Raw genomic sequence first — 115,343 nt, forward strand, 5'->3', positions numbered from 1 at the left:
GACGGCGGAGCGGAAGAACGCACCTGCTCGGCCGGTGGCGCCGGGTCGGCCAGTGGGGCCGGGTCAGCCGGTGGGGCCCGCCAGGGTCCAGCCCTCGACGGTCACCTCGGGGTGCACGTCGTGGGGATCGACGGTCTCACCGCAGCTTTCGCAGACGGTCCGGGGCATGAGTTCGTGGTCGCGGTGCCGCATGCGCAACGGGGGTGAGGTGACCGCCCAGCGGTCTCCCCAGCGGAGCAGCTCCCGGACGACGCCCACCAGGTCCTGTCCGGCGCCGGTGAGGTAGTAGCCGTGGTGCCGGGGGTCGTCCGGCAGGGGGCGCTGTTCCAGCACACCGGCGGCGACCAGGTTCTTCAGGCGTGCAGAGAGACGGTCCGTGGGTGCGCCCGTGTTCCTGGCGATCTGCCGGAACCGGTGGTTGCCGAGCATCACCTCACGGATTGCGGGCAGCGACCACCGGTCACCGATCACCTGGAGCGAGGCGGCCAGCGAACAGGGACGTCCGGCCAGCTCGTGCGGATCGATGCGTTTCGTCGTCATCGCGCCAGTATCGCACCGGATGCTTTGAATTTCAAAGCCAGCCTTCGGGTGCGGGCGGCGCACGCGAGCACGGCCGCCGGGCGAGAGGCGAACGCAGAGGCGCGAGAGACGTGAGAGGTGCGAGACGTACGAGAGGTGTGAGGGGTGGCCTCTGAGCGGCTGGGCCCGGACCGGGGGCGGGCCGGGGTCTGACCGGGGGCGGACCGGGGCGGACCGGGAGAGACACCCGCCGGTTTGAAATTCAAATCAGCCTGTGCTCTGCTGGAGGACATGGCCTTGATTGGAATATCAAAGCAACGTGTCGCCGGGATAGTGATCCTGCTGGCGGTCTTCATGACGAACCTCGACCTCTGGATCGTCAACGTCGCCCTGCCCGCCATGGGCGCGTCGTTCTCGCCGGGGCAGGGGTCCGCCGCCACACTCGGCTCCTTGTCCTGGGTCCTCAACGCGTACGCCATCGCCCTGGCGGCACTGCTCGTCGTGGCCGGCCGGACCGGGGACCGGATCGGGCAGCGGCCCGTCTTCCTCGGCGGCGTCACCGTCTTCACGCTCGCCTCACTGGCCTGCGCCCTGGCACCCGATCTGTGGGCGCTCGTACTGGCCCGTGCCGTGCAGGCGGTCGGCGCCGCGGCCCAGTTGCCGACCTCGCTGGCCCTGCTGCTGGCCACCGTGCGGACCGAGGACCGTACCCGGGCCACCCGGAACTGGGCGGCCATCGGCGGACTCGCCGCCGCGGCGGGACCGGTCGCCGGGGGGCTGCTGGTCCAGGTCGACTGGCGCTGGGTCTTCGTGATCAACGTGCCCATCGGCATCGCCACCGTGATCGCCGGCCTCCTGGTGCTGCCGCGGACGGACGCCCGGGAGGACGGACCGCTGCCCGACATGCTGGGCGCGCTGCTGGTCACGGTCGCGGTCGCGACCTTGTCCGGCGGCCTGGTCCAGGGACCCGACTGGGGCTGGCTGGACGGCAGGACCGTCCTGATCTTCGCGGTCGCGGTGCTGAGCGGAGCGGCGTTCGTCCTGCGCTCCGTCCGGCACAGCCACCCGTTGTTCGAACTGGACCTGTTGCGACTGCCCCGGTTCGGTTCAGCCAACGCGGGAACGTTCGTCTTCGGCGTCGCTTTCGCGATCATGCTTCTGTCGAACGTCCTGTGGTGCCAGGAGGTCTGGCACTGGAGTGCGTTGCGCACCGGCCTCGCGATGGTGCCGGGGCCGGCCCTGGTGCCCGTCGTCACCCTGCTCACCGCCCGAGCGGCCCAGCGCTACGGGCACGGCCCCCTGATCGCCGTGGGCGGGCTCCTCTTCACCGGCGCCATGCTCTGGCGGGCCGGCTTCGCCTCCGCCTCCCCCGACTACTGGGTCGGCCTGCTGCCCAGCATGATCATGAGCGGAGCAGGCGTGGGTCTGGCGCTCGGCACCCTGGTGGCCGCGGGAGTCAGCGCCCTGCCGGGGCACCGCTCGGCCACCGGATCCGCGCTGGTCAACTCCGTACGGCAGATCTCCGCCACCGTGGGGGTCGCCGTCCTCGTCGCCGTCGTCGGGTCCCACATCGGACCGTCCTCCCGGCAGGATTTCCGCGTCTCCTGGGTACTGGCCGCGTGCCTGAGCCTGCTGTGCACGTTCGTGGGCCTCCAGATCACCCGTGGTGCCGCCCGGGACCGAGCGGCACGGGCTGATATCTCCGACCTTGCCGGAGCATCGCACGCGCCGGCCGACGCCCACTGACCGCGCGGCCGGCGACCGTGAGGAGAACCCGACCGCGGTCGGCCACCACAGCAAAGGACGCATCCCCCATGACACGTATCCTCGTCGTCGGAGCCGGAGCCACCGGCGGGTACTTCGGAGCCAGGCTGGCCCAGGCGTCCCGCGATGTCACTTTCCTGGTACGGCCGGCACGCGCCGCCGAACTGCACAGCGAAGGTCTGCGGATCTCGACGGGCGGCCGGGCCGACGAGGTGGAACGACTGCTTCCGAAGCTGGTGACCGCCGCTGACCTCACCGGCCCCTACGACCTCGTCCTCCTGACGGTGAAGGGCGGCGCGCTCGACGCGGCGCTGCGCGACATGGCCCCGGCCGTCGGCTCCGACACGGCGATCGTCCCGTTCCTCAACGGCGTCGGCCACCTGGCCGCGATCGGTACCCGTTTCCCCCATGCGGTCCTGGGAGGTGTGGTCAAGGTCGAGGCACAGCTCGCACCGGACGGAACCATCACCGTGGCCGCGCCCGCCGCGAGCATGGAGATCGGCGAACTCGACGGGGCGGACACCCCGCGGCTGCGGGTGGCCGCCGAGGCACTGGGGTCGGCCGGGTTCGACCTGCGGGTCTCCGACGACATTCGCACCGCGATGTGGCACAAGTGGGTCTTCATCAGCGCCGCCACGGTCATCACGTGCCTCGCCCAGGGCACCGTGGGCGACGTGGCCGGCGTGCCGGGCGGCCCGGACTTCGCCGCGGCCGTCCTGGCGGAGGCCGCGGCCGTCTCCGCCGCGGCCGGCCACCCGCTCCCGGCGGACGCGTACGCGGGTCTGCTGGCCACGCTCTCGCGGCAGGGATCACACTTCGTTCCTTCGATGTACCGGGACGTGACGCAGGGGCGCCCGACCGAGGTCGACCAGGTGCTGGTCTCCCTCGCCGCGGAGGGACGGCACCACGGACTGTCCACCGCGCTGCTCGACGCTGCCGTCGTCCGTCTCAGGGTTCACGACCGGCACCTGGCTGCCGACCGCGATCAGCGCTGAACGCGGAACTTCTCTGACGGGGCATCAAGGAAGGAACGGGGCCTCAAGGAAGGAGATCGCCGGCACGGATGTGGGCCGGTCCCGTCGACGACGGGACGGTGTGGGTCAGGCCCGTCGGTGCCGGGGCGGTGTGGGCCCGGGGTCAATCGGTCTCCGACGAGGCGGCGAGCCAGAGGTCCGGTCCGAACACCTCGTAGTGGATGTCCTCGGCCGGGATGCCACGGCGCAGCAGGTCACCGCGTATGGATCGCATGAACGGCAGCGGGCCGCACAGGTAGGCGGTGACGGACTCGGGCAGGTCGACGGCGTCGAGGTCGGCGAGGCCGGTGGCCGCTTCGGGTTCCTGGCCGTCGGGCTCCTCGTACCAGAGGTGCAGCCGCGCGTCGGGCAGTGCCCGGACCAGGCGCTTCAACTCCGCGCGGTGGGCGTGGTCGTCCGGGGTGCGATCGGCGTGGACGACGGTGACCGACCGGGGCGATCGGCCGGCCGCCAGGTGGTTCAGCATGGACAGCACGGGAGTGGTGCCGATTCCGGCGGAGGCCAGCAGCAGCGGTCCGTCGCCGGGGCGCAGGGTCAGGTCTCCGAACGGGGCGGAGACGGTGAGTGTGTCGCCGACTCGGGCGTTGTCGTGCAGCCAGGACGAGACCTCGCCGTCGGGCTGTGCGGCGCCTGCGACGCGTTTGACACTGATCCGCCACTCCGGGCGTCCGGGGGTACCGGAAAGGCTGTACTGGCGGATCTGGCGTGCGCCGTCCGGCAGTTCGACCCGCACGCTGATGTACTGGCCCGGCCGGAAGGAAACGCACGGCCGTCCGTCGGCACGGCGCAGGGTGAAGGAAACGACGTCGGGAGAGTCCTCCTGCCGCTCGGCGATCGTCATCCGCTGCCATGTCCCGCCCCCGGCCGCACCGGCTTGCGCGTAGAGCCGGGTCTCGATGGCCATCAGGGCGTCGGCCATCAGCCAGTAGACCTCGTCCCAGGCGGCGGCCACGTCCGTCGTGACGGCGTCGCCGAGCACCTCGCCGATCCCCGCGAACAGATACTCGTGGACGATCTTGTACTGCTCGGAGGTGATGCCGAGCGACGCGTGCTTGTTCGCGATGCGGGCGAGCATCGTGTCGGGGCGGACGTCGGGGTGCGCCAGCAGCAGTTCGGCGAAGGCCGTGATCGAACCCGCCAGCGCCTTCTGCTGCTCGCCGCCCGCCTGGTTGCCGCGGTTGAACAGGTCCCTCAGCAGTTCGGGATGGGCGTCGAACATCCTGGCGTAGAAGACTTCGGCGATCTCACCGATGGCGGCGCGGACGGCGGGCAGGGTTTCGCGGACGACGGGCGTGGACTGCTGGGAGAGCACGGTACCTCCATGAATTTGCATATCAGATTCCAATTTTTGGGCGCGCGTATCCTCGGCCCGGAGCCCTGTTGCCCGAAACCGCCCGGAGCCCGGTCGCTCAGGACGACTCGAAGCCCGATCGCTCGGGACGGTTCAGAGACCGGTCACTCGGGGCGGCGGACGCCGACCAGCCCGACCAGCACCGGTCCGGTGGGCGATGCCACCAGGTCGGAGACGGTCAGCGGATCGAGAGCGACGTAGAACGCCTCCTGTGCGGCGCTCAACGCCCGGCGCAATCGGCAGGCCGCGCGCAGCGGGCAGGGCGGATCACCTTCGCAGGCGACGACCTCGCCCTCCCCCTCCAACTCGCGGACCAGCCGGCCGACCGACGCCTGTCGCCCGCGTTCGGTCAGTTCGAGCCCGCCGCCACGCCCCCGCCTGGCCTCGACCACGCCGAGATGTTGCAGACGGGCGATCGCCTTGGCCATGTGCGCGTACGGCACCGTCATGACCTCCGCGACCTCACGCGTGGTCAGGGCGTCACCCTGCGGGGAGACGGCCAGACGCATCATCGCGCGCAGCGCCAGATCCGTGAACTTGGTCAATCGCACATCGGCACGCTAACAAATACGCATACCAGATTCCAATTAAAGGGTGGCGGTCGGCGCTGTGGTGTCCACCACGCGCACGCCCGGAGCAACCGCCTGCCACCAGTCGCCACCACCCGCCGCCAGTCGCCCCGGGGCGGCCGGCCGTGACCGCGCGCCGTCACGGACGCGCGGTGCCGGGTTTTCCCACGTCGTGGTGCAGGTCATTTATTGGGAAGTGAGCGCCGGAGTCCCCCTGCTATGGTGCGCCGATGTCATCGGTCAAGAAGTTCCAAGTCACCTTCGACTGCGCGGAACCCGAGCGCGTCGCTCGCTTCTGGTGCGAGGTGTTGGGGTACGTCGTACCGCCACCGCCGGAGGGGTTTGCCACGTGGGACGATTTCGATCGCTCGCTGCCGCCCGAGCGCCAGGGTTCGGCGTTCGCCTGCGGTGATCCCTCAGGCGTCGGCCCGCGGCTGTACTTCCAGCGCGTTCCCGAAGGCAAGGTCGTCAAGAATCGGGTGCATCTCGACGTGCGGGCCGGCACCGGGCTCGTGGGGGAAGAACGCCTCGCCACGCTTGAGGCCGAGTGCGCACGGCTGGTGGCGCTCGGCGCGGTACGCGTGCGTGTGCTGCTCGCCGATGACCACAACGAGTCGTGCATCGTGATGCAGGACGTCGAGGGCAACGAGTTCTGTCTCGACTGAGCACCCTCCGGGACGGCGAGGTGGGCGCCCGCTCCCTCGGGCCTCTCCCTTTGACCTCTCCCTCGGGCCTCTCCCCCACCCCGGACCGACGTCGATACGTCCGTGAGCACGTCCCTTGTCAGTGCGGTGCGCTTGACTGTCCGCCATGCAGCTCACGCAAGCGACCGTCAACGACCTGCTGGCCCGACTCGGCCCGGCGGACGGCTACATGTACCTGCCCAGCGACCTGGACGCGCAGGGCCTGACCGATCTGCTCGCCGGCCGGTACGGCGCCCCGCGCACCCTCGTCCTCGACGGCTTCGCCGATCCGACGGTCGACGAGTCCAGGGGCGCGGCTCTCCTCGCCCCCTTCGAGGACCGGGCCGTGAAGATACGGGCGTGGGCGTACGGGGATCAGTGGGTCGGCACAGGTACGGCGCGGGACGCGGCGGGGACCGAACGGCCGGTACTGGTGGTCGCGCGCAGGGAGGTGTCCGAACCCCTGGCGGCAGCTCCGGACGAGGACGTCGACTGGATGGAGCGGCTGATACGGATCACCGGCTGGACGCAGCCCGCCCAGCGGCCGGACATGGACTGGGCGGAGGTGGAGTCGCGCCTGGGCACCGCGCTGCCGGGCGACTACAAGCGCATGGTCGAGACGTTCGGCGAGGGCGCCTTCGACGGATACCTCGACCTGAACCAGGAGCCGTGGACGGATCTGAGCGAGGACCGGCTGCTCATCTGGGCGGGCACCGAGCACGAGGACCTGTACTGCTGGAGGGCCGTCGGCGACGATCCCGACCGGTGGCCCGTCGTGGTCCGGTCCTTCGACGGCGAGGACGTCCCCTTCGAGTGCCAGGCCGCGGAGTTCGTCTGCCGGATCCTCGTCGACCCGCACCACCGGTTCACGATGGCCCGCTATGTCGACACCCACTGGTTCATGAACTACCAGGGAGGTGACTGACCGACCCTCGCCGCCGACGGCGTCCTGAGGGCCGGGGTGCGGAGCCGTGCGCTCCCTCAGGCCGGCGGAAACAAGATCATCAGGCACCTCACAGACCGCCCTGACCACCCTGCCCGCGAAGACGGCCAACCGCCGGCCGATACACCGATCTCACGGTGACGACCAGCAAGAACCTCTGCACCGCCAGTACAGGACACAACCTGTCCTGCACTGGCGGAAGTGTTGTCCTCGCAAGAACCCGGAGCAACGCCTCCGGGTGGGGACAGCGGCCGCCCGGCCGCGCCCGTCGGCTGCGAGGAGTAGCGCCATGTCCGTCACGACCACCACTCACCTGAACTTCCGGGGCCAGGCGCGCGCGGCGCTCGGCTTCTACCAGTCCGTGTTCGGCGGCCGGTCCGTCGCGGTGACCTACAAGGACGCGGGAGCGGTGCAGAACGAGAACGAGGCCGACTGGGTGATGTGGGGTGAAGTGGCCGGCGACAACGGCTTCCACGTCATGGCCTACGACGTGCCCTCCCAACTGCCCTGGGACCAGGGCCAGAACCCCTTCTTCGTCTCCGTGCGCGGCACCGACGCCGAGGAGATCAGCGCCCTGTGGGACAAGCTCACGCAGGGCTCGACCGTCGTACGCGCGCTGGAGGCGGCCCCGTGGGCCCCGCTCTACGGCATGCTCACCGACCGCTTCGGTGTGACGTGGGTCCTGGACGTCACCGCGCCCTACAACGGCTGACCCCTCCCACCCGCACGAGACCGCCGGGCCGCGCTTCCGCGGCCCGGCCCCCTCCCCTGTGAAAGAGACGATCAGCATGCGTATGCGACAACTGGGGCGGACCGGCATCGAGGTCAGCGCCTACTGCCTGGGCACGATGATGTTCGGCCCCAACGGGAACGCGGACCGCGACGAGTGCGTCCGCATGACCCACCGCGCGCTGGACGCGGGCATCAACTTCATCGACACGGCCGATGTCTACGGTTACAGCGACACGGAGGAAATCCTCGGCAAAGCGCTCAAGGGCCGCCGTGACGACGTGGTCCTGGCCACCAAGTTCAACGGGCCCATGGGCGAGGGCCCCAATCGGTCCGGCAGTTCGCGGCGCTGGATCATGCGGGCGGTGGAGGGTTCACTGCGCCGTCTGCGGACCGACCACCTCGACCTCTACCAGGTGCACCATCCCGACCCGCACACGGACATGGAGGAAACCCTCTCCGCGCTCACCGATCTCGTACGTGCCGGCAAGGTCCGCGCGATCGGCACGTCCAACCTCCCCGCGGCCGACATCGTCGAAGCCCAGTGGATCGCGCAGCGGCACGGACTGCACCGGATGCGCACCGAACAGCCCACCTACTCCCTCCTCAACCGGGGTGTCGAACGCGACGTCCTCCCGGTGTGCCGCCGCCACGGCATGGGTGTCCTCGTGTGGAGCCCGCTGGCCATGGGCCTGCTCACCGGCCGCTACCGCAAGGGCGCCCAGGTCGACAACGCCCGTATGCACTGGGTCCCCAGACACCTCACCGACGAGACCAAGCTGGCAGCGGTCGAGCGGTTGCTGCCGGTCGCCGCCGAAGCGGGGGTGTCGCTCACCCACCTGGCCATGGCCTTCGCCGTCAGCCACCCCGACGTCACCTCCGCGATCATCGGACCGCGCACCCCGGCGCAGCTGGAGGACCTGCTCGCCGGGGCCGGAACCGTCCTCGACGACGCCGTCCTGGACAAGATCGACGCCATCGTGGCGCCCGGCACCGACCTCGGACCGCTGGACGTCGGCTTCACGCCACCGTCCGTGTCCGAACCGGCGCTGCGTCGCCGCCCCCGTGCCGGGCGTTCCGCGGCCTGAGCCGACCCGCGGCCCGACCTGACCCTGCGCGGCCAGTACGTGGCGTGAGCCACCGCGCGACGCACTCACACGCAGTCACACGCACTCACCACCGCAGGGCAATCCCTCGCCCCGTACCGCGGCCCTGGCCCGGGTCGCGGTCGATGACACCGAGTTGTTCCATCCGGTCCAGTTGGTAGGCGACCGACGCCGTGCTCGACAGACCCACCTTCCTGCCGATCTCCCGCATCGAGGGTGTCTCACCGCGGGCGGCCACCCACTCCCTGATACACGCCAGGATGCGTTCCTGCTGGTCGGTGAGGCGGCCCTCCGCCTCCTGGAGATCCCGGACATGCTGACGCAGCTCGACCCTGGCCGCGGGCGACCGGCCGGCCGCAGTCTCCCAATACGGATGGGAGGCGAGCCGGACGGACAGCCGCTGGAGCTGACGCCGTAGCACGGCCGTCCGGAACGGCCGCCGCTCCAACGCCGCGTAGGTGCGGTTCCAGTCGCGCTGAGCCTGGACCAAGTCGAGCGGAAACATCCTGTGCACCATGCCCAGATTCAATCACATGTTCGATTTCTGGGGCCAGGAGGCCGGGGCCACCGCCGTCTGGCCTCGGCCGGACCTGTCCTGGCTGAAGGACTCCTTCTGTCCGTGTGCCAGAGATGGCCGGGCTGTCTCGTCTCAGGTTGTGCAGGCGGGTTCCGAGAAGAACCCGCCTCGACAACCCGCCTCGACAACAAGGAGCAGCTGATGAGCGAGGAGAGCACGCGCCGGACGGTCGCGCTGGTCACCGGGGCGAACAAGGGGATCGGTCGTGGCGTTGCCGGACAACTGCCGCACTGGGCATGACGGTCGTGATCGGGGCCAGAGACCCACGACGCGGCGAGGAAGCCGCTGCGGCGGTGCGCGCGTCCGGCGGCGATGCGCACGCGGTCACCTTGGACGTCACCGACGAGGCCACCGTCCAAGAGGCCGCGAAGCAGCTTGAGAAGCGCTTCGGCCAAGTCGCCGTCTACCCGGTCTGCGCGGGGAGTGGGCAGGGTAGTGTCTTCGTCCGTCCGCGTCCAACGCGGTGGTCCGGATTCGACGTACAGGGGTGCAGGTGCAGAGCTTCGCGCGACTTCCATTGGAGGGCGGGGGCGTGGTGCTGGTTGAGGCCGCGCCGGAGGTGGATGGGCCGGTGAAGGCCGGGCGCGTCGCGGATGCGGTGCGGGAGCTGCCGCAAACTGTGCAGCAGGCGCTGGTACCCGTGCGGGAGACAGCGCGGGCGGTGCTGGAGCAGTTACGGCAGGCCGGTCCGGATGAGATCGAGGTGGAGTTCGGGGTGGACCTGTCGGCTCAGGCCGGAGCAGTTATCGCCAAGAGCGAATCGGCGGTGCATCTGCAAGTCAGAGTGGTCTGGAACCGCCAGGAATCCCCTGACGGCGCGCTATGACGGCAGCCGGGAGGTGGGAGGCATGACTGCCACCGATGACACGGGCCGGGAGGCAGCCGGGCAGGACCGGCCAACAGTGCTCGGCGCAATTGCCCGAGTCCTCGCCGAGGACGGCCGGACCGCCGGGACGGGTTTCCTCGTCGCCGAGGAGACCGTCGTCACCTGCGCACACGTAGTACAGGCTGCCGGCCAGGAGCCCGGCGGGCGCGTGCGACTGGCTTTCCCGCACCTGCCCGGCAGCCCATACCTGACCGGGCACGTGCTGTCCGCGTCGTGGCGCGGACCGCAGGCCGAGGACCTCGCGGTCCTGCGCCTGGACAGCGCCCCGGCGGGTGCCCGACCGGTGCGGATGGGGTCCGCGGCAGGCTGCCGCGGACACCGCATCCGGTCCTACGGATTCCCCTCCCAGGCACCTGCCGGCGGCCACTTCGGCTACGGCACAGCTGGTGACCTGCTCCCCAACGGTGCGGGCCCCCTTCTGCAGCTGGCCGACGCCAACGACCTGACCACGGGATTCAGCGGGGGACCGGTGCTCGATGAGGTCACCGGCCTGGTGATCGGCATGGTCACCGCTATCACCGCCCCCGACTCCCACGCCCGCGGCGTCGCAGTCGCCTACGCCACCCCCACCCAGGTGCTGCGCCAGGTATGGCCCGGCCTGGCCGAGCAGCAGGTGCACCCCTACCGCGGTCTTGAGCCGTTCACCGCCGAGCACGCAGGGTGGTTCCACGGCCGAAAGACCGCGGTCGAACGCGTCGTGGCGGCTCTCACCAGGCAGCGTCGTGGGCTGCTGCTCCTCGGACCCTCCGGCGCGGGCAAGTCGTCGCTGGTGCAGGCGGGAGTGCTGCCGGCCCTGGCCGAGGGCAGACTGCCCGGCAGCGACCGTTGGCTGCACGTGATCGCCCGCCCCGGGCAGGACCTGCTCGCCGAACTGGAGCGTGCCGGCCTGCCCGGCGCCACGAGCGGCGGGATCGTCACAGCGGCCGAGCGCAGACTCGCGGCGGAGCCGGGCGACCGGCGCCTGGTGCTGGTCATCGACCAGTTCGAGGAACTACTCACCGAGCCCGCCGCCGGCCGGCAGCCGACCCGGCAGCACGCCGCTGCCGAACAACTCGTGGAACTGATCGGCTCATCGGTGGCGGTCACCGTAATCCTGGTCATGCGCGACGACTTCTACTCGCGCCTGGCCGCCTGGGCCCCAGACCTGCTGGACGCCGCGTCCCCTGGACTGCTCAACATCCCTGCCAGCTTGGACATCCAGGATCTACACGCCATCATCACCAGGCCCGCCCACACCGCGGGCGCCAGTGCGGAAGACGGCCTGGCGCAACGCATCATCACCGATGTCCTGGCCGCCGATCCCACCGCCTCGGTCACCCGGCAGGCACCGGTCACCCTGTTGCCGCCCCTCCAACTGGCCTTGAGCCAGCTGTGGGAGCGCCGTGAGGACGGCAGGCTCACCCACCGCGCCTACGACCGGATCGGCGAAGTCACCGGAGCCCTGACCACCTGGTGCAACACAGTCCTCGCCGGCATGCCCGCCGACCACCTCCCCACCGCACGGCGGATCCTGACCGCTCTGGTACGGCCGGCCGACGACGCCCACGCCATCCCGGCCACCCGCCGCCAAGTGCCCCTGACCGACCTGCGCGCCCTGGCCACCGACCCCTACACCGCCACCCCGCAGGACGACCAGACCTTCGAGACAGTCATGGCCGCCTTGACCGGCCACCGGATCATCGCCACCCGCACCATGCCCCGCCCTGACGGCACCCCCGATGCCGCGACCGCCGAACTCATCCACGACGCACTCGTCCGCGACTGGACCGACTTGCGCGACTGGACCGCCGCCGATCACCACTTCCACACGTGGCTCCAACGCGTCGGCGAACAGCAGGCCCGCCACGCCGAGACCGGTCACCCCGGCGACCTGCTGGACGGCACCGACCTCGCCGAAGGCACTACCTTGGCCCAGCACCGCGGCCTGCCCCCACACATCACCGATTTCCTCAACGACAGCCGGCAACGACAGCACGCCGCGCTCCGCCGCACGCGCCGCATCAACATCGCCCTGACCGGCCTGCTCACTCTGGCCCTCATAGCCGCCGGCCTGGCCTTCCTGCAACGCCAAACCGCCATCACCGCACAAAAGACGGCCCAGTCCCGGCAGCTGGCCGCGCAGTCCGCCACTCTGATGGACACCGACCCCGATCTGGCGTCACTGCTGGCCGTCCAGGCCTACCGCACCAGCCCCACGACCGAAGCCGTCACCAGCCTCGACACAGCCGCCTCCCGCCCCTTGCGGACCACACTCACCGGCCACGCCAACCTCGTGTCCGCGGTGGCATTCAGCCCCGACGGCCGCACCCTTGCCACCGGCAGCGGCGACCATTCGGCGCGGCTGTGGGACGTGACCACCGGCAGAACCCGCCGCACCCTCATCAGCACCACCGGCCTCGTGTACACGGTGGCGTTCAGTCCCGACGGCCGTACCCTTGCCGTCGGCAGCCAAGCCGGGACGGTGCGGCTGTGGGACGTAGCCAGTGGCGAAACCCGCCGCATCCTCACCGGCCACACTCAGGACGTGGCTGCGGTCGCGTTCAGTCCCGACGGCCGTACCCTCGCCACCGGCAGTCGCGACAAGACGGTGCGGCTGTGGGACGTAGCCACCGGAGAAGTTCGCCGCACCCTCACCGGCCACACTCAGGACGTGGCTGCGGTCGCGTTCAGTCCCGACGGCCGTACCCTCGCCACCGGCAGTGACGACGATACGGTGCGGCTGTGGGACGCGACCACCGGCAGAATCCGCCGTACCCTCACCGGCCACACCAACGAGGTGGCTGCGGTGGCGTTCAGTCCCGACGGCCGTACCCTCGCCACCGGCAGTCGCGACAAGACGGTGCGGCTGTGGGATGTGGCCACCGGAGAAGTTCGCCGCATCCTCACCGGCCACACTCAGGACGTGGCTGCGGTGGCGTTCAGTCCCGACGGTCGTACCCTCGCCACCGGCAGCTTTGACGATACGGCGCGGTTGTGGGACGTGACCAGGAGCGGAACCCGCCGCACCTTCACCGGCCACACCGGCTCCGTGGAAGCGGTGGCGTTCAGTCCGGACGGCCGCACTCTCGCCATCGGGGGCGCGGACGATACGGTGCGGCTGTGGGACGTGGCCACCGGAGAAGTTCGCCGCACCCTCACCGGCCACACCAAGCACGTGGGCGCGGTGGCGTTCAGCCCGGACGGCCGCACTCTCGCCACCGGCAGCGGCGACGGGACCGTGCGGTTGTGGGATGTGGCCACCGGCAGAACCCGCCACACCCTCACCGGCCACACGGATGGTGTGGGCGCGGTGGCGTTCAGCCCGGACGGGCGCACTCTTGCCACCGGCGGCGGCGACCATTCGGCACGGTTGTGGGATGTGGCCACCGGCGAACCCCGTCACACCTTCACCGGCCACACCGGCTTCGTGTTCACGGTGGCGTTCAGCCCGGACGGCCGTACCCTCGCCACCGGCAGCGGCGATGGGACGGTACGGCTGTGGGACGTGGCCACCGGCAAAACCCGCCGCACCCTCACCGGCCACACCGGCTCCGTGGAAGCGGTGGCGTTCAGTCCCGACGGCCGCACTCTCGCCATCAGCAGTGACCACGATCCGGTGCGGTCGTGGGATGTGGCCACCGGTGAAGTTCGCCGCACCTTCACCGGCCACACCGGCCCCGTGTACGCGGTGGCGTTCAGCCCGGACGGCCGTACCCTCGCCACCGGCGGTCGTGATCAGACGGTACGGCTGTGGGACGTGGCCACCGGCAAAACCCGCCGCACCCTCACCGGCCACACCGGGTATGTGTTCACGGTGGCGTTCAGCCCCGACGGCCGCAGCCTCGCCACCGCCGGCTGGGACAAGACGGTGCGACTGTGGGACGTGAACCTCTCTGCACCATCCGAAACCATCCGCCACATCTGCCAGGCCGTTCACCGAGACTTCACCGCTGAAGAATGGTCGCTGTATCTGCCAGGCCGGGAACTCAGCCCAGTGTGTGCCTGACTGTGATCGGGCGGTGGGGTGGCAGTGGGTGGGCGCCCTTCGGCTTCCCGGAGATCGCCGTGGCCGTGGGACGGTCGGAAGCGGCGTGCCACCAGCTCGCGGTGTGGGCACGCCGTCACATGGACGCGGGCCGGGTCCGGTTCGAGGCCGACCGGAAGGAACGCGAGAAACTCGCCGCACGGTTCTTCGACGCCTTCCGCGAAGGACACGTCGACGGGCTGACCGAGCTGCTGGCCGCCGACGTTCACACGATCGGCGACAGCGGCGGGAAGGCCCCGCAATTCCAGCCGGTCATCCTTGGTGCCGAGAACGTGCTCCGGGCGCTGGCGGCGTTCGTCCCGCTGGTGATCAGGGGCGGTGGCATGGTGGAGCCGCAGCAGGTGAACGGCCAGCCGGGCTCGATCTTCCGCGACCGGCACGGCCAGGTCCTCAGCACCTGGGCACTTGACGTACTCGATGGGCGGATCCAGACGATCCGCACGGTGAACAACCCCGACAAGCTCGGGCACGCCGGCCTGGTGGCGGACGCCTGGGAGGCCCTCCGCGAGGCGAACCAGGCACATCGGCCCACGGATTGACCGGGGAGCCGACCGCACTCCAGGGCCGGGACGCCGGGGCCCGGACCCGCGCCCGCAGAGCGGCGGGGCGGAACCGTACGGGGCTGACCTCGTCGGCCCCGTGCGCGTGGGCCGCGATGGTCGAGACCGAGTGGCCGACCTGGTGACACCTTCCGGGGAAGGTCGAACCGGTTGCCACCGACGCCCAGGGCGTCCGCGCCGGTCCCCCGAGTGGACCGGGCGCGCGCCGTACGCCCCCGCCCTCGGCGGAGACCCCGCTAGGCAGCCGTTGGGCGGGGCTCGTCGACAACCGGGTTCTCCAGGAAGCCGATCTTGTCGATCTCGATGCGAACGGTGTCGCCCGCCTTGAGATACATGCCGGGCCGGTGCCAGGCGATGCCGCTCGGGGTGCCGGTGGCCAGCACGTCCCCGACCTCCAGGGTGAACGCGCTGGAGAGGTAGGAGACCTGCTCGTACAGGTCGTACAGCATGTCCGCCGTATGTCCGTCCTGGCGCAGGTCGGCATTGACGTAGGTACGCAACCGCAGGTCGAGCGGGTCGCCGAGCTCGTCCGGGGTGACGATCCACGGGCCGACCGGGCCGTGGGTGTCGAAGGACTTGCTGACCACCATGCCTGGCTCAAGGGTCTGCCAGTCGCGCACACTGACGTCGTCGACGATGGTGAACCCCGCGACGACGTCCAGCACGGCCTGCTTCTCGTTCGGGACGTTCTTGCACCGCTTGCCGATCACCAAACCGAGTTCGCCCTCGTAGTCGACCTCGTTCGGGGCGACCGCCGGGATCCATACCGGGTCGCCGGGTCCGATGATGCAGGTCTGCTGTTTGTTGAACCATGCCTGGCGAGTGGGCCGCTCCATATGGGTCTCTTCGAGATGGGCGGCATAGTTGTAGCCGATGGCGAGAAACTTCGGCGGCCTGGGTACCGGCGCGCACAGCCTCACCTCCGACAGGGAATGGCTCGGGACCGAGCCGACGGAATCCGACACCTGCCTCGGGCCCCGCTCCAGCAGCTCGATCATCGTCGCCAACGACGGATCGGCCGCCGTCAGGTCCATCACCTTGTCACCGTCTACGAAACCGACATGCTGTCCAGCACCGGCGTCGAACGTAGCGAGTTTCATCACGCACTCCTCTCGTGGCGCGGCCATTCGACTCGCTTCTCAGTTTTCAGCGCACGGTGTGCCCGGTAATCCGTGGAATCCCTAGTCGCGCCCCCGGCCACCGGGCCCCTCCGCCCGTCGTCGAGGTGCTTGAACAGTGTTCGAGAGCGAGACCGGTTTCCGCCCGGTGCCTGCCGTCCCGTCCGACGCGACCACCGCCACCACGGTCAGGTCCGACCCCGTGACGCAGGGTGGGTGCGCGTGTCCACCGGCGACTGCTCGGGGGCGTCAGCGCAGCGCGGCCTCGCCCGCGTGGACGGCACGCAGGGCGCGCTCGACGCTCTCCATCGTTCTCGCCGGCCGGAGCCCCGTATCCAGTACGGCGAGGGATTCGAAGTGCCTCCCGGAGTGCCGTTGCGGGGCGGGAGCCGATCAGCACCCGGTGGCAGGCCGGCGCCGCTCCGCGTCGGTCCGTGCGGGGGCGGGCAGTGCCGCGGCGGCAGCGTGGAACGCGCGGCGTACGGTGGTGATCCCGTCCCCGTGCCTGGTCGGGTGGACGCGGTTGGTCAGCAGCACGGCGTAGCGCTTCGCGGCGGGGTCGACCCAGAGGCTGGTGCCGGTGAATCCCGTGTGTCCGTACGAGTCCGGGCCGAAGGCGGTTCCGACGGGCGAGTCGGCCGGGTCGCGGCCCTGCCAGGCGAGCGCGCGCCGTAGCGCGAGGTGGTCGGTATGCGCGGCGGTCATGACGGCGAAGGTTTCCGGGCGCAGTATTCCCCGGCCGTCGGCGACGAGTGCGGCGCCGAGCAGTTCCCTGTCTTCGAGCGTGGCGAACAGACCGGCGTGGCCGCCGACTCCGCCGAGCACGACCGCGTTCTCGTCATGGACCTCGCCGACGACCAGGTGGCCGCGCCAGGGGCAGTCCTCGGTGGCCACGGCCCGTACGCGCTGCTCGGGAGCGGGACGGAAGAGGGTGTGTGCCATGCCGAGCGGAGCGCACACCAGTTGGTCCACCAGGGTGTCCAGTGGCCGCCCGGTCACGGCCTCGGTGATCAGGCCGAGGATGATGAACCCCTGCGAGGAGTACTGGACGCGGGTGCCCGGCCGCGCGGTCAGGGGCAGCAGGCGTACGGCTTCCAGCAGGGACGCGCGGGTGGGGTGGTCGCGGTCGTCGAAAGGCTGGACCTGGTCGCGCCGGTCGCGTCGGTGACCAACGCGTTCACCCGTGACGCCAAGGTCGTCTCCGGTTACTGGAAGGCCCGCAAGGCGTTCGTCACCGCCGTCGGGGGGTACGCCGACGGCAACACGGTGATGGCCAACCGCATCGTGGCGGCCGCCTGGGACTGGACCGAGGCGGGCCGGCTTCCGCTGGTCGTCGACGCCTCGTCGTGCACGCTGGGCATCGCCCACGAGGTGGTCCCGTATCTCACCGACGCCAACCGGGAACGGCACCGGCGGCTGACCGTCGTCGACTCCGTCGTCTGGGCGGCCGAGGAACTGCTGCCGGAACTGACCGTCCTGCGGCGAACCGCCTCGGCGGTCCTCCACCCGACGTGTTCGATGCAACACCTCGGTGACGTCGACCAGTTGCGTACGGTTGCCGCTGCCTGCGCCGAGGAGGTCGTCGTGCCCGACGACGCCGCGTGCTGCGCGTTCGCGGGCGACCGCGGGATGCTCCACAAGGAGCTGACGGAGTCGGCGACGGAGAAGGAGGCGGCGGAGGTGAACTCCCGCGAGTACGGGGCCTATCTCTCCGCCAACCGCATGTGCGAGATCGGCATGGACCGGGCGACGGGGCGTTCGTACCACTCGGTCCTGATCGAGCTGGAGCGGGCGACGCGACCCTGACTCGCCGGCACCGCACCGGTCCCGACCCGCCCTGACCGGCCCCGACCTGCCTGCGCGGGACGGCCGGGGCGGCCGGGGCGAGTGGGGCGGTTACGGCGGGTGGGTTCGGCGCGGCTGGTGGTGTGTGGGCGGGTGCGGGCCTCACGGGTGCGGGGTGATGCTCTGGAACAGGTTGGCGATCAGCTGATCGGCGAACTCCCTGGTCAGGGGCTTCGCGGGGAGCAGTAGCCGGTGGTAGCAGGCACCCCAGAGCTGGTCGACGATCGACTCCAGGTCGACGTCCTCGCGGATCTGCGCCTGCTGTTGGGCGTGTCCGAGGCGTTCGACGGCGAGTCTGCGGCGTTGCAGGACGTAGTGGGTCGAGAGCGCCTCCGCCACGTCCGGGTCGCTCTGGGCGATCCCGATGATCTCGGCGACCACGGAGCCGCGGCCGCGCAGAAGGTCGACGAACGCGTGCAGTTGGGTGGTGAGGTCGCGCCTGATCTCGCCCGTTGAACGGGCAGGTCCTGTTCGCCAACGGCGGTATCGCCTGACCGCCGACAACCAGCTGACCGGCAGAAAGGCGGACCGGCGGACCGGCGGACCGGAACAGGCCAGAACAGGCCAGAACAGGCCGCCGGCCCGAACAGGCCCCCGGGCGCGTACAAGATCCTCGACCCGCTCATCGCACGCAGCCGCCTGGCCGCCCCCGCAGGCGGTGCGGTGTCAGAGGAGTTCGAGCAGCGTGTCGGTGAACTCCGTGGTGGAGGCGGAGCCACCGAGATCGGGCGTACGGACCGAGGTCCCGGCGAGGACGGCGCCGATCGCGTCCGTGACGTCGCGGGCCGCGGCCGGGTGGCCCAGGTGGTCGAGCATCATGGCGGCGGCCCAGATCGCGCCGACCGGGTTGGCGATGCCGCGTCCGGCGATGTCGTTCACTGCCCAGGTCGCGCTCCAGCGCGTGGATCGCCTGCGACAGCGACGGCTGGGCGAGGTAGAGCGCCGCGGCCGCACGGTTGAAGCCGCCGTGGTCGACGACGGCCAGGAAATATTCGAGCTGTCTGACATCCACCGCTCATGCCTCCGCCGCCCCGCAGGAGTCAGCCGCTCCGCAGGTCTCATAGGTCGCCCCTATAAGCATTGTCGCCGAACGGTCTTGGACCGGCGCCACCACCACCTGCTGTGATCGGGGTATGACCGATCTCCTCCCGCCCGAGTTCGACCGTCGTTCCGTGGACGCCGAGGGAGTGCGCATCCATGCCCGCATCGGCGGAGACGGGCCTCCCGTGCTGTTGCTGCACGGCTATCCGCAGACGCATCTGATCTGGCACCACGTGGCTCCGCTGCTCGCCGCCGGACACACCGTCGTCCTGACCGACCTGCGCGGCTACGGTGACAGCGACAAGCCTCACTCCGGCCCCGACCACGCCGCCTACGCCAAGCGTGCGATGGCCCGCGATCAGTTCCTGGTGATGCGGGAACTGGGTTTCGACCGTTTCGCGGTCGTCGGCCACGACCGCGGCGGCCGGGTCGGACACCGCCTCGCCCTGGACCACCCGGGCGCCGTCACGGCGCTGGCCGTCCTGGACATCGTGCCCACCCGTCACGCCTTCCGGCACGCCGACGCCGACTTCGGGCTCGGCTACTACCACTGGTACTTCCTCGCCGCCGGCGACGGCATCCCCGAACACCTCATCGGCGCCGACCCCGCTTTCTGGATCCGCACCCGCATGGGCGCCCGCCACCAGGGCGGAACCCCGTTCAGCCCGCAGGCACTGGACGAGTACGTACGCTGCTTCTCCGACCCGGCGGCCATCCACGCCACGTGTGAGGACTACCGGGCCGCCGCGAGCATCGACCTCGTCCACGACGACGCGGACGCCGCCCAGGGCCGGCGCGTCACCTGCCCCCTCCTGGCCCTGTGGGGCGAACACAGCTTCGTGGGCCGCCACTACGACGTCCTCGACGTCTGGCGTGCATACGCCGAGGACGTACGGGGCCAGGCGCTGCCGTGCGATCACTACGTCCCCGAAGAAGCCCCCGCCCGGACCGCCGAACTACTGGCTGCGTTTCTCCCGGCGGCTCCCTGAGCCGCGCGGCGGCCGGGCGGTGACGGACCGGATCACGCCGGGTCCCGGTCAGGGGCCCGGCGATCACCGTGCGGCGTTCACCATCTTCGGCTTCATCGCATGCGGCGGCGCTGCCGTCGGCCCAGGGCGAGCATCCCGCCGCCCGTGAGAACGAACGCGGTGACGGCACCGAGTGCGACGGCCTGTCCGCCGCGCCCGCCGGTGCCGGTCTTCGCCAGTTGCGGAGCGGATCCGGCGGCGGCCGCGCCCTGGAGAATCAGGTCGGCCACCGCGTCGGGCCGCGCGATGAGAGACACGTGGCAGGTGTCGATCTCCACGGTGTGGGAGTGGGCGCGCTTGGCCTCGAAGCGTTCCTGCTCGGGGTTGATGGTCATGTCCTGTCGGCCCACGAGCGCCCAGGACGGTCTGTCCTTCCACGCCGCGACCTCGGCCTTCTCGGAGAACGCGGTCGTGGCGGCCGGGCGTTGGGTGACCCCCAGCCGGTTCGCCTGGCCCTCCGGCAGGCAAGCCGCGAACACGGAGTGCACCTTGTCCCGTTTGAGGTACAGGTCGGTGCCGCTCGCGGTGCCGGTCCGGTAGGGCACGGAGTCGGTGGCGGTGGCGAGGGCGCTGGGGAACCGGGCGGACAGTGACATGCCGCTCTCGCCGACGTCGGGCATCAGCGCGGACACGTAGACCAGGGCCTTCACCTGTGCGTTGCCCGCGGCGGCCGTGCTGATGACGGCACCGCCGTAGGAGTGGCCGGCCAGGACGACGGGGCCCTTGACCGACTTCAGTACCGAGGCGAGGTACGCGGAGTCGCTGTGCAGTCCGCGCAGCGGGTTGGCCGGGGCCATGACCCGGTACCCGCGGCGCTCCAGCCGTTCGATCACCCCGTTCCAGCTGGAGGCGTCCGCGAAGGCGCCGTGCACCAGGACGATGGTCGGTGTCCCGGCGCTCGTCCTGCTCTCCGTCCTGCTCTCCGCCGTGGCCGGAGCCACGGTCACCGCGCACAGGGTGGCAACCGCACCTCCCGCCGCCACAAGACGGTGCCGCTTGGCGCGCTGCGGGAAGGTACGTATCGCGGGTGCGGTCATGCCGCCCTCACTTCCGTTCGGGGCCTGTCCCCCAAAAGCATCAGCACCCTGGCGCGTACGGGCCCGACCACCCCGTCCATCGGGGTGATTCGGCGTGGCATCGGAGTGAAGTCCGGCCCGAGCCCGGGACGTGCGATCCCCATGACGACGAAGGCGGCACGACCGCCCGGAACACCCGAAACCGCCGTGCTCACCTCGTAGCGGGCAGGTGAATCAGCCCCGGGTCCGTCCGGCGGAAGCCGCAGGCGTCGTAGGAGAAGCCTCGCAGCCGAGGCTCGAAGTCGACGTGCAGCCACTCGCAGCCCGCCGCCTGCGCGCTGGCAGCCGCCAGAGCGACGACCGCCGTTCCGTTCCCGCCACCCTGGTTTCAGGCCGGCACGCCGTCGCATCCGGGTAGGACGGTGTGCGCGCCGTTGTGCTGGTCGGCCCAGTTCCGCAGGGCGCTCGTACACGCGTGATCGAGATGGCGGAGCCCGGCGAGGTCGAGTTCGGCGGGCCGGTGCGCGGGCAGGTGCTCCAGGGCGTCGAGGATGCGCGGCAGGCGCAGGAAGGTGGCGTTGCCCAGGACCCGGACCCGGACCGGGCCGTCGCCCTGGTCGTCGACTTCGACATGGACGTGCGAGGTCTCCCACGCCGCCTTCACCACCGCCAGGCCGAGGCCGATCAGGACTCCCTCGAACATGTTGGTGACGAGGATCGCCGTGGCGGTGACCACCAGCACGACGGCTTCGCCGCGGTGTTCACGCCACAACGGCACCAGTTCCTTGACGGGCAGCAGTTTGAACCCGGCGTGGACCAGCACCCCGGCCAACGCCGCCGTGGGGATCAGGCCCAGCGCGGCCGGCAGCAGGGCGGCGAACAACAGGAGCCACACTCCGTGCAGGACACGGGAGACCTTGGTCTTCGCACCGGCCTCGACATTGGCGGCACTGCGTACGATCACCGCGGTCATGGGCAGCGCGCCGAGCAGTCCGCACACCGTATTGCCCGCGCCCTGTGCCATCAGCTCCCTGTCGTAGTCCGTCTTCGGCCCCCGGTGCAGTCGGTCCACGGCAGCGGCGCTGAACAGCGACTCGGCGGAGGCGATCAGCGTGAAGGCGACGACGGTGGTCAGCAGGCCGGACTCCGTCAGCCGGGCGAAGTCGCCCGCGCCGGGCGGCTGGGCGGCGGCAAGCAGACCACTGACCCGGACCCGCTCGACCGGCAGGTCGAAGACGGCGGTGAGCAGGGTCACGGCGCCCACCGCGACGAGCGGACCGGGCAACAGCCGGGCCCGGCCCGGCACCTTCTTCCACAGGGTCATGACGGTGACGGTGGCGACGCCGATCCCGACCGCGGCGAGGGCCGCGCCGGAGGCGAGGACGTCCACCGCGAGACCGGGCAGGCCGGCCACGTTCGAGAGGCCGCTGCCCGGCGCTTTGCCGTCGCTGAGCGCGTATGCCTGACCGGCGATCAGCACGAGCCCGATACCGGCGAGCATGCCGTGTACGACGGACAGCGAAATGGCCCGGAAGAAGCGCCCCAACCGGAGGGCACCGAGCGTCAGTTGCAGCAGCCCGGTGGCAAGGACGATCACGCCGAGCGCGGGGAGTCCGTAGTCCTGTACGGCGGTGAGGACAAGCACGGTCAGCCCGGCGGCCGGACCGCTGACCTGAAGGCTGCTGCCGGGCAGCAGCCCGGTGACCAGGCCACCGACGATACCGGTGAGCAGACCCAGTTCGGCCGGAACGCCGGAGGCCACGGCGACGCCCACGCACAGCGGCAGGGCGACGAGGAAGACGACGAGGGACGAGGCGAAGTCGGTGCGCAGCGCGGATCGCAGCGCGGTGACCGGTGAACTCATGAAGGTTCTCTCTGTGGGGGAAGGAACGTCGAGGAGGTGGCGACCGGACGACGCGGGGTACGGGTGCCGGTCCGTGGTCCGCCCGTGGCTACAGGGGGCGGAACCCGCGGCTGCCCGGGGTTCCGGCCAGGACCTCGCCGGTTTCGACGGTGTAGTACCAGGCGTGCAGCCGCAGTCGGCCCGAGGCCAGCCGCCGGGCGATGAACGGGTAACTCCGCACGTGATCCAGCTGGGTCAGCACGTGCCGCTGGGTCACCGCGACCGGGTCCTCTCCCAGACCCCGGGTCTGCCAGGGCTGGTCCGCCGTGGTCCGGTGCCCGGCCCAGCCGAGCCAGCGCCGCACCAGCGGCATCGTCGCGACGTTCTGCTCGCGCATCAGGCCCTGGACCGCCCCGCAGTGCGAGTGGCCGCAGACGACGATGTCGGGGACCTGAAGGGCCTGGACGGCGAATTCGATCGAGCCCGCCACTCCGCACGCGGCCTGCGCACGGTAGCGGGGGACGATGTTGCCCGCGGTGCGCAGCTCGAAGAGGTCTCCGGGACGGGCGCCGGTGAAATGGGCGGGGATGACTCGGGAGTCGGAGCAGGAGATGAACAGGGCTTGCGGCCGCTGGCCGCGTGCCAGCCGGGCGTACTCCTCCCGCTGGTCGGAGAGCGCGGCGGGAAACGTACGGGCGTACTCGATGAGTGACTGCATGAATCGGCCTCGTGACTCTTCGTACGGATCGCTGAGTTCAGCAGGCGGGGAGCCTGGGATGCGAAGAGTGCGTGCGGGCGCGCGGCCGTCGGCAGGGATCAACCGTTCGGGGCAGGGCCGACCGCCTGCCGCGCGGCGGCAGGGGTATGACCCGGCGGAAACGCTCGCCGCACGCCGCCGGTCAGCAGCGGAACGTCTGCAGGAGGGTGGCGTCGGGGCGGAGCGGCGCGGCGGGGCTCCAGGTTTCTCTCGCCGTACGGGGATGGGCCGCCCGGGGCTGTGCCCCGGTTGTCGCCACGACCGCCGTGCCGGCCCGCGCCTCGTCGGTGTCCGTCTGCGAGGCGTCGAGAACCCGGTCGGTGCGCGGCGCCAGGACCGGTGAATCCGCCGGTGTCTCCAGGTGGACCGGTGTGGTGCCGATCTGTGTGGACGCCGATGCGGCTCCGTGGAGCTTTCTCGGCTCCGACTCGATCACGGGCCCGGTCGCGGACGCCGGGTGCGGTGCGAAGGAAGCATGGTGGGGTGTCGCGAAGTGCAGGAGCACGGCAGCGGTCAGCAGCACCACTGCTGCTGCTGCTATGCGCCGTATCACCACTGGACTCCCGACGTTCCGCCCGCGCCGACGCCAAAACGTTACCGGTCCGAACCCTCCGTTCGCACTGAACTCCTCGGGGGAGAAGGTGAGATGGGCAACACCGATTCCCTGGCCGTCCGAGGAATCGCCCAGTTCAGCGCGTCTGACCGGATGTAGGGAGTCGGTGAGTCCCGGACAGGGGCGAGTCCTGGACAAGGGCGACCTGCGCCGTCCGCCGCCCTTCCGGACGGTGGCAGGCCGGTATGTGTGTCGGCGCGGATGCTCCTGACCGGGCTTGGCACACCGGAAAGCGGCGGTTAACCTGGGTACCGCGAAGGGGAGTAGCCCCGCAATACCGGTCGTCGACACACTGGAACCCGCTGTCGGGTTCCCGGTGGCCGGGCCCGCGCAGTCCGTGTGCGGGTGGGCGAGACCTTCGGCCCGTTGTCGACGACGTATACGTGTCGGCGGGGTCGAAGCTGCCGCTGTGTCCCCTCGCGCGGTCGTCCTCGATGTCCCGCCGGTGCGGGAAAGCCGGACCAGACCCGTGATCCATTTCATTCTGTTGATCGTCTGCGCGGTGGCGATCTATCTGTCCTGCGAGTGGTTCGTCAATGCCGTGGAGTGGCTCGGCGAACGTCTGAACGTGGGAAAGATGGCGGTCGGTACCATCCTGGCCGCCTTTGGCACCGCTCTGCCCGAGTCCGTGGTCACCCTGGTCGCGGTCACCACCGGCGGCACCGAGGAAGCCAAGAACATAGGGGTGGGTGCCGCGATGGGCGGCCCGCTCGCGCTGGCCACCGTCGCCTACGGCGTCACCGGTGCGATGCTGCTGGTCAAGCGCCGCAAGGACCGGGCCGCCGCTGCCGACCGCAGCAACGAGCGGACGGCCGCGCTGGTGGACGCGAGCGCCGCCGGGCCAGGCTCGTTCGGCCCGCCGCCCTCCGCCGGCACCGTTACGGAGCAGGCGCTGGGCAATGAGGCCGATATGAAGCGGCTGGCCAAGGACCAGAAGTGGTTCCTGCCGGTCTTCATCGTGAAGGTGGCGCTCGGCCTGGTCGCCTTCGCCTTCAAGCCGACGCTCGGCCTGCTGTTCTTCGCCGCCTACGCGGTCTACTTCTGGCGCGAGATCCGCGGCGGCCAGGACGAGGACGAGGAGGGCGAGGAGCTGGAGCCGCTGAAGTTCCAGCCCAGGGCCGCCTCTCCGGCCACGTGGGCCGTCGCCGCCCAGACGCTGGTCACCCTGGTGGTCATCTTCTTCGCCTCACAGCTGTTCGTGAAGCAGTTGGACGCCATCGGCCCGATGCTCGGGTTGTCCGCCTCGGTCACCGCGCTGCTGCTGTCCCCGATCGCCACCGAGCTGCCGGAGATCATGAACGCGGTCATCTGGGTACGGCAGGGCAAGACCAAACTGGCCCTCGCGAACATCTCCGGTGCGATGATGATCCAGGCGACCGTCCCCTCCGGCCTGGGCCTGCTGTTCACCCGCTGGCACTTCGACGGCGCCCTGCTGTGGTCCGGCCTCATCACCATGGCCGCGATCGTCTACCTGCTGGCGACCATGCGCGCCCACAAGCTGACCCCCGCCCGCCTCACGGTCGCGGCCGGCTTCTACGTGGTCTTCGCCCTCGGCCTGATCCCGGTCCTCGGCTGACCGGCCGGCCCACGCACCTCCCACGGAACAACGACACACGGTCGCGTACGGGGCCCGGCCGCACACCTGAGGCGCGGGCTCCGTCGATCTCCGGGCCGGAGACCGGCGGTCGTACAGGACGCCCGTCGGCCAGGACCCGCGCCGTGTCCGCGGCAGTCAGGGGGCGGCCTTGGAGCGGTCATGCGGCGGTCATGGGGCGTTGCCGGTCATCGGCTGGTCCCCGTGGCCGACGGCCTGGTGACCGGGGCGGCTTCGACGGGGCGCAGCGCCCGGTCGAAGCCCGAGCGCAGGGCGGTCAGCGAGTCCAGGACGTAGTTCTGCCGCACCTTCCACGGGGCCCGGTCCCCCTGCCGCGGGAAGGCCGCGACGGAACGCCGTACGTAGCCGGAGGCCAGGTCGATCAGGGGGCGCTCGCCCAGTGGTCCGGCGGGTGCGGGCACGACCGCCCGGTATCCGCGGCGGCGCATGTGGTTGAGGACCTTGCACACCAGACGTGAACTCAGGTCGGCGCGCAGCGTCCAGGACGCGTTCGTGTAGCCGATGCAGAAGGCCAGGTTGGGTGTGCCCGTCATCATGGCACCACGCCAGACCAACTGCTCGGACACGTCCACGGTGCGACCGTCCACGGTGAACGCGACGCCGCCCAGGGGCAGGAGCCGAAGACCAGTCGCCGTGATGACGATGTCGGCGGGCAGGGTGCGCCCGGACGTCAGGCGGATGCCCTCGGGGACGAAGGTCTCGATGTGGTCCGTGACGACGTCCACGCTTCCCTCGTGCAGCGCCTTGAACAGGTCGGCCTCAGGGACTGCGCACAGCCGCTGGTCCCAGGGGGCGTACGGCGGGGTGAAGTTCTCCTTCACCGCCTCGGCGCTGCCGACGGCACGCACGGTGGCCCGGGTCAGCAGCCTGCGAGCCGCGTCGGGCCGGCGCCTGCAGTACTGGTAGAAGGCGGTGGTGAACAGGATGTTCTTGGCCCGGACGGCGTGGTGTGCCGCCCGGCCGGGCAGCAGGGCGCGCAGTGCGTCGGCGGCCTTGTCGCGCCGGGGGCGGGAGATGATCCAGCTCGGAGTCCGCTGAAGCATCGTCACGTGTGCGGCGTCCCGGGCCATCGCCGGCACGATGGTGACCGCGGTCGCCCCGCTCCCGATGACCACGACCCGTTTGCCGGTGTGGTCCAGGTCCGCGGGCCAGAACTGCGGGTGGACCACGGTACCGGTGAAGGCCGTACGGCCGGGGAAGTCGGGATCGTGCCCTCGGTCGTAGTCGTAGTAGCCGCTGCACGAGTACAGGAAGGTGCACGTCAGGGTCTGCGTGCTGGTGGTGCCTTCGTCGTCGGTCCGCCGCACGGTCAGGCTCCAGCGGGCCCGGGGCGTGGACCAGTCGGCGCGCACCAGCCGGGTCCGGCAGCGGATGTGCCGATCGATGCCGGCCTCCGTGGCGGTGTCCCGGATGTAGCTCAGCACCGCTTCGCCGTCGGCCAGCGATGCCGTTCCCGTCCAGGGCCGGAAGGGGTACCCGAGGGTGAACATGTCGGAGTCGGAACGCACTCCGGGGTAGCGGAACAGATCCCAGGTCCCACCGATCGCTTCCCGGGCCTCCAGGATCGCGTAGGAGCGGTCCGGGCAGGCGGACTGCAATCGGTACGCGGCACCGATGCCGGACAGTCCGGCGCCCACGATCACGACATCGAAGTGCTCGACCGCTGGTCGGTGAGGGCTGGTGGTGCGAGTCATGCTCCCAGTCTGGGAGCCGGACCGTCGGATTCCATGACATCACACGACAGGAATTGGCTCTTGGTGACATGTCGATAGTGCGGCGGCGGCCGGAATCCGCGGGCTGCGTGCCACGGTCGCCGACCAGTGCAACCCGCGTGCGGAGCCGGTGACGCGGCAGAACCACGCCTCCGCCACCGCCTACGCCGCTGCCTATGGCTCCGGCTCCGCCTCTGTCCCTGCCTCTGTCCCTGCCTCTGTCCCTGCCCCTGACTCTGCCTCCGACGGCGAGTCGAGTGACCTGCGCGTACCGGTCGGCGCGGGCAGGTCACTGGACGCGGCGCAGGGCGTCCGGGGTGAGGTCCGCGAGGGTGGGGTACCCGTCGACCGCCATCAGCAGATCCGCCTCGGCGAGCAGGGAACGCAGGACGTGCACCAGCCCGTCGACGCCGCCGAGCGCGAGCCCGTAGGCGTAGGGGCGGCCCACGGCCACCGCACGCGCGCCGAGGGCGAGGGCCTTGACGACGTCCGCGCCGCCACGTACGCCCGAGTCGAAGATGACGGGCAGGCCCTCGGCCGCCTCCACCACCCCCGGCAGCGCGTCCAGCGCGGCCAGACCGCCGTTGGCCTGCCGGCCGCCGTGGTTCGAGCAGTAGATCCCGTCCACGCCCCCGTCCCTGGCGCGGCGCACGTCCTCCGGGTGGCACAGGCCCTTCACGATCAGCGGCAGCGAGGTCAGCGACCTCAGCCACGGCAGGTCCTCCCACGTCAGAGGGTTGCCGAAGACGCCCGCCCAGTGCAGCACCGCACCGGTCATGTCCTCCTCCACGGGCCGGGCGAGGGCGGCGCGGAACACCGGGTCGGTGGTGTAGTTCGCCAGACAGTGCCCCCGCAGCTGGGGGAAGTTGCCCGTCGACAGATCCCGGGGGCGCCACCCGGTCACCCATGTGTCGAGCGTGACCACGATCCCGCGGAACCCGGCGTCCTCGGCGCGCCGTACCAGGCTCGCGGCCAGGTCCCGGTCGGTGGGCGTGTAGAGCTGGAAGAACCCCGGCGTCGTACCGAACTCGGCAGCGACCTGTTCGAGCGGATCCACCGACAGCGTGGAGGCGATCATCGGCACACCGGTGGCGGCGGCGGCCCGCGCCGCGGCCAGGTCGCCGTGCCCGTCCTGCGCGCACAACCCCAGAACCCCGATCGGCGCCATCAGCAGCGGCGAGGGGAAGGACATCCCGAACATCGTGACCGACAGGTCCCGTTGCTTCGCTCCCACGAACATCCGCGGGATCACCCCGTACCGGTCGAACGCGGCGGCGTTCGACCGCTGCGTGTGCTCGTCACCGGCCCCGCCCGCCACGTACGACCACACCGATGCGGACATGGCCGCACGCGCTCCCTCCTCCCATCCTTCGAACGTCATCGGGAAACGCGGCACCACCCCACGCAGCCCGTTGAGATAGATCTCATCCTGATACCCGCCGAAACCGGCCACTGTCGACTCCCACCTCTTGTTCACCGTGACGGAGCGCCTGGCACGCCCCGGAGATTGTCGCCTGCCGCCCGCGACGGTGTGGGCGACGGCGTGACCTCACGGAGCGGACCGACCCGACTGCCTCGGGCAGCGGGCGACACCGATCGTGGTGTCGCTCTGCCCGTAGTGGGCGAGCATGAACCCGCGAACTCGACGAGCCGGGCCGGTGCGGTCGTGCTTCCCGGGACGGTCGGGCCGGTGTCTCCCCGGCAGTGCCTCGGAGCGGTCCCCGGCCGGCGGGTCCGCCGAGGTCACCCGGCGGTGGTGGCCGCGACCGAGTGGGCCACCTCGCGATGCGCCTCGTGCTCGGCGAGCCGGCTGGTGAGGGCGGCGCGGACGTCGTCGTAGGTGTCGGGGCCGAGTGGGAGGCGCAGCGGAGTCGCGCCGGAGTCGACGAGACCGATCATGGCGTCCGCGATCTTCTCCGCGCTGTTGGGCACGGGAAAGCGCCCTTCCAGGAACATCTGCCGCATCTCGCCCGCGGGGGTCTTCTCGTACGCGGGCAGGGGTGGTGCGGTGTCGAGGGAGCTGCCGAAACCGGTGGGGGTCGCGCCCGGTTCGACGATGGTCAGGGACAGGCCGAACGGCGCGATCTCCCGGGCGACGGTCTCGCAGAACCCCTCGATGCCCCACTTGGCGGCGTGGTAGTAGCCGAGGCTCGGATAGGTCGTCTGGCCGCCCGCGGTGGACACTTGGAGGATGCGGCCCCGGCCCTGGGCGCGCAGGTGCGGGAGGGCGGCGCGGATGACCTGGATCGAGCCGAGCAGGTCGGTGTCGATGACGCGCCGGATCTGTTCGTCGGACGCCTCCTCGACGGAGGCGAGGACGCCGTGGCCTGCGTTGTTCACGACGACGTCGATCGTGCCCAGGGCCTCGAACGCCTCGTCCACGACGTGCCGCACGCGCTCGGTGTCGGTGACGTCGAGCCGGGCGGTCCACAGCCGGTCGCCGTGCTCGGCGCGGAGGCCGTCGAGGACTTCGGGCCGGCGGAGCGTGGCGGCGACCCGGTCGCCCCGGGCCAGGAGGTGTTCGGTGAGCAGCCGGCCGAAGCCGGAGGAGGTGCCGGTGATGAACCAGGTGGTGGTCATGCGTTTCCTCGGAGGTGAGGCGGTCCGGATGGACCGGGTGTGGCCGATGGTGTTCTTTGCCGTCGATCCGTCGGAAGGGATCGGCGCCCGGTCGGTCGTCAGCGGGTACCCGCCTCGGCGCGTGCGTAGAACGCGGCGAGTTCGTCGGGGTTCTTGGTGTAGACGTCGATCTTGACCACCAGCCCGTCCTCGACCTGGTGCAGCTCGACCATGGTCAGCGGGAACTCCTCGCCCGTGGTGTGCGCGGTGAGCGTTCCGGTGAGGGTTCCGACGACGCCGGCCGGGCCCTCGAACACCTCGGCGGCGGTGATGGCGACCTCGGCGTACCCCATCATCGCGCCCAGGATCGACTGCACGAACACCTCGCGGCCCTGGTGGACACCGCCGTAGGGGAGCTGGTTCGGCTCGTCGACGATCACCTCGGGGGCGAGCCTGGCGAGAACACCCGGCACGTCGCCCGTGCTCAGCGCGGCGTACAGCCCTCGCACGACGTCCGCGGGGCTCTGCGTCGTGGTCTCGGTCTGGTTGCTCATGTCGTGTGCCGTCCCCTTCGGGCTTGTCCGACCCAGGTCCTCGTACGGGACCGGGTACCGGACGGTCGGCCGACCGGGTGCGTCCGCGTTCCGGCCGGGCCCCGCAGGACCGGGGCAGGCACTATGCAACGGGATACGGCCGGGGCGGGGGAGTCCGTGCGGTGAGGGGTACTGGCAGGGTCCCCGTCCGGGACGCCGCGCACCTGCCCCGTCCGCATGCGCGTCCGGCACGCGGCCGGAACGCGATGGGTGCCTTCCAGGTGGGGCCGGCCCGGCCCCGGAGTGTCGGCCGTCAGGGGGGCTTCGGCGGGCGACGGACGGGGACCGGCCTACCGGCTCACAGCTCGTACACGGGAATCTCGGTGTGCGCGGTGATCCACCGCGTGGTCGTGTAGGCGTCGATGTTCGCGGCCGGTCCGCCGAACCGGGTCGGTGTCCCGGAGTCGCGCATGCCGCCCATGGGCGCGTTGGCGGCGTCGTTGACCGGCTGGTCGTTGATGTGGGCGCAGCCGGTCGGAATGCGTTCGGCCAGTCGCAGGCCCCGCCCGATGTCCCGGGTGAGGATGCCGAGCGAGAGGCCGTAGGAGCTGCCGCAGGCCAGTTCGACCGCCTTCTCCTCGTTGTCGAAGGACGTGACGGAGGCGACGGGACCGAACACCTCGTTGTCGTAGCACGGCGTCCCCGGACCGGCCTCGGCGAGCACGGTGGGCGCGTAGCACAGGCCGTCGTAGCGTCCGCCGGTCGTCAGGCGCGCGCCCGCGGCGACGCTGTCGGTGACGATGGCGTGCACCTTGTCGCGCTGCCGTTCGTCGATGAGCGGGCCGAGCGCGACGTCCTCACGTGCCGGGTCGCCCACCGACAGGGCCGAGGCGCGCCGGGTGAGGAGTTCGACGAAGTCGTCGTAGAGCGAGGTGTGGACCAGATGCCGTCCGCTGGCCATGCACACCTGGCCCTGGGAGAAGAAGGTGCCGTGCAGGGCGGCACCGACGGCCCGTTCGAGGTCGGTGTCGGCGAGGACCATCAGGGCCGAGTTCCCGCCCAGTTCGAGGTGCTGGTGCAGGAACCGGCCGCCGGCCTGTTCGCCGATGACGCGGCCCGCCGCCGTCGATCCGGTGAACGACACCGCCTGCACCCGCGGATCGCTCACCAGCGCCGCGCCGGCGCGGGCGTCGCCCGGCACCACGCTCAGCACCCCGCTGGGCAGGCCGGCCAGTTCGAAGATCCTGGCCAGGACGACACCGCCGGACACCGGGGTGCGGGGGTCGGGTTTGAGTACCACGGCGTTGCCGAGGGCCAGCGCGGGCGCGACCGAGCGGATGGCCAGTTTCAGGGGCGCGTTGAACGGGGTGATGACGGCGACCACGCCCACGGGAACGCGCCGCGCCATGCTCAGCAGGGCCCGGTCGGTGGGCAGGAGTTCGCCGTTCGGCAGCGTCGGCAGCGCCGCGGCCTCACGGCACTCCTCGACCGCGCCGCGTACTTCGTAGGCCGCCTTGCGCCGGGTCGCCCCCGTCTCCTGGATCAGCCAGGACCGGATCTCGTCGCCGTGCTCGTCCCAGAGCGACGCCGCGCGCAGCAGCACCTCGGCCCGTTCCGCGGGGGGTGCCGCCGCCCAGGCCCGCTGGGCCTCGCTCGCGGTGCGGACAATCGGTCCGATGTCCTCGGCACCGGCCAGGCCGGCCGTGACCAGCCGTCGGCCGGTGGCCGGGGCGAGCACGTCGGTCGTGCCCGCGCCGAGTCGCCAACTGCCGTCGTAGATACGGCCCTGCCAGGTGTCGGCGGATAGGAGTGTCATCAGGAATCCCTTCGCATAGGGAGGTCTCTTTGTCGGCGGTGGCCGCCTGGAGGGCACCGCCGGGGCCGGGCCGCGCGCCCGCGGACCCCGTGGTGCGGGACGGCGCCGGGTCACCGGTCGGGTGGGTCCAGGACAGCTCACCGGCCGGGTCGGTCCAGGCCAGGTCAGCGGCCGGGTCGGTCCAGGCCAGGTCAGCGGCGCTGGGTGGGTCCACGCCAGGCAGGTCACCGGCCGGGTGGGTCCAGCACCTCGAAGTACCCCTGGTCGTTGAGGATGCGGCGCGGGGCGTCGGGGTGGGTGGCGTCGAGTTGGCGCATCTTCTCCAGGAAGGCCGGATCGGCGTTGTCGCCCGCGCTGACGGACATGTCCTGGCCCAGCCAGGCGGGCAGGGCCGCGAAACGGTGGGTGGTCTGCGTTTCGAGGTACCAGGTGATGTGCACGACCGCGCCGGTCTCCTCGTACCAGGCGGTGGTTTCGACGCCGGGTGCCACCCGCTGGTAGTCGAACAGCTGGGTGGCGTGCCGCCCGGTGTGCGGGCCCTGCGCCAGGGTGTACTCGACGCGGTCGGCGCGGATCTGGAACGGGTCGAAGACCCAGTCCCCGCTCTGGTGCCAGCGGATGGTCCTGCCGAGGATCGTTGCGATCATGGCTCTGCTCTCCTTCTCGGTTTCTCCGTCGAGTCGCTGGGAGCGGCTGGTGACGTGCCGCGGTCGGCGCGGAACCGCCCTGGTGACAGGGGGCGTCCGGGTGCCGTTGTGTCCTTGCGGACGGGTGTCCCGCCCGGCGGGGTGTCGGTGGCGAGCGCGAGGTGCGGTCATGGTCCGGCCGGTGCCGGGGTGCCGGCCGGCGGCCGTCCGGATCCGCGGGCGGCGGCGTCCTGCGCCGTCACCATCAGGCGGAGGCGTCCTGCGCCGTCACCATCAGTGCGTCCGCGACACAGGCGCCGTGGGGGCCGGCGATCACGGGGTTCAGATCGATCTCGCTCACCTCCGGGTGGGTGATGACGAACTCGCCGACGGCGGACGCGATCTCGGCGACCGCCGTGACGTCGACCGGATCGGCGCCGCGGGCGCCGGTCAGCAACGCGGCGCCCTTGAGGCGCAGCAGTTCGACGGCGATGTCGTCCGCGCACAGGTCCGGCGGCAGCAGTCTGACGTCGTGCAGGGTCTCGATCCACACGCCGCCCAGCCCGACCAGCAGCACCGGGCCCCAGGCGGGGTCGCGGCGCGCACCGATCACGAGTTCCACGCCCGGTGCGGCCATCGACTCGACGAGGACACCGTCCAGGGGGAGCGTGGCGTGCCGGGCGGTCACCGCGCCGCGCACCCGTTCGTATCCCTGGCGGACGGCCGTGGGATCGCCGAGCCCCAGTACCACCGCGCCGAGATCGCTCTTGTGCGTCAACGCGGCCGACTGTGCCTTGACCGCCACCGGACAGCCCAGGGCGTCGGCGATGGCGACGGCCTCCTCGGCCGAGCCGGCCAGGCTGCCGTCCGGGACCGGAACCCCGATCGCGCGCAGCAGTGCCTTGGTCCGCCATTCGGCCTGCGGTCCGGGCGGCAGTTCGAGCGGGTCCGCCCGGCGCCCCACCGCGCGGCGGCGGCGCCGAGCGGCGTCGGCGACCTCCCGCAGCCGGGCCAACGCCCGCAACGAGCGCTCGGGAGAGCGGCTGAGCACGGCACCGCTGCGGTGTGCGAGGTCGACGACGTCCGGCCAGAGCGGCCGGTCCTCCTCGGCCACGCTGAAAATGGCCGGGATACGGCGCTCGCGGGTCGTCTCGGCGATGAAGCCCGCGAGGGCCGAGTGCATCGACGCCTGGTTGAGGTACGGCAGGTTGAGCAGCAGGCTGCCCGTGGCAGGATCGTCGACCACCGCCCGGATCGCGGCGGGCACCACCTTGTCGTCCACGGCGAGGCTGGTCCCGAGGTCCAGCGGATTGCGCGGCGTCAGGTAGTCCGGCGCCTGCTCGGCCAAGGCGGTACGGGTCGGTTCGGACAGTTCGGCCAGCGGCAGGCCGAGGTCGTCCGCGTAGTCCTGGAGGAGGACGCCCACGGCTCCGGAGCCGTTGACCGACATCAGTCCGGCGTCACTCAACTCGGGTTCGAGCCGCAGGAGTTCGGTCACGTCGATGAACTCTTCGAGGGTCTGGGCCACCACCCCGCCGGCGTCGGTCAGGACGGTGCTGATCAGTGCGTGGTCTCCGCTCAGGGCGCCCGTGTGGGACTGTGCGGCGGCCTGGGACGCCTCGCTCCGGCCGGGGTGGAGCACGACGACCGACTTGCCCGCGGCGCGGGCCGCGGCCACGGCGGCGACGAAGCGGTCCGGCCGGCGAATCTGCTCGGCGTAGACGGCGACGGTGCCGATCAGGGGTTCGTGGCGGAAGAAGGTGACGAAGTCGGCCAGGTCCAGGTCGGCCTCGTTGCCCGTGGTCAGGGAGTAGGCGATCGGCACGCCCCGCTGCATCAGCGAGCCGATCACGTGGGTGGCCAGCGAGCCGCTCTGCGCGGCGACCGCCACCGCCGGGCCGCGGTCACGCGGCATCGGCTGTTGCGTGGCCATCGGTGTCATCTTGATGTGGACACCGTCGAGGTAGTTGAAGAAGCCGAGACAGTTCGGTCCGAGGAGCCGGATGCCGCTCGCCCGCGTCGCCTCGGCCAACTGCCGTTGTGCCGCCCGGCCCGCCGGCCCCGCCTCGGCGAACCCCGAGGCGAAGCACACCGCGGCCGTGGCGCGGCCGGCCAGTTCCGTGATGCTGCCGGGCAGGGCCTTCGCCGGCACCGCGAGGACGGCGAGGTCGACCGGTTCGGGCAGCGTGTCCGTCCCGGCCAGCACGGGTCGTCCCGCCAGCTCGCCGGCCCGCCGGCCGACCAGGTGGAGCCGGCCTTCGTACCCGTTGTCGAGCAGGTTGTGCACCACGGCGCGCGACACGGACGGCCCGGGCCGGGTCGACACTCCGATGACCGCGATCGACGCCGGGTTGACCATCCTGGCGATCGGCGACCTGTCCTCGTCCCGCGAGGCGTCGGCGGCCGGGGGTGTGCTTGCCGGGCGGGCCGGGTCCGGGTCGGCGTGCGAGGCGGTCATCGTCCGTGGCCCTCGGGCTCGGCCGCCGGGCGGCTGTACGCCTGTAGGCCCGGCTTGATCGACTTCTCGTCCAGGAACTGGGTCAGTCCGCGGGCCCGTCCCTGTTCCGGGTCGGTGTTGACCGCCGCCGCGAGCTTGGTGTTGATGTAGTCCTCGGCCTCCGTCCAGCCCATCGACCTGATGTGCCGCACGGCTTCCTTGGTGCCGCGTACGACCGTCGGGTTCTTCGACTTCAGCAGCTCCGCGATCTCGATCACCCGCTCGCGCAGCCGGGCGGCCGGTACCGCCTGCGTCACCAGGCGCATCTCGGCGGCCTTGCGGCCGTCGAAGGTCTCGCCGGTCATGCCGTAGTAGAGGGCGTCGCGCAGGCTCATGGTGTGCACGATCGCCTGGGGCACGTTACCGCCCGGAATGATGCCCCAGTTGACTTCCGACAGTCCGAACGTCGCGTCCTCGGCGGCGACGGCGATGTCGCACGACACCAGGGGTGTGAACCCGCCGCCGAAGCAGTAGCCGTTCACCATCGCAATGGTCGGCTTCGGGAATCCGCGTAGGCGGGGGCCCTGCCACAGGTAGGCGGTGCGACGGCGGATCTCCTGCTGGACCCGCGGCAGCGCGTCGACCTCACGGAAGTACTCCTTGAGGTCCATGCCCGCCGTGAAGGAATTGCCCGCGCCCGTGAGGACCAGTACCTGACACCGGTCGTCGACGGCAACGGCGTCCAGGACCTCGACCATCTCGTCGTTGAGGGTCGGGCTCATGGCATTCCGCTTGTCGGGGCGATTCAGTACAACCCATGCTATACCGGACTGCTCGGTCGCGATCACGGTCTTCCAGTCGCCGAGCGGCCGGCCACCCGGCTCCGCGGCAGGCGGTCCCGCCGGGTCCGGCGCACCGGAAAGCGAACTCGTCACCATCCTGATTTCCTCCCTCGTCCGACACGTCCTTTTTCACTTGCTTCACTTGCAAACGTTAGGCACCTTTGTGTCGACCGTCAAGACTATGTTGAATGTCGTCGGTCATGGTGCCGCTGGGCCCGGCCGTTGACGTCGGCCGGGCCAGGGCCGGGCGACAGAACAGCAGGTGGGAGCGGGTTGGAGGGGGCGCGGGCCGCCGCACCTGCCGGGGTGCGGCGGTCTCGGCGCGCGGGGCGTCGGCGAAGGAGTGCACCCCGGCCGCCCGGCCCACGGGGGCCCGCGGCGACGACGGTGACGACGACGGCCACGACGGCCACGACGGCCACGACGGCCACGACGGCAAAGGCGAAGGAACCGGGACAGATCATCGGGTGACGGGCGTTGGATTACTATCGATGGCGTGTCCCGTGCGCTGCGCCCGTCTGACGACCCCGAGAATCCGGCCGAGCTGGCCCGGGCCCACCGCCCCCAGTTCCTCGCGCTCATGCTGCTGGGATTCACCGTCTACCAGCGGCCTTTGGCGATGGCGACGAGTTCGGTCATCGGCGTCCTGGCCGACTTCGACATCTCCAGCCACGCGGTGCGCGCGACACTCAACCGCATGACCGACCGCGGCCTGCTGACCCGGGTCAAGCGCAGTCGCGAAGTGTTCTACGCGCTCACCGCGCACGGATCCGCCGTCCTGGCCGACGGCCATGCCGCCGCCCATGAGCCGCCCGACCGGCAGTGGGACGGGTCCTGGACGGTCCTGGGGTTCACGGTGCCCGAGGACCAGAGGGCCGTGCGCCATCAACTGCGCTCACGGCTGACCTGGCGGGGCTTCGGCCTCCTGCGCAACGGCATGTGGATCGCGCCGGGTCAGGTCGATGTGGAGGAACTGCTCTCCGACCTGCGGATCGACCCGGCCATCCGGGCCTTCGCGGCCACGCCGGTCCCGCCGACCGACAACACGCAGCTCATCAACGACGCTTTCGATCTTGAGGCGATCGCGTCCAGGTACCGGACGTTCATCGCCCGGTGGGAGAAACCCGACCCGGCCGACGCCGCGGGAGCGAGCACACTCACCCGCATACTGCTGCTCCAGAGCGAGTGGGCCCAGATCGCCCGTGCGGACCCGCGGTTGCCCGTCTCGCACCTGCCGTCGGACTGGCCGGCGCTATCGGCCTTCCGCCTGTACCACGAGTTGCACGACGCCTTGGAACCGCAGGCCAGACAGGAGTGCGCGAGCCGTACCCGGCTGATCGACACCGGTCCTGGGCCCGTCGGGTGACATCGGCTTCGGCCGCCGTCACCGGACCACCGGACAGGGGCACCCCTGCCACCAGTCGTACGCACGCACCCGACGAGCACGCCCCGCCCCGCCCCGTCGTACGGCCGCCACCGTCACGTGTTCAGAAGTCCGCCGGACCGATGGAGAGATACGTGGCGGTATCCTCGCGCATGCGGCCCGCCAGGAAGGACGCCTCGCCCGGCAGCCGGTCCAAACAGTGGCGTGCGAGCGCCAGCCTGGTGCTCGGGCGCGTGCCCGTCTCCCGCCCCTGCGCGGACGCGGCGGCTTCACCGACGGCACGGGTGATGCGCAGCGCCATCCAGCCGAGGACGACCGCACCGAACAGGTGCAGGTAGTCCACGGCCGCCGAGTCGGCCCGAGCGGGTTCCTCCGCCGCGGCGCGGCCGATCCAGTCCGTCGCGTCGGTCAACTCCCGCAGCGCCGACTCCAGTTGCCTTCCGGCCGCCGCGTCCGTCCGGGGATCCGCCGCGTCGGCCGCGATCCGGGCGAAGAGGTCGGCGACCGTGCGGCCGTCGTCCAGGCGCAGCTTGCGCTTGACGAGATCGGCGGCCTGGACGGGCGGCCGATGAACCGGCGGATCAATGGTCGTCGTGGTGTGCAAACCCTTTCCCCGGAAGCTGCGAGCAGGCTCCTCCACACCTGGAACGCCGGGCTTTGTAAATCGCCTGGAGTTACCGACACCAATGCTCTGTTCAGCGAAGTTGCTCGACCGACTGTTGCCAGCCGTTCCCCGGCCGTGTACAGATGAGGGCGTAGAAAGCGCGTTCATACAGGTCGCCGTTCCGGTGGCGAGCGTCGAGGGTGTCCCGGCGCACGGGCACCCGAGGTGGACCGAATGGCCACTAAGTACTTTTACCTCCGAGGGCGTAAGAGAGGGCCATGCGTAGATCGAGCCAACTCGTCCTGACGGACGAGGACTTCGCCGAACTCGGTGCGTGGGCGGAGGGCAGGAAGGACCGGGTTGTCCGGCTCGGAATCGTGCACGACGCGGCGGCGGGCCTGTCTGTCTCGCAGAGCGCCCGCAGACTCGGCGTTTCACGCCCGACGGTGACGGCCTGGCGGCGGCGTTATGCCGCGCACGGCCTGGCCGGGCTGGAACACCGGCCGCGCAGCGGACGCCCGGCGCGTATCGACGAGGCCGACGTCATCGCCGCGACGCTGGCCGGTCCGCCCGCGCCCCGGCGCACCTGGTCGGCCCGCGCGCTCGCCGACCACCTGGGGCTCTCGCACACCGCGCTGGGCAAGGTGTGGCAGCGCTGGCGGATCCGGCCCGGTGCCGGTGACGTGTCCCTGCTGCTGCCGGTCGACCCGCCCCTGCCATGCAGGCGCGCGGAGTTGCTCGCGGCGGGGTCGGCGGCGAAGGGCGCGGCCTTCGTGGTGATCGCCGAAGCCGTGCCCACGGGTCAGCCGCGGTTCGGCGGCGCGACGGCCGAGGAGCGGCAGATGCGCTACGCGGCACTGACCGCCGTCATGCGCCGGACCCAGCCCGGCGACGCGGACCAGGCCGCGGGGCCGCCGCCCGGCACCGGCGCACCGTCAGCAGGGCCGCACGGGACGGCCGGGCCCGCGGGGGCCCTCGTCCCGGCGTTGCCGCCGTCGGTCGCCGTGCACTGGGCCGCACGCCGGCTGCACCTCATCACCTGGGGCGACGCGCCGGTTCCCGCCGGGCTGCCGGTGGGCGTGCGGCAGCACACCGCGCCTGCCGCCATGAGTTGGGTCGCGACGATCTGTCTGATGGCGCAGCTCGAACTCCAGCACCAGCCGCACGCGGCACGCATAGCCCTGGACTCGCTGGCCGACGCGGCCCGGGAGTTGTCCAAGGCGCCGCCGGGCGCGCCGTTCCGGTGGGTGCGCGAGGCCCGGCGGGAGGCGCCGGCCGGCCGGCGTCCCGTGCACCGCGCGTTCGACCAGATGGCGTTGGGCTCCTTCAACGAGAAGCTGGTGATCGAGTCCGTCCGGGTCAACAGGTCCCTGAGCCGGGTCGAGATCGCGGAGCGCACCGGGCTGACCCCGCAGGCGGTCTCCCGGATCACCCGCAACCTGCTCACCACCGGCTTCCTGCTGGAGGAACCGCGCCGCACGACGGGCAAGGGCAAGCCACGGATACCGCTGATGCTGCGGCCGGACGCGGCCTGCGCCATCGGCATCCACGTCGACCCCGAGAAGATCACCCTTGTCCTGGTGGACCTGTGCGGCAGCGTACGGGCCAGACGGTCGCTGGACATCACGGAGCGGAGCGACCCGCACTCGTGCCTGGAGTGGATGAAGACGGCGACGGCACAGACCATCGACACGGCGGGCCCGATCGGGGCGAAGCTCCTCGGCGTCGGGATCGCCGCGCCGGGTCCGCTGGACGTGCACGCGGGGGTCCTCCTCGACCCGCCGCTGTGGGCGGGCTGGGGCGAGGTTCCGCTGCGTACCGAGCTGAGCCGGATGCTGAACCTCCCCGTGCTCCTGGAGAAGGACGCGACGGCGGCCACCATCGGCGAGCAGTGGCTCGGCGCCGGGGAGAGCGCGACCGACTTCGTCTACCTCTATCTCGGAGCGGGGGCGGGCAGCGGGGCGTTCCTCAACGGGGACGTGTACCGCGGCGCGTCCGGCAACGCCGGTGAGTTCGGCGAGCTGACCGCCTACGCCCTCAAGCGGGTGACACCCGACGGCGGCCCGGAGATGGTGCCCGAATGCGCCCCGATGTCCGCGGTGGTCGCGCGGGCCCTGGCGGCGGGGCTCCCCCTGCCGGACGGTGCGGCCAGGTACGACGCGGTGTGCCGGGCGGCGGCGCAGGGCGACGCCCGCGCCGTCGGCGCGATCCGCGACGTGGCGGGGATCGTGGCCCGGGGCGCGGTCGCCATGACGGATCTGTACGACACCGACCTGATGATCGTCGGCGGTCCCGCGGTCCCGCCCCAAGTCGCCGAGCTGTACCTGTCGGAGATCTCCGCGGCCGTGAACCGCTTCCCGATGGCCCGCCGGGTCCGCACCGTACGGGTGACGTACTCGACGCTCAGTGCCTCCGCGGCCGCCGTGGGCGCCGCGGCGGGCGTCTTCCACACGACCCTCGCCCCACGTCTGCGCACACACAGCGGCGCACCCGCTCCGGCCCGCCCCGCCACGACGGCCGGGGCCCCGCGCCGGCCGCTGACGACCACACCGTTCACCACTGTCTTTCACCCCACCCCGACGAGGGAGACGACGCGATGACTTCGCCGCGCCCCATGCCCGCAACGCCCGCCGCCCCGCCCTCGGAACCCGACGGCGAACCGGGCCGTCCGCGCCTGACCCGGCTGTTCCCGCCGTCGTCGGTCGCCGCCCGCATGCCCCGGATCGGACAGTGGAGTCCCGTACCGCCGTCGGCGGACCCCCGGTGGCGGGCGGTCGGCCAGGGGCCGCGGCAGCGGGTCCTGGCCCAGGCCACGGCCTCGCTCGGCCGGCCCTGGCCCGCTCTTCCCGCCTCGTTGTTCGCCCGGTTCGCCCGCGACGGCGACCGCTCCGAGTACCAGGCCGGGTCCTTCGCGCGGCGCGCGCGGCTCGGGTGGGCCGCGCTGGCCGACGAGGAGGACCGCAAGGACGCGTTCGCCGACGAGGTGATGGACGGCGTATGGGCCCTGTGCGAGGAGACGACGTGGTCCCTGCCCGCCCACGACTTCCGGGTCCTCGGCCCGCAGCACGGGCTGCTGCCCGACCCCGACCGGCCCACCCTGGACCTCGGTGCCTCGGGGACGGCCGTCCTGCTCGCCCTCACGGACGCCATCGCGGGCGACGAACTGGACCGGCGTGATCCGCTGGTGCGCCGCCGGCTGCGCCGGGAGGTCTCCGCGCGCGTCCTGCGGCCGTATCTGGAGCGGGACGAATGGGGCTGGTACGACGGCACGACAGCCAAGCTCAACAACTGGAACCCGTGGATCCACTCCGAGTTGCTGCTGGCCACCGCGCTGACCGAGGAGTCCGACCAGCGCCGTACCGCCCTGGTGTGCCGCATCGTCCAGGGACTGGAGAACTATCTCCGCGCGCACCCGCGGGACGGCGGCTGCGACGAAGGGCCGCACTACTGGTGGCGCGCGGGCGCCAGCCTCTTCGAGTGTCTGGAGACCCTCACCTCGCTGCTGGGCACCGACGACGGCGTCTTCCGCCATCCGCTGATCCGCGCCATGGCCCGGTATCCCGTGGCCACCTGGATCGGCGACGGATGGGCCGTCAACTTCGCGGACGGCCCGGCCCGGCCGCGCGAGACGACGCCCGCGCTGCTGTACCGGTACGGCCGCCGCACCGGTCAGCCGGAGGTCAGCGCGCACGCCCGCGCGCTGCGCGCGGACGCCGACGCGGCGCTCCCGGCGTCCGGTGCGCCGTTCGACCTGCGGCGCGTCGCGGACGCCCTGCTGGACACCGACTGGCACGCGGAACCGTCCGCGCAGTCCCCGCTGCCCGAGCACACCTGGCTGCCGGACACCGAGGTCCTGGTCTCCCGCGCGCGTCCGGGCACCTCGCGGGGCCTGCTGGTGGCGGCCAAGGGCGGCCACAACGACGAGAGCCACAACCACAACGACGTCGGTACCTTCATCGTCGCCCTCGACGCCCGCCCGCTGCTCATCGACGCCGGAGTGGGCACCTATCGCAAGGAGACGTTCAACGCGGAGCGTTACGGAATCTGGTCGATGACCAGCGAGTACCACAACGTGCCGCGCGTCGACGGCATCGGCCAGCAGCCGGGGTCCCGCTTCCGGGCCGTGTCCGTCGCGGCCCGCCACAGCACCGCTACGGACGAGCTGACCTGTGACATCGCCCCGGCCTACCCGCCGCAGGCCGGTCTGCGGCACTGGGTGCGCACCGTCCGGCTGGTGCGCGGCACCGAGGAACGCGTGGAGATCGACGACAGCTGGCAGTGCCGCACCCCGCCCGGCTCTCTGGTCCTGCACCTGCTCGTCGGCGGCAGCCTGACGGTCGGCCCGGAGGGCGGTGCCGTCGTCACCCCGCCGGACGGACGCGGACTCCACCTGCGCTGGGACTCCTCCGCGTTCACCGCCGAGACGGAGACCGTCCCGCTCACCGACCCCGCGTTCACCAGGGTGTGGGGGCCCGCGGTCCACCGCCTGCTCCTCACCGCCCGCCGGCCCGCGGCCGAGGGCCGGCACCGGCTGACGGCACAGCCACTGCCTTCCTGACGAACAGTCGATACGCATTACCGTCGCGCGCCGCGGACCGTCCCGCTGTCCGGCGGCGCGCGCGGCAAAAGAACTGTCCCGGACTGTAAAAGTAATTACGCCCCGCCCACCCGGTGAGGAACGGCGGCCCTGGGACGTCGCACGACGCCGTCAGGCCGCGGACGCCGCCAGTTCACACCCCTGAAACGTCGGTGTCCCTGGAAGAAAACAACGTTTCCAGTCAACGGCACATGCGGGCCGGGCAGTCCGAAAGTATTGACGTGACGCGGCCCGCTCCATTTGCTTGCTCCGGGAACCGGCACCCCGGCCCGGCACATGTTCTGCGCCGGCCGGAGAAGCGCCGGGCCGGTGGTCCTCGTACCGGGGATCGCTCCTGCCGTACCGCCGCACGTCCGTCGACTCCGTTCCCCCACAGAGGAGTTCCTCATGCAAGCGCAGTTGTCCAGACGCTCAGCGATCGTCGGTGGCGCCCTCGTCGCCGCCGGACTGCTACTGAACGGCACCCCCGCCTCGGCAGCCGTCCCCGGCGAGTCCAACGGAGGGGTGCGCGTCATGCCGCTCGGCGACTCCATCACCGACGGATTCACCCCCTACCCCGGGGGCTACCGGGTCAGACTCTGGCAACTCCTGGCCGCCGGCGGCTACACGGTCGACTTCGTCGGATCCATGACCAACGGCCCGGCCGAACTCGGCGACCACGACCACGAGGGTCACTCCGGCTGGCGCATCGACCAGCTCGACGCGAACATCGACACGTGGCTCGCCCAGAGCGACCCCCGCACCGTCATGCTGCTCATCGGCACGAACGACCTGAACCAGAACTACGACATCGCGAACGCGCCCCGACGCCTCTCCGGGCTGATCGACCACATCCGGACGGCGAAGCCGCGCAGCGAACTGTTCGTGGCCACCGTCCCGCCGCAGTCCAACGCCACCCTCGAAAGCCGGGTCAAGGCGTACAACGCCCAGATTCCCTCGGTGGTGTCCTCGAAGGGACCCCAGGTCCATCTGGTGAAGATGTACGACGCGCTCACCACCGCCGACCTCGCGGACGGCATCCACCCCACCAAGGCCGGCTACGACAAGATGGCCGCCGTCTGGTACGCCGCCCTCCGCGCGGTGCCCTCCGCGCTCACCCCGCTCCGGACGAGGCACACGACGGCGCGCTGAGCACCGCACGCTTCCCGGCATCCGACGGCCCCGGCCTGCCCTGACATCAGGCCGGCGGCCCGGATCCGACCGCATCCGCCGGGCCCCTCCCCGACCGCCCGGTCCGATCAGACAGAGGACTCGCATGAGCGAACGAAACCACTCCCGACGGACATTCCTGCGTGGTGCGGGCGCCGTAGGCGTCGGCGCGGCGGTGTGGGCCGGGGCGGGCAGCCTCTCCCAGGCCGACGCGGAGCCCGCCGCCACCCCCGCCTCCCGACATGCGGCGGCGGCCGGGGTGAAGGGCAAGGTCTACGTCGGCTACCAGGGCTGGTTCGCCTGCACCGGTGACAACTCCCCCATCAACAAGTGGACGCACTGGGCCGCGGGCACCGCACCGTCCCCGGGCAACCAGACGTTCGAGCTGTACCCGGACATCTCGCTCTACCCGGCGTCGGGCCTGTACCAGACGGGTTATGCGAATCTCGGCAACGGCAAGGCGGCCAAGTTGTTCAGCTCGTACTCGACCGCCGTGGTCGACCAGCACTTCAAGTGGATGCAGCAGTACGGCATCGACGGCGCCGCCCTCCAGCGTTTCGGCAGCGACATCGTCGCCACCGGCCAGCCGCGCCTCCAGCAGCGCAACGACATCCAGTCGAAGGCACGGGACGCCGCGCAGAAGTACGGCCGGGGCTTCTACATCGAGTACGACATCAGCGGCCTCAGCGACACCAACCTCGTCACGACGATCCAGAACGACTGGACGAACACCATCACCGGGTCCCTGGGACTGACCAACTCGGCGTCGTACACACGCGAGGGCGGCAAGCCCGTGGTCCACCTGTGGGGCCTCGGCGTGACCAACCGGCCCGGCACCGTGGACGGTTGCCTGGAACTCATCAACTGGTTCAAGAGCAAGGGCTGCTACGTCATCGGCGGTGTGCCGCGCGGCTGGCGCACCGACTCCAACGCCAAGCCCGGCTTCGGCCCCGTGTACGCGGCGCTCGACATGGTCTCCCCGTGGAACGTCGGCAACCCCACCGTCGACCAGCAGCTGTTCAACGACGACATGGCCAAGCTCAAGGCGAACGGGCAGGCGTACCAGCCGGTCATCTACCCGGGCTTCGCCTGGTCCAACTGGAAGGCCGGATCCCCGAAGAACGAGATCCCGCGCAAGGCGGGGAACTTCATGTGGCAGCAGGCCGTCGCCGCCGCCCGCTGCGGCACCACCTCCGCCTTCATCGCGATGTTCGACGAGTACGACGAGGCCACCGCCATCGCACCGGCCGCCACGGACGCCTCGCAGATTCCCGCCAACCAGTACTTCCTGACCCTCGACGCCGACGGCACCCACGTCTCGTCCAACTTCTACCTGCGCCTGGCCGGCGCGGCCACCAAGATGATCAACGGCTCCTCCCCCATCAGCACCACCGTTCCGATCCCGCCGGTCGGCTGATCCCCGGAACCGGACGGAACGCACTACGGAACGCACCGGCGAGCGGAGAGAGCGCGCCGGCTGAGGCGGACCGCCTGAGCGGCGGCCGGGGGGCGGCGGTGGTCTCCACCGCCGCCCCCCGGCGTGCCGACATCGCCCCTCGGAGTGCCGAAGTCCGGGACCGTCACCGGGTTTCCCGGCACGGGCCGAGGCTCAGGGGCTCAGGGGCTCAGGACGACTTTGCCGGTGACAGTGCCGGGCTCCGCCAGGCGCAGCGCCTCGGCGGCCCTGGCCAGCGGCAGGCGCGCGGCGACGCGGGCGGCGGCGACACAGCGGCGGAGGGCGGCAAAGACCTCGGCGAGGTCGGTGTGCCGCCGGGCCCGGTCCTCACGGAGTCTGCAACCGGCCCAGTTGGTGTGGGAGCGGGCACGGCGACCCCTGGGCAGGGTGTTGTTCCAGATCGAGGTGCGGGCGAGAACCTCCGGTACGGGCCGTCGCTCGGAACCGGTGTCGTCGCGGGTGAGGGCGCTGCCGTGGGCGACGAGGACGGTCTCGCCCTCGGCCGCGGTCCGGCCGTCGGGGACCTCGGCCACGCCCTTGGTGTCGACGAGCACCTGTCCGCCGCGACCGCGGGCCTTGTCCAGCGCGGCCACCCGCCGTCCGACCGGTCTGGAGTCCGGCGCGATCAGGTGCCGGACCTCCAGGTCCTCCAGGTCCTCCGGGGCCACGACGCCGCGCAGAGCGGCCTGGACCAGGGGATGGCTGCTCACCGCCACCCTCCCTTCATTAGCATTCCTTGCGTGCGTTAGAAGTTGTAACACACTGCTCCGCGATGGTCAATCGCTCTCGTTACACCCTCTAACGGGGCTTGGCAAAAGGTCCGCTCATGGCTGCCATCACACACCGCCCAGTGGATCCGCAGACGGAGAGGCCGGAGCTGACAAGTGAACACCGACCATACGAAGAAGAGTTGGACACCGAGCCCGGGGGACCGTGCCCGATGCCCGATGCCCCACCAGATGATCACGCGTCGCGCGCGCCGCTTCCGGGATCGCCCAGCTGGTTGCCGAGCCACCGGGAGCCGTCACCTCCGGTCCGGTCGTGGTCGGTGGAGACGCTCAGGTACCGCCACTTCTCGTCCTCCTCCAGACGACTGGCCCAGGCCGCGCGGCCGTAGGCGTAGGAATCCGAGCCCAGGAGCAGGCGCAAGGGGGGTTCGTCGAGGCCGGCGACGGTGAGAACGGCCCGGGCGACCTTGGCCGCGTCGCCGTTCGCCTCCTGGGCGAAGTTCTTCATCGCCTCCGCGGCGGCGCCGACGGTGCTCCGGTACGGCTCGCTGATGGGCGGGGTGTGCATGGAAGCCCCCGCCCAGTCGGTGCGCATACCGCCCGGCTCCAGGACGGTGACCTTGATGCCCAACGGGGCGACCTCCGCGGCGAGGACCTCGGAGAAGCCGCCCACAGCCCACTTGGCGGACTGGTAGGCGGTCATGCCGGGACTGGCGATGCGGCCCCCGAGGGAGGAGATCTGGATGATGTGGCCGCCGCCCTGGCGGCGCAGCACGGGCACGGCGGCCCGGCTGAGGTACACGGTGCCGTAGAAGTTCGTGTCGATCTGCCGGCGGAACGCCTCCAGGGTCGTGTCCTCCAAGGAGGCGCGATCACCCTGGCCGGCGTTGTTGACCACGACGTCCAGCCGTCCGAAGGCGTCGACGGCCTCGGCGACGACCCGTTCGGCGGCGTCGGCGTCGGTCACGTCCAGCCGGGCTGTGCGGACCCGGTCGCCGTGGGCGGCGACCAGGTCGTCCAAGGTGCGCGGGTCGCGGGCGGTGGCCATCACCCGGTGCCCGGCGGCAAGAGCGGCGGTGACGATCTCACGGCCGAGACCTCGGGAGGAACCGGTGACGAGGAAAACCTTCGGCATGGGGCGGACTCCGTCTTCAGGAGATGTGCGCGGAGATGCGCGCGATGGAGCATGCGCGTGTGCGGTACGCATGCGTATGTGTGCGTGCGCAGGCGCGACTGCCGGCGTGCGCATGCGCGGGCTGCGCCCGGGCGGACAAGGCCCGGCAGTTAACGCAATTGACTTGCGTTATGGCAACGCTAACACGCCACCCGCCTTTTACGCAGTGCACGTGCGTTACGGTGTCGGTCATGCAGCAACGCCGAGCCCGTTCGCCCGAGGCCAAGCTCCGCCGGACCGAAGACCTGCTCGACGCCGCCCGGACGCTGGCCGCCGCCCGGGGCGGAGTCCGCCACATCACCCTGGCGGCCGTCACCGAGGCCGCCGGCCTGCACTCCTCTGCCGTCCGCCGCTACTTCGACAGCAAGGAGGAACTCCTCCTCGAACTCGCCGAACGCGGCTGGCAGCAGTGGAGCGACATGATCACCGGCCGCCTCGCCGGCGCCCGCGGCCTCACCCCGGAGCAGATCGCGGCCGTCGTGGCCGCCACGCTCGCCGGGCAACCGCTGTTCTGCGATCTGCTCACCCACGTCCCGCTCAGCCTCGAAGGAGACGTCGGCATCGAACGCGCGCGCCGCTACAAGACCAACGCGTTCGCCGCGCACGACACCCTCGTCGAGGCGCTGACCGCCGCGGGCACCATGACCAGCGCACAGGTGGCGGACCTCATCACCGTGGCGCTGGGGCTGACCGCCAACCTCTGGCAGATCTCCCACCCCACGCCCACCCTCGCCGAGCTCTACGCCCAGCACCCCCGCTGGGGACACGTGGCCCTCGACTTCGAACCACGGCTGACCCGGCTGCTCCAGGCCACCGCAACCGGCCTCGTCCCCGCCCACGCATAACCCACCTGTCGCCCGGCGCGCGCCCCGGAACCGGTCACGACCCGGAACCGGTCACGACCCAGGACCTGTGATACCCCAGGACCGGTCACGGCCGAGAGCGTGTCACGACCGGGACCGGCCACGACGGGAGCCGGTCAGTTGGCAAGCGGCGGGCCGTAGAGCTGCGCGGGGTCGCCGGAGAGCGCGGCCTTGACGAAGCGGCTGGGGTCGTCGACCAGCACCTCGATGGCTCCGGCCTGCACACCGTCGAGGCTGGCTCGTGCGACGTCGACCGGGTCGATCTTGGGCGCGTCCTGCCCGGCCATCATGTCGGTGTCCGCCGCGGCCAGGTGCACCCCCTGGACGAGGATCTGCCGGCCGGCGAGTTCCACGCGTACGCCGTTGGTCATGTTCCACTCCGCGGCCTTGGCCACGGAGTAGGAGCCCGACCCTTGGGGGGTGGCGACCCACGACAGCACGGACAGAATGTTCACGATCGCTCCGCCGCCATGGGCGACGAGGTGCGGGGCGAAGGCGCGGATGACCCGGAGCGTGCCGAAGAGGTGTGTCTCCAGGTCCCGCCTGATCTCGTCCAGGTCATCGGTCAGGAGCCCCGCCCGGGTAGCGATGCCGGCGTTGTTGATCAGCAGTGTGACGTCCTGCGCCGCCGCGGCCGCGTCCGTGATCGACTTCTCGTTCAGCAGGTCCAGGTGCAGCGGGGTGACCCGCGGATCGGGGGTGTCGACCAGCTCGGGGCGGCGAGCGGCGGCATAGACCTTCCTGGCCCCGCGGGCCAGCAGCTCGTCGACGAAGTGCCGACCGATCCCGCGGTTGGCTCCGGTGACGAGCGCGGTGGAACCGGCAATGTTCATGATCATTCCTCTCAGCGGGCGGTGCGGATCGCTTCCGCCCCGCGCCGCCTAAGCTAAGAGTTGACGTTGACGTCAAGGGCAAGTCGAGAAGTGCGGCACCACCGGTAAGAGGGGTCACGATGCGGATCGGAGAGCTGGCCGACGAGGCCGGGGTCAGTACGCGTGCTCTGCGCTACTACGAGGAGCAGGGCCTGCTGCATCCCGAGCGCACGAGCAGCGGTCAGCGGGTCTACCCGGAGTCGGCCGTGCGGCGCGTGGAACTCATCCGGCAGCTCTACACGGCCGGTCTCGGCAGTCGCCTGATCGCGGCCTTCCTGCCCGCCGTCGACGCCCGCGAGGTCGGCCCCGAGCTGCTGCAACGTCTGCTCGACGAACGCGCCCGCATCCAGGCGAAGGCCGCCGAACTGCAGGAGGCGGGCCGCCGGCTCGACATGGTGATCGGCCTCGCCACGGACCCGGGCGCCACGTCGTGTCCGGCCTCGCTCGACGAGGCGATGACGCGGGAACCCGCCTCGGCGCGTGGTTGACCTCCGCGCGGCGGGCCTGCGTGGCCAGGAGCACGAGCAGGGGCCCTGTTCGCCGTTCCGTACGAACAGGGCCCCTGCATATGTACCGTCCTGGGGAACCGACATGTGACGTAACACGTGCCGTCCTGGAGAACGGACATGCGTGTGATATGTGTGCCGTGCCGCTGGACCGTCCCGCTGAAGAGATGTGTTCCGTTCTGCTTGAGGGCGAAGGCCCGGATCAGGGTCTGGCTCACGGTGTTTCCGGCGGTGTCCCGCGCGGTCGTACGCAGACTCGCGTACGGGGAACCGGACGGTGCGTCGAGCAGTGCCTGCCGTGCTCGGCCGCCAGCAGGGCCGCGGCGCCCGCGGCATGCGGGGTGGCCATCGAGGTGCCGCTCATCGTCGTGTAGGCGCCCTCGCCGTCCGGCGAGTACTGCGAGCGCGCCGCGAGTATGTCGACGCCGGGCGCGGTCAGGTCGGGCTTGATGGCGTTGTCGCCGACGCGCGGGCCACGGCTGGAGAACGCCGCGAGCTGGTCCACGCCCTTGCCGGGACCGTTCACCGCGCCGACGGTGAGCGCGTCGTCCGCGGCACCCGGTGCGCTGACGGTGTACGGGTCGGGGCCGGAGTTGCCGGCGGCGCTCACGAACAGGGCCCCGGTCTCCGCGCTGAGCCGGTTCACGGCCTGGCTCAGCGGGTCGGTGCCGTTGCTGGGGTTGCCGCCCAGACTCATGCTGATGACCTTGGCGTGCTGGTCGCGGGCGGCCCACTCCATGCCGGCCAGGATCCAGGAGTCCTGGCCGCTGCCGTCGTCGCCCAGAACCTTGCCGATGTGCAGGGAAGCGCCGGGCGCGACGCCCTTCTCCTTGCCGTCGGAGGCGGCGCCGGTACCGGCGACCGTCGAGGCGACGTGCGTGCCGTGGCCGTGCCGGTCGGTGACTTCCTCCCCGGGTACGAAGCTCCGCGTAGCCGCGATCCGCCCCGCGAAGTCGGGGTGCTCGGCGTCGATCCCGGTGTCCAGTACGGCGACGTCCACGCCCTGACCGGTGTCTGCGCCCTGCCAGACCTCGGGGGCGCCGATCTGCGCGGTGGTGTCGGCGAGCGTGGCCTCGGCCTTGCCGTCCAGCCACACCTTGGCGACACCACCGGCCAGTTCCCCGGCCCGTGCCGCGCCGCCGGCCGTCCGCGCGCCGTCCGGTGCCGTCGCCGTGCCGGTGAGGGAGGACCAGAAGGCTGCGGCTCGTGTGTGCTCGGCGGTGAGGGCGGCGCCCTGGATGCTGCTGAGCGTCAGGGTCCTGCGCGCGCCGTCCGGGGTCTTCGCGCCGCGGGCACGGGCGGCGGCGTCGGTGTAGGTGACGATCAGCGGCAACCGGTCGCTGCGGGCGTCGTCGTAGCCGTCCTTCAGCAACTCGGTGACATCGAAGAGCCGTTCGTCCAGCGCCCCTGAGGCGAGGTACGGCAGCGCCGCGTCCGGGTACACGTAGGTGTCGTCGCCCACCGACATGACGTGGGCGCCGCCCGGCCGGCCGTGCGGATCGACCACGGACGTGGACGGGTGCCCGTCGGCGGTCGTGGTCACCTTCACCCTGTCGCCGGTGATCAGGGTGACGACACGTGTGGAGCAGGCGCTCCGGACGGCGGAAACCGTCGCGCCAGCCGACGACGCGCCGGCCGACGGCGTACCGGCCGCCGCGGTCGGCCCGGTGGCGGTCAAGGCCGCCAGCACGGCGACAGTTGCTGTCAGCCCGCGTCTGCGCGCCGGAGACATGCGCAAGGGAACCTCATGGGCTAGTGGGGCAGGAGTTCCCCGCAGTCAGCCATCCGTTCGCCACGCTGTAAAGAAAGTTCCTTGACAGTCGAGTGTCATGTCACCAAGTGGACAAGGCGCAATACGGTGCGGTCGGCCCCACAGGGGACACTCGGCGACAGCAGGTGCGGACCGGTGACGTATGCGACGTCGTCCCCCGCCGGGCGGGCGGCGAGGCACACCGTGGCCGAACCTGGACGCTCACCAACGGCCGCCGGCAGCCTCGCGGACGGCAGCCGCCCTGTGGCCACCGTCCTAGAACGGCTCGATATGGCCGGAGGAAAAGACTCCGTATGCCCTTCCGGACTCGTAGGGTTATTATCCGGGTTTTTTCTGCAAGAGGGGGTGGCATGGACCCGATCGTGTTGGCGGCCGGGACGGCGCTGGTGAGTGCGATGGCCGTGGACACCTGGCAGCAGGTCAGAACAGCTACGACAGCCCTGTGGCACCGGCTTCGTCCGGAGCAGGCGGACGAGATCTCAGCCGAGCTGGAAACGCTGCGCGCCGGCGTGCTCAACGCCCGTGAACAGCAGGACCAGGACACCGAGGAGGCGCTCACCTGGGTGTGGCGTCTGCGGCTCCAGCAGCTTCTCGTCAATGAACCTTCGGCGGTCGGCGAACTGCGGCGCCTGCTGGAGGAGCACCTCGCGCCGGCACTGTCCCCGGACGAACGGCGCGGCGTCCAGTCGATCGTCATGAAGGCGGAGGCCCGGGACAGTGCGCGGGTGTACATGGCCGGCCGCGACCAGCACATCACCGGCTCATGACGACCCGCGCGGACGGGGACGACGACGCGGCGGCGACGCGTATCGAGGCGCGCGTCGGGGGCAGTGCGCAAGGCTACGTGGCCGGGCGGGATCAGTACATCACTCAGCAGGCGCCCGCGTCGGTGACCGCGGTGCGGACACTGCCGCGGGATGTGGCGGCCTTCACCGGCCGCCAGGCCGAGGTGGACCGGATCCTGGCCGCCGCCCAGCCGTCCCGGGTGGTGTCCATCCACACCATCGGCGGCATGCCCGGAATCGGCAAGACCGCTCTGGCCGCCCACGCCGCCCGTCAACTCACCGACCGGTATCCCGACGGGCAGATGTTCCTTCGTCTCAACGCCCACACCCCGGGCCAGAAACCCGCCGACCCTGCCGACGCCCTCGCCGCCCTGCTGCTCAGCCTCGGCATCGACCCCCGCAGCATCCCCGATGGCCTGGAGGCCCGTGCCGGACTCTGGCGCGACCGGCTCACCGGGCGGCGCATGCTCCTCGTCCTGGACGACGCCGCGGACCACGCCCAAGTCGAGCCGCTCCTGCCCGGCGCGGAGGGCTGCCTGGTGCTGGTCACCAGCCGCCACCGCCTGGCCGCGCTGGACGGCGCCGCGCCCCTGCCCCTGGACATCCTCTCGGCGACGGACGCGGCCCTGCTGTTCACCCGCCTGGCCCATCGCACCCCCACCACGCCAGCGGATACCGACGCCGTAGCCCAGATAGTGGAGCTGTCCGGCTACCTGCCACTGGCCATCGCCCTGCTCGCCGGCCGCTTCGCCCATCACCCCCGCTGGAACCTCGCGGAGTACGCCGAGGAGTTCGCCGCCACACAGGACCGCCTCGACGAACTCGCCGCGGGCGACCGCGCGGTGACCGCCGCATTCGACATGTCCTACCGAGCCCTGCCGGCACAGCGGCAGCGCCTCTTCCGCCGCCTGGGCCTGCACCCCGGCCCCGACACCGACGCCCACGCCACGGCCGCCCTCGACAACGTCCCTCCTGCCCAGGCCCGTCGTGAGCTGGAAGCCCTCTACACCGACCATCTCATCGACTCGCCCGTCACCGGCCGCTATCGCCTCCACGACCTCCTCCGCGCCTACGCCCAAAGACTCGCCGGCGAACACGATCCGGCCGACGACCGAGATGCCGCCATCGGGCGGTTGCTGGACTACTACCAGCACACCGCCGAGGCAGCCGACCGGCACCTGGCCGACACCGTTCCCCGCTCCGCCACCCAGGCCCCCAGCACCGCCTCGGTCCCCACACCTGGTCCGGCCACCCACCAGCAGGCCCTGTCCTGGATGCGCGCCGAACACGCCAACCTCACCGCCTGCATCCACCACGCCGCCGCGGAGGCACGGCACTCCCATGCCATCCGCCTCACCGCTGCCCTGGCCGCCTACCTACGCCAGCAAGGCCCCTGGCACGAAGCCATAAGCCTCCACCAGACCGCAGCGACCATCGCACACCGCGCTGGCAACCGCGACAGTGAAGCCAACGCCCTACAGGAGCTGAGCCGGGTACGACACCTGACGGGTGACAACCGGGCGGCGGCCGACCTGGCACAGCAGGCACTGGACCTCCACCGCTCCCTCGGCAACCGCCTCGGCCAGGCCAACGCCCTGCGGGAGCTGAGCCGGGTGCGGTACATGACCGGGGACTATCCGGCGGCGACCGACCTGGCACAGCGGGCACTGAACCTCTACCGCTCCCTCGGCAACCACCATGGCCAGGCCCACGCCCTACAGGAGTTGGGCATGGCGAGGCTCGCGACCGGGGAGTATCCGGCGGCGACCGACCTGACGCAGCGGGCACTGGACCTCTACCGCTCGCTCGGCGACCGTCAGGGCCAAGCCCAGTCCCTGCAACACCTGGGCTGGGTACGACACGCGACCGGGGACTTCGGAACGGCGGCCGACCTGGCACAGCAGGCACTCGACCTCCACCGCTCCCTCGGCAACCGCCTCGGCCAAGCCAGCACCCTGGGGGATCTGGGCTGGGTACGACACGCGACCGGGGACTTCGGAGCGGCGGCCGACCTGGCACAGCAGGCACTGGACCTCTACCGCTCCCTCGGCGCCCGTCACGGCGAAGCCACCGCCCTGGGCGTGCTGGGCATGGCAAAGCTCGCGACCAGGGACTATCCGGCGGCGGCCGACCTGCTGACCCGGTCCCGGAACCTGTTCAGGAAACTCGGTGACATCCAAGGCGAGGCCGAGGTGCTCAACGGCACCGGCGCGCTCCTGGCCGAGACTTCAGGGCCGCAGCAGGCACTCGGTGTATACCGGGAAGCCCTGCACCTCGCACGTCAGGCACAGAGCCCGCAGGACGAAGCCCACGCCCTCGAAGGAATCGCTCGCTGCCAGGTACACACCGGTCAGTGGCAGGCCGCTCTCACCGGTCTTCGTGAAGCAGTGACCATCTACCAGCGCATCGGCGCTGCCGAGGCACCCACCGCCGCCGCCTACCTGGCGCAGCTCGAAGCCGAGCACCGCGAAGAGGCCCCCGTTCAGGAATCGACCGATTCTTGAACGAGATCAGTAGGCGGCTACTCCCGGCCGACTCCAGATCCACGGCCGACTCCAGATCGACGCCCTCGCCGAAAGACATCAGCTCACCACCCGTACGACCCTGCGCGGCTCCGCCGCCATCACGCTGACCCGGTCCAGACCCCCACGCCGGTCAAAGGGGCTCGCGGCGCACAGTCCGAGGATCTGACGGCCGATCAAAGGTTTACCGGGAGGCAAGGTCCGTAGGTCCCTCGTGCCGGTGGAGTAGGTGTGTGAACGCTCCATTCTCCGCAGGGAGTTGGCTCTCTACTCTTCCTTTCGACGGTTCCACCGGCCCCACACACCTCATTCCCATGGCGAAGGGGGCGTGCAGGTGCATCATCCGCACCTCACGGGACCGGCTTGACCATGACTGCGGGAAGGAAGCACTCAGATGAGCACGCTCCGGAAATCTGCCAGACGCCTCGTGGGTACGGGTACGGCGGTCGCCGCCCTCGCTCTGACGGCCCTGATGATCGGGCCCGTCGGAACCGCCGCTGCGGCAGCCCAATCTGCCGGCCCCCCGGGGGCAGTTCACCCTCTGCGCCAACGGCAGCTACCAGGCCGACGCCAAGATCAGCGGTGGCACCATCATCACTGCCACTCCGGGAAATTGCTCCGCGTTCGCCTGGGCACCCACCACTGGCGCCCACTGGGTCTACATCGACGTGTACGTGGACGGCGACAAGTCGCGTCGGCCTCCTTCAACTCCAGCACCAGCGGTCTCGGTGTCACCGCCGACGGCACGGCGTCCTCCCCCGGTCTCTCCAGTTGGTGACCACCCGGTCGGGTCGGTGACGACTCCAGGAGAGCAACGCAGGAACCGGGCACGCTCGCCCTCGCCCCCCTCCCTCCGCGCCATGGTCCCCTGCGGGCACCGGCTGCTCCCGGCAGGTACGGCGGTGACATCACCACCACCTGCCGCCGCGGCACCGAGCCGGCTACCTCGTCGAACTCCTGGGCACGCCCCCTACGTCGTCCGAGCCGGGCGGCGCAGGGGGCATACGTCCGTCCGGCAGCGAGGAACTCTTCGACCAGCTCATGGCCGTCAACGTCAAGGGTCCGTACTTCACGGTGCAAAAGCTCGTCCCACTGCTGGCCGAGGGCGGCGGCGTGGTGCTCACCACCTCGGCCGCGAACGTCCTGGGCCTGCCCATGCTCAGCGCCTACGCGGCCGGCAAGGCGGCGCTGCGCTCGATGACCCGCAGCCTGGCCCGCGAGCTGCTGCCGCACGGCGTCCGTGTCAACGCGGTCAGTCCCGGCCCGATCGACTCCGGCATCCTGGAGAAGTCGATGCCCAAGGAGGCGGCTGAGCAGACCAAGGCTCAGATGGCCGCGGACAGCCCCATGCGGCGGATGGGAACGACGGCCGAAGTCGCGCGGGCGGCCGTGTTCCTCGCCTTCGACGCGACCTACACCACGGGGGCCGAACTCGCCGTCGACGGCGGCGGCACCCAGATCTGAGCCCGGACCGCCCCTGCACCGAGCGGGACGGGCAGCCCCCTGTGTGTCGTCGTCACCGGCGCGCTCTCTCCCGCCGGTCGGGCCCGCCCCTGCTGCCCACTCGTAACCGGGCGGGCAGCAGGGAGCGCAGGTACAGGCAGAGGTAGAGGTAGAGGTACGAGCACGAGAACCGGTGCCGATACCGCCCAAGTCCCGGCACCGGCACGCGATGCGGCTCAGGCCGATCGCAGGCAGAAGGGGTGTCCGGCCGGACTGGCATAGACCCGGCCGCCCTGGTGCGCGGCGGGGTCGACGTCGTCGGTGGGCCGCAGCCGACGCGCGCCTGCCGCAAGCGCCAGCCGGTCCGCGGCCGCGAGGTCGTCCGTCGTCAGATCGACGTGCATCTGCTGCGAGGCGTCCTCCGGCCATCGCGGCGGGACCTGCCCCTCGGCCAGTTGGATCACGAGCACCGGGAACCCCTCGGTCCGGAGGAAGTGATGGGTCGCGGTCTTCGCGATCGTGCCGCCCAGCAGCCGGTGCCAGAACGCGCTCTCGGGTTCCAGTTCCGCAGCGTCGACGATCACCGCGCCGAGGTTGATGTTCATGCTGGTTCTCCGTTCTCCCCTGCGGTCTCGACCTCGACGTCACACCACCGGGATGATGCCGCCGTCGACCCGGAACTCGGCTCCCGTGAGCCACTTCGCACGGCTGGACGCGAGGAACGCGATCATCTCCGCCACGTCCTCGGGATCACCGGGCCGGCCCATCGGCACGCGCAGGTGATCCAGGATCTGCTGCCGTACCTCGGCCACACCGACGCCCTGCCGGTCGGCGACGCGCTGAAGGTGTTCGACGGCGCCCTGGGTGGCCACGAAGCCCGGCAGGACACACACCACACGCACCCCGTGCTCGCCCACCTCGGTCGCCAGTTCCCGGCTGTAGGTGTTGAGCGCCGACTTCGCCGCCGCGTAGGACACTTCGGTGCGCTGCGGCAGACGGCTCGCGATCGACGAGACGTGCACGACCACGCCCGAGCCACGCTCGACCATCCCCGGGACCAGCACCCGGTCCAGCCGTACGGCGCTGAGCAGGTTCATCTCCAGGTCCGCACGCCACGACTCGTCGGACCGCTCCAGGGTCGGCGCCTGGGCGCTCGCGGCGCCCGCGTTGTTGACCAGGACGTCCACCCCGCCCACCCTGTCGAGGACCCGTCGGCCCAGCTCCGCCACTCCTTGTTCCGTGGCGAGGTCCGCGGGGATGAAGGTGGCCGGCAGATCCTCCGGAGGCGTGCTGCGCGAGGCGGTCAGCACCGTCGCGCCCGCGGCGGCGAACCGACGGGCGGTCGCCTCGCCCAGGCCGCGGCTGCCGCCGGTGACCAGCACACGGAGGCCGCTGAGCCCCTCTTCCGGAACCGTCATGGAAGTACCCCTCAAGTAAGGTGAACCCGACTCCGGAAACCATACATAAGCGGAGTCCGATTCACCTTATGGAGGACTGTTGCCATCGTCACGTCCGCTGCGCGCTGACGCGCGGCGCAACCGCGAGGCGCTGCTGGCCGCGGCCCGGGAGGCGTTCCTCACCGGCGAGGCCGACGCCCACGTGGAAGAGATCGCCCGGCGGGCCGGCGTGGCGGTCGGCACGCTCTACCGGCACTTCGAGACCCGCGAAGCCCTCGTCGAGGAGGTCTATCGCCAGGAGGCCGACGAACTGTGCGCCGCACCCGCGAAGCTCCTCGACCAGAACGCCCCGGACGAGGCACTGCGATGCTTCCTGCTGCTGCTCGTGGAACACGCGGCCGTGAGCAAGGGAATGGCGGTCGCGCTGGAGAGCATCATGGCGACGGACTCGCCGATCTTCGACGACGCCCGTACGCAGATGGCAGCGGCCCTCGATCACCTGCTCAAGGCGGGCACGGCAGCCGGCACCCTCCGCGGGGACGTCAGCGGCCGCACGGTGCTGCGCGCGCTGGGGGGCATCTGCGGGATGCACACCACGGAGGGCTGGCAGGACGAAGCCGTGCAGATCACGGCGATCCTCTTCGACGGCCTGCGTTTCGGCGCGGGCAGCGCAGGCTGAGCCGACGCGGACTGCCTTTGCCGAGGCTCGTGACGGCCGCCGACGGCACCGGGGGCTCTGGCGGCGCGGGAAGCGTCCGTCCCAGGCGGGCGAGTGGGGACAGGGCCATCAGCGCCGGCGACAGCAGCATGCCGGCGGCCGTCACCAGGAGGCTGGTGCGTGTCCCCCACGCCTCCGCGACAAAGCCGCCGAGCAGCGAGCCGAGCGGGGTCAGCCCCATGCCGACGAAGTTGATCGTCGCGGCCGCGCGGCCCTGCATCCCGTCCGGAGTGACGGTCTGCCGGACGGCCATGACGGTGACGTTCACCAGTTGGCTGAAGGTCCCGAAGACGAAGTTGACCGTGAGAAGCGCGGGAACGGTCACCGCGGAGGGGCCGTGCAGTGCGGGCACGAACAGGAACACGCCGTCGCCGAGTACCGCCGCGGACACGAGCACAGCGCCGTGTCCGAAGCGGCCCGGCAGGCGGGCGGCCAGCAGTGAGCCCAGGAGCGCGCCCGGCCCGGTCGCCGCGAGTGCCAGTCCGACGGCGGTGCCCGACAGGTGCAGGTCCCGTGGCAGGAACAGCAGATAGACGGTCATCACAGCCGCGAAGAAGAACTGGAAGGCGGCCGACGCAAGGCACACGGTACGCAGCGAGGTGTCGCCGGCGACGAATCGGAGGCCCTCGTGGATCCGCCGCCAGACCCGGGGAGGACGCTCCGAGCGTTCCGGGATGGATGCGCGGCGACCGATCCGTCGGATCGACAGGAACGACAGCGCGAAGAACACTGCGCCGGAGGCGGCGGCGACCGGCGCCGACAGCACGGACACCAACGCGCCGCCGAGGGCGGGACCGCCGATCTGCGCCGCGGACCGACTGCCTTCGAGCGCGCTGTTGGCCCGCACCAACTGATCGCGTCTCACCAGTTGTACCGAAGACGCCTGGTACGCCACGTCGAAGACCACGGACAGAGCCCCGACGGCGAAGGCGACCACGAGCAGCGCCGGCAGGCCGAGCCCACCGAGGAGGCCGGCCACGGCGGCGGCGCCCAGTGCCAGGGCCCGACCGGCGTCCGACAGCACCATCAGCGTGCGGGTCCGCCACCTGTCCACCCACGCGCCGACGAAGAGCGACAGCAGCAGGATCGGCGCCTGCCCCACCGCGCGCAGGGCGCCCAACTGTGCCCCGCCGGCGTCGAGCGTCAGGACGGCGAAGAGCGGCAGAACCACCAGACTCGCGTGTTCGCCCAGTTGGGAGGCCGTCTGGCCCACCCAGAACCGGCGGAAGTCACCGTCCCGCCACAGACTTGACGGAACAGGCCGACCGGAATCGGATGCAGCGGTGGACGAAGACGGCACGGGGACCCCTGGGACGACCGAAGACGAGACCCGCCAACCGGCGCACGACAGGTGCACCGGCCCATTCGGGCAGCGGGAAAGGAAGGCTCGCTGTGCCGCGTCAAGGGCAGCACGCGATGACAGGCCGCGCACGGCCTCGAACGTCAACGCGTGCTCGGACGACCGACCATGTCTTCGCTCCTCGTGAGTCACTCGCTGCGCGAACAGTAGCTGTCGCTCGGCGGGGCGCGAAAGGCGATTAAGGGCCGGGCAAGTGGCTGGAGGAGAGCGGCTGTTCACGCCAGGGTGACGCGCGACGGCCTCCCCAGGACGCTCACCGAGCAGACCGCAGCATGCGGCCCAGCACGCGGCCACACCATGTGGCCCGTCACGCGACGCCTCATACGACTCAGGCGTACGCGACCGCACGGACACCTACAGGTCGAACTCCACGTGCTCCACATCCGTGAAGCGGACCTCCTCCAGGCTGCCGGCGCGGCGGCCGCTGTCCTGGAAGTAGACCTCCTTGAGCCCTTCGGCCGCGATCTGCTGCAACTGCTGGTCGCCGGCGCCGGTCTGCTGGGCGTCGAAGAGGCGGGCCGCGTACCGCGGTGGCAGCGCGACGGTCAGGTGCCGGATGCGGGCGTCGTCGGTGGAGCCGACCGGCGCGGTGTAGCCGATCCGGGCCCGGGTGTCGATGACGATGCCGTCGGTCGTCACCGCCCGCTGCCGCGCCCTCGCCCGGACCTGCGGCTGCCACCGCTTCCGCACCTCGTTCGCCAGGCGTGCGGCGAGGTCCGGGCGCGGCTTCCTGATCTGGTTCTTCACGTACCGTTCGACGGTGCGCTGGGAGATCCCCAGCAGTCGGGCGACCGCCCTCGTGCCCTTGAGCTGCTTGACCAGGTAACGCATCTGCGCACCGGCCGACTTGGGGACGGGGCGGGTGAACGCGCGCTGCACCGCCTGGTCCAGGCCGTCCCCGAACATGGTCATCGCGGTCTACTCCCCGGTGTCCTTGGTGGTGACCTCGCCGGTCTTGATGTACCGGGCGAGATTGAGTTCCGGTGACTCGAACTGCTCCCGGACCCCCTCGCCCCACAGCACGGTCTGGGTGCCCTCGTGCTTGACCATGCCGGGTGAGACACCGAGCCGCCAGCCGCCCGGCAGCGGTTTGCCCGCCCGGTACGGCAGGAAGTCCAGCGGACCGGGCCCGTCGGCGGCGTACACCGCGCAGTCGGACAGGACCGCCACCGGGTACTGACCGGTGAACGCCGCATGCTTGACGATCTTGCGGTGCATGTTGACCCGGGTACGGGAGATGACCGCGGCCCGGATGTCCGGACGCCAGGTCGGGCGTGCCAGGGCCCGCCACGGCTGCCCCGGCTTCCAGCCCTCGCCGCGCGGCCGCTCGCGCAGCTTGCCGATGCCGCCCTTCACCGTCGCCTTGACCGCGGCCACCACGATCGCCAGCTGCGGGTCGCGCAGTCTGTGGCCGTCCATCGCCTTCAGGAACTCCTCCGGCGGCACGTCGGCGGGCACTCCGAGGTCGGCCATCGTCGCCACGTACGCGTCACGCAGCCGGTTGTACCAGGCGTCCAGGTAACGGCCGTGCTCCTCGCGGACGTACGCCTCGACGGGATCGACGTCGTACCCCAGCTCCACCGCGTACGCCACCGTCGGCGTCGCGTACCAGGCAGGTCCCGTCGGCCGTTCGCCGGACGGGGTGAACGGGCCGGGCAGCAGGCCCGCGTCCAGGTCCGCCCACTCCTTGCCGGCCTTCACCCGGGACAGGTCGACGTGGGACAGGTCGACCAGCCACGAACCGGGCAGCTTCGCGTCGAAGACCGGCCGTCGGACGTGCGTGGGCGCGCCGAGACCGACGATCACGCCGTTGGCGCCCGCGGCGAAGGCCATGTTGACGTCGATGCCGACCAGGAACCGCTTCATGCATTCGGCGTCGGTGAGCGGACGCGCCCAGTCGTACGCCTCCTCCGCCAGGACCTCCGCCGGGGTACGGCGGTGGAAGCGGGGCAGGCCGGCCAGCAGCGGGTGGCCGTCGGGGACCTCGCAGGGCGCCGGGTCGACCGGGTCCGTGCCCAGCGAGCCGGGGTTGTGCTCGCTGTGCCGCTTGCCGTCCGTGTCCGGTTCGGACGCACGGGTCGGCGGGTGCAGGGCCGTCATCAGCTCCAGGCCGGTCACCGCGGTCGACCCGCGCGGCGTCATGACCCGCGTCGCGTACACGCCCAGGAGCCGGGCGAGGTCGGCCGGCGGGAGCCCGGCGGCGCCGTCCCAGTGCCGGGCGTCCAGCGCGTGCCAGGACGGGATGCACACCTGCACGCACGAACGCTCCGCGCCACGTGCCGGGCGGTAGATCCGCGCCCACGGCCCGAACCCGCGCTTCGTCAACTTCCATTCTGCGCGCGCCAGTTGCTGGACGGCCTTATGGTTCTCGGGCAGCCGGCCGGCGAGGCGTTCCTCCTCGGTGAGGGTCACCGGCAGGCCGTAGCGCTGGAGCGCGGTGTCGGTGAGCACGAGCAGAGGGTCGGCGTCCTTGCCCGGGCCGGACAGCTTCGGCTGCCCCAGCCGGGCCTCCTTCAGCGTCCAGTCGACCAGGGCCGGGAGGGACTTCGCGGGTACGTCCAGGATCAGGCCGCCGACGCAGTACGCCACGACCTGCCCGTCGGCATCGGCGTCCACGACCGCGAGCGGCCCGTTCTCGAAACGCGGGTCGGCGTCGGCCGCACCCGGGGCGGCGGCCTTCTCCGTGTACTTCGCCGCGTACTTCGCCGCGGTCTTCTTCGCACCGGGGCGCGGCGCGGGCCTCGTCCGGGCGGAGTGCGAGCCGGCCGAGCCGGTGGCCACCGAATCCGGGGCCGTGGGCCTCTCGGTGGGTTGCTTCCTGCCGGAGTGCGGCGCGGCGGAGTGCGTCCGGGCGGGGTCCGGGTCGGCGTCGGCCGCGTCCGGGGCGGCGGGATCGCCGCCGGGGCGCGGGACGGAGTGCGTCGGGCCGGTGTCCGCCGCTACCGGGTGCCCGGGGTGCGAGCAGGTTCCGGTGGTGTGCGCCACCGGGCGGGCGGCGGCCCCGTCGGCCGTCTGCGGCCCGGCCTCGCCGATCACCGGCGCATACGTGTCCCGCTGCGGCGCGGGGCGGGGTGTGTCGGAAAGTGCGTCGGAATGAGTGGCGGGAGGAGTGGCGGCAGGCGCGGGATAGCGCTGGGCGAGCCCTTCGAGGAGCCTTCGATACGCGTCGCGGCGCTCGCCCTTGGGCTCGGCGCGGCCCGCCTCCCACGCCTGGATGCTCGGCACACGCACCCCGAGGGCCTGCGCGAAGGCCGCCTCGGTCAGCCCGGCCGCCTCACGCAGCCTGACCCGCTCGGCCGGGGCGGGCAGCACGGTGCCACCGTCGACCGCGGCGAGCAGCGAGTCGACCGCGGCGAACAACTCCTGCGGCTGGTCCGTCACCGGTGTTCCCCTTCCCTACCGGACGCCCTGGCGGATCTCTTCCAGGCGGGTCATCAGCCGCTGGTAGCGCTGCGACGCGGCCTGGGAGGAGTTCAGCCCCTGGTGCCGGGCGATCTGCCGCCAGTCCATGCTGCGCCGCCGGGCCTCGATGACCACCTGCGTCTCCAGCCGGTCCAGCGCCACGCGCATGTCCTCGAACAGGCTCAGCCCCGCGCCGATGTCGTCGACCGTGACGTCGGCGGGCGGGCCGTCGTGCCGCCGGTGTCCGGCGGCGGCCGTCAGCAGCCGCCCCAGCAGCGCCACGTCCTCCTCCAGCCGACGGGCCGCGCCCCGCTCGGCGGCGGGCCCGTCCTCCAGTGCGGACAGTCGCCCGCGGGCGTCGTCCTGCGCGTCGAGAGCCATGCCGTCACTCTATCCCCGCCGCCCAACGGGACAACGCATTGTTGTTCGGTTGCACGGCGAGGACCACGGCGCCGCGGCGCACCACGGATCCCGTAGCCGTGCTCGCCCGGCAAATCTGTTGCGCGCCCGCCGCGGCCCCGCTGCGGTCCCTCGGCAACCCCGCGGCGGGCAGGCACTGCCCAGAACCAACGCCCCCTGCTCAGGACTTGTGCCCTCTACTCGGGCCTGATGCCGTCCTGCCGGGTTCGTTCCACGCGAACCTCTTCCTCTTCCTCCACGCCCCGCCGTTGCGGCAGATCTCCGCGGTCCCGTCAGGCGGAACGCGGCCAGCCGCGCAGCAGTGCGGCGATGCCCGCCGCGGTGCAGTAGGGGTCACGCAGCAGGTCGCGCAGCGCGACGGCGTCGTGATAGCCAGGTTTGACCGGGATGCCGGACGCTTCCAGGTACATCACACCCGTCGCCGCGGCGACGGCCAGGTTGGACCGCTCCAGCCAGCGGCACCGGCCGAGTACGTGGACCAGGGCGGCGGCCCGCTCGTAGGGACCGTCGTAGACGCGTTGTTCGAGCAGCTCTGCCCGGTGGCAGGCCACCGCGGCGACCGGAATGCCGTAGTCCTCGGGGGCGGGGTCCGCGGCGCCGGCGATCTCCGCGACCTGCAGGATCCAGGGGACGTCGATGTGCAGATCCATTACGCGGCGTGCGCCCCCCTGGGCTTGGTCTGCCGGTCGGCTTCCTCGGCCTCGTCGAAGACGCTCTGGTACTCGTCGAGGAAGGTCCGGGCCGCGTCCAGGCCGCGCCTGCGCAGTCCGGCGACATCCTCCCGGACCAGCTCGGCGATGTAGTCGCCGATGCTCAGACCACGCTCCTTCGCCCGGATCGCGGCGAGTTCCTTGACCGAATCGTCGACGCGGGCACCCCATTGAGTCTTCGACATACGGTGATGGTAGCAGATGTTACCACCCGTGCCGCCGACGGGCCGTTCAGGCCCTCGGTACTGGTGCGCTCTCACGACACCCTCAAGGCCGACTCGACCTGGAACGGCACAGTGGCCGGACCTCCGGAGGTGTCGCCGTCCGCGTCGCCCAACGCGTCCTCGCCACGGCCGCGGCGATCCGGCACAGCCACAGGACCGGCCGGCCGGTCATGCGATCCCTGATCGCAGGCGACCACCGATCACATGGGAATGACTCGTCCGGGCCGGATCAGGAGCAGAGAAGCTCGCGGTAGCGCTTGGCGTGCGCGGCGAGGTTCTCGTCCGAGACGGTGCGGGCGCCGTGCAGAACCAGCGGCTCGGCGAGACGCATGCCGACCAGTCGGGCGGTGGCGTCGAGGGGTGCCAGCAACTGGGTCATCGTGAAACGGGAGGTGGGATCGACAGAAGCGTACGAGGCTTCCGGCCCGCCGGTGGAGGTGACCAGTTGGAGGGTCTTGCCGCGCAGTGCGGTGCCGCTGCTGCCGTAGGCGAAGCCGTGGGCGAGGACCTGGTCGATCCATGCCTTGAGTACCGCGGGGACGGAGTACCAGTACCAGGGGAACTGCCACACGATCCGGTCGTGGTCGCGCAGCAGTTGCTGCTCTCGGGCGATGTCGAAGCGGCCGTCGGAGCGGGCGGGGCCGATCTCATGGACGGTGACGTGCGCGAGGTCGCTCACGGCCTCGGCCAGGCGGGTCGTGATGCGGGAGAAGGCCAGGTCGGGGTGGGCGACGACAACCAGGGTGCGCAAGGAGAGCGGGCCGGCCGAGGGCGCGGGGAGGGGGCTGGGACGGGGCATCGGGGTTGATCCTTGACTGTGGTCGGCTTACGGGAGAGGCGGAGCAGACGATCCGTACGCCACGTGGACGTCGATCACGTCTGCCGGCGGCGTAGGCGCTACTCCCTCGGGGGAGCGGGTGCCATGCTTCGAGTTCTTGTGACGGATCGTTCCGTCCCAGAGTTTGTGACGGAACGATCCGTCTGTCAAACTGGGACCGTGCCCGGCGCGCGGACAAAGGGCCCGTCGCGCGCCCGTCGACTCGATGCGGCGCATCACCAGCAGAAGGAGCACACCATGGCTCGCAAGACAGCGGAGGAGAACCGGCGCCACGTCCTGGCCGTGGCGAGCCGCCTGTACTACCAGCGCGGCATCCGCGCTGTCGGTATGGACCTGGTGGTCAAAGAGAGCGGGGTCGGCAACGCCACCGTCTACCGGCAGTTCCCCACCAAAGACGCACTTGCCAGCGCCTACACACAGGACCGCGCCGACGCCTGGTTCACGCGCATGCGCCAGGTCTCCGACAAGGTCGACGACCCGCGCGAGAAGCTCCTCGCGATCTTCACGGCCGTCATCGAGGAAACCAGACAGCCCACCTTCCGCGGCTGCCCCATGCTCAACACCCATACCGAGTTCCCCGACCCGCAGCACTCCGCAAACCGTGTGGCGGTCGCCCACGAGCAGCGGGTCCGCCAGTGGATGCGCGACTTGGCGGCCGACGCCCGCGCCACCGACCCCGAGCAGCTCGCCGACGAGCTGATCCTCGTCCTCAACGGGGTCTACGTCACCGCCACCGTCCTCGGCCCCCAGGGCCCCGCCCAGCGCACCGGTGAACTCGCCCGCCGCCTCATCTGGACCGCCTGCGACGAACCTGGCCGCCCCTGAATCCGGCACCGTGCCTGACCGGCCGGGCGTCAGCAGGGCGGGTCGGGCCGGGTCACACCCTCCTGCCCCCTCCCCCTCCCCCTGCCCTCAGTCGCCCCGGCCCTCTCTCTTCCGCTGGCCCTTCTTCTGCCGCGCCAGGGCCTCGGCCCCCCGCTGCCCCCGCCGCTCAAACCGACCCCGGGCCGGGTCGTAGGGGCGGACCGGGGCCTTCTCGCCGCGGATCTCCTCCAGTTGACGGGTGATGGCGGCCATGATGACCTCGGTGGCCTCCCTGAGGACGTCCGGCGTCATCTCCTGGCCGTAGAAACGCGACAGGTCCACCGGCGGGCCCGCGAGCACGTGGTGCGTCTTGCGCGGCAGCAGGTCGAACCTCTTGGCGTACGGCGGCAGCAGCTCGTTGCAGCCCCACTGGGCGATGGGGACGACCGGGCACCTGGTCGTCAGGGCCACCCGCGCGGCGCCGGTCTTGCCGGCCATGGGCCACTGGTCGGGGTCGCGGGTGAGGGTGCCCTCGGGGTAGAACGCGACGCACTCACCGCGCTCCACCGCGTCGATCGCCGCCCGGAAGGCGCTGAGCATCTCGGTGCTCTCGCGGTAGACGGGGATCTGTCCGGTACCGCGCATCACCGCCCCGATGAATCCCTGCTGGAACAGGCCGCTCTTCGCCAGGAATCGCGGCACCCGTCCGGTGTTGTACTGATAGTGCGCGTAAGCGAACGGGTCGAGCTGTGAATTGTGGTTCACCGCGGTGATGAATCCGCCCGCCGCCGGGATGTTCTCCATGCCCCGCCAGTCCCGCTTGAGGACCATCAGGAGGATCGGCTTCACCAGCCATGCCACGAGCCGATAGGAGAACCCGCGCCGTCGTGGCCTTCTTCGGCCGGCGCCGTGGAGGACGGACGTTTCGGGCGTACGGCCTTCCGTGGGGGCGTCCGGTGCCGGTGTCAGTCCGTCGAAGGAGCGACGTAGCCGTTCGGCGTCCTGCTCCCCCGGGCCGCGGACGAGCCCGATGTCGCTCACCGCGCGTGCTGCTTCTCCCACGGCGTCCGGGTCGGCGTCGGGGACGGCCGAAGCGATCATCTCGCGGATGATCTGCTCGGCGGGGATCTTCTCCGTCATCGGTTCACCCCGCCCCGCCCGGAATCGCGGCCGTCGCGTCCGTCCTGCGCGCAGGCCCAGCAGCACCCTTGCTGGAGCAGCCCGAGACACAGGGTACGGGCCAGATCCTCGGCGCGACGGCCTGCCTCCGCGGCGGTCATGTCGTCCAACTCCTTGGCCCGGTCGGCGATGTGCTGAACGGTGCGGGTCCAGTGTTCCTTGGCCAGTCCCCAGTCCCCGTCGTGCAACTGCCCGGTGAAGTCCTGCGCGAACCGCCGGGCGTCGCCGCCTTCATCGTAGAAGGCACCAAGCGTTCTCATCCGCTGTCTCCGGCACGGGGAGACGGCGGTACCGAGCCCTGCGCGGTCATCTGCTCCAGCAAGTCGTCCTCGGGCACCCGTCGCCGCTTGTCGATCTCCCGGTTGACCAGGTAACCGGTGGCGCCGCCGACGACGGCGGGGACGACGAGCCAGCCGGTCAGGGACAGGAACCAGGCGTAGCCGGGGAACGGGGTGTCGGCGGGGGAGGTGATCCCCACGAGGACGTCGTAGGAAACCGTCCAGCCCAGGAGGAGGCCGCCGACGCCATAGAGGGCGACGACGCACGTGCCCCACTTCAGGAATCGGGTCAGCAGCCAGTGCTGGGGCCGGTTGAGCCTGGAGACGGATCTCCGCCAGTCCCGGCAACGTTCCCGCCAGGTGTCGCGGGGCGGCGGAGCGGGCGGCGGCGGAGCAGGCTGTGACACGGCACGAACATAGCGAAATTCACCCGCCCGCATGGGCAGTCCGCGCAGGAACAGGGCGGGCGGCAGCTCCGGGCACGACCTGGATCCCATCGGTTTCCGGCACGTACACGTGGTCAGCGCCCCTGGTCGGCGGCACCCCGACGATCTCGGGCGCGGGAGGCCGGGAACGCGTCCGCCGAGGTCGTCCGCGTACGGTCCAGGGCCGCGGTGGATCGGTCATGACCGGCCGGAGGGGTTTTAGTTGCTGTCTGCACACATGAGATCAGCTCCCGGTCACAGTTCGGCTTGCGCTTCAGACATGGACAGACACTTGATCTCCGCTCGTCATCTCACGTCTGCCCGGCTTGGTCCACTTCCGATTAGCTTCATTTCGTTTGCAGTATCCACCCCGGAAGGACCCCTATGTGCACACATGGTGACCATTCGTCACACGATGCGGCCGGGCAGAACCGCCGAGGTTTCCTGCGCAACGCGGCGCTGGCCGGTGCGGGAGCGGCAGCCGCGGGCGTCGGCGCGTCCACGCTCGGTGCGACTCCCGCGTTCGCCGCGGACACCGCGAAGAGCGGCCGGATCGGCACCTGGAGACCGGATGCGACCGCCCTCCAGTTCACCCTCGCGGTCATGCCGGACACCCAGTTCCTGTACTGGGGCAGCCAGGACAGCGTCAACCGGACGCCGCAGGAGGAGTCGTTCCGCTACATCATCAACAACAGCGGGAACGGCGGCGACAAGGGCGACAACATCGTCTTCATGACGCACCTCGGCGACCTGACGCAGGACGCCGACGCGTCGTCGTTCCAGCAGGTCGACAAGGCGTTCGCGCTGCTGGACGCGCACGGTGCCGCGTACAGCGTGGTGGCCGGCAACCACGACGTGTCCGGTGACGACAGCCGCGGCGACACGTCGTACCTGCAGACCCTGGGCCCCAAGCGGTTCAAGCACTCGAAGACGTTCGCCGGGTCGGACGCGACCGGTTACAACACCGCGCACATCTTCCAGGCCGCCGGCCGCTCGTGGCTGGTGCTGGCCCTGGACTGGCGGACCACCGACCAGGGCTTCGCGTGGGCCAACGACGTCATCAAGGCCCACCCGAAGATGCCGGTGATCCTCACGGCCCACGACATCGTCTACTCGGACTACGATGACAACGTTTTCCCGTACGAGTCGGGCGACCCGGAGAACAACGCCGCCCTCTCCGGGTACGGCGAGACGATCTGGGACAAACTGATCAAGGACAACGACCAGATTTTCCTCACCCTGAACGGCCACTACTGGCCGTCCGGGCGCACTACCAAGAAGAACACCGCCGGCAACGACGTGCACATGCACATCACGAACTACCAGAACCGCTACTTCGGCGGCGGCGGCATGATCCGGCTGTACCACTTCGACCTGGCCCGCAACACGATCGACGTCGAGACGATCAACCCGTGGATCCTGGCCCAGGACCCGGAGTCCCGCAACGAACTGGCCGCCGAGCACGCCCGGATCACCGGCCCGGTCGACGACTTCTCGATCCCGATCGACTTCGAGAAGCGGTTCTCCAGCTTCATCCCGGTTCCGGTCCGGCCCGCCCGCCCGGCCGAGAAGGAGCTGGTCAAGGGCACGCTGGCGTACTGGCGCTTCGACGGGCAGGGCGCGCCCGGTACCCCGCTCGGCGCGGGCCAGACGGTCCGCGACCTGACCGGCAAGGGCAACGACCTGACCGCGGTGACCGTGCCGGGCACGGCCGCCGACGCGCTGACCTGGTCCGCCGACCACCACCCCGACCAGCCCGGGCACGCCAGCCTGAAGTTCGCCGGTGGCCGGAACCCGCTGCACGGCACGTACCTGACCACGGGGCCGAAGGCGCCGCTGAACACCGAGACGTTCAGGTCCGGGTACACCTTCGAGACGTTCGTGATGATGCCGCTGGACTGGGACTCGGGCAACAACGGCTGGGCGTCGATACTCAGCCGTCGCGGCTCCGCGGGGGCCGCCGGCAAGCACGGCAAGAACACCGACCCGAACGACGCCCTGGTCCAGTTCGCCATCTCGAACAACGGCCGCGAGCCGCAGTTCAACCACTACCCGCTGAACAACACCTACCCGACGACCAACTGGGGTCACGGCCTGGTGGAGCTCAAGTGGTGGCACGTGGCGGTGGTCAACGACGGCCGGTACACGAGGCTGTACGTCGAGGGTGCTCCGGTCGTCGACAACCCGAAGCGGGTGTCGATCGGCCTCACCTCGCTCGGACTGCCCTGGCTGCTGGGCGGCCACGAGAGCGGGGGCGCCATCGACATCGTCTTCCACGGCAACGTCGGTGACACCCGCATCGTGAACCGTGCCCTGTCCCTGGACGAGTTCCTGACGGCCCAGTAGGGCGGACCGTCCCTGGCCCGCCCAGCGCCCCTGCTCCTCCTGGCCCCCTGGTCCTCCCGTCTCCGGCCCGCCCGCCGGAGACGGGAGGCACCGTCGGCGAGGGCGCCTCGGCCCACGTGCTCAACCTCATCCAACCCGGCCGACGAGAACGCAGGCACTCCGGTGAACCTGAGGGGCCGATTGCCGTTGCCCCTCTCGAACGTCCTGATTGATCGCGTTTGCAGTGCGATTCAGACCGAGCGTCGCTGGAACGAGACTGCGATCCGCGACACTGTCCTGGCCTGGACGGAAACCGGCAGCGGCCCGATCGCCATCTGGGCCCATCCCCTCTGCAGCAGCAGCCTGACCCCAGAGACCGTCGGCCCCTACAACTGGGAGCCGGTCGCTGCAGGAGGGCACCGCCTGATCCGTTATGACGCCCGCGGCCATGGACGTTCTGGAGGGTGGCCGAATCCGGCGGACTTCTCCTTCGAGAACCTCGCCCGTGACCTGCTGGGCCTCATCGACGTGCTCTCGCCGGAGGCGCCGGTCGCCGGGATCGGCATGTCGCTGGGCACAGCGACGCTGCTTCATGCCGCAGTTCTCGCTCCCGACCGCTTCGAGAAGCTCGTGCTGACCGCTGCGCCGGCAGCGTGGGACACTCGGGCGCCCCAGAACAAGCTCTATGCGTCGTTGGCGGAACTCGTGGAAGAACGCGGCTCCGCCGCAGTGGAGTCCTTGCTGCGCGATGCGCCCGTTCCCGCACCGCACCGCACCGCACCAGGGTGTACCCCGACGTCGACGACAACCCTGCACCCGCTCACCGCAGCCGACGACCGGCGGGCGAATGCACTCGACGCCGCACCGCTCGACGACCCCGGCGAACAGAACGCAGCCATTCGCCGGCTACATCCGCCGGCCCAACACCCAAGCGGAAACAAAACCCGGATTCGCGACGCCTTCCCGCCGGCCCCCGCTGACCGGGCTCCGTCAAACGGAGCCACGCGGCACCGTCACCACGTGCTTGCCCACGACGCCGCCGCGCTCGAACGCCTGGTGCGCCGCGGCGATGTCCGCGAGCGGGTACACGCTGTCGATCACCGGGCGCAGCGCACCCGACGTGACATGGTCGGCCACATCACGCAGCACGGCGCTGCCCGGGTTGGCGCTGAAGGCGCGGATACGGCGCGAGCCGTGCACGCTCGACGCGGCGATCGCGGCCAGGGCCGACGGAGACAGTGCGACGGTGACCATCCGGCCGCCCTTGGCCAACCGGCTCCGGTAGCAGTGCAGTTCCGTGCCGACGGTGTCGACGATGACGTCGTACGGCCCGATCAGGTCCGAGGTGGTGGAGCGGTAGTCCAGGACCTCGTCGGCGCCGAGGTCGGTCAGGAACTCGGCGTGGCGGTCGCGGGCCAGCGCGGTCACATGGCCGCCCATGGCGTGCGCCAACTGTACGGCGGCCGTGCCGACTCCGCCGGCCGCGCCCCGCACGAGGACCCGTTCCCCGCCCACGAGGTGCACGCTGTCGCGCAGCGCGATCAGCGCCGTGGCGCCCGTGACGACCAGCGAAACCGCCTCGACCGACGAGAGGTCCGCCGGGGCGTGCGCGACCCGGTCCGTGGAGACCACGACGTACTCGGCCGCACCCGCGGTCGTGTGCCGCCGCCGCGGATGCACCATGCCCCACACCCGGTCCCCCACCCGGTAACTCTCGACACCGCCGCCGGTCGCGGCGACCGTCCCCGCGAAGTCCAGCCCCGCACCGATCGGGAACCGACGCCCCGACACCATCTTCAGCTCCCCCGCCCGGACGATCACATCGTGCCCGTTCACGCTGGACGCCTCGACCGCCACGAGGACCTCCCCCGCGCCAGGAGAGGGACGATCCACGTCATTGATCCGCAGTACGTCCGCCGTACCGAAACTCGTGATCTGAGCGGCCTTCATGTCGCTGTTCCCTCCGTGATCGGCTGTGGTGCGTCCGATGCTGGACCCCAGACGCGACATCGCGGTCGTTCTCGTTTTCCTGGGTCTGGCAGACCCACCCTCGCGGGCCGCACCAGCGGCATACTGGCGCGGTGACCGACCCCTCCCAAGTCATGAGTGACGATCCCCGACGCGAACTCGCCGAGTTCCTGCGCACACGCCGAACTCGGCTGCGGCCAGAGGCCGTCGGACTGGAACCCGGCCCGAGGAGGCGCGTCGCCGGGCTGCGGCGTGAGGAACTGGCCCTGCTGGCCGGGGTGAGCTCGGACTACTACCAGCGCATGGAACAGGGCCGCGACGTACGGCCCTCCGAACAGGTTCTGGACGCCCTCGCGCGCGCCCTGAACTTCTCCGCCGAGGAAACCCGCCACCTCCACAGTCTCGCCGCCGCCGCCCGCGTCCCGGCCCGTCTGCCGCGCTCGTACGAGCCGGAGGACGTACCCGACACGACGATACGGCTGCTGCACACCATGACCGCGCCCGCTCTGGTCATCGGCCGTTTCCTGGACGTGCTGGCCTGGAACCCGCTCGGCGGTGCCCTGCTGGGCGAGTTCACCCGCCGGCCGCAGCGGGAGCGGAACCTGCTGGCGCTGTTCCTGCGCCCCGAGGCCGACCGGACCTGTCCGAACCGGGCGGCCACCGTCGCGGAGCTGATCGGGATGCTGCGGACACAGGTCGCCGCCGATCCCCGCCACCCGCGCGCCGTGGAACTGGTGGGTGAACTCGCGGTCCGCAGCGACGAGTTCGCGGCCCTGTGGGCCCTCCACGACGTGCAGGAACCGACCCGCGGCCACATGCGCCTCAGCCACCCCCAGGTCGGCGAGCTGAACCTGGACTGGGACGCCTACCCGATACCGGGCAACCCTGGCCCCGCTGTCATGGTCTGCACCACCCCCGACGGCAGCCCCGACGCCGAACGACTCCACCTGCTCGCGGGCCTGCTGGGCACCCCTTGACCCACCACGGAATCCGATCCTGCCTGGACCGGCAACGCAGCTCGTGCGCGGTGATCAGCCGGAAAGGGCGCTCTGCGGGCCCGTACGCGAGGCCCTGCCGTGGCCCGGGCAGGTCACCCGAGTCCGGCAAGGCGTGGGAAGAGTGCTTCGGCGCTGCCGCGGCCGATCGCGTGCGCCTGGCCGGGATCGATGCCGGGCGCGGTGTCGAGATAGTGGTTGAACCGGCTTCCGGCCTCCTCGGGAGCGAAGGGCCAGTCGCTGCCGTAGAGGATGTGGCCGGGTTCGGCGAAGGCCAGCAGGGAGGGCAGCGCGCTGGGGCCGGAGGCCAGTGCGGTGTCGAAGAAGAACCTCTTGAGGTCGCGCAGGAGTTCGTCGCCGTCGCGCCCCGGCTCGACGGCCATGGAGGTCAGCACGGAGAACCGGTACGCCGCGTAGGGGAGGAAGCCGCCGCCGTGGGAGAGGACGACCTTGACGTCGCGGTGCCGGCTCAGCACCCCGGCGAGCGCCATGTTCACCGCACTGCGGGTGGTGTCGAAGACGTAGTCCACCAAGGGCGCCGGGGTGCCGGCGAGCAGCGGCATCGGGGGCTGCGCCGGGTGGACGAAGACGACGGCGGAGCGCCGGTCGAGTTCGGCCCACAGCGGCTCGAAGTCAGGATCGCCGAGGTAGCGTCCGTGCGTGTTGGACATCAGGACCACACCGTCCGCGCCCAGCACGTCGAGCGCGTACGTCGCCTCCTCAAGGGCGCCGTCGACGTCCGGGAGGGGGACGCTCGCGAAGCAGCCGATGCGGGACGGGTGGTCCTTGACCTGCTCGGCGCCGTACTCGTTGACGGCGCGGGCCAGTGCGCGGGCCTCGGCGTCGTCGCCGAGGTGGACGCCGGGCGAGGTGACGGACAGCACCCCGGTGGCGATGTTCTGCCGGTCCATCATCGCGATCGCGTCCGCCGTCGACCACGCCGGGACCGGCCAGCCTCCCGAGTCCAGGCCGCGGTCGTCCAGCGCGTCGCGCCACCGGGGCGGAACGATGTGCTGGTGGACGTCGATACGAGCGGTGGACGCAGCCATCACGAGCCTCCTGGAACCCGGCCGACGAGAGGGTCAAGTCTGCTTCCGCGCCGCCCGGACGGTGGTCAGGCACGCCCGTGCGGTGCTTCGGGGCGTTGTCTCAGCAGGAAGGTGAGTCCTTCGGCCATCGTGGGGTGGGCGAAGATCGCGGCGCGCAGCGCCGTGTACGGGACGTGCCCGGTCATCGCCGTCTGGACGGCGGCCATGAGTTCGCCGGCTTCGGTCCCGAACGCGGTGAATCCCAGGATCTCGTCGCTGTCCGCGGCGATCAGCATCTTCATGAATCCGCGTGGCTCGGACAGCGTCCTGGTCCGCAGGACGGCCGCCATGGGGAGGGTGAGCAGCCGGTATCCGATGCCGAGGCGCGCGGCATCGGTCTCGCCGAGGCCGACCCGCGCCAGCTCGGGATCGGTGAACAGGCAGGACGGCACCAGGCGGCCGGTCGTGGTGCTGCCGCCGCCGTGCAGGTTGTCGTACACCACCCGGAAGTCGTCGAAGGCGACGTGGGTGAAGTGGGGGCTGCCCGCGCACTCGCCCATGGCCCACACCCCCGCCGCCGTGGTGGCCAGGCGCTCGTCGACCGCGACATAGCCCGTGTCGGTGAGCTTCACGCCGGCCCGCTCCAGTCCCAGGTCGCCGGTGTTCGGGGTGCGGCCGACGCCCACCAGCAGGTCGGTGCCGTCGATCACACAGGGGCCGTCCGGCCCGTCGGCGGCGACGCGCACGGCGGAGCCGGACTCCCCCTCGACCCCGTGGATACGTGTGTGGAGGTGGACGGTGATCCCCTCGTCGTGGAAGAGGTCGAGGATGGCCGCGGCGACGTCGGCGTCTTCGCGGCCTGCCAGCTGCGGCCCGTGCTCGACGAGGGTCACCCGCGCCCCGAAGCGCCGCATGGCCTGCGCCAGTTCCAGCCCGACGTAGCCGCCGCCGATGACGATCAGGTGCTCCGGCAGACGGTCCAGGTCCAGCAGTTCCACGTGGGTCATCGGCCGGGCGGCGGCGAGACCGGGCACGTCGGGCACCGTCGCGTGGGTGCCCAGGTCCAGGAACACCCGCTCGCCGCGGAGCCGGCGCCGGCCGACGTCGGTCACCTCGACATCGACCGACCGCGCACCGGTGAACCGCGCCTCGCCCATGATCAGCTCGGCGCCGCTGGCCCGGTAGCGGTCCAGATGCATCCTGCGCAGGCCCTCGACCATGGCCCGCTTCCTGGCCTGCACGCCCTTCATGCTGGTCGCCGCGGACTCCAGCTCGACCCCGAATTCGGCGGCGCGTCCGGCGTAGGAGCGCACCTTCGCCGACTGAATGATGTTCTTGCTGGGCAGGCACGCGATGTTCGGGCACGACCCGCCGATCAGCTTCCGCTCGACGACAGCGGTACGGTGGCCCTCGGCCGCCAGTGTCCAGGCGAGGTACTTTCCTGCTTCGCCGCTGCCGATGACGAGGACGTCGTAGTCCTCGGTGTGTGCGGTCGTGGACATGCGGCCTCCCGACGTCGCCGATGTTCCCGAGATCCCTCAGAAGGGCCCTACCCACGGCCGGGCCGCGCCGACGTCCCCAGGCCGAGACCTCGGGCGACGCGCGCACCGAGGTCGGGGTCGACCTTCGTCCAGTAGTCGTCGACCGCTCGTTCCTGGACGAAGGGTTCCACCTCCTGGCTGAGGTGCCCGACGATGTTGTCGACCAGGTGGTCCTGATCGGCCGGTGTCAGCACGTCGCGGTAGAGCGTGCCGGGCTGGACGAAGTCGTCGTCGTCCTTGTGCGCCTCGTAGGCCGCGCGCATGATGTCGCCGGCCTGCACGAACCAGCCGGGGTCGCGGTAGCGCTGCGGTTCGCCCCTGGGCCCGCTGTAGCTGTTGGGCGCGTAGACCGGCTGGTCCCCGATGGGGCTGTAGCACATCGGGCCGTCCTTGTTGTAGTTGTGCACCTCGGTGACGGGCCGGTTGACCGGGAGCTGCGCGTAGTTCGGGCCGGTGCGGTAGCGGCTCGAATCGGCGTAGGCGAACATCCGTCCCAGCACCATCCGGTCGGGGCTCGGCCCGATGCCGGGGACGAAGTTCGCCACGTCGAACCCGGCCTGCACGATCTGGGCGAAGAAATTCTCCGGGTTGCGGTCGAGGACGAAGCGCCCGACGGGGATCGGCGGGTAGTCGTCGTGCGGCCAGGTCTTGGTGATGTCGAACGGGTTGAAGTGGTAGTCGGCCGCTTCCTCATAGGGCATGATCTGCATTTCGAGGCGCCAGGCGGGGAAATCCCTGCGGTTGATCGCGTCCCGCAGGTCGCGTCGGTGACAGTCGAGATCCTCCGCGCGCATGGCCCGGGCCTCGGCGTCGGTCATGTTCTCGATGCCCTGCTCGGTCTTGAAGTGGTACTTGACCCAGAACTTCTCGCCCGCGGTGTTCTCCCACATGTAGGTGTCGCTGCCGTAGCCGTTCATGGTGCGCCAGGTGCGCGGCGTGCCGCGGTCGCTCATCAGGATGGTCACCTGGTGCGCCGACTCGGGCGAGAGCGTCCAGAAGTCCCACTGCATGTTGTTGCTGCGCAGGCCGCTGTCGGGCATCCGTTCCTGCGAGTGGATGAAGTCGGGGAATTTCATGGGGTCGCGCACGAAGAAGACCGGTGTGTTGTTGCCGACGAGGTCGTAATTGCCTTCTTCGGTGTAGAACTTGAGGGCGAAACCGCGTACGTCGCGGTCCGAGTCCGGATAGCCCTCTTCGCCGGCCACCGACGAGAAGCGGGCGAGCATCGGCGTTCGCTTGCCGACCTCGCTGAGGAAGGCGGCCTTGGTCCACTGGGTGACGTCGGCGGTCACTTCGAAATGGCCGAAGGCGCCGCCGCCCTTGACGTGATACACCCGATCGGGAACACGCTCGCGGACGAAATGGGCGAGTTTCTCGATCAGGTAGGTGTCCTGCAGCAGATTGGGACCGCTGGTCCCGACGGTGAGCGAATGCTCGTCGCTGGCCACCGGACATCCGGCATCGGTGGTCGTGACGGGTGGTTGATCGGTCATCTCGTCGCCTCCGCGGCAGGTGCGTGTCCTGGCGTCTCCCGGGGAGCCGCGCACCGTGCCGTGCTGTCCGGCCTCCGGCCGCTACTCCGGCCAGGAGTTGTTCTGGATGACTTCGACGAAGTCGACGCGCTTGAATCCGGGGACGAAGTGGGCCAGCACATCCGCGTTCACGGTGCCGAAGGTCGTGTCGGGCCGGTCCTTGAATCCCTCGGTGAAGGCTTGCAGGATCCGGCGCTTGAAGTCGGGGCGCGGGTGCGCGTCGGTGACGGCTTCGATTTCCGCCGGATCCAGGTCGTCCCGGCCGATCCCGAGTACGTCGGTCTCCACCCCCGCGGTGACCAGGGCGACCTCGGGCTCCATGAACTCCGGGACGCCGGGAGTCGTGTGCAGGGCAATGGCGGTCCACACCCGGCGGACTTCGTCGGGGCCCGCCTCGTGTTCGCGCAGGAAGCGGCGGGCCTCGTTCGCACCGTCGATCTCGAAGCGCTGATCAGTGGTCCGGTACCGCTCGGTCAGGCCCAGGTCGTGGAACATCGCTCCGACGTAGAGCAGTTCGGGGTCGGGTTTCAGACCGCGCCGCTGTCCTTGCAACATCCCGAACAGGTACACCCTGCGCGAGTGGTCGAACAGCAGCGGCGACTCGGCCGCGCGGACCAGTTCCGTCGCCTCCGCCGCCAGCCCGGTATCGGGTATGTCCACGCCCGCGATGTTCTCGCTCATGGCTGATCCACTCCTGTAGGCAGCCCATGAACGTCCCGGCGTCCATGGAGCCGATCGGACGTTCCGGTTCAGGTGGGCGACGTACGCGGAGTCCACGCACGTCAGGCCATGGACGCCAGTCTTTCACCATCGTCAGCGCCTGTCCTGTCGTACCGGGCGACGAAGCCGGGGGACCTGTCTCCCGACCTCCACGACCACCGGGTTTACTTGATCGTCGAAAATTTGAGACACCGGGAACTACCCCGGGGGCGGGCAGCGATCTCCGGCATGCTGATCGCCCCCGCGGGACGTCCGGAGGACCAGGACATCGCCGACCGCCTCTGCACCCCGCGGCCGGCGCACGACCGGCCCGGCCCGCGACCGGGGGGCGGTTCCGTGCGGACAACACCGGCACCGCCCCCGGCTGTCTGCACGAACACATAGCCCACCGTCAGGAACCGTGTAGTGCAACTGCGAGTGATCCACCACGGCCGGAAGGAGCCGGGCGCGGTAGGTCGCGCGTACGTACCCAACTCGGTATCTGGAGACGGGAATTGAGGCATCGCAGCCGCACTGCTACGACGGAACTGTTGACGAACGCGTTGCCCGTCGGAGCCTTTGGGTCGCCCTCGGGCAAGCCCCGCGTGGGCATGGCAAGCCGGTGTGGTTCGAACGGGAGCCGAGCTGAACGGTCCCGGAGAGTTCCGGTGCCCCACGGGGCTGAAGTCACCGCCCGCCGTCTCCCGTTGACGGGAGACACGGATCACGGTGGACGGACGCGGGCCCGCCAGGACTCAGGATGCCGCCGGCTGGTCGCCCGGCAGGAGTCGTTCCAGTACGTCGAGACTGGAACGTGCCATGGCCAGCGCGGACCGTGCCGAGCCGGCCGGCCCGCGGGGCCCGTCGACGGCGGCCACCATGTCGACGGCGGACTGGCTGATCTGCCGTGCCACCGCGTCGATGTCGTAGTCGGGACCCGGGTGGTACCACCAGGCCACCCAGTTGCACATGCCGAGGACGCTGAAGGCCGCCACGCGCGCGTCGAGCGGTTTGAACTCGCCCCGCTCGATGCCTTCCTCAAGTACGGCCGTGAGCGCGGCCAGGACGTCCCGGCGGGCCTGCCGGTGCCGCGTCCGCAGCGGCTCGGACAGGGCCGGCTCGGTCCGGTCGTGCACCCGGAACTGATGCGGTGACGCGGCGCGCTGCCGGACCAGCGTGTCGGTCAGCTCGCGGAGTTTGCCCTCGGCGGTGAGGTCCCCGCGGTCACGGAGCTTGCCCACGGCGCCGGCAAGCCCCAGGCTCATCTGTTCGACCAGCATGGCCAGCAGGTCTTCCTTGCTGGTCACGTAGTGGTAGAGCGCCGTGCGGGACACTCCGACGGCCTCCGCCACGTCCTGGAGCGTGGTGTTCTCGTACCCCTGCTCCGCGAACAGGCACGTGGCCTTCTCCAGCAGGTCTCGGGTGACAAGGGTCCGCCGGGCGGTGCTGCGACGCGGCGCGTCCGTGGCCTTGGCCGACTCGTTCCGCTGCGCGGCGGCGTTCTTCCCCGAAGTCTTCCCTGGCATGCCGTCGATCGTAATCGAGCGGTGGTGAGCATGTCGACGACGGCTCTCCCACCGCCAAAGAACCTCTGTGGGGGACGGGTGTGCGCGGTTGCGGTACAGAATGCGCCGCGCGACGTCTCCGTCACTCCGTCATGGGCCTGCGCGAGCAGATGGTCCACCTCGTCGTCCGAACCCCCCGGGTCCGGGGCCGGATCCGCTCAGTCGCCGCGCATTCACGCCCATCACGTGAGAGCGGTGACGGGCACCTGGAACAAGCCCTGCCCCATTGGGCTGAACACGTTTTCCGGGCGCAGCGCTTGGACGGACGGACTCAACCACTCGACGACTCTACGACTTGACGGCTCTACGACTCGGCGACCCGGCGACCCGGCGGATCAGCGACTGAGCGACCGAAGCGACTGAAGCGACTCAGCGGGGGGCTTGCTCGCGCCGTCGCCGGTGAGCGGCCTGCGGGGGCGGGGTGTCCGTCGCTTCGGTCGCTGCGCTTCCCCGTCCCAGCGACCGAAGAACAGCGACTGAGGTTCGGTTCAGTCGCTGCCGACAGGGCTACAAATGTGCAGGTCAAAGGTGCGGCAAGAGGGCATCAGCGACTGAAGCGACTCAAGTTTCGGATATATGAAGGCATTCATGTGTGCGCGTGTGCGTCATATATAAGGACCTTCAGTCGCTTCAGTCGCTGTTTCGACTCCCGGAGACTGTTTGACCTGGGGTTTTCCTCTTGTGTGCGGGCCAGTGACTGAAAGGGCTTCAGTCGCTGCCGCCCCGCTTCGGTCGCTGCCGCCCGTCCCCCGGACGGCGATCGACACGGGTGTGGATTTTTTGGCATGGGCTCCGTGGCCCCACAAGCCGTGTTCGCTAGTCTGTGTCCGTCGTTCGGTCGCTTCGGTCGCTGAGAGGGGGACACAAGGTGCCCGCTGAGCTGCATCTTCCCCATCCCAGCCCCGAACCTGCCGCCGCCGGGCGTTCAGTCGCTGTTCCGATCGCGACCGCCCGCTGGTGCGCCCGCCGAGGCTGGCCGGTGCATCCGCTCGCCCCCGGCAGGAAGACCCCGGCCGCGAACTGTGCCGAGTGCCGGACCTCCCCGCACCCCCCGGCCGACTGCCCCTGCCTGCCCGCCGGGAAGTGGTGCCACGGCTTCCACGCCGCGACCCTGGACCAGAGCAGGATCGAACGGTGGTGGGGAGCACATCCCGACTTCGGCGTGGGCGTCGCCTGCGGGGCCGCCAACCTGGTCGTCATCGACATCGACGCCCATCCCACGCAGCCCCCTTCGAGGGACCGCCTCCTGCCGGGGATTCGCATCGCCGAACACGTGGACCTGAGGGGTCTCGCCACGGGCTTCCACACCCTGGCCGTGCTGGCCGCCCTCCGCGGCCGGCCCAGCCCCGCGGACGACGCCTCGACGCTGCGTGTGCGAACGCCGTCCGGCGGGCTGCACGTCTGGTACCGGGCCACCGACAACCGCCGCTGGCAGTCGTCGGCCGGTTCCAGCACCGGGCGGGCGCTCGCCTGGCAGGTGGACGTCCGTGCGCACGGCGGCTACATCATCGCCCCCGGCACCACGACGAAGGACGGCAGGTACACCCCCGTAGGAGAGGTCCGCGAGCCAGCCGCGCTGCCGTTGTGGCTGGCCCAGGAGCTGGAACGCACCGGCCACCTGCCCGCACCCAACATTCCCGCTCCGCGCCCGGTCCCACCCCGGGCCCAGCAGGCGGTGCTCGCCGCCGGGGGCGGCAAGAGCCGCGAGGGTTATCTCCTGGCGGCGCTGCTGGCCCCGGTCGAGGCGTGCGGCGAGGCGTCCGAGGGAGCGGGCTTCTCGGACGCCCTCAACCGGGCCGCCTACACCGCCGGCGGGCTCATCGCCGCGGGACGGCTCACTCGACAGGAAGCCGAAGAAGCCCTGAAAAGCACCGCCTTCGCCGTCCGGCCGGGACAGGAGCGCCGTGCCGAACAGATCATCCGCAGCGGACTCGCCGCCGGGCTGAAACGTCCTCTGTACGCCACGGGAGGGCGACTGTGACTTCGCCCCGCCATGAAACCCTCTTCGAGTTCGACCCCAAGGCCGTCGCGTCCCAGATCCGCAGTCAGGGCGGACCCCTGCCGTTGCCGGCGCAGACCGACCCCACGCGAGCCGCCGTCGGCGAGGCGACCGCGGTGGGGCTGCTCCCCGACACCCTGACCGACCGCGGCAACGCCAAGCTGTTCGTGAAGCTGTACGCGAACGACTACCGGCACGTCCCGGGCATCGGCTGGTACCGGTGGGACACCACCAGATGGCAGATCGACGAGGACGACACGGTTCTGTGGGCGGCGGGCGATCTGGCGGAGAACATCGCCGGTCATGACGCGAGGGGCCTGTTCACCTCGCAGGCCCTCCAGCAGCACCGGCGCCGGGCGCTGTCCACGACCGGTATAAACGCCATGCTCACCCAGGCCAAGTCGGCCCCGGGCATGGTGCTGAACGCGAACCGCCTGGACGCCGATCCCTACGCCCTGTGCACCCCCGACGGCATCGTCGACCTGCGCACGGGGCTGATCAAGGTGCCGGACCCGAACAAGGACTTCCACTCGCGGTCCACGACCGTGGGTCCGCAGCACGTGGCCACACCGAGGTGGGACCGCTTCGTGACGGACACCTTCGGCGACGACGCCGAGGGCGCCGAGATGGTCGCGTTCCTCCAGCTGCTGCTCGGCTACTCCATCACCGGCGACGTGGGCGGGCAGGTCCTGCCGTTCCTCTTCGGCGCGGGTAAGAACGGCAAGTCGGTCCTGCTGGACGTCCTCATGAAGCTGCTCGGCGACTACGCCGACGCCGCACCGCCCGGCTTCCTGATGTCCCGGCCCTACGAGGGACACCCCACCGATCTCGCCGAACTGCACGGGCGGCGCGTGATCGTGTGCTCCGAGGTCAAGCACGGTGACAAGTTCGACGAGGCCAGGGTCAAGCTGCTGACGGGCGGCGACCGCATCAAGGCCCGCCGGATGCGCCAGGACTTCTTCAGCTTTCAGCCCACCCACCATCTGTGGCTGCTCGGCAACCACCGGCCGGAGGTCGGGACGGGCGGCTTCGCCTTCTGGCGGCGCATGCGGCTGATCCCGTTCGAACGGGTCGTCTCCGACGATCGCAAGATCGACAACCTGGCCGACATCCTGGTCACGGAGGAGGGCCCCGGCATCCTCGGCTGGCTGATCGACGGCGCCCGCCGCTACCTGGCCGGGGACCGGGACCTGACCGGCCCGGAGCGGGTCCGTATCGCCACCACGGCCTACGCCGAGACGGAGGACCACACCGGCCGGTTCTTCGAGGAGTGCTGCGCGTTGGGGCCGGATCTGCGGGCCGAGCAGACGGGGCTCTACAAGGCGTACAAGACGTGGTGTCAGAATGAAGGAGCACCTGCCATGTCTTCGCGCACCTTCGCCTCCCGCGCCCGTGAACTGGCGGGGCTGGCCTCGCCCAAGGAGATGATCCTGTCCAATCAGCGCAAGTATTACCCAGGCATCGGACTGCTCGCCGACGAGGAGACGGAGGCGATGGCATGAGCTCCCTGATCGTCGAGGAAGAGATCGCGCACGAGATCGACATCGTGTGGCTTGAGGACATCACACCGCTCGACTACGTACGCCAGAGTCTGGACAGGCTTCCCACCAGGCGCGGAAAGCCTGCGTACCACCGTGACGGCCGGATGGTGGGATACGCCCTCCTCGGTCCTGATGCCAGGCCGTCGCGTTCCTCCGGCACGTTCCGCCGACGGGTCTTCTGGCTGCTGCCGCACGACCGTGACACCGAGCCGACGGGCCTCTACGCGAAGGGCGCCCCCGCGGAAGCGGTCGATCCGCGTACCATCGCCGCCCGCACGAAGGGCTACAAGACGGAACGGTCGGAGGGTGGCCCGCCGTCCTCCGCCATGCAGGAACTCGGCATAACGCTGCCGCTGTAGGCGGCCTCTCGCGGCCCTCCGGGGGAAGCGGTTCTCGGGAGACGAACCAGTCAGCAATAGACCGGACCGTGACGAACCGGACAGCGTGGCACGACGATTGCCGCGCTGCCGGGAATCGCACCCACCCCTTCCTCCCCCCCTGGCGCCCGTTGCCCATTGCCCATTGCCGAACAGGACGGTCCAATCCGCGGGTTCACCACGAGGCTCGTTCGTTCGTGTGCGTACGCAAGCCCCACACCCTCTTTCGAAGAGTTCAGGTGCGCCGGTCTCCCACACGCCCGATGCCGGAGGCAATGCGGAGATTCGGTCGCTTCAGTCGCTGATTCCCTTCGCGCACCGCCCTGAACTGGGAATACTCCGCCTCTTGGACCACAGCGACTGAGTCACTGAACCGGCCGTCGGTCGCTCACGCCCGCCAGGCGCACCACTGGAGAGGGGGCGAGGGGAAGGAGGGTGAGCCGGCGGGCCGCACCCGGTCGCGACCCCACGAGCTCCCCGCCCCCAGGCGACCGACCTGACCACTCAAGAGCGGACCCACGAGACCGATACCCCCACAGACATGATTGTGCATTCAACTAGATGGTTTATGCTTCATCTAAATGGTGCGGGTCCGCGCCCGACATGCCCCGGCATGCCTCGGGACCGGCGAAGCCACCGCATGGGGCCGGCACCGTCGCTTGCCCAACATCCCCCTGAAGAACCGGAGATCCCCCGTGACCGCTCCTGTGAAGCTCGCCGTCATCTACTACTCCTCGACCGGCTTCTCCGCCGAGATCGCCAAGGAGATCACCACTGCCGCCGAGAAGGCCGGTGCCGAGGTGCGGCTGCGCAAGGCGGCCGAACTGGCGCCCGAGGCCGCCATCGCGTCGAACGAGGCATGGGCAGCTCACGCGGCCGCCAGCGCGGGTATACCCGAGGCCACCCCGGGCGACGTCGACTGGGCCGACGCGGTGATCTTCGGGACGCCCACCCGTTTCGGCAACATCGCTTCCCAGCTGAAGCAGTTCATCGACACGCTCGGCGGCCTCTGGGCCCAGGGCAAGCTCTCCGACAAGGTGTACAGCGGCTTCGTCACGACCGCCACGACGCACGGCGGCCAGGAGTCCACGCTGCTCGCCCTCTACAACTCCATCCACCACTTCGGTGGGCTCATCGCGTCGCCCGGCTACACCGACCCGGTGAAGTTCGTCGACGGCAACCCCTACGGCACCTCACACGTGGACGCCCAGGGCAACAACCCGGTCGCCGACCAGACCCGCAACGCCGCGCGCCACCAGGCCGAGCGCGTCGTGAAGCTCGCCGCCGCCCTGAAGGCCGGCCTCGCCTGACCCTCCACCGGCGGCCGGCGCCTACGGCCCGCCCCCTCCATCGGGCGGGCGCACCGGCACCCGGCCGTACGGCTCGCCCCGGACCGGACGAGCCGGTCAGCTACTGAACCTCGTGCGGCCCCGACCATCGTGCGTCGATATTTCCGCAGCTCAAAACGGCTTTCCGGGGAGATCAGCGACTGAAGCGACTCACGTTCCGGACATGAGGAACGCACCGGTGTGCGCCGGTCACCTCACCGGATCCGGCGCCTCACCGGGCCAGCCCCCTCGGGCCAGTCACCCCAGTCGCCCCATTCACCCCGTTGGGCCAGTCACCCCTGCGACACCCTCTCGGCACACACGGAGGGCTCTCCCCCTGGCCGCCCGCCGGTCCGCCCGTCCGCCTGTCGGACCGTGTCCGCCGCTGGGTCGCTTGAGTCGCTGTCCAGGTCCGTACATGACTACTGAGCTGGGCCTTTCCCACAGCGACTCACCACACTCGGCCGCCGACCCCGGCGGCCGAGTGTGGGCTACAGGCGCGCGCCGCCAGAAACGACAGGACGACGTCGGCCGCCACCTCGCCGGGTACTTCCCCGGCCGCGTCGCGGCCGGCGTCGCAGGCGTTTCCTGATCATCCGGGCGATCAGCTCAGGCGATCAGCTCAGGCGATGACTCCAACCCCTCTTCTGGATCGACCGCTCAAGAAAGCATGCATCCACTGCGATTCCCGTATCGGAGTGCGCCTCGACACCCCGCGGCTCGACATGCGCTTGACACCCCACGGCTCGATACGTGTCTCAAGACCGCGCGGTCGTCCCGCCACGGAGGGATGACACAGGTGTGACGCTCCTCTCTCCCACCCCTTGATGTTTCGACAAGAGGCCACTGGACCCTTATGGTGGAAACGCAAGGGTCCAGTGGCCTCTTATGCGAACCACTGATCGGGTTCCGCGGGACACATGAGGGAAGAGAGAGGCGGTGCAGGCGATGGCGACGCACGACGACACTTCGGACGCGCTCCAAGGCGCAGGCGCGATGCGCGTGGCCCGGACTCCGCTGGGCGGCTCCGGTATCTCGGTGCGGCCCGTCGGGCTGGGGCTCATGGGGATGTCGCAGTTCTACGGAACGGCGGACCCGGACGCCTCGGTCGCCACCGTCCGGGACGCGATCGAGCTGGGCGTGGAACTGCTCGACACCTCGGACTACTACGGGGCGAGCAGCGCCACTCCGGGCCGGCCGGTGGCCGGCTTCGGCCACAACGAGGAGCTGCTGGGACGCGCCCTGCGGGGACGCCGGGACCGGGCGGTCGTGGCGACCAAGTTCTCCGCGCGTGCCACCCCCGGGGGCCGCAGCCACTTCGACGGCCGCCCCGAGTACGTCAGGGCCGCCTGCGAGGCCAGCCTGCGGCGGCTCGGCACGGACCGGATCGACCTGTACTACTACCACCGGCTGGATCCGGCCGTCCCCGTCGAGGACACCGTGGGCGCCATGGCCGAACTCGTCGCCACGGGCAAGGTCCGGGCGATCGGCCTGAGCGAGGTCGGCCCGGAGATCCTGCGGCGGGCGCACGCGGTCCACCCGGTCGCCGCCCTCCAGAGCGAGTACTCGCTGTGGGAGCGCGGCGTCGAGGCCGAAGTGCTCCCGGAGTGCCGGCGACTCGGCATCACCCTGGTGCCCTACAGTCCGCTGGGACGCGGCATGCTCACCGGCGCCTTCCGCCGGGGTACCGCCTTCGGCCTCGACGACTTCCGGTCCACGCTGCCCAAGTTCCAGGCCGACAACTTCGAGCACAACCGGCGACTCGTCGACGCGCTGGAGGAGTTCGCCGCGAGCGCGGGCCACACACCCGGCCAACTCGCCCTCGCCTGGCTGCTGGCCCAGCCGCACCCCATCGTGCCGATCCCCGGTGCCAAGCGCATGGCCTACGTCCGCGAGAACGTCGCCGCCGCCTCGGTCCGGCTCGGCGCCGACGAGGTGGCACACCTCGGCACCCTGTTCGACCCCGCGGGGGTCAGGGGCGGCCGTACGGAGCCCTGAACACACTTCCGGACGACTCAGGGGCCTGAGGCACCGCCCCCTCCGGACAACCCAGAGAGAGGAACACGTCTGATGAACCACGACGACCAGTTCGCCGGCCGGACCGCCTTCGTGACGGGCGCGGGCAGCGGCATCGGTTCCGACATCGCCCGGCTGCTCGCCGCGCGTGGGGCGGGTGTCGCCCTGGTGAGCCGTCAGGACGCGGCGCTGCGCCGGCTCGCCGACGAGATCACCGAGGCCGGCGGCAAGGCCCTCGTGCTGCCCGCCGACGTCAGCGACCCGCGCGCCGTGGAGCACGCCGTCGCCGAGACCGTCCGCCACTTCGGTGCCCTGCACCTGGCCGTGAACAACGCGGGCACCTCCGGTGCCTTCCACGAGGTGCCCGAACTCCCCGAGGAGGAGTGGAACAAGACCGTCGGGATCAACCTCTCCGGTGTGTTCTACGGGATGAAGTACCAGATCCCGGCGATCCGGGCGGCCGGCGGCGGCGCCGTCGTCAACGTCTCCAGCGTCTTCGCCGACCGCGGGCTGGCCGCCCGTGCCGCCTACAGCGCGAGCAAGCACGGCCTGCGCGGGCTGACCCGCACGGCCGCCGCCGAGTGGGCCCGGCACGGCGTCCGGATCAACGAACTCCAGCCCGGCGTCATCCCGGTGCCCCGCCAGCAGGGCAACCCCGAGGAGGTCGCGAAGATCGCCGAACGCATCCCGGCCCGTCGGCTCGGCACCGGCACGGAGGTGGCGAAGGCCGTCGCCTTCCTGCTCTCCGACGAAGCCTCCTACGTCACCGGCGCCCACCTCGCGGTCGACGGCGGATTCCTCGTCTGAGACCCGCTGGCATCCCACTCGATCGTCTTCATCGACACGAACCCGCAGAGAAACAGAGGCAGCATCATGAGCAAGACCTGGCTGGTCACCGGAAGCTCCCGCGGACTGGGCCGCGCCATCGCCGAGGCCGTCCTGGCGGGCGGCCACAACCTGGTCGCCACCGCCCGGCGCACCGCACCCCTGAACGACCTCGCCGAGCGGTACGGCGACCGGATCCGGCTGGTCACCCTGGACGTGACCGACGCCGAGGCCGCGCGGCGGGCCGTGCGGGCCGCCATCGAGGCGTTCGGCCGCCTGGACGTGGTCGTGAACAACGCCGGCTACGCCGACATGGCCGCCATCGAGGACATGTCCGACCAGGCTTTCCGCGACCAGATCGACGCCAACCTCTTCGGTGTCGTGAACGTCTCCCGGGCCGCCCTCCCCGTGATGCGCGAGCAGGGTTCGGGGCACATCATCCAGATCTCCTCCGTCGGGGGACGCGTGGGCGGCCCCGGTCTGGGCGCCTACCAGGCGGCCAAGTGGGCGGTCGGCGGCTTCTCCGAGGTCCTGGCCAAGGAAGTGGCCCACCTCGGCATCAAGATCACCGTCGCCGAACCGGGCGCCATGCGCACCGACTGGGCCGGCTCCTCGATGGCCACCCCGCCGGTCAGCGAGCCCTACCAGCAGGTCGTCGAACCCGCCATCGCCCGTCAGCGGGCGGCGGACGGCAACCAGACGGGCGACCCCGCGCGCGTCGCGCGGATCCTCCTGGACGTCACGGAGGCCGAGGAGCCGCCGCTGCGCCTGCTGCTCGGCAAGGACGCCGTCCGGGTCGGTCAGTTCGTGGCCGAGACCCTCGCCGCCGGGGACGCCAAGTGGCGCCACGTGAGCGAGTCCGTATGACCCGCGTCACCGGACCCGCGCACCGGTCCGGAGTCCGCCGGACCCGCGCAGCGGTCCGGACTCCGCCGGTGCCGTCCCCCGGGGCGGCACCGGCGGGGCTTAGGGTTGCCGCAGGCGGCGCCGGACGCGGGCCGCGCGGAAGGTCCTTGGGGAAGCGACGATGACAGACGACCGGTCGACCGGCTTTCAGCGTGCGCGCAGCGCCGAGCAGCGTGAGATCCGCAGGCAGGCCATCCTCGATGCCGCGACACAGCTCCTGGGCGAGATGCCGGTCAGTGAGATCAGCCTGCGGGAACTCAGCCGACGGGTCGGGCTGTCCAAGACCAACGTCGTGCGCTACTTCGAGACCAGGGAAGCGGTCTTCTTCGAACTGCTCAACCGGTCGCTCGCGCAGTGGATCGAGGAGCTGTCCGCCGACCTGGCAGCCGCCGACGCGGCCGGCCCGGTATCGGCCGAGGCCGTGGTGAAGGAGCTGGCCCGCTCCCTCGCCCGCCGGTCCCTGCTGTGCGACCTGCTCAGCGCGCTGGGGTCCGAACTCGAACGGAACATCTCCGCCGAATCGGCACGCGAGTTCAAGCTCGCCCACGGTCGGCTGCTGGGTGCGCTGGCCGATCTGCTGCGGTGCCACATCACCGCGCTGACCGCGTCCGCGGCCCGCGAACTGGTCTCCCTTACCGTCGTGTGCACGGCCGGGCTCTGGCCGTTCGCCCACCCCTCGGCGGCCGTCGCCGAAGCCCAGCGGCACCCGGAACTCGCGGACACCAAGGTCGACTTCGCCGACCGGCTCGGCCGCTCCCTGCACATCGCCGTCACCGGACTGCTGAGCCTGGGCTGACGGACAGGGCGGGCCGGCCCGCGTCGCCCGGCGAGCCGGGCGACCCACCGTCGGCTCGGGTGTCCCGTCCGCATGAAGGTCCGGGGCGTCCCACCGTCGGCATGGACGTCCGGTACGGCCCTGTCACCCTCCCCCACCCCCCTCGCCGCGCGACGGCCGCTTCGGACCTGGTCCCGCGGGAGCCCGATGGTCCGGGCGAACTCCCGGACCCGCGCTGCCCCGGCACCGCGGGCCGGCCGGGGCGGTTCCCGGCGGGCCGCACGCACACCCGGTGCCCGTCCGCGGCAGCGCGGACGGGTGGCCGCAGCGTGCTCAGGCGGCTTCGCGTACGAGCTGCGCGGCGCGTTCCGCGAGGGCGTAGACGGTCGCGTTGGTGTTGTTCGACGGGATCGAGGGGATGACGGAGCCGTCGGCGACCCGTAGCCCCTCCAGCCCGCGCACCCGCAGCGCGGAGTCCACCACGCAGCTCTCGTCCTCGCCCAGCGCACAGGTACCGACGGGGTGGCAGTACGACGTGAACGCCGTACGCGCGTACCGGCCGAGCGACTCCGCGTCCGTGACGTCCGGCCCCGGGGCGACCTCCTCGACTCCCCAGGGGGCGAGCGGCGAGGAGTGGGCGATCGCGCGTGCCGAGTCGATGCCGGACAGGACGGCGCGGACGTCCCGCTCGTCCGAGAAGTAGGCCGGATCGAGCACCGGCGGCGCATACGGGTCGGCGGAGGTGATCCGCAGGGTGCCGCGGCTGTACGGCTGCATGGGCGAGACGCCGATGGTGAAGCCGTTCTCCACCGGCGCGACCGGGTTCGGGAACGGGATGTCGACGAAGATGATCTGGAGGTCGGGGCCGGCGAGTCCGGGCTCGCTGCGCAGCAGCCCGATGATCTCGCCGTGGTTGCCGCGGGCCGGGGGCACCGTGCGGCGGGTGCGGTGGACGAGGGTCACGAGCGGGTGGTCGTGCAGGTTGCGGCCCACTCCGGCCAACTGGTGGAAGACTTCCACGCCGGCCGCGCGCAGTTCCCGCTCCGGTCCGATCCCGGAGCGCAGCAGGATCTGCGCGGAGCCGATGGCACCGGCCGTCAGGACGACCTCGCGCGCGGCCCGTACGGTGTGCACGCGCCCGTCGACGCCGTACTCGACTCCCGTGCAGCGCCGCCCCGCGAACAGCAGCTGGTGCGCCGTCGCCCCCGTGATCACATCGAGGTTGGGGCGGTCCAGCGCCGGGGTGAGATAGGCGTCGGCGGCGCTCTGCCGGTGTCCGGCGACAATGTTGAGGTCGACCGGGGCGAAACCCTCCTCCAGACCGCCGCTGATGTCGAAGGCCCGGGGGAGTCCGGTCTCGACCGCGCCGTCGAGGCAGGCGAGCAGGACCTCGTTGGGCTCGGCCATCGGGGCGACGGTGAGCGGGCCGGCGGTGCCGCGGCCGGCGGCGCCGCCGGCGGCGGTCTCGGTGCGCTGGAAGTAGGGCAGCAGGTCGTCGAAGGTCCAGCCCTTGGCGCCGAGTTCGCCCCATCTGTCGTAGCTGGTGCGGTGGCCGCGGGCGAAGACCATGGCGTTGATGGCGGACGAGCCGCCCAGGCCCCGGCCGCGCGGCAGCAGGACGTGGGGGCCGGGTCCGGCCGGGGTCGCGCCGGCGTCCTGGGCGACGGTCGTGTCACCCCAGTTGGCCGGGGTCTCGCCCAGGGTGGGCCAGGCCGGTGGGTGGGGCACGGCCTCCGGCAGGTCCGCCGTGGCGGTGCCCGCTTCCAGGAGCAGTACGCGGACGTCGGCATCCTCACTGAGCCGCGCGGCGAGGACGCAGCCGGCCGAGCCGCCCCCGACGACGATGACGTCGTACACCTGGCGCCCGGCGCCCTTCGGGTCCGCGGCGGGCTTCGAACTCGCTGAGTACTGACGGTTCATGGCTTCGCACTCCTTGCCTTGAATCAACTTGAAATCGCCTTGAATCACTGCGAATCAATGATCCGCGATCGAAGATATCACCGATCGTATCAGCGATTCGTAAATCTGATATCGTCGATTCATGACCAGGGAGACCGCACCGGAACAGCTGGAGCAGGCAGAACAGGCAGAGCCGACGCTGCGGCAGAAGATCGTCATGGCCGCGGCCGAACTGCTGGAGGACGGGGGCCTGGAGGCGGTGTCGACGCGCGCCGTCGCCGCTCGCGCGGGTGTGCCGACGCCGTCGATCTTCCGGATCTTCGGGGACAAGGACGGACTCCTCGAAGAGGTGGCGGAACACGGCTTCCGCCGCTATCTCGCGGTGAAGGCCGAACTGCTCGGCGGCGACGACCCGGTCCAGGTGCTGCGGGACGCCTGGGACCTGCACATCCGCTTCGGACTCGAACACCCGGCGTACTACGCGCTCGCCTACGGCCAGGTCCGCCCCGGCCACCTGCCGCAGGCCGGACGGCGGGCCGCCGCGGACCTGCGCCACATGATCACCCGGGTCGCCGCCGCCGGGCGGCTGCGGATGAGCGTCGACCGCGCGACCGAGGTCATGCACTCCGCCGGCGTGGGCACGATCCTCACCCTGGTCAGCCAGCCCGAGGCCGAGCGTGACCCGCGGACCTCCGAGGTGGCCCGCGAGATGGTGATCAGCACCCTCACACTCCCGCCCGCGGGCGACGGCGACGAGCCGTCCGGCGGCACCGTGGCGAGCAGCGCGATGGCCCTGCTGGTCGCCCTCGGCCAGGACGACACCGCGTCCCTCAGCCCCGCCGAACGCACCCTGCTCCTCGAATGGCTCAACCGACTGGCCGACGCGACGGACGGACCCGGCTGACGGCTCACCCACCTCCCGCGGCACCATATGACGCCACATGGCATCACGCTTGGCGCCATCCGGCACCACTCCACCCCTCCGGGAACACGCGAGCATGCGTGGCACCACACCAATCCAGGCCGGCCACCACACCTTTCCCCAGCTCAGGGCGACTTTCTCAAGCCTCGCCCCGACTGAGCCGCCACCCAGCCTTGCGAATGGCGCCATTGTGGTGTCATCATGACGTCATGGATCTCACGCCGTATGTCGACACCTTGCGCCGGGAACTCGCGGTGGCCGCCGGGGCCGGTGGGGAGGAGGCCCGTGAGCTGGCCGACCGGCTCACTGCCGCGCTGGAGTCGGCGGCCCGGCTGACCATGCTCAACGTGCTGTCCGCCGCGGTGGACGAGATCACCCGTGAGCTGGCCCCCGGGTCGGTCGATGTACGGCTGCGGGGGCTGGACCCCGACTTCGTGGTCACGCCGCCGCCCGCCGGGACCACCGCTCCCGTGGAGCCGGCGGCCGAGCCCCTCGGACCGCTCAAGGCCCCGCTGCCGACCGAGGGTGAAGGTGAGGAGGGTGGCACGGCCCGGGTCAATCTGCGGCTGCCGGCCCACCTCAAGGCCCGTGCGGAGGAGGCCGCGGGCCGGGAGGGCCTGTCGGTCAACGCCTGGCTGGTACGCGCCGTGTCCGCCGCGGTCGAGGGCGGCGGCACCCGGCCCCGCACGGCGGAGAAGACCCGCACCACCGGACAGAGCTTCACGGGCTGGGTGCGCTGACCGACTCCCCCTTCACACGCCACGCCACACCACGACGACCCCACGCCCCGCCCCACCAGGTCACACCCATGTCGCGTCCCGTCTGCGGGGACGTTCCCAGGACTCATGAGGACGGTACAGCCATGCCTTCTTTCGACACTCCCGAACCGGTCTCCGTGACCGCCCACGTCTCCGCGGGGTCCATCCGGTACACCGCGAGCGACCGCCCCGACACCCTCGTCGACGTACACCCCCGCGACCCGGACAAGGACCAGGACGTACGCGCCGCCGAACAGACCGAGGTCACCTACGCCAACGGCACTCTGACCATCAGGACACCCAGACAGCGCTACGTCATCGCCCGCACCGGCACCGTCGACGTGAGCGTCGCCCTCCCCACCGGCTCCCACACCGACACGACCGGCTCCTGGACCCAGGTGCTCGCCGAGGGCCGCCTCGGCGAGACCCGCGTGAAAACCTCCACCGGCGACGTCCATCTCGACGCCACCGGCCCCCTCCACCTGACCGCCTCCCACGGCCCGGTCACCATCAACCACATCCAGGGCCCCGCCGAGATCACCACCAGCTCCGGCAGCCTGCGCATCGGCACCATCGACGGCCCCGCCGTCCTCAAGAACTCCCACGGCACCACCACCGTCCACACCGTCACCGGCGAACTGCGCGTCAACGGTGCCAACGGCGACATCGACATCGAACACGCCACCAACTCCCTCACCGCCACCACCGCCCACGGCACCCTCCGTGTCAACCACGCCACCCGCGGCACCCTCCAGCTGCACACCTCCCACGGCGCCATCGACATCGGCATCCACCACGACACCGCCACCTGGATCGACGCCCACTCCGAACACGGACAGGTCCACAACACCCTCGCCACCACCCAACCCCCCCACACAACCGACGACACCCTCGAAATCCACGCCCGCACCCGCTACGGCAACATCAACATCCACCGCGCCCAACCCTGACCCACCACCCCACTGCCAGCAGGCAGCCGATCAGCCGGCCAGGTGCTCGCCGAAGAAGTCGGTGAGCGCGGCGACGGCGGGAGTGACGTATTCGTCCTTGTCGTACAGGTCGATGTGGGTGGCGCCGTCGATGACGACCAGTTCCTTGGGCTCGGCCGCCCTCTCGATCGCTTCCCGGCTGAAATAAGCGGTCTCCGCCTCCGAACCGGCGATCATCAGCAGGGGGCGGGGGGAGATCAGCCGGATCATCGCGTACGAGTCGTACTGCGCGAGCTGGTCGACACTGCGCAGCACCCACCCCTGGACCGCGCGGGGATGATGGCCGCGTGGGGTGCAGTAGTACTCGAACGTCTCCCGGAACTGCCGGGTGGCGGTCTCCAGCAACTCCTCCGCATGGTCGGGAATCCATGCCTCCAGCTGCGGCGCCGCGCCGCGCGCTTCCGCGGTGCGCAGTGCGCCGGACCGGTCGAGCATGGTCTGGAGGACCGCCGGGTCCTGTCCACCGCCCAGTCCCTCGCGGAACACCGAGCCGAGATCCACGGCGCTGACCGTGGCGACGGCCTTGACGCGGTGGTCGGTCTGCGCGGCGTACGGGACGTAACCGCCGGAGGCGCAGATACCCAGGGCCCCGATGCGGTCCATGTGGATGTCGTCACGAGTGGTCAGGTAGGTCACGGCGGACTTGATGTCCTCGGCCCGCTGGAAGGGGTTCTCCATGCCGCGCGGCTCGCCCTCGCTCTCGCCCTGGTGGGCGGCGTCGAAGACGAGGGCCGCGAATCCGGCCCGGGCCAGGCGCTCGGCGTAGCCGCTCGGGCTCTGTTCCTTCACGCCGCCTCCCGGGTGGGAGATGACGACGGCCGGCAGCCTGCCGCCGGTGTGGTCGTCGGGAGTGAAGAGGATCCCGGCGAGGGCGAGGTTGTTGCTGGGGAAGGTGACGCGGGACTTCATGTCTCGGGATCTCCTGAGCAAGGGCGAGGCTGCGGGTGAACACGTGCCGTGACCGGGTATGCGACGGCTTCCCGGCGACGCGACGGCTTCGGCCGGACCTTCCGCCTCGCGGGCGGCTCGTCCACCGGGCACATCCACCGATCGCATCCACCAGTCACATCCACCGGCCACGTGCACCGACTTTCACACGTGGTACGCCGCGGGATAAGAGGCGTCTCGTGTCCCCGGACACCCCTGTCCTGGGACACGACAGGCCCCCTGTACCGGGGACGGCCGGCTGCGAGACTGGCCCCATGAGCAGTAGCGCACACCCCAGCGAGCTGGGCGCCTTCCTCAAAGCGCGGCGCATGGAGCTGAGCCCGGCCCAGGTCGGACTGCCCGACGCGACGGGCAGGCGCAGGGTCAAGGGGCTGCGCCGGGAGGAAGTGGCCCTGCTGGCGTCGATCAGCCCCGACTACTACACGCGTCTGGAGCAGGGCCGCCGGCAGGCGTCCATCCCCGTGCTGGACACCCTCGCGCGTGTTCTCCGGCTCGACGACGACGAACGTGCCTACCTGTTCGATGTGTCCGGCAAGGACGCCGGCCGGCCTCGTCGGCGCACCGCGCAGAAGGTCCGGCCGCAGCTGCGGCGGCTGCTGGACGACCTTCCCACCACGCCTGCCGTGGTGCTGGGCCGGCGTACGGACATCCTCGCCTGGAACCCCGTGGCCGCCGCCCTGTTCACGGACTTCGCGCAGATCCCGGAGCGGAAGCGCAACTTCGTACGGCTGGTGTTCCGCGAACCGGCCATCAGAGCGCTGTACCCGGACTGGGAGTGGGTGGCACAGGTCAGCCTGGCACAGCTGCGCATGGAGGCCGCCCGGGACCCGAAGGACCCACGGCTGGCCGAACTGGTCGGCGAGCTGTCGTTGCAGGATCCCGACTTCCGGCGCTGGTGGGGCGCCCACCACGTCGCCGTCCAGGGCACCGGCACGAAGACCCTGAACCATCCGGTCGTCGGCCGGCTCCTGCTCGACTGGTCCTTCCTCACCTGCTCCGACGACCCCGACCAGCAGCTCATCACCCTGACCGCCGACCCGGGCACACCCAGCCACGACCGGCTGCGCATCCTCGCTTCCCGCACCGCACCGGCCGCCGACCGTCCCGCGGCGGACGGGGCCCACGGCGGGTGACGATCACCGGCCTGCGGATACGGCCCTGATCGGCCGGGCCGAGCCACCGCCTGGCCTCGGCTTCGCCCTCGGCCGCGCAGCGCCCCACAGGTGGCTGAACCCCCGACGTCACAGGAATCGACACAGTGACGATAAAAATCGACACGGTGTAGATTCGGTGGCAGGGGAGCAGTCCAGCTCCTTTCGACTCGCTCTGGAGGAGCAGTGCAGAAGCAGAAGTGGCTCATCACCGGCGTCAGTACGGGCCTTGGGCGTGCCTTCGCCCAGGCCGCCCTGGCCGCCGGGCACACCGTCGTGGGAACGGTCCGCTCCGAGGAGGACCTGCGGGCCTACGAACAGCTCCGACCCGGGTACGCGCACGGCCGCATCCTGGACGTGACGGACGACGACGCCGTCCTGAGTGTGGTCGCGGAGGTGGAGCAGAGCATCGGCGCCCTGGACGTCGTCGTCGCCAACGCCGGTTACGGCCTGGAGGGCACCTTCGAGGAAACCCCGCTGGCCGAGGTGCGGCGGCAGTTCGAGGTCAACGTGTTCGGGGCGGTGGCCACCCTCCAGGCAGCGCTGCCGTACATGCGCCGGCGCCGCCGCGGACACCTGATGGCGGTCACCTCCATGGGCGGGCTCATGGCCGTGCCCGGCATGTCCGCCTACTGCGGCAGCAAGTTCGCCCTGGAAGGCATCCTGGAGGCGCTGGGCAAGGAGGTCGCACAGTTCGGGATCCACGTGACGGCGATCGAGCCCGGCTCCTTCCGCACCGACTGGGCCGGACGGTCCATGACACGCGCCGCGCGGTCCATCGACGACTACGACGAACTGTTCGGCCCCATCCGTGAAACGCGGCAGAAGGCAAGCGGGAACCAGCTGGGCAATCCGGCCAAGGCCGGGGACGCCGTCGTGCAGATCGCGTCGGTCGACCGGCCGCCGGCCCACCTCGTCCTGGGCTCGGACGCGCTGCGACTGGTCACCGCCGCGCGCACGGCCGTGGACAAGGACATCCGCGCAGGGGAGACGCTCTCCCGTACGACCGACTTCGCCGAGGGCGCTCAGCTCTGATGCCCGGTCACCATCCCGCGCGGAGCCGGCGCACCACCGAACGCAAGGGCGATGTCCGGGAGCGGGCCATCCTCGACACCTGCGAAGTTCTGCTGGCGCACAAGGGCTACGACGCCATGACCGTCGGCGACATCGCCCAGGGCGCCGGCATCACCCGCGGCACCCTGTACTTCTACTTCGGCTCCAAGCAAGAAGTGGTCGCGGCACTCGTGGCCCGCACCGTCGAGCACCTGTGGGAACGGTCCCGGGCGACCGCGGAGAACGACGAGCCGCGCCAGGCCGTCGCAACCGCCATGCAGCGCACGGTCGACCTGTGGAACGAACACGGCCTGGTCATGCGCACGGCCATCGACCTGTCGTTGACCGTGCCGGAGATCGGCGAGCTGTGGAGCCACACGGCTGACTTGTTCATCACGGCCATCACCGCCGTCCTGGAACGAGCCGGCGTTCAGGCAGGCACCGAACCCGAACAAGCCTCGGCGATGGCACGCGCCCTGTGCTGGATGATCGAGCGGACCTTCTACCACGCCTCGCAGGAGTCCCGCGAGAAGCTGCAAACGGCCTCCTCGACCTGCGAACACATCTGGCTGATCGCCGCCGGCCTGACCGACTGAAACAGCCGGCAGGGACGGTGAAGCATCACCGTCGACGCCTACTCACTGCGGCCCGGCGGAGCCGTCGTCCGCACCAGGGCCGCGTGCCCCGGGACGGGACGGAACGGGACGGGCTCCGCCGGGCCGCACCCAAGGCCGTATTGAGAAAATTAAGTTTCGCGCGTTGCAATCTTAAAAATCTCAAGGTACAAATGAATGGCAGGCTCGTAGTCGAGAGCAAGGGAGCCGAGGGTGGACTGGCAGGAACTGACGGACCTGACGCACGGGCAGCCGTTCGTGGTCGAACGGGTCCGCCTCGCCGGCAACGGCGTCGCGATCGAGGGGCAGTTCGAGCCGCCGCCGCTGGCCCAGCTCGGCATCGACGACCAGGTCTTCGTCGCCGCGTTCGTACGGTCGCACGGTTCGATCAAGGAGATGGAGCGGATCTTCGGGGTGAGCTACCCGACGATCAAGTCCCGGCTGAACCGGATCGCCGAGCGCCTCGACTTCGTCGACACCGACCCGGCACCCACCGGCGCCGACGTCGTCGACCGCCTGCGCCGGGGCGAGATCAGCGCCCAGGAGGCGCTGGCCGAGCTGGAGAAGTCCCGATGATCCCCCAGCTGGTGACGGTACGCGTGCGCCGTGCCAACGGCCGTCGGCTGCGGCTGTACGTCCCTGTCCTGCTGGTCCTGCTGGTGCTGTCACCGCTGCTGCTGCTCGCGGTGGCGGGCGGACTGGTCGCATGCCTCCTCACCCGGGTGAGCCCGGTGGGTGCGCTGCGGAGCACCGGGCAGGTGCTGTGGGCGCTGCCCGGCACCCGGTTCGAGATCGAGCAAGGCCGTACGGCCGTACTGGTAAGCGTCAGATGAGTCAGAGGAATGAGGAGCACCAGTGAACGAGCAGCGCCGTCAGATCCTGCAGATGCTGGGCGAGGGCAAGATCACCGCGGATGAGGCCGAGCGGCTGATCGACGCCCTCGAACGGCAACAGCCCGAGTCGCCGCCCGGAGCCGCGTCCCGTCCGAAATCCCGGCCCAAGTACCTGCGTGTGGTGGTGAACGCCACGGACGACTCCGGCGGCGACGGGACGAGCCGGGTCAACATCCGGGTCCCGCTCCAGCTGCTGCGCGCCGGGGTCCGGCTCACGAGCCTGATCCCACCGCAGGCGCTCACCAAGGTCAACGCGGAGCTGACCAAGTCGGGGGTGCCGATCGACCTCGCCCAGCTCAAGCCGCAGCATCTTGAGGATCTGATCGACCAGCTCGACGAAGTCGACATCGACGTCGACGACCCTGACGCCAAGGTGCAGGTCTTCTGCGAGTGACATCACCCCGGTCCCGGACGCCCGCCCGGACCACGGGGTCGGACCGCCGGCCGGGCGGTTGGCGGCCGCACAACAACACCTGGCTAACCCTTCACGACGTCCTTGACGAACACGATGCCGTCGCTGTCCGCCAGGTGGGCCGGGTCGAGCGGGGAGTAGCCGAACCAGGGGGATACGCGGGGCGCGGGCGGCGCGTCGCCGAGGGCGGTGGCCAGCCGCGGGGCGTCGATGACGCAGCGGTCCTCCGGGAGTGCGTACAGGAGTCCTTCGACGGTGTCCGGGGGCGGGGTGTCCACTCCCTGGTGCCGGATCGTGCCGAGGGCCGTGGCCACGAAGGCGTACTCCGCGCCGAGTTGGGTGCTCACCAGCGCACCGGCGCTCCACCACTCCACCGGCCCCTGCCACATCCGCATCGTGCTCCTCCCCCGCTGGAGGTGGGAATTGTGGGCGGCGACGACCGCCGGGCCCCGAGCGGCGACGGCGAGGAGGTTGTGGGCCATCATCTGGTCCCGCAGCGCGCACAGCCGCGTCATGCGGGCCGGTGAGGTGTCGGCCATCCAGTAGTGGTAGCGCAGCAGCCCGGTGGCGGTACGTCCGTACAGGCGCGCCCGGTCCAGGTCGTCCCGTGAGGTCGCCGCGAGCAGGTGGGGCGTCTGCCCGTCGAGCAGCGCCACCAGATCGTCGGCGAGCAGCCGCAGCTCCCTGGCCTCGGCCGACCGCCCCGCGGACCGGGCCGGGTCCGTCATCGCGGCGGGGTCGGTCCACCGGTCGTCGGTGTCGAGCAGGCGGTCAAGTGTTTCCGCGGTGCAGGGGAGCAGGGCCGTCTCCACCCGGGCCGACAGGTAGCCGTGGAGTGCGGTGAGGGACTGCCGGGGGCTCGCGGCGCCGGTGATCTCCAGTGGACCGTCGAAACCGGCGAAGCGGACCCATTCGGACGCGGGCCGGCGCTCGTTGTGGGCGCGCATCCAGCGCACGAGTTCGCGGTTGGCCGCGAAGGTGCCCCAGCCGTGGCTGAATCCGTGCTCCATGACCTCGTCGAGGGTGCCCGTGCCCGAGGTGACGTGGTCGTCCACGACCAGGCCCGTCATGCAGTCGCTCTCGATCGCGATCGTGCGGTAGCCCTCCTGCTCGACGAGTTGCCGGAACAGTTCGTTGCGCAGGTCGAGCAGGGTGTCCTCGCCGTGGGTGGGCTCGCCCAGGGCGAGCAGGCGTGGCCGGGCCGCAAGCAGCCTCATGACGGCGGCAGCGTCGACAGGATGGGCGATGTCCTCGATGTCAGTAGCCATGCCTTCAACGGTATCGTTGAACCTTCGGTGGAAACTTCTGCGCGATACCACCGCGATATTGTCGGTTTCATGGGGCGAAACCTTCAAAGCAGTGAGCGGCTCAGGCCGGTCGATCTGGCGCGCGGGCACGGTCTGTCCACCCAGGCGGTCAGGAACTACGAGGAGGCCGGCATCCTTCCGCCCGCCGGTCGCACGCAGCACGGCTACCGCACCTACACCCCGCTGCACGCGGGGGCCCTGAGCGCGTTTCTCGCGCTGGTGCCCGGCCACGGCCACCGGACGGCGACGGAGATCATGCGGGCCGTGCACCGGGGAGCGGTCGACGAGGCGTTCCACCTCATCGACGAGAGCCACGCCCAACTGCTCGACGACCGCCGGACCCTCCAGGCCGTGGAGAGCGCCCTGCGCGACCTGGAACCCGCCACGGCGGCCGAGCCGAGTGTGGAGTCCGGGCCCGACGGCACGTTCATCGGGCCGCTGGCGGGGAAGCTCGGCATCCGGCCCGCGACGCTGCGCACATGGGAGCGCGCCGGGCTGGTGAGCCCGCGCCGCGACCCACGGACCGGATACCGCGTCTACGACGAGGCCGACATACGGGACGCCCGGCTGACCCACCAGCTCAGGCGGGGCGGCCAGCCGCTGGAGCAGATCGCGCCGCTGATCGCCCAGGTGCGGGCGGCGGGCGGGCTGAAGCCGCTGGAGGCCGCGCTGTACGACTGGCGCGCTCGGTTGTCCGCCCGTGGACGGGCGATGCTGACCGGGGCCGCCGAACTGGAGGCGTACCTCCGCGAGCGCGGATAAGGCTGCACCAGCCTGCCCCAACGGCGCCCGCCCGAACGTCACCCACTCGGGCATGGGGCCTGTTCGCACCGAGCGGCATGCGACGCCGGCCGGCGTACCTCGGACAGGCGTGCCGTTCAACGCCGTGGGTTCCGCCCGCGAGGCTCTGTGGACCCGGTCGGCTCCGTGGGCTCAGTCGGTTCGATGGGTTCGATGGGTTCGATGGGCCCGGGGTGTGAGAGTGCGGCGAGGAGTTGCAGTTTCTCGTCGCTGTCGCCGTCCTTGTCGGGGTAGTAGACGACGAGGATGACGTCGTCGATGGGGAGTTTGTCGCGGTGCAGCCGCAGCTCACCGACGACGGGGTGGCGGACGGTGGTGGTGCCTCCGTCGAGGTTGCGGACGTCGTGTCGGGCCCACAGGGTGCGGAACCGTTGGCTGGACAGTGCGAGTTCTCCGACGAGTTCGACGAACCGGGGATTGTCGGTGTCGTCTCCGATGCTGGTGCGCAGGGCGGCGACGAAGTCGGCGGTGGCTTTCGTCCAGTCCTGGTGGAAGACCTGTTCCTCGGGATCGAGGAGGAGGGAACGCAGCCGGTTCTGGCCGGGCCGCAGACGCGGGGAGAGCGCGACGGCCATCGGGTTGGAGGCCAGCACGTCGAAGGCGCGTCCTTCGACGAACGCGGGGATCTGGAGGTGGGCGAGGAGCTGGTGCACCCGTGCCGGTACGTGCTCGGGTCGCCTGCGGCGCGGTGCCCTGGGGCGGACTGCCGCGAGGCCGAGCAGATACGTCCGCTCGATGTCGTCGAGACGCAGGACACGCGCGAGTGATGCGAGGACCTGGGGCGAGGGGTTCTTGTCGCGGCCCCGCTCCAGGCGCAGGTAGTAGTCCGCGCTGATTCCGGCGAGCAGGGCGACTTCCTCACGGCGCAGGCCGGGAACGCGGCGGATGCCGCCGGGCGGGATCCCTGCCTGTGCCGGGGAGACCAGCTCACGTCGGGCGCGAAGGTAGCTGCCGAGCCGGTTGTCCGATTCCTCATCCTTCATAGCGACACCGTAATGCGGTGCGCGCGTCTCAGCGGGGGCCCTGGCAGGACCAGGGAAGACGGGAGCCCTGCCACACCCGGCGAATGCCGTCAAGACTCGCGGCATCGCTGTTCGAGAGGGACGGCGAGCTTCGCTGTTCGAGAAGGACGGCGAAGATCACTGGAAGCGCCGCCGACCTGAACGCCGTCGGCGCCCTGAACTGAAGGGAAGATCTCGTGGATCTCTCCAACCGCACCGTTCTCATCATCGGCGGGACCTCGGGCATCGGGCGAGAGCTGGCCCGCCGGTTCGCCGCGGCGGGCAGCACCGTGGCCATTGGCGGTCGCAGCCCACAGGCGCTCTCGGAACTCGCCGGAGAAGGTTTCGGCACGTTCGCCATCGACGTCACCGACGGTGTCTCCGTCGCACGTGCCCGCGACGCCGTGCTCGCCCAGTACCCCGGCCTGGACACCGTGGTGACGATGTCCGGCGTCATGCTCCTGGAGGACCTGCGTGACCCCGCGCACTTCGAGGCGGCACGGACGACGATCGACACCAACCTGGTCGGCACCATCCGGGTCGTCGACGCCTTCACCCCGCACCTGATCGAACGCGGCGCCGGCACCTTCATCACCGTCACCTCGGGCATCGCCTTCCTGCCGTTCCCGCCCATGCCCACCTACGCCGCCTCGAAAGCCGCGGTGCACGCCTACTCCGAGGCACTGCGCGCGCAGCTCGACGGCACCGGCGTCAGCGTCGTCGAACTCGTCCCCCCGGCCGTCGCCACGGCAGGACAGGAGGAGGTGAACCCGCACGCACTGCCGCTCGACGATTTCGCCACCGAGGTCACACAGCTCCTCGCACAGGACCCGACCCCTGACGAGATCCTCGTCGAGCAGGTCCTCATGCACCGCTGGGCCGAGCGCGACGGCACCTACGCCGACCTCGTCGCCCAGCGCGCCAAGGCCCTGGCCATGCTCCCCGGCCGCCAAGGCTGACGTCGTTCGCCGAACTACCTTGCTCGCAACGGTGAACCCCGACGCGTGTCGAACGCGCCGGGGTTCCACGACAGGCTCAGTGCCGAGTCGGGAACAGTTGGAGATGGGCCTTCCTGCCGGAGACCGACTTCACCCAGATCTTCAGGTTGTTGAACTTGACGGTGCCGCCCGGGCTGGTGCCGCCGCCCAGGCTCCCACCGGCGGCCGACATCTTCACGGCTCGGGAACTCACGCTCGTGATCTTCACATCCCCGAACCCGAACTTACGGCGGTCGACCGTGATGGTGTGGGGCGCCGACACGGTGATCTTGCATCGCCCGTCGTAGCAGGGCCCGTTGGCAGCGGACGCGGCCGGCGTCAGCAGAGCGAACCCGAGTACGCCCGCCATGGTCAGCGTCACGGCGGTTGTCGTCGCGGCCCGCCGGCGCATACCGGTAGTCATCTGTGGGGCCTCCTGTTTCAAAGGGGGATTCTTGCTCGTCTTTCCTAACCCGCCGGGCGCGGGACCCCTCCCGAGGAAGGATCCGGGCGCCGACGCACAACGCCGCCGGCGCCGCCGGCCAGATCGCCCCGCCGCCGGGCGACCCGGCCGACGAGAGCGAGGAGCGGCGGTGCCTTCAGGTGTGCGGTGGTACGCGGCGCCGGGCGAGGTGGCCCCGCAGTCGTCACTCGTGGGGAAGGCCGCTTTCCTCCCCGGTGGACAGCGCTGCGTACCCGGAGTGAGACGGCTCCGCCCGCCGAAGCCGGTGTCGGCGCTTCGGCGGGCGGAGTGTGCGGTGCGTCAGGCCATGCGCCACTTCTGGTTCGAGGTACCGGCGCAGTTCCACAGTTGCAGGACGGTACCGGCGGCGGTGTTCTTGTCCTTGGCGTCCACGCACAGGTCAGGAGCGACGTCGACGAGGTCGTAGGACTTCTTCAGTGCGAACCCCTGGTTCGCGGCGCGCGACGACGAGCACGTCGCGAGCCGCACCAGCGCGCCGTTGCCCGGGTCGGAGACGTCCAGGCACATCGTGCCGCCGAAGGTGCGGGCGGTTCCGTCGGACGGGAACGTCCAGCCCTGCGACGGGTCACCGCTGTTGCAGTCGGCGAGCACCAACTGGGTGCCGGCCGCCCGCGAACCGCCCTGGGTGGCCAGGCAGCGGTCGGCGGCGAAGTTCAGGACGAGTCCGCCGGTGAAGCTGACGGACGTGCCCGTCGTCTTCGGCGGCTGCGCGGCCGAGTGCTGGGTGCCGCCGCCCGTCGTACCGCTGCCGGTGCCCGTTCCCGGCCCGGTGGTCGTGCCGTCCGCGCTGGTGTTCCCCGACTCGGAGTGCGGCGGCGGCGCGGACTGTCCGGGCAGTCCCGGGAGGACGTCCTGCGTGGACGGTCCGCCCTTCTTCCCCGGGGAGTCGGACGTGGCCGCGTCGGACGGCCGGTGCGAGGCGGGCCCGGAGGCCGGGGACGAGCCGCGCGCCGACGGGGTGGACGCCGGGTCGGTGCTCCGGACGGTGGCCGCGGCCTGTGCGGTGTCGTCGCCGCCGAGCCGTGAGACGCCCGCTGCCACACCGACGCCCACGACCGCGAGGCCGGTCACGCCGGCCACCGCGATCGCCACCCGACGGCCGGGCTTGAGCAGACGGAGACCGGAGAAGTAGTGGTGGCGGGAGAAGTCGGCCGCGAAGGACTTGCCGCCCTGCGCGGAGGGTTCGGCGGAGAGCCGGACCGACGGTGTCTCGTCGTCGGCCCGGATCCCACCGGCCGAGGGCAGTGGCTCCTCATCGGGCTTGGGGGACGGCGGCCGCGTGGCCTCGGGTCCGCCGTGGGGGGAGGGTGTCGTCATGGGTAAGTCACTCCGGTTGCCTGGAGTCGTGGGTGGACAGGGACAGGGCCTGCGTGTCAGGGCCATTCGGGAAGGTCCTGCGGGCGCAGAGTGATCAGGTCCGTCTCGTCGGGAGCCGTCATCTCCGCCACCCGGTACGCCTGGCGTTCGGTCAGGGCCTGGAAGGTCTGGCGGGCGGTACGGCCGTTGCCGAACCGCTCGCCGCGGGGTGTCGCCTCGAAGTACGCGGTGAGCGCCTCGCGGGCGGAGTCCGTCAGCCGGTACTGGTGGCGCTCGGCGTGGTGCTCGACGATGTTGACCAGTTCCGGAGTGGCGTAGTCCTCGAACAGCAGGGTGCGGCTGAAGCGGGAGGCCAGCCCGGGGTTGGAGTCGATGAAGTGCTCCATCTCGTCGGGGTATCCGGCCACGATCACCACCACCGAGTCACGGTGGTCCTCCATCAGCTTCACCAGGGTGGCGATGGCCTCGTGACCGAAGTCGTTGGAGCCGGCGGCCGGGGTCAGCGAGTACGCCTCGTCGATGAACAGCACACCGCCCATCGCCTCCTCGAAGACCCGCTGGGTCTTCGGCCCGGTGTGTCCGACGTACTCGCCGACCAGCGAGGACCGGTCCGCCTCGACGAGGTGTCCGCGGTTGAGCAGACCGACCGCGGCGAGGATGCGGCCGTAGAGCCGGGCCACGGTCGTCTTGCCGGTGCCGGGGTTGCCCGCGAAGACCAGGTGCCGGCTGAGCGGCGGCGCGACCAGGCCCGCCTCCTCGCGGCGCCGGACCATCTGCATGAGCTTCACCAGCGACGAGACGTCGTGCTTGACCCGCTCCAGGCCGACGAGCAGGCCCAGTTCCGCGAGCAGGTCCTCCAGGCTCTCCTCGGGCACTTCCGCCTCGCCGTCACCGTTGCCCCCGCCGGACCCGGCGGCGCCGCCCGGCGCGGTGGCTTCCGTGCCCCGCGGTGTCGCCACCGCGGTCTTCGCGGTGGCCGGGACGGCGGGTCCGGCGGGGGCTGTGCCCGGGGCCGGCCACTCCGCGTTCTTGACGTCCCGTGAGGCGCAGCCCGCCACCTCGGGACGGGCGCCCTCGTCCGCGCTGAGGTCCTCGCCGGTGTCGGTCACCAGCAGGTTGCGCAGCACCGGCCGGGCCTCGCCGCCGACGTGGACGGCCGGATACCCGGTGGCCGACAGGACGCAGTCCTCGTACCGGCCCTTGCCGCCCTCGTCGACGAACAGGCCGTTCTTCCCGGTGTCGGTCACGGTGGTGCGCACCACCGTGGGAGCACCGTCACGGGCCACCACCAGTCCGGAACCCGCGGTGCCGGACACCGCGCAGTCGCGCAGCGCGGGCGTCGCCTTCTCGGCGACGACGACACCGGCCGTGCCGGCGCCGCTGACCCGGCAGCCGGTGAACTCCGCGGCGGTGTCCGGGCCGCAGGTGATGCCGGCACGCTCGACGTCGACGATCCGGGTGTCCTGGACCTTGACCCGGCCCAGCGAATGGGCGGTGACGCCGTTGCGGCTGTGCCGCACGGTCATGCCGTCGACCGTGGCCGCCGCGTACCCGTCCAGGTGCAGGCCCGACAGTCCGCAGCCGGTCAGCCGGCAGTCCTCCACTGTGAGCCGGCCGCGCTCGGCGACCCCGATGCCGTGCTCCGGGGTGTCCTCCACCCGCAGGGCGGTGAGTTCGGCCTTCGCCTCACCGGCGACGTGGACGGCGCTGTAGGCCGATTCCCGCACGGTGCCGCCGGTGACGCGGATCTCGGCGCGCTCGCCGACCAGGATGCCGTTGCCCTCCGCGCCGCGCACCGTGGTGTCGGCGACGACCGCTCTGGCGGAGCCGCGCACCAGCACGCCGGAGGCGCGCGGGTCGTTGATCCGGCAGTCGACCAGTTCCAGCCGGGCACTGCCGTCGGCCGAGACGCCGGCCGCGCCGCTGTCCCGCACGGAGCACATCGTCACCAGGACGTCCCCGGTACCCGCGGCGAGGATTCCGGCCGCTCCGGCTCCGGTCACCTCGCCACCGGTGATGCGCACCCCGCCACTCTCGTCGTCCTCCGCGCGCGGGGCGGAGCCCAGCACCCGTACGGCCTCGGCGGCGGCGTCCTTGAGCCGGCACTCGTCCAGCGTGACCGCCGCCTGTTCCTCGACGAGCAGCCCGTTGCGGCCCGATCCGTCGACGGCGCAGCGCCGGACCACCGCCGTGGCCCCGCCGCGGACCCGGATGCCCGAGCCGCTGACGGAACGCACCGTCGAGTCCGTGAGGTGTGCGGTCGCGGCACCGGACACGACGACGCCGGTGCCCTCCACGTCCGTGACGAGGGAGTCGGTCAGCCACACCGTGCCGGCGGTGTCGGCGTGCACCCCGGCCAGCGCCGCTCCCCGGACCACGCTGCGGGTGACCCGCAGCGAGGCCGCCCGCACCGCCTCCACCCGGCCGCCCGCGATGTCGCACTCCTGGAGTTCGGTGGTGCCCGCGGTCACCAGCAGCAGCGGCCGGGACGGGTCCGCGCCCAGCACGGTGACACCGTTCAGCGTCGCGGAGGCGGACAGTTCCAGCGCGGGCACGCCCGAGGTGACCGGCGTCAGCCGTACGGTGCCGGGTCCCTCTTCGGCGACGAGCGTCACCGTGCGGTCGATCAGCAGGCGTTCGGGATAGTCGCCGGCGGCGATCCGGATCTCGTCGTGGTCGTCCGCCGCCCGCACCGCGTCGGCGATGGTGCGGAACGCGCCGCGGCGCGCGTTCGGCCGTACGTGATGGATGGCGGGACTCACCTGTCGCTTCCCTCCGTGGGCGTGCGGTGTGCTCCGGGCTCGACGAACCCGGGGTTGGTCAGGTACCGGCCGACCGGACGGCCCCCTTCCAGACGCTGCGCGCCACGGATGTACCGGCTGTCCACCCCGCCGGGGTAGAGGACCTCCGCCCGCTCGGGGTGCGGACCGGCCAGGTCGAGTGTCGCGTCGGCGTCGACGCCGCCGGGCGCGGCGATGTCGTACCGCCAGCCGTACCGGCCCAGCAGTTCGTCTGCCGCGGACGCGTCGGCCGCGGCCCGCTCGCGCAGCCAGCCGATCTTCCGGGTGGCGGTGACCCAGGCGCTGTCGGGGACGTCCCGTCCGCTCACATGTGTCGCCACGTGGACCAGCGCGTCGCCCGCGGGCCGCAGACCGTCGGCGAACACGGCGGCGGGGCGTTCCGCTCCCGCTGGGCCGAAGACGTACAGGTCCTCGCCGTCGTCGGCGCGCCAGTGCAGCCCGCCGCTCCAGGGCGCGGCCTGGAGCGCGTTCTCGATGTGCTCCCCCGCCGCGACGGCGATGCGCGGTGCCGGCGCGGCGCCGGGTGCCGGGGACGACGACGGCAGGGTCAGCGGTGTGACCGTCACGGGCTCGCTCTCACCGGGCAGATACCAGTGCCAGGCGCCCAGACCGCCGTCCGCGGTGGGTGGCACGAAGGAGCCCCGGAGGCCGAGCGCGCCGTTCTCGATGGCGTACGCGGAGGTGTGCGGGGTGTCCCCGTTGCGGCCCCACATCGTCCACCGCGGGGTGCGGGCGAGCGGCTCGGGGTGCTGTTGCCTGACGGTCTCGAACGCCTCGGCCGGGGTCGGGTGTGCCGACCCGGACGGCGACGCGGACACCTCGGCGACGCCGGGGACCGACGCCCCGGACGGCTCGGGTGTCCTCACCGGCACGGTTCCCTCCTTGGCGGTGGCATGTGTTTCGGTCGCGACCATACCTTGCACAGGTGTCTGCTCCGTGGGTGAGGTGTGTGGTGCGACCGCTTCGACCGGTTCCGGTTCCTCGGTGTGTGCTGTCAGAAGTGTGTCATCTCGGCCGGACACCTCGGGAGACGGGGTTGTCCGGGAGTTCGGGGCGGGCACTGGGTCGGGTACCCGGGTCGGTACGGCGGCAGGTGTCTGCCGGACCGAGTGGGACTTGGAAGTGTTCCCGTGCACAGACGTGTCCTCATGCACAGAGGTGTCCCCATGCGCGGTGTCCGCCGGGTGTCCGGTGCCCAGGGTGATGGGCCTGTACTCGGGAGTGCCCGGCCGGGTGAAGACATGGCCCTGCTCGACCACGACACGTTCGGTGATCTCCGCCGAGGGCACCGAGAAACCGGCCAGGACGACGCCCGAGACCTCGGTGTCCGTGCCGCCGCGGTGGAACGTGAACGTGAACCTGACGTGGCCGTCGTAGTGTTCGAGCGGGGTCGGGATCTTGGCGTTGCTGAAGGTACGGCCGCCGGTGACCTGGTCGCTGCGGGTCCGGCGGCGGAAGCCGCCGCCGAACGTGAACGCCGCCCCCAGCTTGTTCTCCAGCGCGCTGGTGACCGCGCCGAGCTGGCCCAGCAGGAGGAACTGCCGCGAGTGCAGCCCGCGCCGGGTGAACAGGCGGTACTTCTCACCGGTCAGGGCCACTTCGGCCCTGGGTTCGGGGCGCACGTGCGTCAGGCCGACGATCTCCGCCCTGGCCGACACCCACGCCTCGCTGCCGTTCACCCGGAACGACTCGCCCCTCAGCTCGCCGCCGCGAGTCAGCCTGGGCAGCTCGGCCAGCAGGCGGTCCTTGGTGAACTCGCCCATGACCAGTTCGCTCCGCGCCGTTCCGGCGCGGGTGGCGTCCCGCCAGGCGCCGCCGAACGCCTTGCCGCCCTCGCTGTCGAGCAGGCCGCGCAGCGAGTGGACGTCGGGCAGGTCACGGACGAGCTGGCCGCCCGACATGCCGTCGGTCAGCAGCGACTCCGGCGGCTTGGGCTGCTCGGTCCTCGGGGGCACCTGGCCGGGGCGCTTCGGCGGCCGGGGCCGTCCGGCGCCCGGCTCCGGGGCCGCGAAGCGCGCCAGGTCGGGGCCCGAGACCCGGACGGCGTCGGCGCTCGGGATGACGGCCTGGAAGCCGATCTCGGCCTCGCCGACCCGGCGTGTCCGCACGCCGAAGGTCCTCCTGGTCATCGGGGCGAAGCCGAGCGTCCCTCGGCCGGTCCGCCTGGCGTCGATCGCTTTCTGGATGCGCGCGCCCTGCTCCGCGAGCGCCGCGTCGAACTCGGCCTTCGCCGCGTCGAAACCGCGCCGCAGGGGATCGTCCGTGCTCTGGGCACGGCCCGCTGGGTCGCCCGCGCGGACCTCGTCACCTACGTCGCCGCCCGGCAGGTCCCGCGCCGGACCCTCGGCGCCGGACGTCCCGTGCGCGTCGCCGCCGGGCCGGCCGGTCCCCCGGGCGTCGAGCTGTTGCCGGAGGTCGGCGACCTTGTCGCGCAGCACGTTGAGATCGGCCTGCGCCTCGACGGCCTCCTTCGACACGTGGGTGTCGACGCCGCGCCCGAAGGGCCGCCAGCGGTCACGGAACTCGAAGTGCAGCCGGGCCACACCGTCGAAGACGCTGCCGGGGACCTTGGTCTTGGTACCGGCCGCGGAGCGGACACCGGACGAAGAGTCGGCGAGGCGCTCGGTCTGGGTGGTGTGAGCCAGGGTGCCGCCGCCGAAGACCTCGGCCGGCGAGGCGCCGACCGGGTCGGTGGTGCCGACGACGGTCACGTTGGTGCCGTCGGAGGTGATCTGCGGCCCGCCGGGGCCGGTCTCCGTACGTCCCCCGCCCACGCTGTCGAGGGTGGCCGAATTGAACTCGGTCGCCTTGGTGTTGGCGGTGTGGGTCATCTCCTTCACGCTCGCGCTGATGGCCAGTTCACGGCCGTTCACGCGGACCACCCAGGGCTGGCCGGACATCATCGACTTCAGCCGGCGCTGGAACTCGGACGCGGGCAGGCGTTCGATGAGCTTCGCCCGTGCCACCTGCCAGGCGGCGCCGGAGCCGAACACCTTCGGCCCGTTCACGTCCAGCTGGCGCAGTACGTCCTCCACCAGGTTGGCGGTGGGAGCGCCGTCGGCGGTGTCCGCGCCCGGTGCCCGGTCCACGCGCACCGGGCGGGTGTCGAGCACGACGTCCTCGGCGCCCAGGCGCAGCGACTCGGCGATGCGGTCGGGAACCCGGTAGTACTGGTCGGGCCGGTGGGCCGCCCCGGTCGCGGGGTCGGCGGGCAGGTCACGGACCGGGAAGGCGAACTGTCCGTCGTTGGTGACGGTGAACGTCCGCTCGCCGCCACGGCCCGGCAGCGCGTGGGAGACCTTGACCTGGACGGTGTAGGTGACTCGGCCCTTGAACAGGGCGGCCGGTTCGACGGTCTTGTTCTTGGCGACGGCCCCGCCGCGGACGTCGACGCCGTGGCCGCCGACGGACTCCTTGTGGTGCACGTGGCCGAGGGTGAACGAGACGTGCGGCGTCTTGAACCCGGCCCGCTCCCACAGGGTCCGCCGTACGTGGGTGTCCTTCTGGACGGCGGCGGCGGTGGCGGACTCGGTGCCCAGCTCGAACTCGAAGGTGTCCTCGACCCGTAGGTACTCGGTCATCCTGGCGTCGGCCGCGGTGATGTGGATGTCCGCGGTCACCGGGCCGGCGCGGAAGGTGCCGCCCCAGGTGTCGCCGCCGGTGAGTCCGGCGGTCCTGGGTTGCAGGGCGATCGAGTCGAAGAACTGGCCCACCTCGGCCTCGACCTGGTCCCAGCGGTCCCCGAACGTGCCGGAGAGCTGCTGCTTCAGCTCCTTGACCACGCCGTCGCCGGGCAGGTCGACCACGATGTCGCCGTTGCCGATCCGTCCGGATTCGGTCACTCGTAGCGGGGGCCGGACGGTGAGGCCGGGCCGAGCGGCGTTCGTGGCGGGTGCCGGCGCGGGCCGCGTGGTCGTGGCGTCCGCCGGCGCGGGGCGGACCGCCGGGCCGTCGCCGGTGCCGTGCGGGGTGCCCGCGGCGGGGGCCGGACGGTGGAAGACCTGCGGGCCCGCCTTCGTGACCTCGTACCGCTCGGTCCGGCTCTTGGGGATCGCGACGACGAAGCGGACGTCGGTACTGCCGCCCCGCGCCGCCGGCCCCCCGACGCGCCCGACGTGGGCGTGGACGCCGACCGTGGCGATGTACACCGTCATCGGCTCGGGGTACTTGGCGCCGGCCACGCTGCTGTGGCCGGCGGACACCCCGCTGCCGATGCGGTACCGGTGCGCGACACCGCCGCCGGGGGCGTGCACGGCGAGGGTGAAGTCGCCGGCGAGTTCCGGCTGTACACCGCCCTGCGCCAACTGACCGTGGCTCACGGTCGATCCCAGCCGGCCGCCCAGTTCGCCGGCGACATCGCTCAGCAGGTTGATCTCGGCGGCGTCCAGGGTCCGTACGAACTCCAGTGACTCCAGTCGCCCGTTCAGGGTGAACTGGGCGTTGGAGCGCAGCGGCACGGGCAGCGGGGTGCTGCGGGCGGTGCTGCCGCGGGTGATCTGGGGCAGCGTGGCCGCGAGTTGCTCGCGGGTGGTCATGTCGTGCCCGGCCGGACGTATGCCGGGCCAGTCGGGGCCGAAGCTGTCGCGGCCGATGCCGTCGACGAGATCACCGAGCCGGGGCAGCAGGGGTGCGCCGACGGCGCGTTCCTCGCCCGCGAGGACGTCGATGACGACCGTGTGGGACGGCAGTCCGTCGTCCCAGACCGCGGCCGACGGCTGCCAGGCGTGGTCGCCCTCATGCAGGTGGGGTGCCTCGGTCCGGCGCGGCCCCGGGGGCCGGGTGGCGGCGGAGAAGGCAGCGGGTTCGGGGACCGGCCGGGCGTCCGCCGCGTCCACCAGGACCTGGAAGCCGACCTGGGCCCGTCCACCGCGCGCCGGGCGGACCGGCCCGCCGGTCGTGTCCGGCGCGGCACCGTGCGGGGCCGGGGCCGCCGGGTCCACGCCGTCGGGGACCGCCTCCGGCGCGGAGCCGTGACGGGTGACGGACGGGCCGCCGTGCGCCGCCCCCGGTGCGGCGCCGTGAGCCGTCGTAGGTGCGGCGCCTTGAGCCGTTGCCGGTGCGGCGCTGTGGACTGACGCCGATGCTGTGCCGTGGGCCGACGCGGATGCTGCGCTGTGGGCCGCCACCGATGCGCCCGGCGCCGCCGGCTCCGCGGCGCCGAGGGGATCGGCGCGGTGGACGAAGGAGAGCGTGGCGACGCCGTCGAAGACGGCGCCGGGGACCTTCATCTTGACCGCGGTACCGGTACGGACCGACTCCTGGCCGATCAGGGCGCCTTCGCGGTCGAACTCGGCGTGGCCGACGCCGGTGACGGTGGCCGGTCCGGCGTGCAGGTCGGCGCTCTGCACGTTCATCGTCGCCCGGACGCCGTGCTCGGAGCCCTTCGTACGGGTGTGGACGCGGGTGACGTCCGAGCCGGTGTTGAACTCGGTCCTGTCGGTGTTGCGCAGGTGCTTCATCGCCGAGACCTCGGCGGTGACCAGCAGGCTTCCCGCGTCCGGGCCCAGGTCGATCTCCAGCGCCTCGCCCGCCGTCAGGCCCTTGAGCCGGTACTGCAAGAAGTCCAGGGAGCCGAGGCGGTCGAGGACCGGTTCGCGGACCCCGGGCCAGCCGTCGCCGAAGGTCTGCTTGCCGTAGGACTCCAGGGAGCGGGGGTCGTCGAGGCTGCCGAGCAGGGCCTTGTGCAGGGTGCCGGAGACCCGTTCGCCGTCGGCGTCCACGAGGAACAGGTCACGGACGGTGTCCATGCCGCCCAGCGCAAGGGTCTGCTCAATGCGGGCCGGCGGCAGGTAGTGCCGCATCTCGGCCGGCGGGCGGACGTCGGCCTCGGCGGTGGCCACGGGCACCTTCGTCGACACCTCGACCCGGCCGGCGCGTCCGCCGTCGCCGGTGCCCAGGGGCAGGTGCTTGCCGAAGGTGGTGGTGACGGCGGAGAAGTCGAACTCGAATCGGACCTCGACGTCGAGTTTCAGCGCCGCCTCGGGGGTCTTGGCGCGGCTGAACAGCCGGCCGCTGGAGACCGTGCGGTGCGATGCGGAGCGGGACCAGTTCGAGGACAGGTATCCCGTCAGGTCGGTGTGTGCGGCGGCCTTGCCCTTCACCAGCACGCCGGTGGTGACGGCGGAACGTGTCTCGCGCTGGAAGCCGTCGCGGACCAGGGACTCGCTGCCGTCCTCGAACTCAAGGCTCTTGAAGGCACCGTCGGTCTCCGCCTTCGTCACCTTGGCCCGGACCGTGATGTCACCGCTGAAGCCGGCCACGTCCATGGTGAGGGTGCGGGACTCACCGCGGGTCAGGGCCGACAGCGACGGCCAGACCTCCCTGCCGAGTTGCGTCCGCAGGTCGGTACGGAGGGTGTCGCGCTGGGCCGGGGTGAGGATGTCGTCGAAGTGCGCGACGAGGTCCCGTGTGACGGTGCCGGCGGCCTCCTCGGACGGCAGGACGCGGTCGGCTCCGCCGATCTGTCCGCCGGCTGTCATCCGGACCGGAGCCCGCGGCGACGACTCGGCGGCCGGTCGCGGCGCGGGAGGGGTGCCCGGTGCCTTCCCTCCGGTCCCGGACAGCTGTGGGCTCGCGGCCGGGAGCGGGTCCGGGGCGTCGGGCACCTGCCGGACGGCGTCGCCCACGGCCCCGGGAGCGTTCGTGGTCTCCGGGACGGGGACGTGCTGCCGGGGCGCGTCGCCCGGTGCGTGCGGGGTCTCGGGAGTGCCGAGGTGCTGCGGGCGGCCGGTCTCCCCCGGGACACCTCGCTGCGGCCCGGACGACTCCGGCGACACCGTGTGGACCGCCGTCGGTGCGTCCGGATGTCCGGGGGACGGGACGTCGTGGCCGGCTCCCGGTGTCCCGACGGAGTGAGGTGCGGTGAGGTAGTCCACGACCTTGTCGACGTCGCTCTGCGCGAAGCCCTTGACGTGTTTGTCCTCGACGGGCTTCAGATTCCTGACATACGGCCGGTCACCGCCACCGGGCACCCAGTTCGGGTGCTCGAACCGGTCGGTGAGGTTTTTGAGTTCCGCTTTGACGTCGTCGGGGAACTGCCCCTTGTACAGCGCTTTGTACTTTGCTTCCGTCAGGGTGCGTACGGCCTTGTCCGCGAGGACGATCTGGCCGGAACGGGTGGGCGGGTGATCGATGACGATGCGCTCGTAGCCGGGAGCAAGGCCGTGGTCGGCGGTCCGGCCGGTCCCGTCCACCGCGTGCCACTTGGCCATGCGGGCACCGCCGTTGCTGCCGGCTTCCTCCAGGTAGCGAACCTGGTGACCGGAGAGAGCCAGCGCTTCGAGATTGCCGCTGCGGAAACCGAGATGCCTGAGATGACCGTCGCTCGCCCGGTTCAGGTACTCGAACAGCCGCATCTGGCCGATACGGGTGTGGCCGCCCCAGGTGTCGAGTCCCTTGGGCTGCTTCCAGAACGCGGTGAGGTCATGCACCTCAAGACCGGAGTCCCGGAAGTGCTTCGCCATCGCGGGGAACTTGCTGGGACGGCCGGAATGGGCGGAGGCGTCTCCGGCGAGGATGACAAGGGGGCCCTGCGGACGGTCCGTGGTGCGGTGGTTCAGGCTGTCCAGGATCTGCGTCATGCCGGTGTGGCTGGTGTCGTGCTCGACGTGGATCTCCCCGCGCTTGCCACTGAACCGGGTCCACAGGACGACGACGTCGCGTCCGGCCACGTCGGGCACGCCCCGGTCGGTCAGCCAGGAGCCGACCGCCTGCTGCACGTCGGGCGTGAAATGACCGTCGTCGAGTTTCCACGCCGTACGCAGGGTCTCGCGCAGTTCGGGACTGAAGTGCTTTCCGACCAACGTCGTCGCTGCACCCACCGAAAGAATCAGCTGGTCGTC

Annotated in this window: 92 protein-coding genes and 7 pseudogenes (1 of these 99 only partly in view); 47 read left to right on the top strand and 52 right to left on the bottom strand. The window is 71.1% G+C overall.

The genetic code is table 11. The features are described 5' to 3' along the window. Positions 1–63: 63 nt before the first annotated feature. The gene (locus ACFY2B_RS04425; RefSeq protein WP_390761636.1) at positions 64–540 is read right to left on the bottom strand and encodes a winged helix-turn-helix transcriptional regulator; all 477 of its coding nucleotides are present in this window, start codon (positions 538–540) and stop codon (positions 64–66) included. Between the two features lie 276 nt (positions 541–816). Here ACFY2B_RS04425 and ACFY2B_RS04430 point away from each other — a divergent pair, with 276 nt between their 5' ends. Both ACFY2B_RS04430 and ACFY2B_RS04435 read left to right on the top strand, forming a co-directional pair. Beyond that, positions 817–2,265, top strand: coding sequence for an MFS transporter (locus ACFY2B_RS04430; protein ID WP_390761637.1), 1,449 nt, complete (start codon positions 817–819; stop codon positions 2,263–2,265). Between the two features lie 68 nt (positions 2,266–2,333). Next, positions 2,334–3,278 carry a ketopantoate reductase family protein gene (locus ACFY2B_RS04435; RefSeq protein WP_390761638.1) on the top strand — a complete coding sequence of 315 codons (945 nt, stop codon included), beginning with the start codon at positions 2,334–2,336 and terminating at the stop codon, positions 3,276–3,278. A gap of 142 nt (positions 3,279–3,420) precedes the next feature. Here the strand turns inward: ACFY2B_RS04435 and ACFY2B_RS04440 are convergent, their stop codons facing one another. Both ACFY2B_RS04440 and ACFY2B_RS04445 read right to left on the bottom strand, forming a co-directional pair. Then, the gene (locus ACFY2B_RS04440; RefSeq protein ID WP_390761639.1) at positions 3,421–4,629 is read right to left on the bottom strand and encodes a globin domain-containing protein; all 1,209 of its coding nucleotides are present in this window, start codon (positions 4,627–4,629) and stop codon (positions 3,421–3,423) included. Between the two features lie 143 nt (positions 4,630–4,772). After that, complete coding sequence (locus ACFY2B_RS04445) at positions 4,773–5,219, bottom strand: RrF2 family transcriptional regulator (RefSeq protein WP_390761640.1); 447 nt, start codon at positions 5,217–5,219, stop codon at positions 4,773–4,775. Positions 5,220–5,467: 248 nt separating this feature from the next. Between ACFY2B_RS04445 and ACFY2B_RS04450 the strand changes: the two genes are divergently transcribed. The 4 genes from ACFY2B_RS04450 to ACFY2B_RS04465 all read left to right on the top strand — a co-directional run bounded on the left by ACFY2B_RS04450 (position 5,468) and on the right by ACFY2B_RS04465 (position 8,680). Further along, positions 5,468–5,902 (top strand): VOC family protein, encoded by a 435-nt coding sequence (locus tag ACFY2B_RS04450; RefSeq protein WP_390761641.1) that lies wholly within the window; start codon positions 5,468–5,470, stop codon positions 5,900–5,902. Positions 5,903–6,047: 145 nt separating this feature from the next. Beyond that, positions 6,048–6,845 carry an SMI1/KNR4 family protein gene (locus ACFY2B_RS04455; RefSeq protein WP_390761642.1) on the top strand — a complete coding sequence of 266 codons (798 nt, stop codon included), beginning with the start codon at positions 6,048–6,050 and terminating at the stop codon, positions 6,843–6,845. A gap of 307 nt (positions 6,846–7,152) precedes the next feature. After that, positions 7,153–7,575 (top strand): VOC family protein, encoded by a 423-nt coding sequence (locus tag ACFY2B_RS04460; protein ID WP_390761643.1) that lies wholly within the window; start codon positions 7,153–7,155, stop codon positions 7,573–7,575. Between the two features lie 76 nt (positions 7,576–7,651). Next, positions 7,652–8,680, top strand: coding sequence for an aldo/keto reductase (locus ACFY2B_RS04465; protein ID WP_390761644.1), 1,029 nt, complete (start codon positions 7,652–7,654; stop codon positions 8,678–8,680). Positions 8,681–8,765: 85 nt separating this feature from the next. Here the strand turns inward: ACFY2B_RS04465 and ACFY2B_RS04470 are convergent, their stop codons facing one another. Then, complete coding sequence (locus tag ACFY2B_RS04470) at positions 8,766–9,215, bottom strand: hypothetical protein (protein WP_390761645.1); 450 nt, start codon at positions 9,213–9,215, stop codon at positions 8,766–8,768. 296 nt (positions 9,216–9,511) lie between these two features. Here ACFY2B_RS04470 and ACFY2B_RS04475 point away from each other — a divergent pair, with 296 nt between their 5' ends. From ACFY2B_RS04475 to ACFY2B_RS04490, 4 genes are all read left to right on the top strand, one after another. Continuing rightward, positions 9,512–9,850 carry an SDR family NAD(P)-dependent oxidoreductase gene (locus ACFY2B_RS04475; RefSeq protein ID WP_390761646.1) on the top strand — a complete coding sequence of 113 codons (339 nt, stop codon included), beginning with the start codon at positions 9,512–9,514 and terminating at the stop codon, positions 9,848–9,850. Next, complete coding sequence (locus ACFY2B_RS04480; RefSeq protein ID WP_390761647.1) at positions 9,808–10,101, top strand: CU044_2847 family protein; 294 nt, start codon at positions 9,808–9,810, stop codon at positions 10,099–10,101. Before ACFY2B_RS04475 ends, ACFY2B_RS04480 begins: the two co-directional genes overlap by 43 nt. 22 nt (positions 10,102–10,123) lie before the next feature. Continuing rightward, complete coding sequence (locus ACFY2B_RS04485) at positions 10,124–14,146, top strand: hypothetical protein (protein ID WP_390761648.1); 4,023 nt, start codon at positions 10,124–10,126, stop codon at positions 14,144–14,146. Between the two features lie 65 nt (positions 14,147–14,211). Further along, positions 14,212–14,724, top strand: a complete 513-nt coding sequence (locus ACFY2B_RS04490; RefSeq protein ID WP_390761649.1) for a hypothetical protein — start codon at positions 14,212–14,214, stop codon at positions 14,722–14,724. Between the two features lie 257 nt (positions 14,725–14,981). Here the strand turns inward: ACFY2B_RS04490 and ACFY2B_RS04495 are convergent, their stop codons facing one another. Then, complete coding sequence (locus ACFY2B_RS04495; RefSeq protein ID WP_390761650.1) at positions 14,982–15,845, bottom strand: fumarylacetoacetate hydrolase family protein; 864 nt, start codon at positions 15,843–15,845, stop codon at positions 14,982–14,984. A 411-nt stretch (positions 15,846–16,256) separates the two neighbouring features. Next, positions 16,257–16,988 (bottom strand): annotated as a pseudogene (locus ACFY2B_RS04500) (serine hydrolase domain-containing protein); the annotation flags it as partial. Between the two features lie 120 nt (positions 16,989–17,108). Here ACFY2B_RS04500 and ACFY2B_RS04505 point away from each other — a divergent pair. After that, a pseudogene (locus ACFY2B_RS04505) lies at positions 17,109–17,669 on the top strand (FAD-binding oxidoreductase); the annotation flags it as partial. 141 nt (positions 17,670–17,810) lie between these two features. On the opposite strand, the gene ACFY2B_RS04510 reads toward ACFY2B_RS04505, so the two are convergent. The 3 genes and pseudogenes from ACFY2B_RS04510 to ACFY2B_RS04520 all read right to left on the bottom strand — a co-directional run. Further along, entirely contained in the window at positions 17,811–18,212 is a 402-nt protein-coding gene (locus ACFY2B_RS04510) for a TetR-like C-terminal domain-containing protein (protein WP_390761651.1), read from the bottom strand. Between the two features lie 162 nt (positions 18,213–18,374). Further along, a pseudogene (locus ACFY2B_RS04515) lies at positions 18,375–18,581 on the bottom strand (isocitrate/isopropylmalate family dehydrogenase); the annotation flags it as partial. After that, a pseudogene (locus tag ACFY2B_RS04520) lies at positions 18,559–18,720 on the bottom strand (LysR family transcriptional regulator); the annotation flags it as partial. The pseudogenes ACFY2B_RS04520 and ACFY2B_RS04515, both read right to left, overlap by 23 nt. Before the next feature lie 121 nt (positions 18,721–18,841). Between ACFY2B_RS04520 and ACFY2B_RS04525 the strand changes: the two are divergent. Continuing rightward, positions 18,842–19,738: an alpha/beta fold hydrolase gene (locus tag ACFY2B_RS04525; protein ID WP_390761652.1), complete on the top strand. Its 897-nt coding sequence runs from the start codon at positions 18,842–18,844 to the stop codon at positions 19,736–19,738. Positions 19,739–19,830: 92 nt separating this feature from the next. Here ACFY2B_RS04525 and ACFY2B_RS04530 read toward each other — a convergent pair whose 3' ends face one another. From ACFY2B_RS04530 to ACFY2B_RS04545, 4 genes are all read right to left on the bottom strand, one after another. Next, a complete protein-coding gene (locus ACFY2B_RS04530; RefSeq protein ID WP_390761653.1) occupies positions 19,831–20,814 on the bottom strand; it encodes an alpha/beta fold hydrolase in 984 nt (327 codons plus the stop codon). 367 nt (positions 20,815–21,181) lie between these two features. Beyond that, positions 21,182–22,657, bottom strand: coding sequence for a SulP family inorganic anion transporter (locus ACFY2B_RS04535; RefSeq protein WP_390761654.1), 1,476 nt, complete (start codon positions 22,655–22,657; stop codon positions 21,182–21,184). Between the two features lie 88 nt (positions 22,658–22,745). After that, positions 22,746–23,354 carry a carbonic anhydrase gene (locus ACFY2B_RS04540; RefSeq protein ID WP_390761655.1) on the bottom strand — a complete coding sequence of 203 codons (609 nt, stop codon included), beginning with the start codon at positions 23,352–23,354 and terminating at the stop codon, positions 22,746–22,748. A 181-nt stretch (positions 23,355–23,535) separates the two neighbouring features. Continuing rightward, positions 23,536–23,946, bottom strand: a complete 411-nt coding sequence (locus ACFY2B_RS04545) for a hypothetical protein (RefSeq protein WP_390761656.1) — start codon at positions 23,944–23,946, stop codon at positions 23,536–23,538. A gap of 529 nt (positions 23,947–24,475) precedes the next feature. Between ACFY2B_RS04545 and ACFY2B_RS04550 the strand changes: the two genes are divergently transcribed. Beyond that, the gene (locus tag ACFY2B_RS04550) at positions 24,476–25,582 is read left to right on the top strand and encodes a sodium:calcium antiporter (protein WP_390761657.1); all 1,107 of its coding nucleotides are present in this window, start codon (positions 24,476–24,478) and stop codon (positions 25,580–25,582) included. 206 nt (positions 25,583–25,788) lie between these two features. On the opposite strand, the gene ACFY2B_RS04555 is transcribed toward ACFY2B_RS04550, so the two are convergent. The 8 genes from ACFY2B_RS04555 to ACFY2B_RS04590 form a co-directional block, all read right to left on the bottom strand. Then, positions 25,789–27,315: a flavin-containing monooxygenase gene (locus tag ACFY2B_RS04555; protein WP_390761658.1), complete on the bottom strand. Its 1,527-nt coding sequence runs from the start codon at positions 27,313–27,315 to the stop codon at positions 25,789–25,791. A 307-nt stretch (positions 27,316–27,622) separates the two neighbouring features. Beyond that, the gene (locus tag ACFY2B_RS04560; protein ID WP_390761659.1) at positions 27,623–28,675 is read right to left on the bottom strand and encodes an alpha-hydroxy-acid oxidizing protein; all 1,053 of its coding nucleotides are present in this window, start codon (positions 28,673–28,675) and stop codon (positions 27,623–27,625) included. Positions 28,676–29,076: 401 nt separating this feature from the next. Then, on the bottom strand, positions 29,077–29,913 hold the full coding sequence (locus ACFY2B_RS04565; protein ID WP_390761660.1) for an SDR family oxidoreductase: 837 nt from the start codon (positions 29,911–29,913) through the stop codon (positions 29,077–29,079). A 98-nt stretch (positions 29,914–30,011) separates the two neighbouring features. Continuing rightward, on the bottom strand, positions 30,012–30,446 hold the full coding sequence (locus tag ACFY2B_RS04570) for a nuclear transport factor 2 family protein (protein ID WP_390761661.1): 435 nt from the start codon (positions 30,444–30,446) through the stop codon (positions 30,012–30,014). A 337-nt stretch (positions 30,447–30,783) separates the two neighbouring features. Beyond that, on the bottom strand, positions 30,784–32,241 hold the full coding sequence (locus ACFY2B_RS04575; RefSeq protein WP_390761662.1) for an aldehyde dehydrogenase family protein: 1,458 nt from the start codon (positions 32,239–32,241) through the stop codon (positions 30,784–30,786). Between the two features lie 224 nt (positions 32,242–32,465). Next, entirely contained in the window at positions 32,466–32,888 is a 423-nt protein-coding gene (locus ACFY2B_RS04580; RefSeq protein WP_390761663.1) for a phenolic acid decarboxylase, read from the bottom strand. A 244-nt stretch (positions 32,889–33,132) separates the two neighbouring features. Continuing rightward, complete coding sequence (locus ACFY2B_RS04585; protein ID WP_390761664.1) at positions 33,133–35,325, bottom strand: acetate--CoA ligase family protein; 2,193 nt, start codon at positions 35,323–35,325, stop codon at positions 33,133–33,135. After that, entirely contained in the window at positions 35,322–36,152 is an 831-nt protein-coding gene (locus ACFY2B_RS04590) for a p-hydroxycinnamoyl CoA hydratase/lyase (protein ID WP_390761977.1), read from the bottom strand. Before ACFY2B_RS04590 ends, ACFY2B_RS04585 begins: the two co-directional genes overlap by 4 nt. A 490-nt stretch (positions 36,153–36,642) precedes the next feature. Here ACFY2B_RS04590 and ACFY2B_RS04595 point away from each other — a divergent pair, with 490 nt between their 5' ends. After that, complete coding sequence (locus ACFY2B_RS04595; protein ID WP_390761665.1) at positions 36,643–37,512, top strand: PaaX family transcriptional regulator C-terminal domain-containing protein; 870 nt, start codon at positions 36,643–36,645, stop codon at positions 37,510–37,512. A gap of 121 nt (positions 37,513–37,633) precedes the next feature. Here ACFY2B_RS04595 and ACFY2B_RS04600 read toward each other — a convergent pair whose 3' ends face one another. After that, positions 37,634–38,134 (bottom strand): acyl-CoA dehydrogenase C-terminal domain-containing protein, encoded by a 501-nt coding sequence (locus ACFY2B_RS04600; protein ID WP_390761666.1) that lies wholly within the window; start codon positions 38,132–38,134, stop codon positions 37,634–37,636. A gap of 278 nt (positions 38,135–38,412) precedes the next feature. Here ACFY2B_RS04600 and ACFY2B_RS04605 point away from each other — a divergent pair, with 278 nt between their 5' ends. From ACFY2B_RS04605 to ACFY2B_RS04620, 4 genes are all read left to right on the top strand, one after another. Further along, positions 38,413–40,734, top strand: coding sequence for an ROK family protein (locus ACFY2B_RS04605; protein ID WP_390761667.1), 2,322 nt, complete (start codon positions 38,413–38,415; stop codon positions 40,732–40,734). Then, a complete protein-coding gene (locus ACFY2B_RS04610) occupies positions 40,731–42,692 on the top strand; it encodes a heparinase II/III family protein (RefSeq protein WP_390761668.1) in 1,962 nt (653 codons plus the stop codon). The genes ACFY2B_RS04605 and ACFY2B_RS04610 overlap by 4 nt, the downstream gene beginning before the upstream one ends. A gap of 426 nt (positions 42,693–43,118) precedes the next feature. Beyond that, positions 43,119–43,862: an SGNH/GDSL hydrolase family protein gene (locus tag ACFY2B_RS04615; RefSeq protein WP_390761669.1), complete on the top strand. Its 744-nt coding sequence runs from the start codon at positions 43,119–43,121 to the stop codon at positions 43,860–43,862. A gap of 124 nt (positions 43,863–43,986) precedes the next feature. Continuing rightward, entirely contained in the window at positions 43,987–45,297 is a 1,311-nt protein-coding gene (locus ACFY2B_RS04620; RefSeq protein WP_390761670.1) for a glycoside hydrolase family 71/99-like protein, read from the top strand. Positions 45,298–45,497: 200 nt separating this feature from the next. Here the strand turns inward: ACFY2B_RS04620 and ACFY2B_RS04625 are convergent, their stop codons facing one another. Together ACFY2B_RS04625 and ACFY2B_RS04630 are read right to left on the bottom strand one after the other, a co-directional pair. Then, positions 45,498–46,046 (bottom strand): zinc-binding dehydrogenase, encoded by a 549-nt coding sequence (locus tag ACFY2B_RS04625; RefSeq protein ID WP_390761671.1) that lies wholly within the window; start codon positions 46,044–46,046, stop codon positions 45,498–45,500. A gap of 253 nt (positions 46,047–46,299) precedes the next feature. Next, complete coding sequence (locus ACFY2B_RS04630) at positions 46,300–47,199, bottom strand: SDR family NAD(P)-dependent oxidoreductase (RefSeq protein WP_390761672.1); 900 nt, start codon at positions 47,197–47,199, stop codon at positions 46,300–46,302. A 230-nt stretch (positions 47,200–47,429) separates the two neighbouring features. On the opposite strand from ACFY2B_RS04630, the gene ACFY2B_RS04635 reads away from it, so the two are divergent. Then, entirely contained in the window at positions 47,430–48,083 is a 654-nt protein-coding gene (locus ACFY2B_RS04635; protein WP_390761673.1) for a TetR family transcriptional regulator, read from the top strand. Between the two features lie 134 nt (positions 48,084–48,217). Here the strand turns inward: ACFY2B_RS04635 and ACFY2B_RS04640 are convergent, their stop codons facing one another. After that, complete coding sequence (locus ACFY2B_RS04640; protein WP_390761674.1) at positions 48,218–48,934, bottom strand: SDR family oxidoreductase; 717 nt, start codon at positions 48,932–48,934, stop codon at positions 48,218–48,220. 119 nt (positions 48,935–49,053) lie between these two features. On the opposite strand from ACFY2B_RS04640, the gene ACFY2B_RS04645 reads away from it, so the two are divergent. After that, positions 49,054–49,461, top strand: coding sequence for a MerR family transcriptional regulator (locus ACFY2B_RS04645; protein ID WP_390761675.1), 408 nt, complete (start codon positions 49,054–49,056; stop codon positions 49,459–49,461). Between the two features lie 316 nt (positions 49,462–49,777). Here the strand turns inward: ACFY2B_RS04645 and ACFY2B_RS04650 are convergent. Beyond that, positions 49,778–51,211 (bottom strand): annotated as a pseudogene (locus ACFY2B_RS04650) (S8 family serine peptidase); the annotation flags it as partial. Positions 51,212–51,600: 389 nt separating this feature from the next. Here ACFY2B_RS04650 and ACFY2B_RS04655 point away from each other — a divergent pair. The 3 genes and pseudogenes from ACFY2B_RS04655 to ACFY2B_RS04665 all read left to right on the top strand — a co-directional run. Further along, complete coding sequence (locus tag ACFY2B_RS04655; protein ID WP_390761676.1) at positions 51,601–52,017, top strand: hypothetical protein; 417 nt, start codon at positions 51,601–51,603, stop codon at positions 52,015–52,017. Further along, positions 52,014–54,539, top strand: a complete 2,526-nt coding sequence (locus tag ACFY2B_RS04660) for an ATP-binding protein (RefSeq protein ID WP_390761677.1) — start codon at positions 52,014–52,016, stop codon at positions 54,537–54,539. The genes ACFY2B_RS04655 and ACFY2B_RS04660 overlap by 4 nt, the downstream gene beginning before the upstream one ends. Positions 54,540–55,574: 1,035 nt before the next feature. Beyond that, positions 55,575–56,021 (top strand): annotated as a pseudogene (locus tag ACFY2B_RS04665) (SDR family oxidoreductase); the annotation flags it as partial. Between the two features lie 215 nt (positions 56,022–56,236). Here the strand turns inward: ACFY2B_RS04665 and ACFY2B_RS04670 are convergent. Next, positions 56,237–56,605 carry a VOC family protein gene (locus ACFY2B_RS04670; RefSeq protein ID WP_390761678.1) on the bottom strand — a complete coding sequence of 123 codons (369 nt, stop codon included), beginning with the start codon at positions 56,603–56,605 and terminating at the stop codon, positions 56,237–56,239. A 39-nt stretch (positions 56,606–56,644) separates the two neighbouring features. Next, positions 56,645–57,418 (bottom strand): SDR family oxidoreductase, encoded by a 774-nt coding sequence (locus tag ACFY2B_RS04675; RefSeq protein ID WP_390761679.1) that lies wholly within the window; start codon positions 57,416–57,418, stop codon positions 56,645–56,647. A gap of 79 nt (positions 57,419–57,497) precedes the next feature. Between ACFY2B_RS04675 and ACFY2B_RS04680 the strand changes: the two genes are divergently transcribed. Further along, positions 57,498–58,076 carry a TetR/AcrR family transcriptional regulator gene (locus ACFY2B_RS04680; protein WP_390761680.1) on the top strand — a complete coding sequence of 193 codons (579 nt, stop codon included), beginning with the start codon at positions 57,498–57,500 and terminating at the stop codon, positions 58,074–58,076. Here ACFY2B_RS04680 and ACFY2B_RS04685 read toward each other — a convergent pair. The 7 genes from ACFY2B_RS04685 to ACFY2B_RS04715 all read right to left on the bottom strand — a co-directional run bounded on the left by ACFY2B_RS04685 (position 58,024) and on the right by ACFY2B_RS04715 (position 65,030). After that, positions 58,024–59,415 carry an MFS transporter gene (locus ACFY2B_RS04685; protein WP_390761681.1) on the bottom strand — a complete coding sequence of 464 codons (1,392 nt, stop codon included), beginning with the start codon at positions 59,413–59,415 and terminating at the stop codon, positions 58,024–58,026. The two genes, ACFY2B_RS04680 and ACFY2B_RS04685, sit on opposite strands and share 53 nt — an antisense overlap. Before the next feature lie 414 nt (positions 59,416–59,829). After that, entirely contained in the window at positions 59,830–60,387 is a 558-nt protein-coding gene (tpg, locus tag ACFY2B_RS04690; protein WP_390761682.1) for a telomere-protecting terminal protein Tpg, read from the bottom strand. Positions 60,388–60,393: 6 nt separating this feature from the next. Continuing rightward, a complete protein-coding gene (tap, locus tag ACFY2B_RS04695) occupies positions 60,394–62,856 on the bottom strand; it encodes a telomere-associated protein Tap (protein WP_390761683.1) in 2,463 nt (820 codons plus the stop codon). Between the two features lie 15 nt (positions 62,857–62,871). Further along, on the bottom strand, positions 62,872–63,258 hold the full coding sequence (locus ACFY2B_RS04700) for a hypothetical protein (RefSeq protein WP_390761684.1): 387 nt from the start codon (positions 63,256–63,258) through the stop codon (positions 62,872–62,874). 311 nt (positions 63,259–63,569) lie between these two features. Beyond that, on the bottom strand, positions 63,570–63,947 hold the full coding sequence (locus tag ACFY2B_RS04705) for a fic family toxin-antitoxin system, toxin component (RefSeq protein ID WP_390761685.1): 378 nt from the start codon (positions 63,945–63,947) through the stop codon (positions 63,570–63,572). Then, entirely contained in the window at positions 63,947–64,192 is a 246-nt protein-coding gene (locus tag ACFY2B_RS04710) for a hypothetical protein (RefSeq protein WP_390761686.1), read from the bottom strand. Before ACFY2B_RS04710 ends, ACFY2B_RS04705 begins: the two co-directional genes overlap by 1 nt. A 268-nt stretch (positions 64,193–64,460) precedes the next feature. After that, complete coding sequence (locus ACFY2B_RS04715) at positions 64,461–65,030, bottom strand: NAD(P)H-dependent oxidoreductase (RefSeq protein WP_390761687.1); 570 nt, start codon at positions 65,028–65,030, stop codon at positions 64,461–64,463. 276 nt (positions 65,031–65,306) lie between these two features. Here ACFY2B_RS04715 and ACFY2B_RS04720 point away from each other — a divergent pair, with 276 nt between their 5' ends. Further along, positions 65,307–65,894, top strand: coding sequence for a TetR/AcrR family transcriptional regulator (locus ACFY2B_RS04720; protein ID WP_390761688.1), 588 nt, complete (start codon positions 65,307–65,309; stop codon positions 65,892–65,894). 87 nt (positions 65,895–65,981) lie between these two features. Here the strand turns inward: ACFY2B_RS04720 and ACFY2B_RS04725 are convergent, their stop codons facing one another. The 3 genes from ACFY2B_RS04725 to ACFY2B_RS04735 form a co-directional block, all read right to left on the bottom strand. After that, on the bottom strand, positions 65,982–66,734 hold the full coding sequence (locus ACFY2B_RS04725; protein WP_390761978.1) for a lysophospholipid acyltransferase family protein: 753 nt from the start codon (positions 66,732–66,734) through the stop codon (positions 65,982–65,984). A gap of 275 nt (positions 66,735–67,009) precedes the next feature. Continuing rightward, the gene (locus ACFY2B_RS04730; protein ID WP_390761689.1) at positions 67,010–67,312 is read right to left on the bottom strand and encodes a hypothetical protein; all 303 of its coding nucleotides are present in this window, start codon (positions 67,310–67,312) and stop codon (positions 67,010–67,012) included. Beyond that, positions 67,309–67,737 carry a DUF6313 family protein gene (locus ACFY2B_RS04735; protein ID WP_390761690.1) on the bottom strand — a complete coding sequence of 143 codons (429 nt, stop codon included), beginning with the start codon at positions 67,735–67,737 and terminating at the stop codon, positions 67,309–67,311. Before ACFY2B_RS04735 ends, ACFY2B_RS04730 begins: the two co-directional genes overlap by 4 nt. 402 nt (positions 67,738–68,139) lie before the next feature. Here ACFY2B_RS04735 and ACFY2B_RS04740 point away from each other — a divergent pair, with 402 nt between their 5' ends. Together ACFY2B_RS04740 and ACFY2B_RS04745 are read left to right on the top strand one after the other, a co-directional pair. Continuing rightward, positions 68,140–70,101: a LamG-like jellyroll fold domain-containing protein gene (locus tag ACFY2B_RS04740; protein ID WP_390761691.1), complete on the top strand. Its 1,962-nt coding sequence runs from the start codon at positions 68,140–68,142 to the stop codon at positions 70,099–70,101. Positions 70,102–70,263: 162 nt separating this feature from the next. Beyond that, a pseudogene (locus ACFY2B_RS04745) lies at positions 70,264–70,776 on the top strand (alpha/beta fold hydrolase); the annotation flags it as partial. Positions 70,777–71,070: 294 nt separating this feature from the next. On the opposite strand, the gene ACFY2B_RS04750 reads toward ACFY2B_RS04745, so the two are convergent. Next, positions 71,071–72,030 carry an NADP-dependent oxidoreductase gene (locus tag ACFY2B_RS04750; protein WP_390761692.1) on the bottom strand — a complete coding sequence of 320 codons (960 nt, stop codon included), beginning with the start codon at positions 72,028–72,030 and terminating at the stop codon, positions 71,071–71,073. A gap of 152 nt (positions 72,031–72,182) precedes the next feature. On the opposite strand from ACFY2B_RS04750, the gene ACFY2B_RS04755 reads away from it, so the two are divergent. Next, on the top strand, positions 72,183–73,025 hold the full coding sequence (locus ACFY2B_RS04755) for a helix-turn-helix transcriptional regulator (protein WP_390761979.1): 843 nt from the start codon (positions 72,183–72,185) through the stop codon (positions 73,023–73,025). Between the two features lie 113 nt (positions 73,026–73,138). On the opposite strand, the gene ACFY2B_RS04760 is transcribed toward ACFY2B_RS04755, so the two are convergent. From ACFY2B_RS04760 to ACFY2B_RS04780, 5 genes are all read right to left on the bottom strand, one after another. Next, positions 73,139–74,092 (bottom strand): amidohydrolase family protein, encoded by a 954-nt coding sequence (locus ACFY2B_RS04760; RefSeq protein WP_390761693.1) that lies wholly within the window; start codon positions 74,090–74,092, stop codon positions 73,139–73,141. Positions 74,093–74,157: 65 nt separating this feature from the next. Further along, complete coding sequence (locus ACFY2B_RS04765; protein WP_390761694.1) at positions 74,158–75,573, bottom strand: FAD-dependent oxidoreductase; 1,416 nt, start codon at positions 75,571–75,573, stop codon at positions 74,158–74,160. 47 nt (positions 75,574–75,620) lie between these two features. Beyond that, positions 75,621–77,105, bottom strand: a complete 1,485-nt coding sequence (locus ACFY2B_RS04770; protein ID WP_390761695.1) for a catalase — start codon at positions 77,103–77,105, stop codon at positions 75,621–75,623. An 81-nt stretch (positions 77,106–77,186) separates the two neighbouring features. Then, a complete protein-coding gene (locus ACFY2B_RS04775) occupies positions 77,187–77,825 on the bottom strand; it encodes an HD domain-containing protein (protein ID WP_390761696.1) in 639 nt (212 codons plus the stop codon). Between the two features lie 773 nt (positions 77,826–78,598). Then, on the bottom strand, positions 78,599–79,369 hold the full coding sequence (locus ACFY2B_RS04780) for a TetR/AcrR family transcriptional regulator (RefSeq protein ID WP_390761697.1): 771 nt from the start codon (positions 79,367–79,369) through the stop codon (positions 78,599–78,601). A 1,018-nt stretch (positions 79,370–80,387) separates the two neighbouring features. Here ACFY2B_RS04780 and ACFY2B_RS04785 point away from each other — a divergent pair. The 8 genes from ACFY2B_RS04785 (at position 80,388) to ACFY2B_RS04820 (ending at position 89,196) form a co-directional block, all read left to right on the top strand. Continuing rightward, positions 80,388–81,389: a bifunctional DNA primase/polymerase gene (locus ACFY2B_RS04785; protein ID WP_390761698.1), complete on the top strand. Its 1,002-nt coding sequence runs from the start codon at positions 80,388–80,390 to the stop codon at positions 81,387–81,389. Then, complete coding sequence (locus tag ACFY2B_RS04790; RefSeq protein WP_390761699.1) at positions 81,386–82,909, top strand: phage/plasmid primase, P4 family; 1,524 nt, start codon at positions 81,386–81,388, stop codon at positions 82,907–82,909. Before ACFY2B_RS04785 ends, ACFY2B_RS04790 begins: the two co-directional genes overlap by 4 nt. Next, positions 82,906–83,307 carry a DUF6009 family protein gene (locus ACFY2B_RS04795; protein WP_390761700.1) on the top strand — a complete coding sequence of 134 codons (402 nt, stop codon included), beginning with the start codon at positions 82,906–82,908 and terminating at the stop codon, positions 83,305–83,307. Before ACFY2B_RS04790 ends, ACFY2B_RS04795 begins: the two co-directional genes overlap by 4 nt. 713 nt (positions 83,308–84,020) lie before the next feature. After that, positions 84,021–84,635 (top strand): NAD(P)H:quinone oxidoreductase, encoded by a 615-nt coding sequence (gene wrbA / locus ACFY2B_RS04800; protein WP_390761701.1) that lies wholly within the window; start codon positions 84,021–84,023, stop codon positions 84,633–84,635. Positions 84,636–85,649: 1,014 nt separating this feature from the next. Continuing rightward, positions 85,650–86,651, top strand: a complete 1,002-nt coding sequence (locus ACFY2B_RS04805; RefSeq protein ID WP_390761980.1) for an aldo/keto reductase — start codon at positions 85,650–85,652, stop codon at positions 86,649–86,651. Between the two features lie 72 nt (positions 86,652–86,723). After that, positions 86,724–87,476: an SDR family NAD(P)-dependent oxidoreductase gene (locus tag ACFY2B_RS04810; protein WP_390761702.1), complete on the top strand. Its 753-nt coding sequence runs from the start codon at positions 86,724–86,726 to the stop codon at positions 87,474–87,476. Between the two features lie 66 nt (positions 87,477–87,542). Beyond that, the gene (locus ACFY2B_RS04815; RefSeq protein ID WP_390761703.1) at positions 87,543–88,361 is read left to right on the top strand and encodes an SDR family NAD(P)-dependent oxidoreductase; all 819 of its coding nucleotides are present in this window, start codon (positions 87,543–87,545) and stop codon (positions 88,359–88,361) included. 160 nt (positions 88,362–88,521) lie between these two features. Continuing rightward, entirely contained in the window at positions 88,522–89,196 is a 675-nt protein-coding gene (locus ACFY2B_RS04820; protein ID WP_390761704.1) for a TetR/AcrR family transcriptional regulator, read from the top strand. 312 nt (positions 89,197–89,508) lie between these two features. Here ACFY2B_RS04820 and ACFY2B_RS04825 read toward each other — a convergent pair whose 3' ends face one another. Continuing rightward, on the bottom strand, positions 89,509–91,095 hold the full coding sequence (locus ACFY2B_RS04825; protein WP_390761705.1) for a GMC family oxidoreductase: 1,587 nt from the start codon (positions 91,093–91,095) through the stop codon (positions 89,509–89,511). A gap of 121 nt (positions 91,096–91,216) precedes the next feature. On the opposite strand from ACFY2B_RS04825, the gene ACFY2B_RS04830 reads away from it, so the two are divergent. The 3 genes from ACFY2B_RS04830 (at position 91,217) to ACFY2B_RS04840 (ending at position 93,704) form a co-directional block, all read left to right on the top strand. Continuing rightward, positions 91,217–91,978, top strand: a complete 762-nt coding sequence (locus tag ACFY2B_RS04830; protein ID WP_390761706.1) for a TetR/AcrR family transcriptional regulator — start codon at positions 91,217–91,219, stop codon at positions 91,976–91,978. Positions 91,979–92,205: 227 nt separating this feature from the next. Next, entirely contained in the window at positions 92,206–92,736 is a 531-nt protein-coding gene (locus tag ACFY2B_RS04835) for a hypothetical protein (RefSeq protein WP_390761707.1), read from the top strand. 122 nt (positions 92,737–92,858) lie between these two features. After that, positions 92,859–93,704, top strand: coding sequence for a DUF4097 domain-containing protein (locus ACFY2B_RS04840; protein WP_390761708.1), 846 nt, complete (start codon positions 92,859–92,861; stop codon positions 93,702–93,704). Between the two features lie 30 nt (positions 93,705–93,734). Here ACFY2B_RS04840 and ACFY2B_RS04845 read toward each other — a convergent pair whose 3' ends face one another. Further along, positions 93,735–94,652, bottom strand: coding sequence for an alpha/beta hydrolase (locus ACFY2B_RS04845; protein ID WP_390761709.1), 918 nt, complete (start codon positions 94,650–94,652; stop codon positions 93,735–93,737). Between the two features lie 293 nt (positions 94,653–94,945). Between ACFY2B_RS04845 and ACFY2B_RS04850 the strand changes: the two genes are divergently transcribed. The 6 genes from ACFY2B_RS04850 (at position 94,946) to ACFY2B_RS04875 (ending at position 98,796) form a co-directional block, all read left to right on the top strand. Then, entirely contained in the window at positions 94,946–95,824 is an 879-nt protein-coding gene (locus ACFY2B_RS04850) for a helix-turn-helix domain-containing protein (protein WP_390761710.1), read from the top strand. A 204-nt stretch (positions 95,825–96,028) separates the two neighbouring features. Continuing rightward, positions 96,029–96,877, top strand: a complete 849-nt coding sequence (locus tag ACFY2B_RS04855) for an oxidoreductase (protein WP_390761711.1) — start codon at positions 96,029–96,031, stop codon at positions 96,875–96,877. Then, positions 96,877–97,491, top strand: a complete 615-nt coding sequence (locus tag ACFY2B_RS04860) for a TetR/AcrR family transcriptional regulator (protein WP_390761712.1) — start codon at positions 96,877–96,879, stop codon at positions 97,489–97,491. Before ACFY2B_RS04855 ends, ACFY2B_RS04860 begins: the two co-directional genes overlap by 1 nt. Positions 97,492–97,722: 231 nt before the next feature. Continuing rightward, on the top strand, positions 97,723–98,085 hold the full coding sequence (locus tag ACFY2B_RS04865; protein WP_390761713.1) for a DUF2089 domain-containing protein: 363 nt from the start codon (positions 97,723–97,725) through the stop codon (positions 98,083–98,085). Continuing rightward, positions 98,082–98,342 (top strand): hypothetical protein, encoded by a 261-nt coding sequence (locus ACFY2B_RS04870; protein WP_390761714.1) that lies wholly within the window; start codon positions 98,082–98,084, stop codon positions 98,340–98,342. The genes ACFY2B_RS04865 and ACFY2B_RS04870 overlap by 4 nt, the downstream gene beginning before the upstream one ends. A gap of 22 nt (positions 98,343–98,364) precedes the next feature. Then, positions 98,365–98,796 (top strand): hypothetical protein, encoded by a 432-nt coding sequence (locus ACFY2B_RS04875; RefSeq protein ID WP_390761715.1) that lies wholly within the window; start codon positions 98,365–98,367, stop codon positions 98,794–98,796. Positions 98,797–98,879: 83 nt separating this feature from the next. On the opposite strand, the gene ACFY2B_RS04880 is transcribed toward ACFY2B_RS04875, so the two are convergent. Beyond that, complete coding sequence (locus ACFY2B_RS04880; RefSeq protein ID WP_390761716.1) at positions 98,880–100,082, bottom strand: erythromycin esterase family protein; 1,203 nt, start codon at positions 100,080–100,082, stop codon at positions 98,880–98,882. Positions 100,083–100,151: 69 nt separating this feature from the next. Between ACFY2B_RS04880 and ACFY2B_RS04885 the strand changes: the two genes are divergently transcribed. Next, on the top strand, positions 100,152–100,883 hold the full coding sequence (locus ACFY2B_RS04885) for a TioE family transcriptional regulator (protein ID WP_390761717.1): 732 nt from the start codon (positions 100,152–100,154) through the stop codon (positions 100,881–100,883). Between the two features lie 116 nt (positions 100,884–100,999). Here the strand turns inward: ACFY2B_RS04885 and ACFY2B_RS04890 are convergent, their stop codons facing one another. Continuing rightward, the gene (locus tag ACFY2B_RS04890; protein WP_390761718.1) at positions 101,000–101,905 is read right to left on the bottom strand and encodes a helix-turn-helix transcriptional regulator; all 906 of its coding nucleotides are present in this window, start codon (positions 101,903–101,905) and stop codon (positions 101,000–101,002) included. Between the two features lie 215 nt (positions 101,906–102,120). On the opposite strand from ACFY2B_RS04890, the gene ACFY2B_RS04895 reads away from it, so the two are divergent. Then, positions 102,121–102,882, top strand: coding sequence for an SDR family oxidoreductase (locus ACFY2B_RS04895; RefSeq protein ID WP_390761719.1), 762 nt, complete (start codon positions 102,121–102,123; stop codon positions 102,880–102,882). Positions 102,883–102,958: 76 nt separating this feature from the next. On the opposite strand, the gene ACFY2B_RS04900 is transcribed toward ACFY2B_RS04895, so the two are convergent. The 4 genes from ACFY2B_RS04900 to ACFY2B_RS04915 form a co-directional block, all read right to left on the bottom strand. Beyond that, the gene (locus ACFY2B_RS04900; protein WP_390761720.1) at positions 102,959–103,324 is read right to left on the bottom strand and encodes a hypothetical protein; all 366 of its coding nucleotides are present in this window, start codon (positions 103,322–103,324) and stop codon (positions 102,959–102,961) included. A gap of 339 nt (positions 103,325–103,663) precedes the next feature. Next, positions 103,664–104,701 (bottom strand): ricin-type beta-trefoil lectin domain protein, encoded by a 1,038-nt coding sequence (locus tag ACFY2B_RS04905; RefSeq protein WP_390761721.1) that lies wholly within the window; start codon positions 104,699–104,701, stop codon positions 103,664–103,666. Between the two features lie 56 nt (positions 104,702–104,757). Further along, positions 104,758–107,463 (bottom strand): right-handed parallel beta-helix repeat-containing protein, encoded by a 2,706-nt coding sequence (locus ACFY2B_RS04910; protein ID WP_390761722.1) that lies wholly within the window; start codon positions 107,461–107,463, stop codon positions 104,758–104,760. Continuing rightward, a protein-coding gene (locus tag ACFY2B_RS04915) for a hypothetical protein (RefSeq protein WP_390761723.1) crosses the window boundary here: on the bottom strand, positions 107,460–115,343 show its final stretch. 10,314 nt of this gene lie beyond the right edge of the window; the window shows 7,884 of its 18,198 coding nt (coding positions 10,315–18,198); its start codon lies beyond the right edge, outside the window — the gene reads right to left on this strand; the stop codon is at positions 107,460–107,462. Before ACFY2B_RS04915 ends, ACFY2B_RS04910 begins: the two co-directional genes overlap by 4 nt.

Origin of the sequence: Streptomyces sp. NPDC001270 (assembly GCF_042896695.1) — a bacterium.
Lineage (GTDB): Bacteria > Actinomycetota > Actinomycetes > Streptomycetales > Streptomycetaceae > Streptomyces.

Coding starts and splice junctions, on each gene's coding strand:
- ACFY2B_RS04425 (WP_390761636.1), bottom strand. CDS start 540: ATGACGACGAAACGCATCGATCCGCACGAGCTGGCCGGACGTCCCTGT.
- ACFY2B_RS04435 (WP_390761638.1), top strand. CDS start 2,334: ATGACACGTATCCTCGTCGTCGGAGCCGGAGCCACCGGCGGGTACTTC.
- ACFY2B_RS04450 (WP_390761641.1), top strand. CDS start 5,468: ATGTCATCGGTCAAGAAGTTCCAAGTCACCTTCGACTGCGCGGAACCC.
- ACFY2B_RS04455 (WP_390761642.1), top strand. CDS start 6,048: ATGCAGCTCACGCAAGCGACCGTCAACGACCTGCTGGCCCGACTCGGC.
- ACFY2B_RS04460 (WP_390761643.1), top strand. CDS start 7,153: ATGTCCGTCACGACCACCACTCACCTGAACTTCCGGGGCCAGGCGCGC.
- ACFY2B_RS04465 (WP_390761644.1), top strand. CDS start 7,652: ATGCGTATGCGACAACTGGGGCGGACCGGCATCGAGGTCAGCGCCTAC.
- ACFY2B_RS04470 (WP_390761645.1), bottom strand. CDS start 9,215: ATGGTGCACAGGATGTTTCCGCTCGACTTGGTCCAGGCTCAGCGCGAC.
- ACFY2B_RS04475 (WP_390761646.1), top strand. CDS start 9,512: ATGACGGTCGTGATCGGGGCCAGAGACCCACGACGCGGCGAGGAAGCC.
- ACFY2B_RS04485 (WP_390761648.1), top strand. CDS start 10,124: ATGACTGCCACCGATGACACGGGCCGGGAGGCAGCCGGGCAGGACCGG.
- ACFY2B_RS04495 (WP_390761650.1), bottom strand. CDS start 15,845: ATGAAACTCGCTACGTTCGACGCCGGTGCTGGACAGCATGTCGGTTTC.
- ACFY2B_RS04525 (WP_390761652.1), top strand. CDS start 18,842: ATGACCGATCTCCTCCCGCCCGAGTTCGACCGTCGTTCCGTGGACGCC.
- ACFY2B_RS04530 (WP_390761653.1), bottom strand. CDS start 20,814: ATGACCGCACCCGCGATACGTACCTTCCCGCAGCGCGCCAAGCGGCAC.
- ACFY2B_RS04535 (WP_390761654.1), bottom strand. CDS start 22,657: ATGAGTTCACCGGTCACCGCGCTGCGATCCGCGCTGCGCACCGACTTC.
- ACFY2B_RS04540 (WP_390761655.1), bottom strand. CDS start 23,354: ATGCAGTCACTCATCGAGTACGCCCGTACGTTTCCCGCCGCGCTCTCC.
- ACFY2B_RS04555 (WP_390761658.1), bottom strand. CDS start 27,315: ATGACTCGCACCACCAGCCCTCACCGACCAGCGGTCGAGCACTTCGAT.
- ACFY2B_RS04560 (WP_390761659.1), bottom strand. CDS start 28,675: ATGTCCGCATCGGTGTGGTCGTACGTGGCGGGCGGGGCCGGTGACGAG.
- ACFY2B_RS04565 (WP_390761660.1), bottom strand. CDS start 29,913: ATGACCACCACCTGGTTCATCACCGGCACCTCCTCCGGCTTCGGCCGG.
- ACFY2B_RS04570 (WP_390761661.1), bottom strand. CDS start 30,446: ATGAGCAACCAGACCGAGACCACGACGCAGAGCCCCGCGGACGTCGTG.
- ACFY2B_RS04575 (WP_390761662.1), bottom strand. CDS start 32,241: ATGACACTCCTATCCGCCGACACCTGGCAGGGCCGTATCTACGACGGC.
- ACFY2B_RS04580 (WP_390761663.1), bottom strand. CDS start 32,888: ATGATCGCAACGATCCTCGGCAGGACCATCCGCTGGCACCAGAGCGGG.
- ACFY2B_RS04585 (WP_390761664.1), bottom strand. CDS start 35,325: ATGACCGCCTCGCACGCCGACCCGGACCCGGCCCGCCCGGCAAGCACA.
- ACFY2B_RS04605 (WP_390761667.1), top strand. CDS start 38,413: ATGCGTAGATCGAGCCAACTCGTCCTGACGGACGAGGACTTCGCCGAA.
- ACFY2B_RS04610 (WP_390761668.1), top strand. CDS start 40,731: ATGACTTCGCCGCGCCCCATGCCCGCAACGCCCGCCGCCCCGCCCTCG.
- ACFY2B_RS04615 (WP_390761669.1), top strand. CDS start 43,119: ATGCAAGCGCAGTTGTCCAGACGCTCAGCGATCGTCGGTGGCGCCCTC.
- ACFY2B_RS04620 (WP_390761670.1), top strand. CDS start 43,987: ATGAGCGAACGAAACCACTCCCGACGGACATTCCTGCGTGGTGCGGGC.
- ACFY2B_RS04630 (WP_390761672.1), bottom strand. CDS start 47,199: ATGCCGAAGGTTTTCCTCGTCACCGGTTCCTCCCGAGGTCTCGGCCGT.
- ACFY2B_RS04635 (WP_390761673.1), top strand. CDS start 47,430: ATGCAGCAACGCCGAGCCCGTTCGCCCGAGGCCAAGCTCCGCCGGACC.
- ACFY2B_RS04640 (WP_390761674.1), bottom strand. CDS start 48,934: ATGAACATTGCCGGTTCCACCGCGCTCGTCACCGGAGCCAACCGCGGG.
- ACFY2B_RS04645 (WP_390761675.1), top strand. CDS start 49,054: ATGCGGATCGGAGAGCTGGCCGACGAGGCCGGGGTCAGTACGCGTGCT.
- ACFY2B_RS04655 (WP_390761676.1), top strand. CDS start 51,601: ATGGACCCGATCGTGTTGGCGGCCGGGACGGCGCTGGTGAGTGCGATG.
- ACFY2B_RS04660 (WP_390761677.1), top strand. CDS start 52,014: ATGACGACCCGCGCGGACGGGGACGACGACGCGGCGGCGACGCGTATC.
- ACFY2B_RS04670 (WP_390761678.1), bottom strand. CDS start 56,605: ATGAACATCAACCTCGGCGCGGTGATCGTCGACGCTGCGGAACTGGAA.
- ACFY2B_RS04675 (WP_390761679.1), bottom strand. CDS start 57,418: ATGACGGTTCCGGAAGAGGGGCTCAGCGGCCTCCGTGTGCTGGTCACC.
- tpg (WP_390761682.1), bottom strand. CDS start 60,387: ATGACCATGTTCGGGGACGGCCTGGACCAGGCGGTGCAGCGCGCGTTC.
- ACFY2B_RS04700 (WP_390761684.1), bottom strand. CDS start 63,258: ATGGCTCTCGACGCGCAGGACGACGCCCGCGGGCGACTGTCCGCACTG.
- ACFY2B_RS04705 (WP_390761685.1), bottom strand. CDS start 63,947: ATGGATCTGCACATCGACGTCCCCTGGATCCTGCAGGTCGCGGAGATC.
- ACFY2B_RS04710 (WP_390761686.1), bottom strand. CDS start 64,192: ATGTCGAAGACTCAATGGGGTGCCCGCGTCGACGATTCGGTCAAGGAA.
- ACFY2B_RS04715 (WP_390761687.1), bottom strand. CDS start 65,030: ATGCCCCGTCCCAGCCCCCTCCCCGCGCCCTCGGCCGGCCCGCTCTCC.
- ACFY2B_RS04720 (WP_390761688.1), top strand. CDS start 65,307: ATGGCTCGCAAGACAGCGGAGGAGAACCGGCGCCACGTCCTGGCCGTG.
- ACFY2B_RS04730 (WP_390761689.1), bottom strand. CDS start 67,312: ATGAGAACGCTTGGTGCCTTCTACGATGAAGGCGGCGACGCCCGGCGG.
- ACFY2B_RS04740 (WP_390761691.1), top strand. CDS start 68,140: ATGTGCACACATGGTGACCATTCGTCACACGATGCGGCCGGGCAGAAC.
- ACFY2B_RS04750 (WP_390761692.1), bottom strand. CDS start 72,030: ATGAAGGCCGCTCAGATCACGAGTTTCGGTACGGCGGACGTACTGCGG.
- ACFY2B_RS04755 (WP_390761979.1), top strand. CDS start 72,183: ATGAGTGACGATCCCCGACGCGAACTCGCCGAGTTCCTGCGCACACGC.
- ACFY2B_RS04760 (WP_390761693.1), bottom strand. CDS start 74,092: ATGGCTGCGTCCACCGCTCGTATCGACGTCCACCAGCACATCGTTCCG.
- ACFY2B_RS04765 (WP_390761694.1), bottom strand. CDS start 75,573: ATGTCCACGACCGCACACACCGAGGACTACGACGTCCTCGTCATCGGC.
- ACFY2B_RS04770 (WP_390761695.1), bottom strand. CDS start 77,105: ATGACCGATCAACCACCCGTCACGACCACCGATGCCGGATGTCCGGTG.
- ACFY2B_RS04775 (WP_390761696.1), bottom strand. CDS start 77,825: ATGAGCGAGAACATCGCGGGCGTGGACATACCCGATACCGGGCTGGCG.
- ACFY2B_RS04780 (WP_390761697.1), bottom strand. CDS start 79,369: ATGCCAGGGAAGACTTCGGGGAAGAACGCCGCCGCGCAGCGGAACGAG.
- ACFY2B_RS04795 (WP_390761700.1), top strand. CDS start 82,906: ATGAGCTCCCTGATCGTCGAGGAAGAGATCGCGCACGAGATCGACATC.
- ACFY2B_RS04805 (WP_390761980.1), top strand. CDS start 85,650: ATGCGCGTGGCCCGGACTCCGCTGGGCGGCTCCGGTATCTCGGTGCGG.
- ACFY2B_RS04810 (WP_390761702.1), top strand. CDS start 86,724: ATGAACCACGACGACCAGTTCGCCGGCCGGACCGCCTTCGTGACGGGC.
- ACFY2B_RS04815 (WP_390761703.1), top strand. CDS start 87,543: ATGAGCAAGACCTGGCTGGTCACCGGAAGCTCCCGCGGACTGGGCCGC.
- ACFY2B_RS04820 (WP_390761704.1), top strand. CDS start 88,522: ATGACAGACGACCGGTCGACCGGCTTTCAGCGTGCGCGCAGCGCCGAG.
- ACFY2B_RS04825 (WP_390761705.1), bottom strand. CDS start 91,095: ATGAACCGTCAGTACTCAGCGAGTTCGAAGCCCGCCGCGGACCCGAAG.
- ACFY2B_RS04830 (WP_390761706.1), top strand. CDS start 91,217: ATGACCAGGGAGACCGCACCGGAACAGCTGGAGCAGGCAGAACAGGCA.
- ACFY2B_RS04835 (WP_390761707.1), top strand. CDS start 92,206: ATGGATCTCACGCCGTATGTCGACACCTTGCGCCGGGAACTCGCGGTG.
- ACFY2B_RS04840 (WP_390761708.1), top strand. CDS start 92,859: ATGCCTTCTTTCGACACTCCCGAACCGGTCTCCGTGACCGCCCACGTC.
- ACFY2B_RS04845 (WP_390761709.1), bottom strand. CDS start 94,652: ATGAAGTCCCGCGTCACCTTCCCCAGCAACAACCTCGCCCTCGCCGGG.
- ACFY2B_RS04850 (WP_390761710.1), top strand. CDS start 94,946: ATGAGCAGTAGCGCACACCCCAGCGAGCTGGGCGCCTTCCTCAAAGCG.
- ACFY2B_RS04860 (WP_390761712.1), top strand. CDS start 96,877: ATGCCCGGTCACCATCCCGCGCGGAGCCGGCGCACCACCGAACGCAAG.
- ACFY2B_RS04870 (WP_390761714.1), top strand. CDS start 98,082: ATGATCCCCCAGCTGGTGACGGTACGCGTGCGCCGTGCCAACGGCCGT.
- ACFY2B_RS04880 (WP_390761716.1), bottom strand. CDS start 100,082: ATGGCTACTGACATCGAGGACATCGCCCATCCTGTCGACGCTGCCGCC.
- ACFY2B_RS04885 (WP_390761717.1), top strand. CDS start 100,152: ATGGGGCGAAACCTTCAAAGCAGTGAGCGGCTCAGGCCGGTCGATCTG.
- ACFY2B_RS04890 (WP_390761718.1), bottom strand. CDS start 101,905: ATGAAGGATGAGGAATCGGACAACCGGCTCGGCAGCTACCTTCGCGCC.
- ACFY2B_RS04900 (WP_390761720.1), bottom strand. CDS start 103,324: ATGACTACCGGTATGCGCCGGCGGGCCGCGACGACAACCGCCGTGACG.
- ACFY2B_RS04905 (WP_390761721.1), bottom strand. CDS start 104,701: ATGACGACACCCTCCCCCCACGGCGGACCCGAGGCCACGCGGCCGCCG.